The organism is Stappia sp. TSB10GB4, from assembly GCF_900185745.1.
Lineage (GTDB): Bacteria > Pseudomonadota > Alphaproteobacteria > Rhizobiales > Stappiaceae > Stappia.
The window spans coordinates 1-113,305 of the sequence record NZ_FYAV01000028.1 but is presented as its reverse complement, the minus strand read 5'-3'; the positions used below and the strand labels follow the sequence as shown (position 1 = coordinate 113,305).

Genomic DNA, 113,305 nt, shown 5'->3' with positions numbered 1-113,305 from the left:
AGGGCGACGCGGTGATGCTGGAGAACGGCGCCGGCTTCACCCTCGACAGCGACCCGGCGCCCGGCAATGCCGCCCGCGTCCACCTGCCCCATCGCGAGATCCTGGAGGCGCTCGAGCCCGGCCATCGCCTGCTGCTCGACGACGGCAAGATCCGCCTGCGCGTGACCTCCTGCGACCGGACCAGCGCCGAGACGGTGGTCGAGGTCGGCGGCAAGCTGTCCAACCGCAAGGGCGTCAGCGTTCCCGACACCGAGATCCCGGTTGGCGCGCTCACCCCGAAGGACAGCAAGGATCTTGACGCCGCGCTCGAAGCCGGCGTCGACTGGATCGCCCTGTCCTTCATCCAGCGCCCGGACGACCTTGCCGAGGTGCGCAAGGTGACGCGTGGGCGTGCCGGCATCCTCGCCAAGATCGAAAAGCCGCAGGCCATCGACCGGCTGTCCGAGATCATCGACCTCTCCGACGCGCTGATGGTCGCCCGCGGCGATCTCGGCGTCGAGATGCCGCTGGAACAGGTGCCGGGCCTGCAGAAGCAGATCGTCCGCGCCTGCCGCCGCGCCGGCAAGCCGGTGGTCGTCGCCACCCAGATGCTGGAATCGATGATCACCGCCCCGGTGCCGACCCGCGCCGAGGTCTCCGACGTCGCCACCGCCGTGTTCGAGGGCGCCGACGCGGTGATGCTCTCGGCCGAATCCGCTGCCGGCCAGTTCCCGGTCGAGGCGGTCGCCACCATGGACCGCATCGCCCGCCAGGTGGAGCGCGACCCGAACTATCGCGGCATCATCCATGCCCAGCGGCAGGAGCCGGAGCCGACCGGCGCCGATGCCATCGCCGCCGCCGCGCGGCAGATCGCCGAAACGCTGAACCTCGCCGCCGTGGTCTGCTACACCACCTCCGGCGCCACCGGCCTGCGCGCCGCGCGCGAGCGACCCTCCGTGCCGGTCATCGTCATCTCGCCGGTCCTGTCGACCGCCCGCCGCCTGTCGCTGGCCTGGGGCCTGCACTGCGTCGTCTCGGACGATGCCCGCGACGAGAACGACATGGTCGACCGCGCCTGCCAGATCTCCTTCCAGCAGGAACTGGCCAAGCCCGGCCAGCGCATCATCACCACCGCCGGCGTGCCCTTCGGCACCCCCGGCTCGACCAACATGCTGCGCATCGCCTTTGTCGGCAGCGACGGTCGCGGCGGGCTCTGAGCCTCAGCCGCTCGCAGCAGCGGCGGCTTCTGAGCCTCACTCGCTCACAGCAGCAGCTTTCGACGAGACGGCTTCGGCCGTCTCGTTTGCGTTTCGGCTGGCCTCGCTGTCCCAACCCGCCTGCGGGAAGGCCATCGCCACCACCTTGGCGATCTCCGCCAGCACCGCGCCGGTGCGCGTGTGGTGCGGCATGTGGCCGGCGCCCTCCAGCGTCACCAGCCAGGCATTGGGCAGGTCCCGCACCAGCCCGTGCGAATGGATATGCGGATAGACGACGCCATCCGTCTCGCCGGTGATCACCGCCGCCGGCTGGGCGATCTCGCGGTAGCGCGGCACCGCCGCCTCCACCTCGCTCTTCAGGAAGGCGACGTCCCGCGCATTCGCCCGGAAGCTCTGCGGCCGGAACAGCAGCGGCAAGCCCAGCCGCTCGGCATAGGTCTGCGGCACCTCGCCCGGGCGGAAGACGCCGCCCATGGCGGTCGGCGCGACCAGCGCCGCGCCGAACGGGGCGAGCGTTGCGGAAAACACCGTGCCGGCGACCGGCAGCGCGGCCGCGTCGTAATACCAGTTGACGCCGCCCGGCCAGGGATGGGTCGCCGGCGCCAGGAACACCAGCCCGGCGAACAGGTCCGGGCGCGCCAGGCCGAGCTGCGCCGCCACCGCCCCGCCCCAGGAATGGCCGACCGCCACCGCCCGCCCGATGCCGAGACTGTCGGCCAGCCCGGCAATCAGCGCCGCCTGGGCCGAAGGGCGGTGCATGTCACCGCCGCCGCGCTGCGAATGCCCGTGGCCGGGCCGGTCGACGAAGACGAGCCGCGCGGGCCTCCCCTTCTCCGCCGGCCATTCCGACAGCGGCCCGGCCAGCGCCATATGCGGATCGCGCAAGTTGGCGCTCGCCCCATGCACGAAGACCAGCACCGGGTCGCCCGCCCGCCAGCCGTCGGGGCGCAGGTCGACATAGTGCAGCCGCACGCCGTCGATCTCGGCAAAGGCGCCGATCGGCGGATAGCGCGCCTCCGCCTCGCGCCCGCGCAGCTCCGCCAAGAGGGCAAGGCCGGAGAGCAGCAGCGCCAGTGCCGACAGCAGGACAAGGGCAAGGGTGGGCATGGGCGGGCGGGTCCGGCTTGCGGCAAAGGTCAGTCCGATACGAGGACACAGGTGGAGACCGGCCGCGTCAGATCGGTGAGCCGGCCGCCGCCTTCTCCATGTCCTCGACCGCTTTACGCGCGTTTTCGCTGACCGGATGGATCCTCAGCACCTGGCGGAAGGTCTCCAGCGCCTCGTCCTTCCGCCCGATCCGCCGCAGGATGATGCCAAGGCCGGACATCGCGCCCCAGTGGCGCGGCTCCAGCGCCAGCACCCGCTCGATATCGACCATCGCGCCACCGAAATCCTCGCGCAGGTAATTCACCGTGGCGCGGCGGTTCCAGGCTTCGGGGAAATCGGGGGCAAGCCGCACCGTCACGTCGAGCAGGTCGAGCGCCAGCGCATAGTCCTTGGCCTGCATGGCGGCGCCCGCGCGCATCATCAACAGGTCGACCGTGGCGCTGCCCGAGCGCGACCAGATCCGCTGGATGCGGCCGACCAGCGGGCGCGCCTGCTCGTCGCTGGTAACCTTGGCAAGTTCGGTGAACAGCCCGTCGAGCTCGCTTCTCGGCGTCTCGGTCTCCGTCACCGCCGGCGCCGGGCCGGAAGGCGGCTCGATCTGCGTCGTCGGCGCGTCGAGATCGTCGAGCGAGGGCGGCAGCACCTCGGGCGGCAGCACGTCCGGAGACAGCTCCTGCGCAAGCGCGGAGGCCCCGAAGCACACAAGGAAGCAGGCAAGCAGAAACGATCGCATTCAGGGAGTATGTCGCCCTGGATGCGATCGTCAATGGCATCAGCAAAAAGTGAAAGCGGTCAGGCCACTACGCCGTCGCCCGCGGCGTCCGCAAGGCGATCGGTGGCCGGCCGTCGCGACTCAGCCCTGGCGGGCTTTGAAGCGCGGCGCCTTCTTGTTGATGATGTAGACGCGGCCCTTGCGGCGAACCATGCGGTTGTCGCGATGACGGCCCATCAGCGCCTTGAGCGAATTCTTGATCTTCATCGTCTCGTCTCCGTCAACGGTGCCACGTTGGCGGCGGCATCCTCATGTTGCACCGTGCCACGCGGGCCCGGCTGTCTGCTTGCGGACGAGGCGGCCGTGAGGCCCCGCGTCCCACCCGGCGGATCCGCCGTCGTCGCGCTGGTTCGACAAGAACCGCGCGCCGGGGGCGATGCCCGATCCGCGATCGGCAGGCGGCGTGATGCAGCGCTGCCATGGCGGACGGTTGCCGGGCTGTGCCGACCGCCTCGCAATCTCGGCGGTCCGGCGAAGATGGTGGGCGTGACAGGGATTGAACCTGTGACCCCTACGATGTCAACGTAGTGCTCTCCCGCTGAGCTACACGCCCGAAACTTTTCGGTTCCGGCAAGCCGCCGATGTCGACCCAGCAAGCCGCCGATGGCGACAAGGTGTCGAAATCAGGCAAATTGCCGTGGTCCGGCAGGAAGCCGGAAACCCGACGCCGACGGGACGGCGCGGTGGGATGCGATATAGCGGGCTTCGATTTTCGGTGCAAGCCCTTCTCGCAAACTTAATTGTCCGCCGGCACGCCCGCTCCATGCGCGGTGGAAAACCTGTTGAGAGCCGGCAGCAGGCCGCTCAGGCGGCCAGCATGCGCTCCACTTCCAGCACCAGGTCCTTGAGGTGGAACGGCTTGGACAGAACCTTGGCATCCTTGGGCGCCTGCGAGTCCGGGTTCAAGGCCACCGCGGCGAAGCCGGTGATGAACATCACCTTCAGGTCCGGGTCGAGCTGGGTCGCCCGGCGGGCCAGTTCGATTCCGTCCATCTCCGGCATGACGATGTCGGTCAGCAGCAGCGAGAAGGGTTCCTCGCGCAGGCGCTCATAGGCGCTCTTGCCATTGTCGAAAGAGACGACATCGTACCCCGCCTTCTGCAGCGCCTTGGCGAGGAAGCGGCGCATGTCATTGTCGTCTTCCGCAAGTAGGATCCGTGTCATTCGTCGTTTCCGTTCCGCTTCGCCTGGCGAATCTGCCGATCTTGCGCGCGCCCAACTTGCGCGCATCCGGTCTTGCGCATCCTCGGACGGGCAGACGCGGGAGGTTCGCCCGAAGATCCCGTTTTGGCACATCTTTCGGATCGTTATAAGGCCGAACGACGGTAAACATCCAGTGAAAGCGGCGTCCCGCCGGTCGGGCGCATCGGTTACCCACCGCCCGTGTGGACATTAACGCCGATTCGGGGGCAAATAGGGAAGTTTGACGAAGATCGTCCGGCGGAGAGCATGCCCATGCAGGTCATCAGCGGGTTTCAGGAGACGCCGCCTTTCGACGTTCTGCAGCCTGCCGAGCAGTCCGCCCCCTTCGTCTTCAACTCCCCCCATTCCGGGCGGCATTACCCCCTTCCCTTCCTGCAGTCCTCGCGGCTCGACGCGGTGTCGATCCGCCGCTCGGAGGATGCCTTCGTCGACGAGCTCTTCGCCGGCGTCGTCGATCTGGGGGCGCCGCTCCTGTGCGCCCGCTTCCCGCGCGCCTATCTCGACGTCAACCGCGAGCCCTACGAGCTCGACCCGAAGATGTATGAGGACCGGCTGCCACCCTATGCCAACAGCCGCTCGATCCGGGTCGCCGGCGGGCTCGGCACCATCGCCCGCGTCGTCGGCGAGGCGCAGGAGATCTATCGCGAGCGCCTCCCCGTGCGCGAGGCGCTCGACCGCATCGAGACCATCTACAAGCCCTATCACCAGACCCTGCGCCGCCTGCTGGCACGCACCCATGTCGCCTTCGGCCATGCGGTGCTGATCGACTGCCACTCCATGCCCTCGACGATCCGCACCAGCGACAATGGCCCGCGGCCCGACTTCATCCTGGGCGACCGCTACGGCACCAGTTGCGCCCGCTCGGTCATCGACCAGGCGAGCGACATCCTGCGCGGCATGGGCTACACGGTGGCGCGCAACAAACCCTATGCCGGCGGCTTCATCACCGAGCATTACGGCCGCCCGGCCAAGGGCCTGCACGCCCTGCAGGTGGAGATCAACCGCAGCCTCTATATGGACGAGGCGCGCACCGACCGCAGCGCCGGCTTCGCCGAGCTTGCCCGCGACCTGCGCCGCTTCTGCGAGGAGCTGGTGGCAGGCAGCGATGCCGATCTCGCCCCGGACGCGCTGGCGGCCGAATAGCCTCCCCTCGCCTTCCCCGACCCGTTCACGTCGATCTAGGGACGACCGCGCCTGTGGCGGCCGGAAAGCCGCGCAGAAAAAAGGGCCGCTCTCTTGCGAGGCGGCCCGAGTCTAGGGAGGAAACGCCCAAGGAGGGCGGCGCGACATGGCAAGCCATATCGCACTGCAACAAGTTTCCATCGCGGCGCACAAAAGTCAAGTCACCCTTCGAAATTTTCTCCGAAAAAAACCGGAGCTCATGAAGTTTATTCATGTATTTCAAATAGATAGCTATTGATAAATCCCCTTGAATAATTCGTCGCACCCCCTGCCGCGGCGTGTTCTTGCCGGTCCGGTTCTGCATAAAATGCTGCCATACGGCGATCTGCCTCATTTTAAGGCAGCGACTCGGCGCGGCCATCCGGCGGCAGCGTCGCTTTCCGGACATTGCCCGCCGCCCGTTCACAGGCTATTGCGGGCAGGGCGGCGCCGTCGTGGCGCCGCGCCCCATCCGTGCACCTCGACCCGCTAGTCGCCCCCGCAAGGAACCGACCGATGCCCCATTCAGGTCCCCAGCCTGGCCCTCTCCCCGAAAACCTTCTGTCCGAAGACCTTGCCGCTTTCGCCGATGACCTGTGCCGCGCGTCGGCGGCGGCGATCCTGCCGCATTTCCGGGAAATCCTGTCGGTGGAAAACAAGATCGCCGAGGGCTTCGATCCGGTGACGGTTGCCGACCGGGCCGGCGAGGAGGCCTTGCGCGCCCTGATCGAGGCGCGCTTTCCCGATCACGGCATCCTTGGCGAGGAGCATGGCAGCGTCCGTCTCGATGCCGAGCATGTCTGGGTGCTCGATCCGATCGACGGCACCCGCGCCTTCATCTGCGGCCTGCCCACCTGGGGCACCCTGATCGGCGTGACGCGCACCGGCCGGCCGGTCTTCGGCGTCATGGACCAGCCTTATGTGGCGGAGCGGTTCCTCGGCGACGGCGAGGCCGCCTGGCTGGTCAACCGCGACGGCCGCCGGCCGCTTGCCACCCGCCCCTGCGCGGACCTTTCGCAGGCGATCATGTGCACCACCCATCCGGGCCTGTTCCAGGGCGCCGAGCAGGCGGTCTACCGGCGGATCGAGGGCACCGTGCGCACCGCCCGCTACGGCACCGACTGCTACGGCTATTGCATGATCGCCAGCGGCCAGGTCGACCTCGTCATCGAGACCGGCCTGCAGCCCTACGACATCGTCGCGCTCGCCCCGATCGTCGAGGGCGCCGGCGGGGTGGTGACCAACTGGAGCGGCGGCTCGCCGGCCGCCGGCGGCCAGATCGTCGCCTCCGGCGATCCGGTCCTGCACGACAAGGTGCTGGAGATCCTCGCCTCCGCGGCTCAATAGCTCCAGGCGCCGGCCGGCTCGCCGTCGCTGACGAAGGCGTCGAAGGCGGCAAGGAACTGGTCGCGGTGGAAGTCGTCTTCCATCAGCAATTCGTGGCGGGCACCGGCGATCTCGACATAGCGGCAGGAGCGGGTCTGGCGGGCGAAGCGCTCGCAGGCCCGCGGGCAGACGACCTGGTCGCCGGTCGAGGCCACCAGCAGCACCGGCAGCGTCAGCGCCGGGCCGAAATCCGGCTCGAAGAAGCGTGTCATCGCCCGGCAGGCCGCCGCCAGCCAGTCGATGGTCGGCGCGCCGATTTCCAGCTCCGGATGGGCGGAGAGCACCGCCGCGTTGCGGCGGAAGCGGAATTCGTCGGAAGTCAGCGGATTGCCCTCAAAGGGCATGTGGAACCGGTCCGCGCCGCCCGGCACGAAGGCCGTGCCGAAGCCGACCGCCGAGAGCATCGCCGACAGCGGGCAGATCACCTTTTGCGGCAGGCCCACCTTGCCGAGGCCGAGCAGCGGCGCCGACAACACCGCCCGCTCGATGCGGGTGCGCAGCCGCCCGGCCGCCAGCAGCAGCACCGCGCCGCCGGTCGAATGCGCCAGCACATGGTGCGGACCGGGCATCGAGGCGAGCGACACCTTGTCCATCACCGTGTCGAGATCGGTGACGAAATCGGCGAAATCATCCACATGACCCCGGTAGGGATTGGCGAGCAGGCGCTCAGACCCGCCCTGGCCGCGCCAGTCGAAGGTGACGACGGCAAAGCCGCGGGCGCGCAGGTCGGCGACGGTCTCGAAATATTTCTCGATGAATTCGGCCCGGCCCTGCAGCAAGGTCACCGTGCCCTTCAGCGGGCTGCGGTCGGGCATCCAGCGCGCCGTGCGCAGGCGGATGCCGTCGGGCGTCGTCACCTGCTGGCAGACCGCTCCGGCCGGAACCGGATTGTCCGGATGATCGTAGAGCTGCATTGCCACCCGCGCCGTGCTCCAGCCTGTCGGCCTTGTTGGCGACGGGAGGGGCCCGCCGCACCGGGACAAGTCCAACGATCCCGGTGTCCTGACCCATACAGGAGCGCGGCCGCCGGCTCAACTCCGGCGGCCCCGTTTGCGGTCGGCGGACGGGCATCGCGGCCCGCCGAAAGGTCACATCCGGCCGTAGCCGCCCCAGCCGTGGCCGCGGCCGATCGGCGAGCGGCCGACGACCTCGCCCGAATAGGCATCGACCACCAGGCGCTGCGACATGCCGCGATGGCCGCGGGCATGGGCGACATAGACATGGCCCTGCGAGCGCAGGTTGCTGATGTCCCGGTAGCCCTGGCGGTGCAGCCGGTGGACGATCTGGCGCGGGGCGAGCTTGTCGAGCCGGTAGCCGCGCCGGTCGTGGCCGCGGTAGCCGGCGACCTGCACTTCGATGCTGAGGCCGGCCGACGGGCCGCCGGTGCGGATCTCGAAAGCCTGGGCACTGGGCGCCGCAAGGGCGAGGCCAAGGACGGCGGCGGCGGCGAGAAGCGACTTCCTCATGGATCTGTCTCCTGGTTCGGCGCCTCGGCGCCTGTTGACGATCATAAAGATGCACGGCCCCGCGTGAACCCTCCCGGAAGGCGCCGTTCACCTGCCGTTCAGGTCGAAAATCCGGCTCGCCGCGCCGATCGGCGGTGCCCGCCCATCCCTCTTGAAAGCCGTTTTCGCCCTCCCCATCTCGTAAGGCGCGGGCGCCACGAACGGGCCCGCGCGCGGTTCCCCTCCCGGCCATGACGGCGGGACACAGCGGAACCGGAACCATCATCTGTTGCTCAACGAGAGGACACACCGATGCGTCACTTCGATTTCAGCCCGCTCTATCGTTCCACCGTCGGCTTCGACCGCCTGCTCTCCATGCTCGACAGCACCAGCGGCCAGGAGACGCCGAGCTATCCGCCCTACAATATCGAGCGCACCGGCGAGAACGCCTACCGCATCACCATGGCGGTGGCCGGCTTCGGCGAAGGTGACCTGACGATCGAGGCGAAGGAGCACACGCTCACCATCAAGGGCGAGCGCGCCCAGGAGGCCGAGGCCGGCGAGGTGCTCTATCGCGGCATCGCCGCGCGCGCCTTCGAGCGCCGCTTCCAGCTCGCCGACCATGTCGAGGTCAAGGGCGCCAGCCTGGAGAACGGCCTGCTGCATATCGACCTTGCCCGCGAGATCCCGGAGGCGATGAAGCCCCGCAAGATCGAGATCGGCAAGGCCGGCCAGAAACAGATCGAGAAGCAGATCGAGGGCAGCACCCACTGACGCTCCCCTGCTGACGATCCGGCACTGACACCCGGCAGGCGGACCCTCGCGATCCCCCCTCGGCGAGAGAGACGCCTGCCCCCGCGCCCGGCCTTCCCAGGCCGGGCGCTTTTCGTATGCGGGCGCCGTTAGCGCGACAGTTCGAACTGGATCTCGATCCGGTTGTAGCCGGCCTTGCCGCCGCGCCAGTCGTGATAGACCTCCCGGCTCTGGCCCGACAGGTGGTGCCGCGTCTCGCCGATGGCGCGCAGCAAGGGCGCGTAGCCCTGCGTGAACAGGGTTCGAACCGACCCCAGATGCACGGCGGAGGCGACCATGATCGGCTCCAGATGCAGAACCTCCAGCGGACCGTCATAGGCGCCGGCGCCCGCCACCGGCAGGCAGATGCGCCAGTCGAACGCGGTCTTGCCGTCGCGCGGCAGGTTCTGCGCGAGGAAGGTCCAGGGCCCCGCCGCCGCAAGGCCGGCGCGCTGGCGCTCCGCCTCGATCTCCGCCGACAGCTCCGCGGCGGCCGATGCCACCTCGGGAATGGTCAGCCTGCGGGCCATCGACAGGACATGCATGTCCTCGGTGGGGTGGATCTTCATCGGCAGTCGCTCCGGTCATCGGGATGAAATCGGCGCGAAGCTAGCCCCGTTCGGCTTTGCGCCAAGCCGAAACGCGAAATACGTTTCCAAATTTCCAGCAAGAAAAGCCGCGCGCGGAGAAAATTCTTCCACAACCGCCGCCTACCCCGCGGCGATCTCCAGGAAGCGCGCGACCTCTTCCGGTTTGGTCGCAAACGACGTCACCAGCCGCACGCCGGACGTTCCCTCGCCCGCCTCGATCTCCGGCCACTCGTAGAACGCCGCGCCCGCTTCGCGCAGCCGCGCGATGGTGGCAAGGTCGAGCACCGGGAACACCTCGTTCGCCTCCACCGGATGGGCGAGCGCATGGCCGGACGCCGCAAGCCCCTCGGCAAGCCGGCTTGCCATCGCATTGGCGTGGCGGGCGCTGTCCAGCCAGTGGCCGTTCTCCAGATAGCCGTCGAGCTGGGCCGCGACGAAGCGCGACTTGGAGAACAGATGCCCGGCGCGCGAGCGATGCGCGGCAAGATCGCGCAAGGCGTCCTGGTTGAACACCACGATCGCCTCGGCGCACCAGCAGCCGTTCTTGGTGCCGCCGAAGGACAGGACATCGATCCCCGCCTTCCAGGTCATCTCCGCCGGGCTGCACGCGAGATGCACCAGCGCATTGGCGAAGCGCGCCCCGTCCATGTGGCAGACGAGACCGCGCTCCTTGGCAGCCCGCGTCAGCGCCGCCAACTCGCCGGGGCCATAGACCGTGCCGCATTCGCTCGCCTGGGTCAGGCTCACCGCCACCGGCGTGCCGAAGCGGCTGCCGTCCGGGTGCTTGGCCAGTTCGCGCGAGAGGCTGTCCGCCGAAATCCGCCCGTTCCGCGTTTCCACCGGCACCATCTTCATGCCGTGCGAGAAGAACTCCGTCGCCCCCCACTCGTCGCACAGCACATGGGCGATGTCGCTGGTCAGCACCAGCCCGCCTGGCCTTGCGCAGGCCGCCAGGGTCAGCGCATTCGCCGCCGTGCCGGTGGCGGTGAACCAGACCGTCAGGTCGTCTTTCTCGAAGATCTCGCGAAACCGGTCGCGGACCTTGAGGGTGAGCGGGTCCGTGCCATAGGCTGGCGCGGCGCCCGTGTTGTGGCGAAGCATCGCATCCATGACCGGCTGCGAGGCCCCCGCCCAATTGTCGCTGGCGAAGATCATGGCGCGATCTAAGACCGGGGCACGCAGCCTTGCAAGCCCGTCCGCAGGCTTCCCTGAAGGCAGGCGCGGGACCCATCTGCCTCGTCCGCCGACAGATTCTTTCCTTCGCGCCGCGCCGGCGTTGCGATAATGACAAAACGCCCCATGCCCGGCGCAAGAAATAGTTTTGCGCGGGCTTGCAAGCCGCTTGCTCCCCCCCTTGAAATCTGGCATTGTGCGCCTCCGCCAGATAGGACAGGATTACTGTCCCTTTTGGACGGAGCGGAAGCGGCCGGGGCTGGCCGGCTTCCGATGGAGCGCATCCCGCGCCCGCAGCACTCGGCCTTGGAGCGCCAGGCGCATCCGGTGGCTGAACGCAAGGGCCGGCATATGCTACAACAGGGCGCGGCATGCCCTGCGATCCCGCCCGGCCGCGGTGCCGGGGCGATGCAGGTCAGGCGCCGCGTCACCGGTGCAGCGCTGTTGCGCGGCACCGGCAGGAAGATGCCGACGGCACGTCCCGCGAGGGACACGAACCGCCGGAAAAGGCGGACCGAAGGGCAGGTCCGCTTCACTGGTCAGCGTCAGGGCGAACGCCCGTTCGACGGACGAGCCGGGCTCCTCGATCACGAGCGAGCGCGACCCGAACGGAGAAGGACGGTCCCGGCGCAGGATGAAAGAGGGCAGACATGAGCAAGACCGAAGCGATGATCGAGGCGCTGGACTTCGTGACCGAAACCGCACCGGCCAAAGCGACGACTGCCCGCAAAACGCTGAACGAGCGACGCGCGGAGGCCGCGCGCGTCGGCCTCTACAATCCCGCGCGCGAGCATGATGCCTGCGGCGTCGGCTTCGTCGCCCATCTCAAGGGCGTCGCCTCCCACCGCATCATTGCCGACGGGTTGCAGGTGCTGGAAAACCTCACCCATCGCGGCGCGGTCGGCGCCGACCCGTTGATGGGCGACGGCGCCGGCATGCTGGTGCAGATCCCGCACGACTTCTTCGTGGCCGAGGCGAAGGACCTCGGCATCGACCTGCCCGAAAAGGGCCGCTACGGCGTCGGCTTCCTGTTCCTGCCGCAGGACGCGGCGCTGCGCCGCCGCTGCGAGGAGATCGTCGAGCGCGTCATCAACGCCGAAGGCCAGGCCTGCCTTGGCTGGCGCGACGTGCCGGTCGACAATTCCTCGCTGTCCAAGGCACCGGACATCGCCGCGACCGAGCCTCGCTCGCGCCAGGTCTTCATCGCCTGCCGCGACTGCGAGACCGAGGACGATTTCGAGCGCCGCCTCTTCGTGCTGCGCAAGGTGATCTCCAACACCATCCGCGCCGAGACCGACGCGGTCGGCCGCGGCTTCTACATCGTCTCGCTGTCGAGCCGGACGCTGGTCTACAAGGGCATGTTCCTCGCCTATCAGCTCGGCGCCTATTACGCCGACCTGAAGGACCCGCGCTTCGCCTCGGCGCTGGCGCTCGTCCACCAGCGCTTCTCGACCAACACCTTCCCGTCCTGGGATCTCGCCCATCCCTACCGGATGGTCGCCCATAACGGCGAGATCAACACGTTGCGCGGCAACGTCAACTGGATGGCCGCGCGCCAGGCCAGCGTCTCCTCGCCCCTGTTCGGCGACGACATCACCAAGCTGTGGCCGATCTCCTACGAGGGCCAGTCCGACACCGCCTGCTTCGACAACGCGCTCGAGTTCCTGGTGCGCGGCGGCTATTCGCTCGCCCATGCGGCGATGATGCTGATCCCCGAGGCCTGGGCCGGCAACCCGCTCATGGACGAGAACCTGCGGGCCTTCTACGAGTATCACGCCGCTCTGATGGAGCCGTGGGACGGGCCGGCCGCCGTCGCCTTCACCGATGGCCGCCAGATCGGCGCGACCCTCGACCGCAACGGCCTGCGCCCGGCCCGCTACGTCGTCACCGACGACGACTTCGTCATCATGTCCTCCGAGGTCGGCGTGCTGCCGGTGCCGGAGGAGAAGATCATCCGCAAGTGGCGGCTGCAGCCGGGCAAGATGCTCTTGATCGATCTCCGGGAAGGCCGGATCATTTCCGACGAGGAGATCAAGCGCCAGCTCTCCACCGCCAACCCCTACAAGGACTGGCTGCACCGCACCCAGATCGTGCTGGAGGAGATGCCGGCGGTGCGCGGCCGCGCGCCGGTCGCCGCCGAGACCCTGCTCGACCGCCAGCAGGCCTTCGGCTACACCCAGGAGGACATCAAGCTCCTGATGCAGCCGATGGCGACCGTCGGCCAGGAAGCCATCGGCTCGATGGGCACCGACACGCCGATCTCCGCCCTGTCGGACAAGCCGAAGCTGCTCTACACCTATTTCAAGCAGAACTTCGCCCAGGTCACCAACCCGCCGATCGACCCGATCCGCGAGGAGCTGGTGATGAGCCTCGTCTCCTTCATCGGGCCGCGGCCGAACCTGTTCGACCTCAAGGGCCTCGCCACCTCCAAGCGTCTGGAGGTGCGCCAGCCGATCCTCACCAATGACGATCTGGAGAAGATCCGCACCATCGGCGACACCGCCGACAACCAGTTCTCGGCCAAGACGCTGGACATCACCTATGGCGCGGCCAAGGGCGCGGCGGGCATGCGCGAGGCGCTCGACAACCTGTGCGCCCATGCCGAGAAGGCGGTCACCAACGGCTACAACATCGTCATCCTGTCCGACCGGCTGGTCAGCCGCGGCCGCATCGCCATTCCGGCGCTGCTGGCGACGGCCGCCGTGCACCATCACCTGATCCGCAAGGGCCTGCGCACTTCGGTCGGCCTGGTGGTGGAGACCGGCGAGGCGCGCGAGGTGCATCACTTCTGCGTGCTGGCCGGCTACGGCGCGGAGGCGATCAACCCCTATCTCGCCTTCGAGACGCTGCTGCAGCTCCATGCCGAGCTCGACTTTCCCGAAGAGGTCGATGCCGACGAGGTCGTCTACCGCTACATCAAGTCGATCGACAAGGGCATCCTCAAGGTCATGTCCAAGATGGGCATCTCGACCTACCAGTCCTATTGCGGCGCCCAGATCTTCGACGCGGTCGGCCTGTCGACCGATTTCGTCAACGAGTATTTCTTCGGCACCGCGACGATGATCGAGGGCATCGGCCTTGCCGAGGTCGCCGAGGAGACCACCCGCCGCCACGCCGTCGCCTTCGCCGACGTGCCGGTGCTGCGCCGCTCGCTCGATGTCGGCGGCGAATATGCCTATCGGGTGCGCGGCGAGAACCACCTGTGGACGCCGGAAGGCGTCGCCTTCCTGCAGCACGCGGTGCGCTCCAACCTGCCCGACCAGTATCGCGAGTTCGCCCGCGAGACCAACGAGCACAACGGCCGCTTCACCATCCGCGGGCTGTTCCGCGTCAAGACCGCCGAGGATGTCGGCCGCGCGCCGATCGCCCTCGACGAGGTCGAGCCGGCCGCCGAGATCGTCAAGCGCTTTTCCACCGGCGCCATGTCCTTCGGCTCGATCTCGCGCGAGGCGCATTCGACGCTCGCCGTCGCCATGAACCGGATCGGCGGCAAGTCGAACACCGGCGAGGGCGGCGAGGAGCCGGAGCGCTACCGGCCGCTGCCGGACGGCTCGCAGAACCCGATGCGCTCGGCGATCAAGCAGGTCGCCTCGGGCCGCTTCGGCGTGACCACCGACTATCTGGTCAACTCCGACGTCATCCAGATCAAGGTGGCCCAGGGCGCCAAGCCCGGCGAGGGCGGCCAGTTGCCCGGCCACAAGGTCGACGCGGTGATCGCCAAGGTCCGCCACTCGACGCAAGGCGTCGGCCTGATCTCGCCGCCACCGCATCACGACATCTATTCGATCGAGGATCTGGCGCAGCTCATCTACGACCTGAAGAACGTCAACCCGGTCGCCGACATCTCGGTCAAGCTGGTGTCGGAAGTCGGTGTCGGCACGGTCGCCGCCGGCGTCGCCAAGGCGCGCGCCGACCACATCACCGTGTCCGGCTATGACGGCGGCACCGGCGCCTCGCCGCTGACCTCGATCAAGCATGCCGGCAGCCCCTGGGAGATCGGCCTTGCCGAGACCCAGCAGACCCTGGTGCTGAACGGGCTGCGCTCGCGCATCGCCCTGCAGGTCGATGGCGGCCTGAAAACGGGGCGCGACGTCATCGTCGGCGCGCTGCTCGGTGCCGACGAGTTCGGCTTCTCGACCGCGCCGCTGATCGCCGCCGGCTGCATCATGATGCGCAAGTGCCACCTCAACACCTGCCCGGTCGGCATCGCCACCCAGGATCCGGTGCTGCGCAAGCGCTTCAAGGGCGCGCCCGAGCATGTGGTCAACTACTTCTTCTTCGTCGCCGAGGAAGTGCGCGAGATCATGGCCGCGATGGGCATCGCCCGCTTCGAGGAGCTGATCGGCCGCACCGACCTGCTCGACCAGGAGACGGCGATCGACCACTGGAAGGCCCGCGGCCTCGACTTCTCGCGTATCTTCCACATGCCGGAGGCCCCGGCCGAGGAGAAGCGCTGGACCCAGCGCCAGAAGCATCCGATCGACGACGTGCTCGACCGCCGCCTGATCGCCGCCGCCGCGCCGGCGCTGGAGCGCAAGGAGCCGGTCGTGATCACCGAGACCATCGGCAATGTCGACCGCTCCGCCGGTGCGATGCTGTCGGGCGAGGTGGCGCGGCGCTACGGCCACAAGGGCCTGAAGGGCGGCACCATCGACGTGCGGCTGACCGGCACCGCCGGCCAGGCCTTCGGCGCCTTCCTGGCGCGCGGCGTCAGCCTGACGCTGGAGGGCGATGCCAACGACTATGTCGGCAAGGGCCTTGCCGGCGGCAAGCTGGTGATCCGGCCGAACCCGAAGAGCGCCGCCGATCCGGACTACTCGATCATCGCCGGCAACACCGTGCTCTACGGCGCGACCGAGGGCGAATGCTACATCCGCGGCATCGCCGGCGAGCGTTTCGCGGTGCGCAACTCGGGTGCCATCGCCGTCGTCGAGGGCGTCGGCGACCATGGCTGCGAATACATGACCGGCGGTGTCGTCGTCGTGCTCGGCTGGACCGGGCGCAACTTCGCCGCTGGCATGTCGGGCGGCGTGGCCTATGTGCTGGACGAGGACGGCTCGTTCCGCAACCGCTGCAACCTCGCCATGGTCGACATCGAGCCGGTCCCGGAGGAGGACGACCTCCTGGAGAAGCTCCACCACCATGGCGGCGACATCGAGCACAAGGGCCGCGTCGACCTGTCGGCCGACATGACCCGGCACGACGACGAGCGGCTGCGCCAGATCATCTCCAACCACATCGCCCATACCGGCTCGGCCTGGGCGCAGGAGATCCTGGAGAGGTGGGACGAGTTCCGCCCGAAATTCGTGAAGGTGATGCCGGTCGAGTACCGCCGCGCCCTCAGGGAAATGGAAGAAAAGCGGCTCGGCCTGGTGGCGGCCGAGTAAGGGAGACGACAGATCATGGGAAAAGTCACCGGTTTCCTGGAGATCGACCGGCAGGAACAGAAGTACCAGCCGGCCTCCGACCGCATCCGCCATTTCCGCGAGTTCACCCTGCCGCTTGCCGACAAGGACGTCGAGCGGCAGGCCGCCCGCTGCATGGATTGCGGCGTGCCCTATTGCCATGGCCCCGTCGGCTGTCCGGTCAACAACCAGATCCCGGACTGGAACGACCTCGTCTATAACGGCGACTGGGAAGAGGCGGCGCGCAACCTGCACTCGACCAACAACTTCCCCGAGTTCACCGGCCGCATCTGCCCCGCCCCTTGCGAGGAAGCCTGCACGCTGAACCTCGAGGACGCGCCGGTCGCCATCAAGACCGTGGAACAGGCGATTGCCGACAAGGCCTGGGCCGAAGGGTGGATCCGCCCCGAGCCGGCGCCGTTCCGCACCGGCAAGACGGTCGCCATCGTCGGCTCCGGTCCCGCCGGCCTTGCCGCCGCCCAGCAGCTCGCCCGCGCCGGCCACACGGTGCATGTCTACGAGCGCGAGCCGCGCGCCGGCGGCCTGATGCGCTACGGCATTCCCGACTTCAAGATGGAGAAGCACTATATCGACCGCCGGGTCGAGCAGATGGAGGGCGAGGGCGTCGTCTTCCATTACGGCGCCAATGTCGGCGTCAACCTGACGGTCGACGAGCTCAAGCAGCGCCATGACGCGGTGCTGCTGACCGCAGGTGCCGAGCGCCCGCGCGATCCCGAGCTGCCGGGCATGGACCTTCAGGGCTGCATGTACGCGATGCCCTTCCTGGTCCAGCAGAACCGCCGCGTCGGCGGCGAGGACGTCACGGCCGAACCGCCCTACTGGGCCGGCGGCAAGCATGTCGTCGTCATCGGCGGCGGCGACACCGCCTCCGACTGCGTCGGCACCTCGTTCCGCCAGGGCGCCCTGTCGGTGACCCAGCTCGACATCCGCCAGCGTCCGCCGGAGAAGGAGGACAAGCTGACGGTGTGGCCGTACTGGCCGACCAAGATGCGCACTTCCTCCAGCCAGGCCGAGGGCGCCGAGCGCGAGTTCGCCGCCGCCACCCTCGCCGTCGTCGGCGAGGACGGCCACGTCACCGGCGTCAAATGCGCCCGCGTCGACGAGAAGCGCCGGCCGATCCCGGGCAGCGAGTTCATCCTGCGCGCCGAGCTGGTGCTGGTCGCCATCGGCTTTGCCGGTCCGCTGGAGGGCACCTATCTCGCCGAGCTCGGAGACAGCATCGAGCGCGACGCCCGTGCCAACGTCAAGGCCAACACCCAGGACTACAAGACCTCGATCGACGGCATCTTCGCCGCCGGCGACGTCCGCCGCGGCCAGTCGCTGGTGGTCTGGGCGATCCGCGAGGGCCGCCAGGCGGCGCGGGCCATCGACCTGCACCTGACCGGCAGTTCCAACCTGCCGCGCTGACCGGGCCGATTTTGCGACGCGTGAGGCCGTTTGAGACGGGTTTTCGCAAAATCTCGCAAGATTTTGCAAAATCGTCTCAAAAAAAGATGAGCAATATCAAAGGGAAAGGCGCCGCTTGCGGCGCCTTTCTCAATTTCTCAAGGCCTCAGAACCCTCTTTATCCCCGCCGCGCGGGCGTGCCGGCACGGGTCTTGTTCCCGCCGCCATCGGGCGCGCCGCCCGCTCGCTATCCCCGCCCTCACGCGGCGCACGAGGAGCCTGGCTCGTAGCTGTCGCGGATGCTCGACAGGAAGCCGCCGACCTGCTGGCGCAGCGCCTCGGAGAGCTCGGCAAGCTCGGAACTCGCGCCGCGGATCTCGTCCGCCGCCGCCCGTGTCGAGCCGCTGGCGCGGCCGAGCGCGTCCATGCTGGAGGCGACGTTCTCGGTGCTTTGCGTCGCGAACTCGACGCTCTGGCTGATCTCGCCGGTCGCCGCCATCTGCTTCTGCACCGACTGCAGGATCGTGTCGGAAATCGCGTGGATGCGCTCCACCGTTCCGGCGATCGAGCGGATCGCCCCGACCGCCTGTTCGGAGACCTGCTGCACCGCCTCGACCTGCTGCGAGATATCCTCGGTCGCGCGCGAGGTCTGGCCGGCCAAGGTCTTGACTTCATTGGCAACGACGGCAAAGCCCCGGCCCATCTCCCCGGCCCGCGCCGCCTCGATGGTGGCGTTCAGCGCCAGAAGGTTGGTCTGGTCGGCGATCTGCTTGATCAGGTCGACCACCTCGCCGATCGCCCTCCCGCTCTCGGCCAGCCGCCCGACGATCGTGTCGGTGGAGCGGGATTCCTCCACCGCCGCCCGCGCCATCTGCGCCGCCTGCTCCATCTCCCGGCCGATCGACAGGATCGACTGGGTCATCTCGTCGGCCGCTTCCGCCGCCGTCGAGACCGAGCTGGAGGCCTGGATCGAGGAGCCGGAGGCCTCGTCGACGGCGCTCGTCGCCATGTCGACCGCCCCGTCGAGATCCTTGGTCAGATGCGCGACGCGCCCGGCCGCATCGCCCAGCCGCAGCACGACGACGCCGACGGTCTGCTCGAATTCGGAGGCGACCTGCCGCAGCGTCTCGCCGCGCTGATGCGCCATCTGCTCCTGCTGTTCCAGCGCCGCGCGCGCGTCCTGCTGTGCCTTTTCCGACAGCCGCACACGGAAATCCGCCACCGAACGGGCGATGGCGCCGATCTCGTCGCGCCGCTCCGCGCCGGCGACGGTGATGCCGAAGTCGCCTCCCGACAGGGCGACCAGCCCCTCCTGCAGCGCCTTCAGCGGCCGCCGCACGCCCATCGCCAGCCAGAAGGCCAGCGCCAGGAAGGCGATGCCGACCGGCGTGCAGACCAGCGCGATCTCGATCATGTTGTGGAGGATCAGGCCGTCCAGCTTCGCCGTCGCGGTGGGACCGAGAAACTCCTGCGCCTGCGCCGGATCGCCCAGCGCCGACAGCAGCGAATGACGGAAGACATAGAAGGCATAGCCCGTTCCCCCCATCATGATCAGGGCTGCCGACGCGACCATGAGCATGAATCTGCCCATCACCGTGAGGGACCAGGGAGAGGAACGGGAAATGGCCATGTCGGGACCCGGGCTAGATTGCGTCGCCGACAAGCTGCCTCAGAAACATGAACATTTGGGTAATGTCTCGGTCGATTCGACCGATCCGGCCGGCCGCTCTCAGGGCGTGGCGGCGCGGAAGTCGTCGACCCGGCCGTTCTGCGGCGGGATCGGCGTGCCCTGGACGATCAACTGATATTGCGGCGTGTCGGCGACCGGCTCGTTCGCCGCCTCCGCGCCGCCGGCCAGTATGGTCTCCGGCGCGCCCTGGCGCCCGGTCAGGACGATGAAATCGGGGTCGTCGTCGACGCCGTCGAAGGCGAAGCTCCCGGACGATCCCAGGATCCGCGCGATCTGGCGCTCGACGAAGAAGGCGATCTTGCGCCGCCCGTGCCAGGTGAAGCCGATGCCCTCGTCGGAGCGAAGCTTCCGCCGCGTTCCGGCGACATCCGGCCCATAGGACGTATAGCCGCCGTTCTCGTCGAGGAACACGTCCCAGACATCGACATAGATGGCGTTGGCCGCCTCCACCTGCTGCTTGGCGACGGTGTTGAGATGGCCGAAATCGGCGCGCCGGGCCACGCCCTTGGGCGGCGGCAGGCCGACCCACAGCACCGGCAGGCGCTGCGCCCGCGCGGCGGCGATGAGCTGGCCGACCCGCTGGCCGTAAATGGCGTTCCAGGCATCGCTGCGGAACGCCGCGCCGCCGCTGTCCGTGGCGATGTCGCGCACGTCGAGCGAGCCGATCAGGATGACGATCGCCGCCATCCTGTTGCGCCCTTGGACGGCGCCGCGGATCCGGTCGACGAGCACGCCGGGGCCGGCGCCGGCCAGCCCCGCATCGGCGAGCGACAGCCTGTCGACACGCACCGACGGCACCTCCGCGTAGGTCGCCTCCAGCCCTTCCGCAAGCTCGCCCGCCAGCGCGCCGCCGACCACCAGGATCGAGCGCGCGTCCGCCTCTTTCGGCACTTCGATCACGACCGGCCGGGCCGGCTCGCGCGTCGGCTGGGGCCGCATCTGCTGGCGCGGCGGCAGCTCCTCGATGCGCGTCCGCCGACGGCTGTTGTCGACGCCGAACAGGCGCAGCAAGGGCGACAGCGGATGGAAGCCGGTGTCGCGCGTATCTCCCGGCTGCACGATCGGCCGCGACTGCGCCAGCGCCGCCGCCGGGCCGAAGGGCGCCGAAAGGTCCGCTCCCGGCTCGGGCAGCAACAGGCACAGGGCGGTGACCAGCGCCACCAGGGCGGCAAGGCGCGCACGCCCGCGCGCCCACGGTCCACGCGATGCGGGAGACGGCCTGACGGGACGGAGCGAGCGGATCTTCATGGCGCGATTTTAAGCCCGTTCCGGGGGGAAGGGAATAGATGGCCCGCGCGCGCCATTCCTTGTTGCTCCGTCTCGCCTGTCGCGATCCTTCAAGACGGCCGCCGCCGCCTCTGCGAGACTGCGCCCCGAACCCTTGCCCAAACCCATGCCCGAAACCCCTTTCCTGGAACCGGCGATGATCCTCAGATACACCATTCTCTATGTCGAAGACGTTCCGGCAACGCTCGATTTCTACGAGCGCGCCTTCGCCCTTTCGCGCGGTTTCCTGCATGACAGCGGCGACTATGGCGAGCTTGCGACCGGCGAGACCCGCCTCGCTTTTTCCTCCAAGGCCCTGATGCACCGCCTCGGCAAGACGCCGGGCCGGGCCGAGCCGAAGGCGCCCGTCTTCGAGCTTGCCTTCGAGACGGACGACGTGCGCGCGGCGCTGGACCGCGCCCTCGCCGCCGGCGCCACGCTGCTGCAGGATGTGCGCGAGGAGGACTGGGGACAGACCACCGCCTATGTCGGCGATCCCAACGGCTACCTGGTGGAAATCTGCTCGCCGGTCCAGTTGCCCAGCGCCGGCTGACGGGCAAGCTCCAGCAGGGCGCGGTGCCGGCGCAGCCGCTCGGGACTTGCGCCGAACCAGCGGCGGAACTCCCGCGTCATATGCGCCTGGTCGGCAAAGCCGCAGTCCCCGGCAATGCCGGCCAGCGGCATCTCGCCGTCGAGCCGGCCGGCCGCCCGCCGAACCCGGCCGAGCAGCCGCCAGAGATCGGGCGGCGGCAGGCCCCGCTCGCGAAACCGCCGCTGCAGCGAACGCGGCGACAGGCCGAGGCTGCCGGCGACCGAGGCAAGGGTCGCGTCCGGTCCGGCCAGCAGCCGGATCGCCGCATCCACATCGTCCGGCCTTGCCGCCCGCGCGGCCAGGGCATTGCCGAGGATGTCCGCCGCCCCGTCGCCCGGCCCGAGGACAGCATCGCGGGCGATGGCCTCAAGCTCCGCCGGCCCGACGGCCGCCCCCGGCCGCAGCCGGTAGCCGTCGATCCGCGTTCCGGCGGCCAGCACGGCGATGCGCGGGCCAAGGTCGAGGCCGGTCAGCAGCACCCGCGGCGCGGCTCCCGGCACATGCAGCACCAGCACGTCGCGGCAGCCGTCGGGCAGGACCGGCGCGCGCTCGGTGCCCGCCGCCACATGCCGCCAGGCAAGGAAATCGGCCGCGTCCGCCATCCGCTTACCGCCCGTTGCGGATATGCTCCAGCAGAGCCACCGAGGCATAGCCGTCGGGGATCAGGCCGGCCGATGTCTGATAGGCACGGATGCCCCGCCGGGTCGCCGGGCCGACCTGGCCGTCGGCGGTGCCGACGGAAAAGCCGCGCCGGTTGAGCAGCGTCTGCAATTCCTCCGCCTGCGGCCGCGACAGCGGCAGCGCGTCGCGCCGCCACGCATGAACGAACGGCCCGCCGCCGCGGATCCGGTCGGCCAGATGGCCGACGGCCAGCGCATAGGCGGTGGCGTTGTTGTAGCGCTTGATGACGAAGAAATTCTTCAGCATCAGGAAGGCCGGGCCGGAGGCGCCGGCCGGCAGCACCAGCTCGGCATTGTCGGACGGACGCGGGAAGTCGCGCCCGCCCGGACGGCGCACGCCGAGCCGCGCCCAGTCGGCGATCGAGCGGTCGGTGTCGGCGAGCGTGTAGTCGAAGCCGCGCGGCAGCTCGACCTCGTAGCCCCAGGTCTTGCCGCTCTGCCAGCCGTGCCGTTTCAGGTAGTTGGCGGTGGAGGCCAGCGCATCGGGGATGTTGGTCCAGATGTCGCGGCGGCCGTCGCCATCATAGTCGGCGGCATATTGCTTCCAGCTCGAGGGCATGAACTGGGTGTGCCCCATGGCGCCCGCCCACGACCCTTCCATGCGGTCGGGGGCGACATGGCCGGCCTCCAGGATCTGCAATGCCGTCACCAGCTCGCGCTGCCAGAACTCGCGCCGGCGCGGCGCGGCATAGGCGAGCGTCGCCAGCGCCCGCACCACATAGTGCTGGCCCATGAAGGAGCCGTAATTCGTCTCCATGCCCCAGATCGCCACCACCGCGTGGCGCTCGACGCCGTAGCGGTTCTCGATGACGGCGAGTTCGCGGGCATAGGTCGCCAGCATCTCGCGTCCCTTCTCCACCCGCGTGTCGGAGACGGCCGTATCGAGGTATTCCCAGATCGGCTTGACGAATTCCGACTGACGATTCATCAGCCTGATCGTATCCGGATCGGGGACAACCCCCTGGAAGGCGCGGCGATAGGTGGCCTGCGACACGCCGGCCTCGCGGGCGGTCGGCCAGAACGAGTCCACAAAGGCGGTGAAGCCGGGATCGGCCTTGGCCGTGCCGGAGGGCAGGCACAGCACCAGGGCAAGCCCGAGGGCACCGGCCAGCCGCCGAGCGGTGCGGACGGCGCCCCTTGCATGACTTTGAAGCAAGAACATCAACACTCCTGTCGTCTCCCGGTGGAACGGCCCGCTCGTCCCGCAGACCCGTTCCCTCGCCCCCCGACGCCCCGGATTTCGCCCCGGATTTCCGGACCGAACCGACGGGCGGCGGCGCCATCCCCGTCGGCAAGTATGGTTCAGTGCCGGAATCTCACCCCCGCCTCGATCGCATTCGAATTGTAGCTCGATCCCGAGTTGCTCGAAATGAACCGGCGGAACGTGTAGCGGCCCTGCAACGCGACGTTGGACGTCAGGGCCCATGTCAGCGCGGTGGTCGCCCGCGCCTCCTGCTCGGTCAGCACGAGGCCGGTATAGTCGCGCCAGGTATAGCCGACGCCGACCTCGCCGCTCAGCGCCTCGCTGAAGCCATGCGCCAGCCGGAGGTCGCCGGTATAGGTGACCGAGCCCGGCGTGCCGGCCAGCGAGGACGGCGAGAAATTGGTGCTGGCGAGCGCCGTCACCGTGGTCAGGCGGGTCGGCGACCAGACCAGCGATCCGTCCACCGTCAGCCCCTCCAGCCGGGCAAGGCGCTTGTCCTTCAGCGTCTCGCTGCGCCAGCCGACGGCGATGTCGCCGGAGATCTTGCCGCCATTGTCGAAGGCAAGGCCGGTGCGCAGGCCGTAGCCGGTGGAGTCGCGATCCTCGCACAGCATCGGGTCGGTGCAGCGATCCATGTAGCGGCGGGCGAACAGGCTCCCTTCGGCGAAGGGCGTCACCGCCGCGCCGGTGTTGCCGTCGACGCGCAGGGTCGCGGTGACCAGCGCGTTGTCGCGGTCGCGATTGGACGGCCCCCCGCCGGTGCCGGTGTAATGGGTCGAATCCACCTGGCCGCGCAGCTCCGCGCCGACGAGGCCGAGATCGCGGCGCAGCGACAGCCCGGCGCCCAGATCGTGCACTTCCCGGTCGCCGCCCGCCGCCTCGGCCGTACCGCGATCCTGCATCGACAGGCCGTAGCGCCCGGAAATGCCGATGTCGCTGCGCTCCCCCGCCTCCAGCCGCAACAGGGCGTCCGCCGTCACGTTCGGGTCCGCCTTCAGGCTGCTGTCGGGATAGCCGGTATAGCTGCCGCGGAAATTGAGGCCGAAACTGTGGCGCGACCAGTCCGACTGCACCCTGAGGCTCGGGGCGATGCGATAGACCGCGCCGCCATCGCCCTTGGCGCTGTTCGCCCGGTTGTCCGACCAGCCGAGCCCGGTAAAGAGCTCGGGATAGAGCAGGAACGAGCCGACGCGCATGCCGCGCGGCTCGTCGCGGGTGGTGTCGCCGGCATAGGCGGTGTTCGTCACGCGGCCGCCGCCACCGATCGGCCCGCGCCGCTGCACCGCCCGCAGCCGCTCGGCGAAGGGCTGCGCCGGTGCGGCGCGCCCGCCGGTCGCAAGGCCCTGCGCGCTCTCGCCCGCGCCCGGCCCGATCTCCGAGATCGACCCGCGGGTGCCGGTCCGCCCAAGCGGCGCCACCCCGTCCTGGCGGGCGAGCGGATCGGTGTCGTCCTCCGCGTCGACATCCGCCGCCGACCCGAACCCGCCGCCGAAACCGCCGCTTTCCTGCGCGCCGACGCGCGCGGCCATCGGCACCTGCGCGGCGAGCAGGGCCAGAACGGCGACGACGGAAAGGGCGCGACGTGTCATGCTTCGTCCAGATACGGCAGGCCGGGGCACCGGGCCGGCTACGACAGGCCGCAAGCGCCGGAACCGCCGGGCTGCGGCCAACTTTTGCCATGATAATGGTCTGTTAGGGTTAACGGAGCGTTAGGCTCGCGCCTCTCGCCTCGCCCGCCGCCCTTGCGCTCGCCCCTTCCCCGGAGGTAAGACGGGCGCAACCCAACATCGAGATCGCCGGACCCGCACCCATGACCGCACCCTTGACCCTCACCACCCTGCCGGCCGGCGGCGGTCAGGACGCCTGCGCCTCCGCGCTGCGGACGATCGCGACGGAGGCGCAAGGGCTCGAGATCCTCAAGGCGGCGCTCGGCAACGGCCTATCGCAGCCCTTTTCCGAGGCGGTGGCGACGATCGCCGCCGCCCGCGGCCGGGTGATCGTCACCGGTCTTGGCAAGAGCGGCCATGTCGGCGCCAAGATCGCCGCGACCCTCGCCTCCACCGGCACCCCCGCCTCCTTCGTCCATGCCGCCGAAGCCAGTCATGGCGACCTCGGCATGATCACCGACAACGACGTGGTGCTGGCCCTGTCCTGGTCGGGCGAAACCCAGGAACTCGCCGCCACCATCGCCTATACCCGCCGCTTCAAGGTGCCGCTGGTCGCCATCACCTCGCGCGCCGAAAGCGCCCTCGGCGCGGCCGCCGACATCGTCCTCGCCCTGCCGAAAGTGGAGGAAGCCTGCCCGCACGGTCTTGCCCCGACCACCTCCACCATCCTGCAGATGGCGACCGGCGACGCGCTCGCCATCGCCCTGCTGGAGGCGCGCGGCTTCACCGCCCAGGATTTCAAGGTCTACCATCCCGGCGGCCGTCTCGGCGCCAGCCTGCTGCATGCCCGCGACATCATGCATGGCGGCGACAAGCTGCCGCTCGCCACCCCGGCGACCAGCATGCGCGATGCCATCGTGCTGATCACCCGCAAGGGATTCGGCGTGCTCGGCATCGTCGATGCGGCGGGCCTGCTGACCGGCATCATCACCGACGGCGACCTGCGCCGCCATCTCAGCCACGACTTCCTCGACAAGACCGCCGGCGACGTCATGACCCGGGCGCCGAAGTCGATTCCGGGCGACATGCTGCTCGCCTCGGCGGTGGAATTCATCAACCGCGCCTCGATCACCGCCGTCTTCGTCGTCGAGGACGGCCGGCCGGTCGGCATCATTCACCTGCACGATCTGCTGCGACACGGGGTAGCCTGACGTCGCGTCCCCCTGCATCGCGCGTGGATCCCTCGGGATTTTTTCCAAGCTGGAGACGACAACCTGCGCCCGGTTTAGGGATTGATTAGCCTCGCCTGCCTATGATCGTCTCGGGTCCGCCACCGGGCCTGACGGCTTTCGGAGAGTTGCAGGGCATGGATCTCGGTTCGATCATCGGTATCATCGCGGCATTTGCGGTCGTGATCGCCGCCATTTTCGTCGGCGGCAACATCACGCAATTCATCGACATGCCCTCGATCCTGATCGTGATCGGCGGTGCGTCCGCCGCGACGCTGGTGCGCTTTCCGCTCGCCGGGATCGGCGGCGCCTTCGTCGTCGGCAGCAAGGTCGCCTTCACCCACAAGAAGTCCAACCCGCGCGACCTGATCGAGGAGATCAGCACCCTCGCCGACGTCGTCCGCAAGTCCGGCCCGCTGGGGCTGGAAAATGTCGAGGTGAGCGACCCGACCCTGGCCAAGGGCGTGCAATACATCGCCGACGGCTACGAAGGCCCGTTCATCCGCAACGCCATGGAGCGCGACCGCGACCTGTATCTCGACCGCCTGCAGGAGGGACGCAAGGTGTTCAAGGCGCTGGGCGATTCCGCCCCCGCCTTCGGCATGATCGGCACCCTGGTCGGCCTGGTGCAGATGCTCGCGACCATGGACGATCCCTCGACCATCGGCCCGTCGATGGCCATCGCGCTGCTGACGACCCTCTACGGCGCCTTGATCGCCAACATCGTCTGCCTGCCGCTGGTCGACAAGCTCGATTCCAAGTTCGAGACCGAGGAGGTCAACCAGACCCTCGTCATCGACGGCATCCTGCAGATCCGCGAGAACAAGAGCCCGGCGCTGATCCGCGACATGCTGATCGCCTATCTGCCGGAAAAGGCTCGCGCCGAGTTCGCGGAAGCCGCCTGATCAAGACGCGACGGAGAGCGGCGCCCCATGTCCAGAAAGAAAAAAGCAGGCGGCGGCGCCCCGGAGTGGCTGGTCACCTTCGCCGACCTGATGTCCCTGCTCGTCTGCTTCTTCGTGCTGATCATCTCCTTCTCGATCCAGGACAAGCAGAAGCTGCAGGTGGTCGCCGGCTCGATGCGCGAGGCCTTCGGCGTCAAGGAGACGGCCCGGCGCACCGGCATCATCGAGGTCGAGGGCATTCCCGTCCGCGATTACATGAAGGATATCAGCCGGGTTCCCGAAGAGCTCGATTCCGACTTCGCGCAGGAGCGCCACGAGCAGCGGCGCAAGCAGGGGCCGGAGGCCAACACCCACGACGTGCGCAAGGCCGAGATCGAGAAGCCGCGCCAGTTCGCCACCGCCGCCGCCTCGCTGCGCCAGGCCTGGCAGGAAATGCCGGACATCACCGAAGTCTCGTCCAACATCATTCTGGAGGAGACCGACGAAGGCCTGAACATCAGCCTGGTCGACCAGGACGGGCGCTCGATGTTCCCGGAAGGCTCGAAATACCCCTATGACCTGACCCGCCGGCTGATCGCCCGGATGGCGCCCGTGATCGCCCGCATGCCGAACCGGGTGCAGATCACCGGTCACACCACCTCCGGCGGCATCCCGCTCAATCCCGGCTATACCAACTGGGAACTGTCGGCCGACCGGGCCAATGCCGCACGCCAGATCCTCGCCGAATTCGGCGTGCCGGCCGACCGCTTCTATGGCGTCGTCGGCAAGGCCGACAGCGAACCGCTGTTTCCCAACGATCCCTATCTCGCCGCCAACCGCCGCATCGGCATCCTGTTGATGCGCGAGGAGCCGCCGATCCCGCTCGGCCACAATCCGTAAGGGGGCGGGCACCGGAACAGCCGGGGCGGCAAGGCAGAAACCACAAAAGGGCCGGAATTTCCGGCCCTTTCGCGCGTGTCGAGCCGCCTTGAACGGCAATGAACGTGAAACGGCGGCGAAGCCGGTCGCTGGCGGTCGCGTCAAGCCTCGACCGGCACCACCACCAGCGCGCTGCCGTCGATGCCGACCACCCGGACCCTGGTGCCGGCCGGGCAGTCCAGCCCGCTGACCCGCCAGACGCTGTCGTCCACCCGCACCGAACCCTGGCCGCCGGAAATCGGGGCGGTCAGCACGAATTCGCGGCCGACGAGGCGAGCGCCGCGCCGGTTCAGCCCGGCTTCGTCGCCCTCGCTGCCCTGGCGGCGCATATAGGTCCGTCCGACCAGCACGCTGGCGACGGACAGCAGACCGAACAGCACGATCTCGAGCTGCCAGGGCATGTCGATCATGATCGCCAGCGTGCCGACGACGATGGCCGCGAGGCCGAACCACAGGAAGAACGTGCCGGGAGCGAGCACCTCCAGGCCGAGCAGCAACAGGCCGACGATCCACCACAGCCACGGCCCTATTTCCATGACGATGCGTTCGACCAGGCTCATGACCGTGGTCCGTCGCCATCGCGCGGCGCGGAGGGCGCCGTGGTCGAGGGAACGCTGGCGCGCGACCGCGACGCCGCTCCCCCGCCGCCAAAGGCCTCCTTGGCGATCTCGGCGATGCCCGAGAGCGAGCCGAGCACGGCGGTGGTCTCGGTCGGCAGGATCAGGAGCTTCTGGTTGGGCGAGCGGGCGAACTGGCCGAGCGCCTCGACATATTTGTTGGCGACGAAGTAGTTGATCGCCTGCATGTCGCCGGCGGCGATCGCCTCGCTGACCATGCGGGTCGCATTGGCCTCGGCCTCGGCGGCGCGCTCGCGCGCCTCCGCATCGCGGAACGCGGCCTCGCGCCGACCCTCCGCCTCCAGGATCTGCGACTGCTTCTGGCCTTCCGCCTGCAGGATCTCGGAGGCCCGCTTGCCCTCCGCCTCCAGGATCGCCGCGCGCTTCTCGCGTTCGGCCTTCATCTGCCGGCCCATCGCCTCGACCAGATCGCGCGGCGGGTTGATGTCCTTGATCTCGATGCGGGTCATCTTGATGCCCCAGGGCGAGGCGGCCGCATCGACCACGCGCAGCAGGCGTTCGTTGATCTCGTCGCGATTGGACAGCAGCTCATCGAGATCCATCGAGCCCATGACCGAGCGGATGTTGGTCATGGTCAGGTTGAGAATGGCGTTCTCCAGCCCCGACACCTCATAGGCGGCGCGCGCCGCGTCGAGCACCTGGTAGAAGGTGACGCCGTCGGCGGTCACCGTGGCGTTGTCCTTGGTGATCACTTCCTGCGAGGGAACGTCGAGCACCTGCTCCATCACGTTGATCTGATGGCCGACCCGATCGATGAAGGGCACGATGAAGTTGAGGCCCGGCATCAGCGTCTTGCGATAGCGGCCGAAGCGCTCGACCGTGTAGTTGTAGCCCTGCGGTACGGTCTTGACGCCCGCCAGGACGACGAGAACCAGAAGCACCAGCAGGACAAGGACCAGGATATCGAATCCGAAAACGCCTTCGAGCATCTGTGTCATCCTTCACCAGGGCCGCGTTCTCGACGCGGCGGAGCGGATCGAAGGCCGGTCGCGCCCGACCGGCCAGCCCGCCGCTACATGTACCCGGCGGGCGAGGATCTGCAAGCGCAAGCATCGCGTGGTGGTGAAGAAGATCGACGCAGGCGACTCAGATCCAGCCCGACAGCTCGCGCCGCACCAGAGTCTGGATCACGTCCATGCCGCCCTGGCTGTCGTTGAGGCAGGGAATATGGGCGAAATTCTCGCCGCCGTTCTCGTGGAAGATCTCTCCAGCCTCGCCGGCGATCTCCTCCAGCGTCTCCAGACAGTCGGCGACGAAGCCCGGATTGATCACCGCGATGTTGCGGGTGCCGGCCTTCGCCATCGCCTCGACGGTCTTGTCCGTATAGGGCTGCAGCCACTCTTCCGGCCCGAAGCGCGACTGGAAGGTGACCTTGAGCTTGTCCTGCGGCCAGCCGAGCCGCTCGCGCAGCAGCCGCGTCGTCTTCTGGCAATGGCAGTGATAGGGGTCGCCCTTGCGGAAATAGGACTGCGGGATGCCGTGATAGGAGGTGAGCACCGTCTCCGGCTCGAAGTCGAGGCCGGCAAGGGTCGTTTCGATCGAGCGCGCCAGCGCGTCGATATAGACCGGATCGTCGTGATAGGGCGGCACGGTGCGCAGCGCCGGCTGCCAGCGCAGCTTCAAAAGCTCGCGGAACACCACGTCGTTCACCGTCGCCGTGGTCGAGGCCGAATATTGCGGGTAGAGCGGGAACACCAGCAGCCGGTCGCAGCCCTCTTCGCGCAACCTCGCCAGCCGGGCCGGGATCGAGGGCTGGCCATAGCGCATCGCCCAGTCGACGACGATGCGATCGTCGACGCCGGCCAGGGTGGCAGCGAGCTTGTCGGACTGGGAGCGGGTGATCGTGCGCAGCGGCGATTCGTCGAGCTCCCGGTTCCAGATCTCGTCATAGGCCTTGCCGGACTTCTTCGGTCGGGTGTTGAGCACGATGCCGAACAGAATCGGGTACCAGATCGCTCTGGGCCATTCGATGACCCGCTTGTCCGTCAGAAACTCCTTCAGGTAGCGGCGCATGGAGCGGAAGTCGGTGCCGTCCGGCGTGCCGAGATTGACGATGAGCACGCCGATCTTTCCCGCCTTGACGCCCGGATGTCCCTCCGGCAGCCGCACCCGCCCCATCTCGCGACGCCTCGCTTCCCGCTCGCTGTCGCTGTCGATCACGCTCATGCTGTCTTTCTGGCTCCCGATCATGTTCCGGTCCGGCTGCGCCGCACATAAGGCGCAAACGCCGGATGGTCCAGTTGCTGGTGGAACGAATGTGCCACTTGCAGTCTCCTTGCGGCCAGGCGCTGGATCAAATGTCGGCACCGAACCACCGGTAATCTCTACGCAGGATCGGTCCAAGGGGTTCACGGCGGGAGCCCGCGACAGGCTGACGCAGGCCGCTCGCGCGCACGCCTGCGGCTCAGCGTTAACGGTCCTTTCAAACAGATAGGTAAACCTGTCGATATTACTGAGGCTTGCACCCTGACGCCGCCGCATGCGGCGGCCACGCCGCAAGCCGCCACCGGGACAGACCGCCGTGAAGAACGAGAAGATTCTTCTGATCGAGGACAGCGCCTTCACCCGCCGCCTGCTGCGCGGCATGCTGAAGGAGCTCGGCTACCAGGCCGTGACCGAGGCGGGGAACGGAATCGAAGCCGAGAAGCTGCTGAAGCTGCACCGCTTCGACGTGATGCTGGTCGACTGGCGCATGCCGCTCCAGGACGGCGCGGAGTTCCTGACCAGGCTGCGCGCCCACGACAATCCCGTCTGCGCGGCAACGCCGGCGATCATCATCAGCGCCCATGTCGATCTCACCGTGCTGCAGAAGGCGGCGACCCTCGGCGCCCAGTCGGTGATCGTCAAGCCGTTCTCGATGCAGGTGCTGAGGTCGCATATCGACGCGGCACTCTCCAAGCCGCTCGACCGGGCAATGCCTGCCCCGCCCCTTGCCGTCTCCACTCCGGCGGACGCGGAGGCCGTGACCGGCCCGACCGACGATCCCTACGAGATCGTCTATCTGTAGACGCTGATCCGGAACGGGCCGGCAGCGCGCGATTCACTCGCCGCGATAGCGCTCGGCGACGCGGAACCAGAACTCGACGATGGTGTGCAGCACCTCGCTCATGCCGGCCAGGCTGTCCGCCTTGGTGACGACCGCATTGGCGCCGGCCGCATAGGCGCGGCGGATGGTCACCGGATCGTCGGCGGTGGTGAAGACGCAGACCGGCACGGCGCTGAGCCGCGCGTGCTGGCGCAGCTTGCCGAGGAACTCCGTTCCGGTCATCACCGGCAGGTTGAGGTCGAGCAGGATCAGGTCGGGCGCCGGGGCGCCTGCCGCCACCGCCCGGTTGAGATGGTCGAGCGCCTCGGCGCCGTCCGAGGCGACCTCGAGACGCACCGGCACGCTCGACGCCTTCAGCGACTGGCGAATGATGGTGACGTCGTCGGGATCGTCCTCGACCAGCAACACAAGCGCGCTGTCGGAAGCCTTCGCCGCTTCATCCTGCATGATATCGCTCGTCCGCATCTGGGCCATGCCGGCCGCCGTCATCGGGTCCCGCGCAACCGGGTCTCCTTGCATAGGCCAGAGCGTTGTACCTGCGCAAGAGCCGAGGAGGCCGGTCGCCGCCGGCGCTATCCCCGGCCCGGGGCGTCACGCCTCGTAGCTGCGCTCGTCGGCAATCACCTTTCCGTCGTTCGGCAAGGCGCCGGGAAGCACCCGCTCGACCCGGCCGGACAGCTTCGTCACCTCTCTCAAGCTCGCCGAAATCGCCTGGTCGAGGCCTTCGCCATGGGCCTCCGCCTCATAGGCCAGCCGCATGACATCCTGTTCCGCCTGACGCTCGACGATGAGGCGGGCGCGGACGATCTCCGGGTGGCGGCCAAGGAGTTCCGCGATCTGCTTCGGATCGACGAACATGCCCTTGACCTTGGTGCGCTGGTCGGCGCGGCCCATCCAGCCCTTGAGGCGCATGTTGGTGCGCCCACAGGGAGAGCGGCCCGGCAGCACGGCCGACAGGTCGCCGGTCCCGAAGCGGATCAGCGGATAGGCGCTGTTGAAATTGGTGACCACCACCTCGCCGACCTCACCTTCGGGCACCGGCACGTCGGAGCCCGGCCGGACGATCTCGACGATCACGTCCTCGTTGACGACCATCCCCTGGTCGGCCGCGGTCTCATAGGCGATGACGCCGACATCGGCGGTGGCATAGGCCTGCAGCACCTCGATGCCGCGGGCGCGGTACTCCGCCCGCAGGCTCGGGAACAGCGCGCCGCCCGACACCAGTCCGCGGCGGATCGACGAGGCGTCGCGGCCGAGCTCCGCCGCCTTGTCGAGCAGCACTTTCAGGTAGTCCGGCGTGCCGGCATAGCCGGTCGGCCGCAGGGTGGCGATCGCCTCGACCTGCATTTCGGTGTTGCCGACGCCGGCGGGAAACACGGCACAGCCAAGCGCCCGAGCGCCGTGATCGAGCAGGAAGCCGCCCGGCGTCAGGTGATAGGATAGGGCGTTGTGGACGATGTCGCCGGCGCGGAAGCCTGCGGCGAAGAAGGCCCGCGCCACCCGCCAAGGGTCGTGGTCGCCGCCCTGCGGCTCCCAGATCGGGCCCGGCGACATGAAGATCCGTCCCATGGCCGAGACCGGAGCGGTGGCGAAGCCCCCGAACGGCGGATTTGCTGCCTGCGCCGCCATCAGATCCGCCTTGCGCAGCACCGGCAGGCGGGCAAGCGCCGCCCGGTCGACGAGCGCCGTCGGCGTGCACCCCTCCAGATGCCGCGCCCAGCCGGGCGCCTGCGCCATCGCATGGGCGACGAGGCCGGGCAGCCGCGCGAAGAGGTCGGCGTCCCGCTCGCCCGGTTCCCGGATCTCCAGGCTGTCGAAATGCTCTGCGCTCATGACGCGCTCCTCGTGACTCTTGGCTTGGCGGGAGGGGCTCGGCCTCAGGCGAGCCAGCGCTTGCGACGCTTGTAGTGCTTCACGTTGCGGAACGACTTGCGCCCCTCGCCGCCGACGCCAAGGTAGAATTCCTTGACGTCCTCGTTCTCGCGCAGCGCCTTGGCAGCCCCGTCGAGCACGATCCGGCCCGACTCCAGGATGTAGCCGTAAGTGGCATAGCGCAGCGCGATATTGGTGTTCTGCTCGGCGAGCAGGAAGGACACGCCCTCCTTCTCGTTGAGTTCCTTGACGATCTCGAAGATCTCCTCGACCAGTTGCGGAGCAAGGCCCATCGACGGCTCGTCGAGAAGGATCATGTTGGGCCGGCTCATCAAGGCCCGGCCGATAGCGCACATCTGCTGCTCACCGCCGGACGTATAGCCGGCCTGGCTGGTGCGCCGCTCGCGCAGGCGCGGAAAATAGGTGTAGACCTTCTCGAGGCTGGCCTTGATCGCGGCCGCCCCGTCCCGACGGGTGAAGGCCCCGGTCAGAAGGTTCTCCTCGATGGTGAGGTGGCCGAAGCAGTGACGGCCCTCCATCACCTGGATACAGCCGCGCCGCACCAGATCGTTCGGCGACAGCGACTGCACTTCCTCGCCGCGGAAGACGATATTGCCCTTGGTGACATCGCCCCGCTCCGCATGCAGCAGGTTCGACACCGCCTTGAGCGTGGTCGTCTTGCCCGCGCCGTTGGCCCCGAGGAGAGCGACGATGCCCCCCTCGGGAACGGTGAGCGAAACGCCTTTCAACACCAGGATGACGTGGTTGTAGATCACCTCGATATTGTTCACCGAGAGGATCGTCGAAGCGGACGTCTCGCTCATTCCTGTCTCCACTCCTGTGGACTTGTGCTGGACCGTGAGGTCAGTTGCAGTCGCGCGGGGTGATGTTGTTCTCCGCCGCGTAGGCTGCGGAGTCCTCCTCGATCAGCGGCGCGATGACGTCGCGGTCGGGCTCGATGCCCGAGGCGACCACCTTCCAGACGCCGCCATTGGCATCCCACTGCTGGATCAGCACGGTGCCCGGATCGGAGTGCACGGCGCAGGTGATCTTCACCGGATAGGTGAAGTTCGGCAGGCCGAGTTCGGCAAGACGCTCCTCGGTGACGTCCAGGGCTTCCAGACCTTCGCGCACATCCGCGCCGATGATCTCGTTCGATCCCTTGATCTCCATCGCCTTGCGGATCGCCTCGACCGTCCACACCGCGGCGATCAGGCCGCGATTGTAGAGCACCTCGCCGACACGCCCGCGCTCGCCGGCGCCCATGTTCTTGTCATAGAGGGTCTCGAGGATCTCCTGATGCAGCGGGAACGAAGCGCCCGGCGCGTGGAACGTCGCCGAGAGATAGCCATTGGCGCCCGCGCCGGCCGGCAGCACGTCCTGCTCGGATCCGGCCCACCAGTTGCCGATGAAGCGGTCCATCGGATAACGGATCGAGGCGGCTTCCTTGACGGCGACCTGGTTCATCACGCCCCAGCCCCACATCAGCACCCAGTCCGGGTTCATGCGGCGGATCTGCAGCCAGGTGGCCTTCTGCTCCTGGCCCGGGTGATCGACCGGCAGTTGCTCCAGCTTGAAGCCGTACTTCTTCGACAGTTCCTCGAGGGTCCGGATCGGCTCCTTGCCATAAGCCGAGTTGTGGTAGACGAGGGCGATGGTCTTGCCCGCGAGCTTGTCCGCCCCGCCTTCGATGGCCGCGGCATAGTTGACCATGCCCGAGGCCGCATCCCAGTACGTGCCGGGGAAGTTGAAGATCCACGGGAACACCGTGCCGTTGGCGGCGGAGGTGCGGCCATAGCCCATGGTGAAGATCGGGATCTCGTCGACCGCCGCCTTCGGGATGATCTGATAGGTGATGCCCGTCGACAGCGGCTGGTAGATCAGCGCCTTGCTCTGGCCCTGACCCTTGGTGTTCTCGTAGCACTCGACGCCCTGCTGGGTGTTGTAGGCGGTCTCGCACTCGATGAAGTTGATGGTGGCACCGTTGATGCCGCCATCCCGCTCCTGGATGAGCTTGAAATAATCCGCATAGCCGTTGGCGAAGGGAATGCCGCCCGGCGCGTAGGGGCCGGTGCGGTAGACGAGCGACGGAATTGTCAGCTCGTAGGCCGACGCCGTCGTGGCCGCGATCGGCGAGGCGATCGCGAGCGCGGCGAGGCCTGCCGTCAGGTGCTTCAGTTTCATGTCGTTTCCTCCCTTGGAACAGGACATTGGGCAGTCATCTGGACAGCGCGAATTGTCTTGTCTGTGCGCTGCCTCAGTAGGGGAAGGGCCACATCCGCAACTTCTCCTTGGTGATCTGCCAGAGCCGGGCAAGGCCATGCGGCTCGACGATCAGGAAGAAGATGATGAGCAGGCCCATCAACAGGATTTCCACATGCTTGGCCGTCACCGGCATCAGCCCGAGACCGTCGACCATGAAGTTTTTCAGGAGGATCGGCATCAGCACCAGGAAGGCCGCGCCCATGAACGATCCGACGATCGAGCCGAGGCCGCCGATGATCACCATGAACAGCACCAGGAAGGAGACGTTGATGCCGAAGGATTCGCCCACTTCGACGGCGCCGAGATAGACCGCGAACAGCAGCGAGCCGGCCATTCCGATATAGAAGGACGAGACGGCGAAGGCCGAAAGCTTGGTCATCAGCGGCCTGACGCCGATCAGTTCGGCGGCGATGTCCATGTCGCGGATCGCCATCCAGTTGCGACCGATGCGCCCGCGCACGAGGTTCTTCGCGATCAGGGCGAAGACGGTCAGCAAGGTCAGGCAGAACAGGTACTTGACCCAGGGCTGCGCCGAAGCGCCTGTCAACTGGAAGCCGAAGAGGAAGCGATCGGGCGCGTTGATCTGTCCGGTGGCCGAATAGTTGTAGAACCAGCCGACCTTGTTGAAGAGCCAGACCAGGAAGAACTGGGCGGCGAGCGTCGCCACCGCCAGATAGAAGCCCTTGATGCGCAGCGACGGCAGGCCGAACATCACGCCGACCGCTGCCGTGATGCCGCCCGACAGCAGCACCACCACGATCATGTTGAGCTCCGGGAAGGAGGTCATCAGCTTGTAGGAGGCATAGGCGCCGACCGCCATGAAGCCGCCGGTGCCGAGCGAGATCTGGCCGCAATAGCCGACCAGGATGTTCAGCCCCAGCGCCGCCATGCCGTAGATCAGCAGCGGCAGCAGGATGGCGTTGGTCCAGTAGTCGTTGACGAAGAACGGCACGACGAGGAAGGCGACGGCGAGGAAGGCCCAGACCGCCCAGCGATCCTGGGCGATCGGAAAGATCGCCTGGTCGGCGGCGTAGCTCGACTTGAACTGACCGGCTTCACGATAGAGCATTGCGATTGAACCCTTCTGTCGGGGAGCCCTGCGTCAGACGCGCTCGATGATCTTTTCGCCGAACAGCCCCTGCGGCCGGAACAGCAGGAAAGCCAGCGCCAGCATGTAGGCGAACCAGTTCTCGATCGCACCGCCGACCATCGGCCCGACATAGATCTCGGCGAGCTTCTCGCCGACGCCGATGATCAGGCCGCCGACGATGGCGCCGGGGATCGAGGTGAAACCGCCGAGAATGAGCACCGGCAGGGCTTTCAGCGCGATCAGCGACAGGGAGAACTGCACGCCGGACTTGGCACCCCACATGATGCCGGCGACCAGCGCGACGAAGCCGGCCACCGACCAGACGATCACCCAGATCGTCTGCAGCGAGATGCCGACAGACAGCGCCGCCTGGTGATCGTCGGCAACGGCGCGCAGCGCCCGGCCGATCCGCGTCTTCTGGAAGAACACCGCCAGGAAGCCGACCAGCACGGCGGCGATCAAGGCCGCGAAGACCTCCAGCTTGTCGAGATAGATGTCGAAATTGTCGAGCAGGACGTCGACCGCGCCGGACGGCAGGCCGATGTTGATCACCTTGACGTCCGAGCCCCAGATAATATCGCCGACCCCTTCCAGCACATAGGCGAGGCCGATCGTCGCCATGAACAGGATGATCGGTTCCTGGTTCACCAGGTGGCGCAGGACGAAGCGTTCCACCGCCCAGGCAACGCCCACCATCACCGCCACGGTGAGGACGAAGGCGATGGGCCAGGGCACGGAGGTCTTCTCCATGATCCCGGCGAAGGTCAGCGCCGCGAACAGGCACATGACGCCCTGAGCGAAGTTGAAGATGCCGGACGCCTTGAAGATCAGCACGAAGCCGAGCGCGACCAGCGCGTACATCACGCCGGCCATCAGGCCGGACAGGACTGTCTCGATGAAAATCGCCATCCCCGGACCCTCAATTGCCGTGCGGAACGCCGAGATAGGCGTCGATCACATTCTGGTTCGACTGCACCTCCTCGGGAGGCCCGTCGGCGATCTTGCGGCCGTAATCGAGCACCACGACGCGGTCGGACAGGTCCATCACCACGCCCATGTCGTGCTCGATCAGCGCGATCGTCGTGCCGAACTGCTGGTTCACGTCGAGGATGAAGCGGCTCATGTCCTCCTTCTCCTCCAGGTTCATGCCCGCCATCGGCTCGTCGAGCAGCAGGAGCTCCGGCTCCATCGCCAGCGCACGCGCGAGTTCCACCCGCTTCTGCAGTCCGTAGGGAAGCCGGCCGACCGGCGTCTTGCGGATCGCCTGGATCTCGAGGAAGTCGATGATCTCCTCGACCTTGCGGCGATGTTCGTTTTCCTCCTTCAAGGCCGGCCCCCAATGCAGGCACTGCCAGAAGAAGTTCTTCCTCATCTTCAGACCGCGGCCGGTCATGATGTTGTCGAGCGTGGTCATGCCCTTGAACAGCGCCACGTTCTGGAACGTGCGGGCGATGCCGTGGCTTGCCGCCTCGTAGGGCCTCATCTTGCGCCGGACCTGGCCGCGCCAGGTGATCGTCCCCTCCTGGGGATGGTAGAAGCCGTTGATGACGTTGAGCATCGACGTCTTGCCGGCGCCGTTCGGACCGATGATCGCCCGCACCTCGCCCTTGAGGATGTCGAAGGAGATGTTGGTGATCGCCTTCACGCCGCCGAAGGACAACGAGACGTTGTCGACGCGCAGAAGGACTTCGCCTCTGGCAAGGCCTGAATGCCCGGACATGCCGGCGGGATCGACAAAGGCGTTCATTCCGCCGCCTCCTTCATGCCGCTGCCCGCGGCCGGATAGGTCTGCATGTCGCGGATCTCGACGGTCGCCTCGATCGCGCCCTTGCGGCCGTCTTCGAAGGTAACCTCGGTGCGCACATGCTTGCTGGTGGAGCCGTCGTAGAGCGCCTCGATAAGCGGGGCGTAGCGGTCGGCGATGAAGGAGCGGCGGACCTTCTGGGTGCGCGTCAACTCGCCGTCGTCGGCGTCCAGCTCCTTGTGCAGCACCAGGAAGCGCTTGATCTGCGCCCCGGCCATCATCGGCTCGCCGGCAAGGTCGCGGTTGACCTCGTCGACATGCTTGCGGATCATCTCGTAGACCTGCGGATGCGCCGCCAGCTCCTGATAGGAGGCGTAGTTGACGTTGTTGCGCTCGGCCCAGGACCCGACGGAGGTCAGGTCGATGTTGACGAAGACGCCGCAAAACTCACGCCCGTCGCCGAAGGCCACGACTTCCTTCACGTTGGGATAGAACTTCAGCTTGTTCTCGATGTATTTCGGCGCGAACAGCGAGCCATCGGTGAGCTTGCCCACATCCTTGGCGCGGTCGATGATCTTCAGGTGGCCGTTGTCGGCGATGAAGCCCGCGTCGCCCGTCAGCACCCAGCCGTCCTCGGTCTTGGTGGTGCGGGTCGCCTCCTCGTTCTTGTAATAGCCGACGAAGACGCCCGGCGAGCGATAGAGCACCTCACCGCTCTCGGCGATCCTGATCTCCACGTCCGGCGCCGGCGTGCCGACCGTGTCGCCATAGATCTCGCCGTCCGGCTGCATGGTGATGTAGACGCTGGCTTCGGTCTGGCCGTAGAGCTGCTTCAGGTTGAGACCGAGCGAGCGGTAGAAGCGGAAGATCTCCGGGCCGATCGCCTCGCCGGCGGTGTAGCCGACGCGCAGCCGGGTGAAGCCCATCTGGTTCTTCAAGGGCCCGTAGACCAGCAACTCGCCGAGCCCGTAAAGCAGCCGGTCGGCCAGCGACACCTTCTCGCCGTTGAGGATCGGCTCGCCGACCCGGCGCGCCAGCGCCATGAAGCTGTCGAACATCCTCTTCTTGATCCGCCCGGCATCTTCCATGCGGACCATGATGTGGGTCAGCAGACCCTCGAAGACGCGCGGCGGAGCGAAGAAATAGGTCGGGGCGATCTCGCGTCGGTCCGACAGGACGGTTTCCAGGTTCTCCGGACAGTTGACGCAATAGCCGGCGAGATAGGCCTGGGCGAGGGAGAAGACGTGATCGCCGATCCAGGCCATCGGCAGATAGGCGATGGTCTCCTCGGTCTCGTTCAGCCTGTCGAAGGCATTGCCGTTGCGTGCCGAGATGACGAGATTGTCGAAAGACAGCATCACGCCCTTCGGCCGGCCGGTGGTGCCGGAGGTGTAGAGCATCACCGCAAGGTCGGCCCCCTTGGTCGCGGCGATGCCGTCGAGCCAGGCCTTTTCGCGCGCCGGATCGGCGGCAAGCGCGGCGCGGCCGTTCACCTGCAACTGTTCGAAGGAATGAAGCCGGGTGTGGTCGTAGTCGCGCAGGCCGCGCGGATCGTCATAGACGACATGCTCCAGCTTGGGCAGTTGCTCCGACATCGACAGGAGCTTGTCGACCTGTTCCTGGTCCTCGACGCAGGCGAAGCGCACCTCCGCGTGCTCCAGAACATAGGCCATCTCCTCGGCGACGGAGTCCGCGTAGAGCGGCACCGGAATGCCCCCGAGCGACTGCGCAGCCACCATAGACCAGTAGAGCCTTGGCCGGTTGGCGCCGATGATGGCGATCTTGTCGCCGGGCCCGAAGCCGATATCCTGGAGACCGATCGAGACGGCGCGGATTTCCTCCAGCACCTGCGACCATGTCCAAGTCTGCCAGATTCCGAGATCCTTCTCGCGCATCGACGGCCGGTCGGCGAAGACACGGGCATTGCGCAGGAGAATCTTCGGAAAGGTGTCCTCGTCGAGGCGCTCGACGACGGGCGACCCTGCCATGCGTTTCTTCCCCTTTGGACGCCCCGTTATTCGGGGTCGTTCGTTGCAGCGTTGCCGGGACGCGATGAGTCCCTGCGGCGGCAACCCCTTCTCTCTTGTTGGAGATCTGCTGCGGGTTGACGCGGAATTTCGCTTGAAGACAACGCTAGGGCCGCAGCGTTGCGCCAGTATGTGCCAATTGCAACGAATTGTTTCATCGAGGTGGGACACCACTGTCGACGAGAGACGATATCGACAGGTGCGAAAGGCGGGATAAACTCGCCCCATGACACGCCGCGACCTCTATCGCGAGCGGCTCGACCTGCTGCAGGCGGCGCTCGACCACATCAACCAGGGGTTCTCCGTCTTCGACGCGGACCTGCGGCTGGTCGCATGGAACCGGCAGTTGTTCTCCATGCTGGAGTTTCCCTGGCACCTCGCCCGCCGCGGCACGCATCTGTCCGCCTTTCTGGAGGTGAACGCGGCGCGCGGTGAATACGGTCCCGGCGACGTCGCCGAGATCGTCGCCCGCCGGGTCGAGCGGGCCAGGCTGTTCGAGCCGCATTCCTTCGAGCGGGTGCGCCCCGACGGGCAGGTGGTGATGGTCACCGGCGCGCCGCTCCCGGAAGGCGGCTTCGTCACCACCTATACCGACATCACGCGCGAGCGGCAGCACCAGGCCTCGCTGGAGCGCACCGTCGCCGAGCGAACCCATCAACTGCGCCAGAGCGAGGACTGGCTGCGCCTCGTCACGGAGAACATTCCCGCGCTCGTCGCCTATATCAGCCCCGGCCCGATCTACCGCTTCGCCAACCGCCGCTATGCCAAGTGGTTCGACCAGACAGTGGAATCCATCGCCGGCCGCCATGTCGGCGATGTGCTCGGCCCCGACCTTTACGGCCGGCTGGAGCCACATATCGAGAAGGCGTTCCAGGGACAGGCGGTCTCCTACGAATATTCCCGCACCCGGCAGAACGGCATGGTCGCCCACATGCGCTCGACGCTGATCCCCGACCGCACGCTGGACGGGCGGGTGCTCGGCTGCTTCGTGCTGTCGCTGGACGCAACCGAGCAGAAGCGCAGCGAGGCCGCGCTCGCCCAGGCCCAGCGCATGGAGGCGGTCGGTCAGCTCACCGGCGGGCTCGCCCATGACTTCAACAACCTGCTGACGATCATCATCGGCAATGTGCTGGCGCTGAGGCGCAAGGTCGACATTCCGGCCATGCCCGATCTTGCCATGCATCTCGACCCGATCCATCAGGCGGCCCAGCGTGGCGCCGACCTGACACGGCGCCTGCTCGCCTTCGCCAGGGGTGATGCCCTGGACGTGCGGCCCCTGCGGCTCGCCCCGCTGACGGCGAATATCGAGGGCCTGCTCGCCGGCTCGCTGCCGAAGTCGGTCGACCTCGTCCTCGATCTCGCCGCCTGCGACGCAGTCGTCCGTGTCGATCCGGCGGAGTTCGAGAACGCGCTGGTCAACCTGGTGCTCAATGCCCGCGACGCCATGCCCGCTGGCGGCACCATCGCCATCTCGCTGACCTGCTCCGATCTCACCGGGGCCGAGGCCGACCGCTTCGGCGTCTTGCCGGGACTGCACGCGCTGCTGGAAGTGCGCGACGATGGCGAAGGCATGAGCGAGGAAGTGCGCCGCCAAGCCTTCGACCCGTTCTTCTCCACCAAGCCCTTCGGCACGGGAAGCGGCCTCGGCCTGCCCACGGTCTATGGCTGCGTGCGGCGCAGCGGCGGCGGCATCCTGATCGACAGCACCCCCGGCGTCGGCACCACCATCCGCCTCGCCTTCCCGATGATCGACGCCCAACCCGGCCCCCACGACAGCACGGAGGGCGAACCGGCCGCCAATGGCAATGGCGAACTGGTACTCCTGGTCGAGGATGACGCCGATGTTGCCGACGTCGTCCGCGACCAGCTCTGCGCGCTCGGCTACTCGGTGCTGGTGACGGGCAGCACGGACGACGCGCTCGACCTCGTCCGCGACGTGGAGGACATCCGCGCGGTGCTGAGCGACATCGTCATGCCGGGCCAGACCAACGGGATCGCGCTGGTTGCCGAGTTGAGAAAACAGCGGCCAGGTCTTCCGGTCGCGCTGATGACCGGTTACCGTCAGGGTCCGACGCAGGATGTCCAGGCTCCGGACTGCCCGGTGCTGCCGAAACCGTTTTCCAGCCGCCTTCTTGCCCGGACCATCAACGAGATGCTTGCTTCATGAACCATCCCGACCCGATCCAGGGCAGAGACGCGGCCATCGGTGCGGACCCGCTCGTCTTCATCATCGAGGACGAGGCGGAGATCCGAGCCCTGCTGGCGCAAACGCTCTCCGCCTACCGGTTCCGCACGGAGGTCTTCGCGACCGCCGACGCGGCCCTGATCGGCATCGGCCAGTGCATGCCGGCGGCGATCATCCTCGACCTCGGCCTGCCGGACATGGACGGAATGGAGATGATCAACCGGATCCGCGCGCGCGGGCCCGTGCCGATCCTCGTGCTCTCCGCCCGCGCCCATGCCTCCGACCGGATCATGGGACTGGAATTCGGCGCCGACGACTATGTGGTGAAGCCGTTCGATCCGCGCGAGATCGTCGCCCGGGTGCGCTCCTTGCTGCGCCGGGCCGCACCGGCGGCGGCAACGGGCAGCAGCGAGAGCGGCGAGCGAGCGCCGCGGGAATTCGCTCGTTTCGAGAATTGGCGGTTCGAGCCGCAAAGCCATCGGCTCGTCGATCCGGACGGCGAGGAGACGTTCCTGTCGACCGGCGAGGCAGCGATCCTGACGGCGCTGCTGAAGGCCCCCCGCCGCGTGCTCAGCCGGGACTACCTGCTGGAGCATGGCGGACGCGACGACACGCTCGACCGGGCGATCGACGTGCGCATCTCGCGCATCCGCAAGAAGCTGACCCGCCCCGACACCCCGACCCTGATCCGCACCGTCTACGGCTCCGGCTACATGCTGACCGCGCAGGTGGAGTGGGTCACGGGCTGAGCGCCCGCCCCCTACTCCGCCGCAAGCCGGGCGCCGCGTCCCTCGCGAAACGCCGCAAGCAACTCGGGCAGTCGCGCCTCGGCCTCGCGCATCGAGGCTTCCCGCACCGGGCCGAAGCCGCGGATCGAGCGTGGGAAGGCGAGCAGCGCCAGCGCCGCCGTCGCATTGCCGGCCTCCAGCGAACCCGCCACCTCGTCGACGATCCGCTCATAGTCGTCGCGCAAGCGGCGCTCACGCCGCCGCTCCTGCGTGCGGCCGAACAGATCCAGGGCGGTGCCGCGCAGGCCCTTCATCCGGGCAAGCAGGCGGAAGGCCGGCATCATCCAGGGTCCGAACCGGCGCTTGGCCGGACGGCCCGTGCGCTTGTCGGTGCGTGACAGCAGCGGCGGCGCCAGATGGAACTCCAGCTTCTGGAAACTCTCGAAGGTCTCCGACAGTTGCCGCGCGAAACTCTCCCCGATAAACAGGCGGGCAACCTCGTACTCGTCCTTGATCGCCATCAGCCGGAAGAGCTCGCGCGCCGCCGTCTCGCGGATTTCCTCGCCGGGCGCGCCGAGACGACTGGCCGCCTGCGACAGCCGTGCGACGCGGTCACGGTATCGCGCCGCATAGGCCGCATTCTGATAGTCGGCGAGGAAGGCGGCGCGCCGCTCGATCATCTCCTCGACGCTGTCCGACAGGCGTCGGTGCTCGAGCCGGTCGGGGCGGGTCTTCGCCGCCCGCACCACCGCGTCCGGATCCACCGCCGCGACCCGCCCCCAGGCGAAGGCGGCAAGGTTCATCTCCACCGACACCTTGTTGAGCCGGATCGCCTCCTCCAGCGCCTCGCGGGTCAGCGGCAGGGCGCCGAGCTGCCAGCCGAAGCCGAGCAGGAACATGTTGGCGGCGATGGCATCGCCGAAGAGTTCAGTGGCGAGCGCGGTCGCATCGATGAAACGGGCGCGGTCACGCCCCGCCGCCTCGCTGAGCGCCGCGACCAGCCGCCGGCCGGGAAGGCTGAAATCGGGGTTGCGGGCAAAGTCGCCCGGCAGCGTCTCGTGGGTGTTGACCACCGCGAAGCTGCGGCCCGGCGTCATCGCCGAGAGGATCTTCGCCGATCCGGCGACGACGATGTCGCAGCCGAGCACGAGATCCGCCGTGCCAGGCCCGACGCGGATCGCCGAGATCTCCTCGGGCCGCGGCGCCAGCTTGAGATGGCTGATCACCGCGCCGCCCTTTTGGGCGAGGCCAGCCATGTCGATGATGCCGCAGCCAAGCCCGTCGAGATGCGCGGCCATGCCGATCACCGCGCCGATGGTGACGACGCCGGTGCCCCCAACGCCGGTGATCATCACCGAATGGGTGCCGGTAAGCGGCGCGATCTGCGGCTCGGCCACCTGCGGCGGCGGCGGCGGCATCACCGCGCGGCCCTTCAGCACGCCGCCGCGCACGCTGACGAAGGAGGGGCAGAACCCTTTCACGCAGGAGAAGTCCTTGTTGCAGGATGACTGGTCGATCATCCGCTTGCGGCCCCACTCGGTCTCCACCGGCTGGATGGCGACGCAGTTGGACTGGACGCCGCAATCGCCGCAGCCCTCGCAGACCAGTTCGTTGACCACCACCCGCTCGTCGGGATCGGGAAAGAGGCCGCGCTTGCGCCGGCGCCGCTTTTCGGCCGCACAGGTCTGGTCGTAGATGAGGACGGTGAGGCCGGGCTCGCGGGCCAGTTCGCGCTCCACCTCGATCAACTCGTCGCGGTGATGGATGGCGGTGCCGGACGGCCAGGCGGTCGCAGGGGGATACTTGCCCGGCTCGTCGGTGACGATGACGACGCGCCGCGCCCCTTCCGCCGCCACCTGCCGGGCGATCTCGTCGACGCGCAGACCGCCGTCATGGGCCTGGCCGCCGGTCATCGCCACCGCGTCGTTGTAGAGGATCTTGTAGGTGATGTTGACGCCGGCCGCCTTGGCCGCGCGGATCGCCAGGGCACCGGAATGGTTGTAGGTGCCGTCGCCGAGATTCTGGAAGACATGGCCGGTGCGCGAGAAATGCGCCTCGCCGACCCAGTTGGCGCCCTCGCCGCCCATCTGGGTGTAGCCTTCCGTGTTCCGGTCCATCCACTGGACCATGTAATGGCAGCCGATGCCGGCATAGGCGCGGCTGCCTTCGGGAACCCGTGTCGAGGAGTTGTGCGGGCAGCCGGCGCAGAAATACGGGCTGCGCACGGCGACGTCTCGCGTCGTCGCCAGCCTCAGGGCACGCTCCTCGACATCCGCAAGACGCGCCGAGAGCGCGTCGGAGGCGCGCCGCCGCGCCACCCGGCGACCGATCTCGCGGGCGATCTGGATCGGCTCCAGCGCGCCGGGCGCGCGGAACAGCACGGCACCGTCCTCGTCGGCCTTGCCGATCACCGTCGGGGCGTCGGTCATGCCGTAGAGGATCTCCTTGACCTGCGGCTCGATCAGCCCGCGCTTTTCCTCCACCACGATCAACAGCTCGAGACCCTTTGCAAAATCGCGCAGCCGACCCGGCGACAAGGGCCAGGGGCAACCGATCTTCAGGAAGGCGACGCCGAGATCGGCCGCCGCCACCTCGTCGATGCCGAGCAAGTCGAGCGCCTCGACCACGTCGAGGTAGCTCTTGCCGGTGGAGACGATGCCGACCACCGGCTGACGGCCGCCCGACAGCACCACCTTGTCCAGCGGATTGGCGGCGATGAAGGCTTTCGCCGCCGGCAGCTTGACCTCGTGCAGGCGCGCCTCCTGCACCAACGGATGATCGGACGGACGGATATGCGCGCCGTCCGGCGGGAAGGGGAAATCAGGAAGGACCGGCAGGACCCGGTCGAGCCGCCCGTCGATGGTCGCGGTCGATTCGACATTATCCTTGACCAGCTTGAGGCCGGCCCAGATGCCGGCATAGCGCGACAGCGCCCAGCCATAGAGGCCGAAATCCAGGATCTCCTGCGCCCCGGCCGGATTGAGGATCGGCATCATCGCATCGACCAGTGCGAATTCCGACTGATGTGCCGTGGTCGAGCTCTCGCAGGTGTGGTCGTCGCCCATCAGCGCCAGCACGCCGCCATGACGCGAGGTGCCGGCGAGATTGGCGTGGCGGAAGGCATCGCCCGACCGGTCGACGCCCGGCCCCTTGCCGTACCAGATGCCGAAGACGCCGTCATAACGGCCCTCGCCGCGCATTTCCGCCTGCTGGGTGCCCCACAGCGCGGTGGCGGCAAGGTCCTCGTTGATCCCCGGCGAGAACACCACGTCCTGCGGCGCGAGCAAGCGCGCGGCCTTCTGGAACTGCTGGTCGAGCGCCCCGAGCGGCGAGCCGCGATAGCCGGTGACATAGCCGGCGGTGTTGAGCCCGGCGCGGCGGTCCCGCTCCTTCTGCATCAGCACCAGGCGGATCAGGGCTTGGGTGCCGGAGATGAAGATGCGCTCTTTGGCAAGGTCGTACTTGTCATCGAGCGAGACCGTATTGCGTGCCATGTAAACTCCCTCCCTGCGGGTGCCCTCACGCGCACCCGCTCTGCCAAGGTTCTTTCCCAACCCCCGGCTCCGTCAAATGAATTCCGACACGTCCGCAAGGTGATCTTGCGATTGCCCTGCCCCGCAGGCAGGTCGGAAGCCGGGCGAGACCGCATATGCCGCGACGTCCGGGGAACCCGGTCTCGCCCTCTCTCTCCCCTCCGACAATTTTGCCCGCGACAGGCTCAGCATTGCTTTTGCATCGGCTGCAAAACTGCTAAGCAAACGCCCATCGACATATGGGGAAGCGGGCTGGAATGGCGAACACGCCAGCATCCCGTGGGGGAAACCACCGGAGAGGATCCGTGATGAAACTCGAGAACGCGCGCCGCCAAACGCGCGACGGTGAGTGAGCCGGTGCGCGCGCTCGCCCTGATCGTCCGCGTCATCAGCGGGCTCAACGCGCTGGTCGGAAACGTGTTTTCCTGGCTGTCGCTGGCCATCGTCGTCGTCTGCTTCACAGTGGTGGTGCAACGCTACGTCTTCTCCACCAGCTTTGTCTGGATGCAGGATCTCTATGTCTGGTTGAACGGTGCCATGTTCACCGCCGTCGCCGGTTTCGCCCTGCTGCGCAACGACCACGTTCGCGTCGACATCTTCTACCGGCCGGCCACCGTGCGCCGCAAGGCGATGGTCGATCTGCTCGGCGTGTTCCTGTTCCTGCTGCCTTTCACCTATGTGGTAACCAACTATAGCTGGACCTTCGTCGCGCGTTCCTGGCGCCTCAGCGAGGCCTCGGCCAATTTCGGCGGCATGCCGGGACTGTTCATCCTGAAATCCTTCATCATCGGCTTTGCCGCGCTGCTTGCCCTGCAGGGCCTGGCAATGGCGGCCCGTGCCGTGCTGGTGCTGGCGGGCCGAGAAGACCTGCTGCCGCCGCATCTGCGCTACGAGTCCGTTGCCGCGTCCAAGGGGGAGGCTGAAGCCTGATGACTCCGGTCCTTATCGGCGAGCTCCTGTCCGGGCTCATGTTCTTCGGCATCATCGGCTTCCTGCTGCTCGGCTTTCCGGTCGCCTTCACGCTTGCCGGCGTGTCGCTGATGTTCGGTCTTGTCGGCATGTGGCTTGGCGTCTTCGACCCCTCCAATCTCGGCAGCCTCGCCAACCGCTATATCGGCTACATGACCAACGAGGTGCTGGTCGCCGTGCCGCTGTTCATCTTCATGGGCGTGATGCTGGAGCGCTCGAAGATCGCCGAGCAACTGCTGCTGACCATGGGCAAGCTGTTCGGCAACCTGCGCGGCGGCCTCGGCATGTCGGTCATCGTCGTCGGCGCGCTGCTGGCCGCCTCGACCGGCGTCGTCGGCGCCACCGTTGTCACCATGGGCCTGATCTCGCTGCCGGCGATGCTGCGCGCGAAATACGACCCGCGGCTTGCCAGCGGCGTCATCTGCGCTTCCGGCACGCTCGGCCAGATCATCCCGCCGTCGACGGTGCTGATCTTCATGGGCGACATGCTGTCGGGCATCAACGCCCAGGTCCAGATGTCGAAGGGCAATTTCGCACCGGCACCGGTCTCGGTCGGCGATCTCTTCGCCGGCGCTCTCCTGCCCGGCCTGATGCTGGTCGGCCTCTATCTCGCCTGGACCGTGTTCAAGGCGATCACCGATCCGGAATCCTGCCCGGCAACGCCCGTCCCGCCGGAAGAGAAGGCGCATCTCTTCCGCGAGGTGCTGACCGCGCTGCTGCCGCCGCTGCTGCTGATCATGGCCGTGCTCGGTTCGATCCTCGGCGGCATCGCCACACCGACCGAAGCGGCCTCCGTGGGCGCGGTCGGCGCGCTGGTGCTCGCCGCCCTGCGCTGGCGCCTGTCCTTCTCGATCCTGCGGGAGACCGCCATCGCCACGGCGACGATCACCTGCATGGTGTTCATCATCCTGTTCGGCGCGGCAGTGTTCTCGATCGTCTTCCGCCTGATGGGCGGCGACAATCTGGTACACGAATTCCTGGCGAACCTGCCCGGCGGCACGCTGATGGCCGTGGCGGTGGTGATGTTCATCATGTTCCTGCTGGGCTTCATCCTCGACACGTTCGAGATCATCTTCATCGTGATCCCGATCACCGCGCCGATCCTGCTTGCCCTCGATGTCGACCCGGTCTGGCTCGGCATCATTGTCGGCGTCAACCTGCAGACCTCGTTCCTGACGCCGCCCTTCGGCTTCGCGCTGTTCTACCTGCGCGGTGTCGCCCCGCACTCCGTGTCGACGACGATGATCTACAAGGGCGTGCTGCCCTTCGTCGGCCTGCAGGTCCTGGCCATCGCCATCCTGTTCGCCTTCCCGGAGATCGCCACCTGGCTGCCGCGGCTGATCTATCGCTGATCCTGCCGCCACGCCGGCGCGATACCGGCGTTGAGCATCTCCCAGGCCGAGCGACGCGCGGACCGGCACCTTGCAACAAAAAACCCCGGCCTTTCGGCCGGGGTTTGCATTTTCGGGGACCGACCGGAGCCGGTCGATGACCGTCAGATCTTGAAGTAGGTCTTGCGCGCCTGGATGAAGGCGCCGTCGGTGCCTTCGGTGCGGGTACGCATGATGTTGAGCGACTCGATGAAGCTCTCGGTCGTCTTCTTGACGAGAGCGTCGTCGGAGTTGCGCAGGCCTTCGAGGATCTCGATCGCCGCGTTGGCGCCGGCCTCCATGATGTCGGCCGGGAACTCGCGCACCTGCACCCCATGCTGCTCGACCAGCGTCTTCAGCGCGCGCGGATCGTTGGCATAGAAGTCCGAGGCGACCTGGTCGTATTCGGCCTGGCAGACGTCGCGGACGATGGCCTGCAGGTCGCTCGGCAGGGCCTGGTACTTCGCCTTGGAGACGACCAGTTCCGTTGCAAGACCCGGCTCGATGAAGCTCGGGAAGTAGTAGTTCTTGCAGATCTGGTAGAAACCGAGCGCCAGGTCGTTGTAGGGGCCGACGAACTCGGCCGCGTCCAGCGTGCCCGACTGCAGCGCCTGGAAGATCTCGCCCGCCGCCATGTTGGTGACGGTGGCGCCGAGCTTCTCCCACACGCGGCCGCCGAGACCCGGGGTCCGGAAGCGCAGGCCCTTGACGGACTCAAGGCTCGTCAGTTCGTTGCGGAACCAGCCGCCCGCCTGGGTGCCGGTGTCGCCGGACAGGAAGCCCTGCACGCCGAACTGGTCGTAGATCTCGTCCCAGATTTCCTGGCCGCCCATATAGCGCACCCAGGCGGCGAGTTCGCGCGAGGTCATGCCATAGGGAACGCCGGTGAAGAAGGACAGCGCCTGGCTCTTGTTCTGCCAGTAATAGGCGGCGCCATGCGACATCTCGGCCGACCCGTCGATCACCGCGTCGAGCGACTGCAGCGGCGGGACCAGTTCGCCGGCCGAGTAGACCTGCACGGTCAGCCTGCCGCCGGACGCGGCGGTGATGCGGTCGGCAAGGCGCTGCGCGCCGACGCCGAGGCCAGGAAAGTTCTTCGGCCAGGTGGTGACCATGCGCCAGGTCTGGTTGCCCTGCGCAATGGCCGGAGCGGCGAGCGTGGCGGCACCCACGCCAACGCCGGCGAGGCCGGCCTTCGTGATGAATGAACGGCGATCCATGCAGTCCCTCCCTTGGGATTTGATCGAGATCTCGACTGCCCGCTGAACGATCTCACGAACGATCGATTCTCGAACCGGTGTCGGCAGCCAATGCCGCCCGACGTTGCCAAGTGCCCTTCTCCTAAAGGCACTTTGAGAGCGATATAAACCGCATATGCCATTGGGACACAAGGCCGGCCGGCATGCGGGTGCGAATTTTCGCGGCGCCCGCGGGTGCGGACCAATCGCGCCCCGCCGCGGGCGGGAGATCTCGCCGGATGGTGGACAAGCCAGCGCCTTCCGCTAATCTCCCAGTCGAGCCCGCAGTCGATGCGGGCGCGACCGTTCGGGCCGCGGTCTCGTCTTCCCGTCCCTGTGCGACCCGACCGCGACCGGATCCCCCCCAGGAGCCCTTTCAGGAGCCCCCAAATGTCTGCCCCCGTTGTTCTTGTCAGTTGCGACGTCAAGGAAGTCGAAGGCTATGCCTGGCACGCCGCCCCGTCTACCTATCTGGAAGCGCTGGTGCAGGGCGCCGGCGCGATGCCGCTGCTGCTGCCGTCCATGGGCCCGGCGATCGACCTCGACGCGGTGCTGGACCGGGTCGACGGAGTGCTGCTGACCGGCTCGCGCTCCAACGTCCACCCTGTCTTCTACGGCGCCGAAGCCCGCGAACAGGACGGTCCCTTCGACAGGCGCCGCGACACCACGACGCTGCCGCTGATCCGCCGTGCCATCGCCCGAGGCCTGCCGGTCTTCGCCATCTGCCGCGGATTGCAGGAGCTCAACGTGGCACTCGGCGGCACCTTGGTCAGCGAGGTGCAGGAGATGACCGGGCGGCGCGACCACCGCGCCCCGGAAGGGGAGACCCAGGACGCCCGCTTCGCCCTTGCCCATCATGTCGAGATCGTGCCGCAGGGCAAGCTTGCGGCGATCCTTGGCGACGCCCGCATCGACGTCAATTCGCTGCACCGCCAGGCGATCGGCCGGCTTGCGCCCGGCCTCACCATCGAAGCGACCGCCGACGACGGCACCATCGAGGCCGTCTCGATCGACGCGGCGTCCTCCTTCGCCATCGCCACCCAGTGGCACCCGGAATACTGGGTCGGCAGCGACGCCGCCTCCTCGCGCCTGTTCGCCGCCTTCGGCGCGGCGCTGCGGGAGACCCGGGGCGCCCGGCAGGCGGCCGAATAACACCGCCGAAGGGCAGGACAGGATACACGGAAAGGTCCAGCAGGATGACGGGCGGCAACGGCCATCATGGCCACCATCACGGCGAGCATGACCACGGGCATGGGCACGGCCATGATCACGGCTCGCACCTTTCGCAGATCGATGCCCGCGTGCGAGCCCTGGAATCGATCCTGATCGAGAAGGGCTATGTCGACCCGGCCGCCCTCGATGTGCTGATCGAGACCTACGAGACGCAGGTCGGTCCGCATAACGGCGCCCGTGTGGTGGCGAAGGCGTGGAGCGATCCCGAGTTTCACGACTGGCTGATGCGCGATGCCACGGGCGCCATCCATTCGCTGGGCTATATCGGCCGGCAGGGCGAACACATGGTGGCGGTGGAGAACACGGCCAGCGAACACAACATGGTCGTCTGTACCCTGTGCTCCTGCTATCCGTGGCCGGTGCTCGGCCTGCCGCCGGTCTGGTACAAGTCCGCTCCCTACCGTGCCAAGGCGGTGCGCGACCCGCGCGGCGTGCTGGCGGACTTCGGTGTCGAACTGCCGGGCGACACGCAGATCCGCGTCTGGGACTCCACCGCCGAAATCCGCTACCTGGTGCTGCCGCGCCGGCCCGAAGGCACCGTCGGCTGGAGCGAAGAGGAACTGGCGCGCCTCGTCACCCGCGACAGCATGATCGGCACCGGGCTTGCGCTCACGCCCGCAGAGCTGGAGGCACAGGCAGGATGAACGGCGCACAGGACCTGGGCGGCATGATGGGGTTCGGCGCGGTGGTGCCCGAGCCGGTCAAGCCCCTCTTCCATGCGGACTGGGAACCGCGCGCCTTCGCGCTGACGCTGGCGATGGGCGCGACCGGCGAATGGAACATCGACATGTCCCGCCATGCCCGCGAGAGCATGGACCCGGCCCGTTACCTCGCCTCGAGCTACTATCAGATCTGGCTGTCCGGGCTGGAAAGGCTGCTCGCGGAACGCGACCTTGTCGGACCCGACGAGATCGCCGCCGGCCACAGCCTGCGCCACAGCCGCCCGGTGAAGCGTGTGCTCGCCGCCGCCGATGTGGCACCGGTTCTCGCCCGGGGCGGCCCGAGCGAGCGCGAGGGGGATCGGCCGGCGAGGTTTGCCGTCGGCGACCGCGTGCGTGCCCGCAACATGCACCCCACCGGCCATACCCGCATCCCGCGCTACTGCCGTGGGCGCGCCGGCGTGATCGAGGCCGTGCATGGCATCCACGTCTTCCCCGACACCAATGCGGCCGGCAAGGGCGAACAGCCCGCCTGGCTTTACGGCGTCGTCTTTGACGGACCCGAACTTTGGGGAGAAGGCACAGATCCGTCCCTCAAAGTGCGCATCGACCTGTGGGAGCCCTATCTTGAAGCCCTCTGAAACGTCGGGCGGACAAACGCCGCTGCCGCCGCTGGACAACCTGCCTCAGAAAGACGGCGAGCCGGTGTTCCGCGAGCCCTGGGAAGCCCGCGCCTTCGCGCTGGCCGTCGAGTTGCACGAGCGCGGCGTGTTCACCTGGAGCGAATGGGCGCAGACCCTGTCGCAAGCGATCCGCAAGGCCCAGTCGCGCGGCGATCCGGACTGCGGCGACAGCTATTACGAGCATTGGCTGGTGGCGCTCGAGACGATGATCACGCGCAAGGCGCTGACCTCGCACGAGCAGATCGACGCCCGGCAAGAGGCATGGCTGCGCGCCGCCGCCGCAACGCCGCACGGCGAGCCGATCGAGCTCGGACGGGACGGGGAGCCGGTTCCCCCGGCCTGACATTTCACACCCGCGTCCGCCCTCTTGCGATCTCCGCTTGCCAAATCCGTCGGGCTAGGTCAGGACTGCCCGCGCTTGGCATCGGCAAATTTGCCGATTATATACAACCGGATACAACCCCTGCGCTTCCCTTGGGCTGCGCCGCGGCTTACTGTGCGACCATGACCCACGACAGGCCTCTGAGCGGCATGCTGCTCATGACCGGTTTCTGCATTCTCGCCCCGCTCGGGGACGCCGTCGCCAAGGTTCTCGGCGAGACGGTGCCGCTCGGGCAGTTGCTTCTGGTCCGCTTCGCGCTGCAGGCCGCCTTGCTGATCCCGGTGGTCTGGCTCGCGCGCGGCAGCCTGCGCATGCCTTTGCGCCTGCTGCAACTGACCGTCCTGCGCACCATCCTGCACATTCTCGGCATCGCCGCGATGTTTGCTTCGCTGCGGTTCCTGCCGCTGGCCGACGCCATCGCGATCGCCTTCGTGATGCCGTTCCTGATGCTCCTGCTTGGCCGGTTCGTCCTCGGCGAGCAGGTCGGCCCCTATCGGCTGATGGCGTGCATCGTCGGCTTTGCTGGTGCCCTTCTGGTGATCCAGCCCAACTACGCCGCCGTCGGCGCCCCGGCCCTGCTGCCGCTCGGCGTCGCCGTTGCTTTCGCCCTGTTCATGATGGTGACACGCAGCATCGCCAAGGCCACCGACCCGATCAGCCTGCAAGCAGTCAGCGGCCTCATCGCCACCTTCATCCTGGGAAGCGCCTGGCTGGTGTTTTCGAGCGCCGGCCTGCCCGGACTGGATTTCGTTGCGCTGGAAAGTCGGGACATGTGGCTGCTTGCGGCCGTCGGCGTTCTGGGAACCGTCGCCCACCTGCTGATGACCTGGTCGCTGCGGCTTGCTCCGGCGGCGACGCTGGCCCCCATGCAGTATCTGGAGATCCCCTTCGCGACGCTGATCGGCTGGCTCATCTTCGCCGACCTGCCCAACACGCTGGCCTCGCTCGGCATCCTGCTCACGACCGGCTCCGGTCTCTATGTCATCCACCGGGAGCAGGTGACGGCGCGGCGGCGCGCAGCGACGGCCGGTGCCGGCGGCAAGGCCTGAACGTTCCACGGAACGAAGGCGGGCGTCAGCCGCCCCAGCCGACAGCCGCAATCAACAGCGAGGTTCCGAGCAGGAGCACGACGAGGGCGGCGAACCCCTCGATCCCGGCATGCAGGCGGGCGGCGGCGCGACCTCCCACGCTGCGCAGGGCCACTTCCTTGGCGACCACCGCCATCACCGCCAGCAGCGACACCGTCAGGCCCGTGCCCACCGCCATGGCGAAGGTCGCCGCGACGCCCGCAAGGGCAAGACCCTGCGAGATCGCGAAGACCAGCACCACCAGGGCGCCGGTGCACGGCCGCAGACCGATGGCCACGATCACCGACCAGGCCCGCGTCAGGGAGAACTCCCCTGTCAGCATCGACGGCGGCGGCGCATGCACATGGCCGCAACTGCCGCACACCTCCCCCATCTCATGCGAATGCGTGTGAGGATGGGCATGCGCATGGCCGTGCCCGTCAGCATGAGCATGGGCATGGGCATGGGCATGATGATGCCCGTGGCTGTGGCCGTGATCATGACCGTGACTGTGGGTGTGCGAATGCCCATGATCGTGACCGTGACCGTGATCATGGGCGCAGGCGACCACCGCCTGCGCGCCCAGCGCCACCGGTCGCCGCGGCGTCAGCAGCGGCCGCAGGATCTTGCGCCAGACGAGATAGACACCGAGCAGCGCGACCACCGCATAGGATCCCACCTCGAACCAGCGGGTCGTCTCGGTGATGGCGATCGCCGTCATCCGCAGCAACACGGACGCAATGCCGATCACCGCCACCGCCGTCACCGCCTGGGCGAAAGCCGACGCGAAGGAGAGCAGAATGCCGCGCCGCAGGGTCTCGCCATTGGCAAGGACATAGGACGAGATCACCGCCTTGCCGTGTCCCGGTCCTGCGGCATGGAAGACGCCATAGAGGAAGGAAAGCCCCATCAGCCACCAAGCGGCGCTGCCGTCCTCCTTCATCGCCTTGATCGCCGCCGTCAGCGAGGTATAGAAGGCCTTTTGCTGCTGGGCGATCCAGCCGAAAACACCCGAGAGAATGCCGCCCGGCGCGTAGGACGGTTCAACGAGGCCAACACCGAAGGGCGAGGGCGCGGCGACCGCCGGCCCGGCTGCCAGCGCAAGGCAGACCAACGCCAGGGCGAGCGGCGCAAGGGCGAGCGGCACGGGCGAGGAGGCCGGCAGGGCGCTGCGGATCATCGACAGTTTCACGGGAAATGCCTCATTTGCAGCCGATCCTCGCCGAGTTGGAGAGGGTCTCGGTGATCTGCATCAGATCGGGTGGCAACTGCCGCTCGCTCTGCGGGATTGCTGCAAGAACGGTCGCGGTCTGCGGATCCAGTTCCGGTGGCGGCGTGAAGTCAAGCGTGCAGGTTTGCGGTGCCCCGACCAGCACGAAGGGCGTCTCCGGCGTCATCTCGAAGGCAACGAAATAGGCCGGGTCGAACACGTCGAGCTCAACCGTCGAAGCGTCCACCACTCGGGGCTCGCGCAACGGCAGGGTGAAGAACAGCGTCAGCCGGCCGCCGTAGAAATCGAGCCAATATTCGTGCGGCGGCTCGAAGGCGATGTCGGTGCCGTTGTGGTGCAGGAACGTGAAGAAGTCGTATTCGGCGAGCGACTCCACATTGACCTCGGCAAGCGGCTGCAGTTCCTCTCGGGACAATTCGCCATCGCCGTTCTCATCGAGCCCCTGCACCGCGAACGCGGTGAAAGCTTCGTCGAACTGCCAGATATGTCGGACTGCCGACAGGCGTCCGGCCTCATCGAAGACCACTTCAGCGCGCGACTCGACGAAGACATGCGGGTGAGCACCGGCCGCGCCAGCAAGGCCGACCGTCAGGGCCGCGGCAAACATTCCGGCCTTCCACATGCGCCGAGGCACTCCTCATCTTCGAATCCGTGACGCCGATATTGGCAAACTTCGCGGCGACAGCAAGGCAGCGCGTCCAACCAGCCCCATCGGATCTTCCGGCATGCGCGGCGCGCGGAGACATCCCCCCGGGGAGGCAAGCGAGACGAAATTTCCCAACACTACGGGTGATAAGGATGAAAACGTGTTTTTTTAAGTCTGGCTGCGAACAGAAAGAACCGAATTTCCGCAGAGGATGCCTATATTTTCCTCATGGAGAGAGGAACGATGTCCTGCGGCCCCGCCTCCCATGGTGAGGCAATGTGCCCCGGTCGGCATCCATGCGCAGCGCCCCGAGAGGCGCGAGGAGACATGTCATGAACGCCCCCGTGATCAGCCGGAAGCTTCAGTCGATGGAGGACGGCATGTTCGATCATCCGGAATTTCGCGGCCACGAGCAGGTCGTGTTCGGCCATGACCGCGCCAGCGGCCTGTTCACCATCATCGCCGTCCACGACACCCGCCTCGGCCCGGCGCTCGGCGGCTGCCGCATGTGGGCCTATGCCAACAGCGCCGAGGCGTTGACCGACGCGCTGCGCCTGTCGCGCGGCATGACCTACAAGAACGCGCTCGCCGGGCTCGACCTCGGCGGCGGCAAGGCCGTGATCATCGGCGACGCACGCAGCGCCAAGACGCCGGACCTGCTCGCCGCGTTCGGCGCCCAGGTCGACCGATTGGGCGGAACCTACGTCACCGCCGAGGATGTCGGCATCAGTGCGCCGGACATGGAAATCGTCGCCACCCGCACCCAACATGTACGCGGCACCCGTGCGACCGGCCTCGGCGATCCCTCGCCCTACACCGCACTCAGCGTCTTCTGCGGCATCCGCGCGGCCCTGCGCCACCGCTTCGGCTCCGACAGCCTGGAGGGGCGCAGGGTCTGCGTCCAGGGCCTCGGCCATGTCGGCATGGATCTCGCCGGACAGTTGCACCGTGCCGGTGCGCGTCTCGTGCTCGCCGACATCCACACGCCGACCCTGGAAGACGCCGTTGCCCGCTTCGGCGCCGAGGCAATTGATGCCGATCGCGCCCATGCAGCCGAGGTCGACGTCTTCGCCCCCTGTGCCCTTGGCGCCGGGCTCAACGACGACACGATCCCGCAGATCCGGGCCGGGATCGTCGCGGGAGCCGCCAACAACCAGTTCGCCGAAGAACGCCATGACGAAGCCCTGCGCCAGCGCGGCATCCTCTATGCGCCGGACTATGCCATCAATGCCGGCGGCGTGATCTCCATCGCGCTGGCAACGCCCGGCGGCGACGATGCGCTGGTTCGCCGGAAGGTCGAGGCGATCGACGAGACGCTGACGCGTATCTTCGAGCGGGCCGAACGCCTGTCGCTGCCGACGCAGAAGGTGGCCGACACGCTGGCCGAGGAGCGGCTGGCCGCCGCCTGAGCGCAGCGGCTGTCGGCGAGCAGGCGCGGGATCAGCAGACCTCGCCCTGCCGCCGCCGCTCGGCGAACCACTCGCTGAGGAAATCGACGAAGGCGCGCACCTTGCCCGACAGGTGCCGCCGATGCGGGTAGACGACATAGATCGCCTGCCCCTCCGGATGGAACCCCTCCAGCAGCGGTTCGAGGCGCCTGTCCGCTAGCTCGCGGTGCACGAAGATATAGGGAATGCGCAGAAAGCCGAGACCGGCGACGGCCGCGGCGCGCGCTGCCTCGGCGCTGTTGACCTCCACCCGTCCCTTCACCGGCACACTGATGCGGCTCCCGTCTGCCTGGAACTGCCAGTTGTTCCGGAACCGGTAATTGTTGTCGATGATGCAGGGCAGGTTCGCCAGGTCCTGCGGGTGCTGCGGTCGGCCGAACCGGGCAATCGCCTCCGGCGAGGCGCAGACCACGCCGCGAAACGGCGCAAGCTTGCGAGCGATCAGGCTGGAATCGGTCAGTTCCGCCACCCGGATCGCCGCATCGAACCCTTCCTCGACAAGATCGACGAAGCGGTCTTCAAGCCGCAGGTCGACCGAAATCTGCGGCTCGGCGGCGAGAAAGGCCATGATCGCCGGATTGAGGAAATCGTCACCCATCGAGCGCGGGGCCGAGATCCGCAAGGTGCCTCGGGCTTCCTGATGGGTGTTCTGGATAGAGGCCTTCAGGTCGTCGATGCGGGTGAGGATATCGCTCGCCTCCTTGTAGAAGGCGTGACCGACCTCGGTCATCGAGATCTGGCGGGTGGTACGGTTGAGCAGCCTTGCGCCAAGTTCGTCCTCCAGCTCGCCGACATATTTCGAGACCAGCGCCTTGGAGCGGCCGAGTTCGCGCGCGGCAGCGGAAAAACCGCCCGCATCCACCACCTTCAGGAAGCAGCGCATCCGGCTGAGCGTGTCCATGCTGTCCCCTCTTCTGCCCGCGCGCTTGCGTCAGGCATTCCGCCGGCGGCGAAACCGCCGCGCCGCCCGGCCGATGAGGCCGGCGCCGAACAGCACGGACAGGAAACCGCCACCGGCGGCCACCGCGCCCTCTATCGTCGCCGGCACCGCCGGCTCGAAATCCTCGAAGGCGCGGCTGGCAATCTGCGGATCGAGATCGCGGGCCATCACGACGAGCCGGCCGAACGGCCCCGCCTCGCGAAAGGCGTCCTGCTGCCGCCTCAGTCCATCGAGACGGTCAAGTGCCCGCTGCGCCCGCTCGCCCTGGGCAGCGACGAGCCGGTCGGCGGAGCCCTCCAGCCTGTCGATGGCCTCGCCCACCGTCAGGCCATGAGCCGCGGCGTCGGCGCGAAACTCCTCGACCACCTGGGTCAGGGCATCGATGGCCCCGCCAAGACGCTGGCGGTATTGCTGGGCAAACTCGGGAAGCTGGGACGTGGTGACGCCGCCAAGAAGCGCGGCGGCCAGCGCCATGGTGCGAGCGATCATCTCCCGACCCTCCCTTGCGTTGCGCCTAAAGCGAGATCAATCCCGCTTCTCCCGCCTCCGTGCCGAAGGCAAGCCGCGTGCCGCCGTCGTCCCAGGCCAGCGCGCTCACCGCCCCCGCCCCCGGTCGCCGGGCCAGCAACTCCTCACCGTCGGAGAACCGGGCAAAGAGCACCAGCCCGTCCTGATAGCCGATCGCCACCACATCCTCATCCGGAAGGCAGGCGACCCGCGTCACCATCTGGTCGCCACGAGCCCCAAGTTGCAGCGGCTGCTGGCCCATCGGCCCGCTCTTGCCGAAGAAGGGCCACAGGATCGCGGCATTGGCGCCGGAGGTCGCAAGATACCGTCCCTTGGCCGACCAGCTCATCGAACGGACCTTTCCGGGATATCCGGTCATCCGCATGTCCTGCCCGTCGGAGAGGCGCCAGCCATGCAGCGCGTTCTCCTGCATGGTCGTCACCAGATACTTTCCGTCCGGCGAGAATGTGACGTCCTTGTGCGCGCCCTTCCACTCAAGCTGCTGAGGTGCGGCGGCGGTGTTGACGAATTGCAGCGTCGCCCCGTCATATCGGGCGATGGCGAGCCGCAGTCCCTTGGGCGCGAAGGCAAGCCCGCCGACCGCGCGGGCTTGCGAAAAGTCCTTCACGCTGCCGTCGGCCTGCCGAACCATGGCACTGCGTCCCGAGCCGAAGGCGAGGCTGCCCTGCGGCCCGGCGGCAAGCAGGTCGATCCATTTGCGCGGCATCTCGGCAAGCGTCTCGACAGTGCCATCGGCGCCGAGCCGGCGCACCGTGCCGTCGTCACCGCCGGAGAGCAGCGCATCGCCCTCCAGCGTCCGGCAGGCGACGAGCAAGCCGCCGTCATGGAGGCGAATGCGACGCTCGCCTGCATCCGTCAGCAGGAGCACCGCACCGTCGCCGGAGGCAAAGGCCGGCTGCCCCTTGAGGAAGGCAGCCGCCACGACGAAACCGCTCAGGTCAAGCGGAGCGACCGAGACCATGTCGCTCAGGCCTCGCAGGCCTTGAAGGCGATCTCGAGCGCATCGAAATCGAGCTCTCGACCGATTACCACCAGCCGGCTGAGGCGCGGCTCCCCGTCCTTCCAGTCGCGCTGATGGTCGCCTTCCAGGATCATGTGGACGCCCTGCACCACATAACGCTGCGGGTCATCCCGGAAGGCGATGATGCCCTTGAGGCGCAGGATGTTCGGCCCGTTGACCTGGGTCATGTCGCCGATCCAGCGGAAGAACACCTGCGGATCGAGTTCTCCCGCCGTCATCGACACGCTCTTCACCGAATGCGGCGCGTCATGGTCGTGATGATGGTGGTGATGACCATGGCCGTGATCGTGGTCATGGTCATGGTCATGGTCATGGCCGTCGTGATGGTGATGGTCGTGGTCGCAGTCCGGCCCGCATTCGTGCGTGTGCTCCGCCTCCTCCAGGAAATGCGGATCGAGCGACAGGATCCGCTCCAGGTCGAAGGCGCCCCGGTTCAGCACCTCGTCCAGGGGCACCGCGCAGCGCTCGCTGCGGATCAGCTTGGCATACGGGTTGATCGACTGGATGCGGCTCTCCACCGCCTTCAACTCGTCGGCGGTCACCAGGTCGGTCTTGTTGAGCAGGATGACGTCGGCAAAGGCGATCTGGTCCTCGGCCTCCTCCGTGTCGGCCAGCCGCTGCAGCACATGGCGGCAGTCGACGACGGTGACGACCGCGTCGAGCTTGGCCTTGGCGCGCACATCCTCGTCCATGAAGAAGGTCTGCGCGACCGGGGCCGGATCGGCAACGCCGGTGGTCTCGACCACGATGGCGTCGAAGCTGCCCTTGCGCTTCATCAGGTTCTCGACGGTGCGGATCAGGTCGCCGCGCACGGTGCAGCAGATGCAGCCGTTGTTCATCTCGAAGATTTCCTCGTCGGATTCGACGAGCAACTCGTTGTCGATGCCGATCTCGCCGAACTCGTTGACGATCACCGCATAGCGGGTGCCGTGGTTCTCGCTGAGAATGCGGTTGAGCAGCGTCGTCTTGCCGGCGCCGAGATAGCCCGTCAATACGGTGACGGGGATCTTGCTGTCCTGGGATAGGGTCATGGGCTTGCCTGTGTCTGACGTGGGCGCGGCCCGGCGAGGATCGCCTGCCGTGCGTTCCCGTGAATATGGGATGCGTTGTCCACCGCAGTAGCGAATTTTCCGCGCCTTGGCAAAGCGCGGCGCGCAACACCGCTCCGCAGACGGCTAGAGGAGGAAGGGAAACCCGCCCTCGAGTTTGAGAAGAGCGATCTTGGTCTCGCTGCCGCCCTCGCCCGAATAGCCGCCGAGCCCGCTGGCCGACAGCACCCGGTGGCAGGGAATGATCACCGGGATCGGGTTGGCACCGCAGGCCTGGCCGACCGGCTGTCCATAGGTGGACAGCCGGGCCGCCAGATCGCCATAGCTGCGCGTCTCGCCATAGGGAATGGCCAATAGCTCGCGAAACACCGCCTGCTGGAAATCGTTGCCGGCCGGCGCCAGCGGCAGGTCGAACCGTGTCAGACTGCCGCCGAAATACCGGCGTAGCTGATCCAGCGCCTCCTCCAGCAGCGGCGTCGGCGAGGGATCGCGCCGACGCCCCCAGCCGACACGCACAATCGCATCGCGCTCCGCCTCGATTTCGAGCGGACCGACCGGCGTGTCGAGATGTGCGACGTGATTCACACCTATCCCTCCGCGAATCCATTGACCGGCAAGCCCTCCCGCCCCCGATCCACTTCCACAAGTACGGAGCCCACGATATCAAGGGCTCCGACAAACCTATCATGACCATGCCGGGCGGCGATATTGCCGCACGGCGCCGGGAGGACCCATGCTGAAAACCATCGAAGGCTTCAATAGGATCGGCGAGGAGAACGCCTTCGCCGTGCTGGCGCGCGCCACCGAACTCGCCCGCACCGGCAAGGACATCATCAATCTGGGCATCGGCCAACCCGATTTCCGCACGCCGGACCATATTGTCGAAGCCGCGGTGAAGGCGCTGCGCGACGGCCATCACGGCTACACGCCGGCGACCGGCATCCTGCCCCTACGCGAAGCCGTTGCCGCCGATATCGAAAAGCGCACCGGCGTTGCCATCGATCCCGACAAGGTCGTTATCGTGCCCGGCGGCAAGGTCACCATGTTCATGGCGATCTTGATGTTCGGCGAGCCGGGCGCCGAGATCCTCTATCCAGATCCCGGTTTCCCCATCTACCGGTCGATGATCGAGTTCACCGGCGCAACGCCGGTGCCGGTGCCGATCCGCGAGGAAAACGATTTCGCTTTCTCCGCGGAGGAAACGCTCGGCCTGCTGACGCCGAAGACCCGGCTGATCATCCTCAACTCGCCCGCCAACCCGACCGGCGGCGTGACGCCGCGCGCCGAAATCGAAAAGCTGGTGGCTGGCCTTGCCGCACGTCCCGACATCGCCATCCTGTCGGACGAGATCTACGGCCAGATGACCTATGACGGGGCGGTCCACACCTCGCTGCTGGAGTTCGAGTCGATCCGCGACCGGCTGATCCTGCTCGACGGCTGGTCGAAGACCTATGCCATGACCGGCTGGCGCATGGGCTATGCGGTCTGGCCGCAGGCCCTGATCGACAAGGCACGCAAGCTCGCTGTCAACTGCTGGTCCTGCGTCAACGCACCCGCCCAATATGCCGGCCTTGCCGCACTGGAGGGACCGCAGGATGCGGTCGCCGACATGATGCGGGAGTTCGACAAGCGCCGGAAGCTGGTGGTGAATGGTCTGAATGCCCTGCCCGGGGTCAGCGCCCGCACCCCCATGGGCGCCTTCTACGCCTTCCCCAACATCTCCGCGACCGGCTGGAAGGCGAAGCCCTTGGCAAGCGCGCTGCTGGAAGAAACCGGCGTTGCCACCATCGGCGGGCCGGACTTCGGCATCCTGGGTGAGGGCTACATCCGCCTGTCCTACGCCAACTCGGCCGAAAACATAGCCCGCGCGCTGGAGCGCATGGGTCAGTTCCTGTCGGACAAGGCCAAATAAGCCCTGAGACGCCGGATCAATGCGCTGTCGGAATAAGCGCCGACAGCGCCACTGCCCGCTCGGGCACCAGCAGCAGGAAGGCGCCGGTCGGCGCCACCGAGGCGAGCCCCTCGCTCTCCCCCACATCGAAGGCGGCGAGCACGCTGCCATTGGCAAGGACGAACTCGATGCCGCCCTCCGGCGGCACACGCCAGCCAAGCTGCGGCAACTCGCCCCCGACCGGGCTCGTGCAGGAGGTCGTGTCGGCCCGGAAGGCATCGCGCGGAAACGCGCCACCTGCCTCCTCCGCCTTGAGATGAAGCCGGCACACCGCACCCGACACCTCGTCGATGAGCTGCCATTGTCCGGCGACGCGCGCCTCGACCGGCTGTGCGCCCGTCAGGCCGGTGCCGAAGAACACCAGCGAGAACAGCGTGACGGCGACGAGAACGCCGATCCGTTGCATGTAAAGCGCCATGATCCCGATCCTGTTCCTGACCTTGCGCAAGTGGCGCATCCGGGAGAGCCGGGGCGCGGAGGGGAAACCGGTACCATCCGGACCACCACACCCGACCACGGCACGAACAGGATCGACTGAACCGATTAACGCTTCGTTAAGCTTGATTAAACCTTTCTGGCGAAAGGCGTCTCGGCGACGGGCGTAACCGGCTTGCCGTCCCGGAACCAGGACAGAAGGTTGTCGACGACGAGTTGCCCCATGGCGTTGCGGGTGTGCTGGGAGGCAGATCCGACATGCGGCAGCAGGACGACATGCTCCATGTCGATGAGCGCCTGCGGCACCCGCGGCTCGTCCTCGAACACGTCGAGGCCGGCAGACAGGATGGTGCCATCCTGCAGGGCCGCGACCAGCGCCGGCTCGTCGATGACCGTGCCGCGGCCGATGTTCACGACGATGCCCTCGGAGCCCAGCGCCTTCAGCACCTCGGCGTTGACGATGCCCCGCGTTGCGGCGCCGCCGGGCGCCACGACCATCAACGTGTCGCAGGCTTCGGCCATGCCCAGCAGCGTCTCGTGATAGTGATAGGCAACGTCCGGCTGGCGCGAGCGCCCGTGATAGTGGATCTCGAGCCCGAACGCCTCGGCCCGCACGGCAATCGCCTTGCCGATGCGGCCAAGGCCGAGGATGCCGAGCTTGCGCCCGCGCAGCGTGGCGCGGGTCAGCGGATAGGGACCCTTGGCGACCCATTGGCCGGCGCGCAGATAGCGCTCGGCCGCCGGCAGTTCGCGCGCCGCCATCAGCAGCAGCGCCATCGCCGTATCGGCAACCTCCTCGCTCAGCACATCGGGGGTATTGGTGACGCAGATGCCCTTCGTCGCGCAATGGCGAGCATCGACGGAATCGTAGCCGACACCGAAATTGGCGACGATCTCCAGCGCCGGTAGGCGGTCGATCAGCGCGGCATTGACGGGCACATGTGCCCCGCCCGCCACCGCCTGCACCCGGGCGCAGAGATCCTCCGGCAGGTCCGCGACATCGACCGCCGCCACCCGGTGGACGGTGAAGTGCCTGTCGAGGCTCGTCTCCACGAGCGGCAGCATCCGCCCGAGCATGAGGATTTCGGCCAGCGCCATTGTGTCTCTCTCCCTGTCAGATTGCATGTGACGGATGGTGGATATGGTCAGCCGGACCGGCCCCCGCGCGGTGGCGGCGTGCTCTCGCGGACGGTGAGGCTCGGTTCGATCAGGCGGCGCTCGTCGCCGACCGTCTCCCCGCCGATCTGGCGCAGGATCAGGCCGGCGGCCTCTCGGCCGATCCGGGCCGGGTTGTTGCACACCGATGTCAGCGACGGCGAGCCGCCGGCGGCGCCATCGGTATCGTCATACCCGCCGATCGCCATGCCCGTGCCCGGCTCGACGCCGCTTCGCTTCAGCGCCGCCGTAAGGCCGAAGGCGATCAGATCGTTGAAACCGAACACGGCGGTCGGCTGCGGACGGGCGGCAAGCAGCGCCGGCACCGCCTCGCGGCCGTCCGCCTGGGTCATCAGTTCGGGAATGTCGACCTGCGCAGCCGGATCGAGTCCGGCTTCCTCCAGCGCCTGTCGCCAGCCGAGATTGCGGTCGCGCCCGGCCGAACTGCGCCGCCTGCCACCGACCATGGCGATGCGCTCGTGGCCTTGCGCGATCAGATGCTCGGTCAGCATCCGTCCGCCGGCAACGTCGTCGCCCCGCACCACCGGCGCACGAGCGCCCTCGACGTCGCGGCAGATCAGCGTCACCGGAATGCCGGTCTCCACCAACTGGTTGATCTCGGCAGCGGTGGTGTCGACGGACGCGCACAGCACCAGCCCGTCGATACGGTGTTGCAGCAGGCTGTCGACAAAACCGCGCTGACGGCGCACGTCGTCGCGATGATTGCAGATCAGCACGACCTGCTGCTCGCGCCCAAGTTCATCCTCCAGCGCCCGGAAGACTTCGGCGAAATAGGGATTGAGGATGTCGTGAACCGCAATCCCGACCATGTTGGAGCGCGCCGTCCGCAGGGCAGCGGCCGAGCGGTTGTAGATATAGCCGACGCTGCGGGCATGCGCCTTGATGCGTTCGCGCGTCTCGGAGGCAACCAGCGGCGAATTGCGCAGGGCCAGCGAGACCGTCGCCGTCGACACCTTCAGCTCCGCCGCCATGTCGCCCAGTGTGATTCGCCGCACCGGCATACGCGCGGGGGCGGGCAGAATCGCCCTGCCGCTGTCCTCACCGGCCGGCACCACTGCCGCCGTTGCGCTCGGGCGGCCCTGGCGTCCCGAAGATCTGTCGCTCACGCTCCGCCCCTCGGTTCGGGCCGCCGAACGGCGACCCTAATCGATTGAAGGATTACCCATCCCCGGTCGCCGCACAAGATGTCCTACCCCCGCCCCTGCGAGGCCGCCTCGGCGGCGACCTCGGCACGGGAGATCTTGCGCTCGCGATAGAGGATGTAGAGGCCGGAAGCGGTGACAATAGATGCGCCGATCACCGTGTAGACGGTCGGAACGTCGGCGAAGACGAGATAGCCGAGGGCGACCATCCAGAGGATCTGCGTGTACATGAAAGGCGCCAGCACCGGGGCGGGCGCCAGCATATGCGCCCGGATCAGAGCGAAATGGCCGATGCCGCCAAGGGCGCCGGTCGACAGCAGCAACACCCAGTGCCAGACGCTCGACGGGGTCTGCCAGGCGGAAATGCCGAAGGGCGAGATCGCCGCGGCGGCGACAATGGCCGAGATCATCAGCATGCCGACGGGCGAATCGGTCTGGGTCAGCATGCGCGTCGTCAGCACGTAGATCGCGTAGCAGAGCATCGAGCAGACCGACAGCAGCGCTGCCCAGTGCATCTCGCCGAAGCCCGGACGGGTGACCACCAGGACGCCGATAAACCCGACGATGATCGCGATCCAGCGGCGCAGGCCGGCCCATTCGTTGAGCAGCGGCCCGGCCAGCGCCGTCACCACGAACGGCGCTGCGAACATGATCGACACCGTCTCGGCCAATTGCATGTAGCGGATCGCGAAGAAGTTGAAGGCGGTCGATCCAAGCAGGCACAGGGCTCGCAGGATCTGCAGTCCCCAGCGGCGCGTATGCAGCACCTGCGGCATCCGCCAAAGGCGGAACAGCAGGACGCCATAGAGGATATGCGTCATGAAACGCATCCACACGACCTGCTCCGTCGGCAGAAACTGGCCGAGATACTTGGCCGTCGTGTCGAGGCAGGAGAAACACAGAAAGGCGAAACAGATCAGCGCGATGCCGACGAAACGCTCGGGGATGAGCCGGGCCCAGCCGCTGGCCGCCCGCTGCAAGGAATCCAAGATGTGCCCTCACTCGCCTGTCGACAGGGGCCGTCGGTCGGCGCACTCCATCGATCACGACCGGAATCGTGCATTTGTCCTATTAATTAGACTAGATCAGGGAATCTTGCGACTTGTCATGTCGCGGAATTGCACACCGGCTATGCGCTGAGAGCAACCCGGCCGACCGGCAGGCGCAGATCGGCGAGGCGGATGCCCGAACGACCGCTAGTCGTCTCCGGCGGAGACGACAGGAGCAACCACACCAATCCGGCAGGCACGTCAGTCGACTTCGTCGAGTTCCAGGTCGACCTCTTCGACCGTGCGCGAGCCGAGGTTCTTTTCCACCTGCCGAAGCAGCTTGCGCAGCTTCTTGCGGTCTTTCTCGTCGAGGCCGGCAAGCGCCTCCCGTTCCAGCCGCTTCCACGACCGATCGACCGTCTCGACCAGCGCCCTGCCCTCGTCCGTGAGGAAGACGCGGGCAAGACGCCCGTCGGTTTCCGAGGCCGCCCGGCGCAGGAAACCCTGAGCCGAGAGCCGGGTCACCATCTTGGTGACCGTCGGCGGCTGCACCGAAAGCACGGCCGCGAGCTGGCTCATGGTCTGTCCGTCGTTTTCGGACAGGATCTTGAGCACAGCTTCCTGGCCCGGATGAAGACCGATCCGGGAGAGGTGGATGCCTGCGCGCGAACGATGGGCCTTGGCGGTTTGCGCCAGGCGAAACGTCACGCTCTTTTTGTAATTGAACGCCATGTTTCGCCTTCTAATGCCGGCAAATGAAAGCTTGATGACAGCGAACGAAACTCGTGTTCCTGCCCGGCATGCGGGGCAGCGGGTGCGCGGCACACGCCTGCATAATGCGACCTGAACGGCGGGGAATCAAAGAGGAATTGTCCGAAGGCGAGCAACCTGTGCCATCGCCCGGAGCGGCGCGCCGGCTCCCAAGACGGCTTACCAGCTCGCAAGCGAGCGTTTCACTTTTGCCAGATAGCGCGCGCGGCTCTCCGCAGTGGACGTATCCATCTTGTAATGGGCGAGATACCGGACCCGGCACAGCGGGTGGCACAGAAGCCGAATGCCGCGCAAAACCGTCTTGCGGCCCGGCTCGCCCACAAGCTTCGAGATCAGCCAGGAGGCGCCGCAGGTCGTCACCACGGCGATCTTGCGGATGTGCTGCATGCGCGGCCGCGTCCCGCTGGTTTCGGTGGGAATATCGAACGTCACATGCGGGATCCAGACCCGGTCGAGATAGCCCTTCAGCATCGCCGGCAGGCCGTACCACCAGGTCGGATAGATGAACAGCAGCGCCTCCGCCCACAACAGGTCGTCAACATGATCGGCAACCGGATCCCGGTTCACGGCCGGATCGGCATAGCGTCGCCATTCGCCCGCGTGCATCACGGGATCGAAGCCCTGCTCATAAAGGTCGGTAAGGCGCGTCTCGTGGCCGGCAGCCGTGAGCGTGTCCACGGCCGTCTTGCACAATGCCGCCGAGAAACTGTCCGATGCGGGGTGGCTGAAGATCACAAGAACGCGCATCAAAGCCTCTCGAGTTGCGCCGTCACGCGTGCGACGAAAGCCGAGCGTCCGGCCGCGTCGATCCTGTTCATATCGTAGAGCGCAAGATAGGAGAGCCGCCCGGTCGGCGCGATCAGGGCACGCAGCACCCGGCAGACCAGCTTGCGCGGCGGATCGCCGACCAGGAAAGCCCGCAGCCGGCTGCCGCCATAGGTGGTGATCGCGACAAGCCTGCGCACATGCTGGAGGTTGGGCACCACCTTGCCCTCCCGCATCCGGAACGAGACCCCCGGAAGGAACACCCGGTCGAAATACCCTTTCAGGATCGCCGGAAAGCCGAAATTCCAGACCGGATAGACGAGAATGATCGCCTCCGCCCGCAGCACCTGAGCGACATAGTCCGCGACCGGTTCCCGGTTGCGATCGAGATCGTGATAGGAAAGCCGCTCCTCGCGGCTAAGGACCGGATCGAAGCCGTTTGCGTAAAGATCGCAGACCTCGACCGAATGGCCGGCGGCCACGAGCACCCGCAAGGCCTCGTCCTTCAGCGCGGCGGAGAAGCTCTCCTCCACCGGATGCGCATGGATCAGCAGCACGCGCATGCGATCCGGCCTATCGCGCCAGGCCGGGGAACAGGAAGGTCTGCTCGGCCGAGAAATCGAAATCCGGGTTCTCCCAGGCGATCATCTTGCCCGGATTGAGCAGCCCCTTCGGATCCGCTTCCCCCTTGAAGGCAAGCTGCACCGCGTCGGTCTGCTTCATCCCGCCCTCTTCCAGCGTGTAGCGGTGCGGATTGAAGATCGGACAGCCGAGATCCTCGTGGATGCGGATGATCTCGTTGAGCCGCTCCTCGGTCGTATAGCGCACCACCGGCAGGCCGAAGCAGGTGATCTTGCCGTCGAAGCGCACGAATTCCAGATGCGCCGGCACCTCGTCGCCGAGCATCTGCGAAAGCTTCACCGCCTTTTGCACATGATCGGGGAAGGGGTAGAGCACCTGCAGATAGGTGATCGTCGGATCCACCCTGAGGCCGCGCAGGGTCGTGTGGTTCCAGGTCAGTTCATAGACCGGCGGCAGCCCCTTGCTCTCCTCCTCGCTCGCCAGATCCGAGCGGTAGAGGATCCCCGCGCCCGCCTGGCGCCGGGTGAAGGCATCGAAGGCATCCATCGCGAAGGGCGCCACCATCACGGCACAAACCGACTGGTCGGAGCGCAGGAACTTGCGGTGCCGCAGGAAATAATCGTGCGGCAGCGGCGCCGCGATGGGAGCGATTTCCTTGGTCAGGATGCCGTCCTGATTGGCCAGCGCATTGGCATAGCGCGCCGCGCCCGCGAAATCGTCGAAGCCGACCAGCACGTCGACCCAGTCATAGGCGGCGGTCAGCGGCACGCTCACCTCGGTGATGATGCCGTTGGTGCCATAGGCATGGCTGACCTTGTGCAGGTCGGCGCCGGAGAGCGTCAGCACCCGCGGCTCCGCCTCCATCGTCACGACCTTCAGCGAGAGGATGTTGCCGAAATCCCGGAGCCCGCCCCAGTTGATCGAACCGATACCGCCGGAGCCGCCGGCAATGAAGCCGCCGATCGTTGCCGTCCGGTAGGTGGAGGGATGGATCCGCAACTCCTGCCCCGTCGCACGTACGGCATCGTCGATGGCCGACATGATCGCGCCCGCTTCGGCGCGCACGAAGCCGCGGCCGGTCTCCAGAACGGCGTTCATCTCGGCAAGGCTCAGCACCACGCCGCCGGAGAGCGGCATCGCCTGACCGTAATTGCCGGTTCCGGCGCCGCGCGTCGTCACCGGAATGTCGAGTTCATAGCAGGCCTTCAGGACGCGGATCACGTCCGCTTCGCTGCGGGCGCTGACGACGATATCGGCGGTGACGTCCTCCAGTTGGCGCTTCAGCACCGGCGAGTACCAGAAGAAATCACGGCTCTTCTGCCGCACGATCTGCGGATTGTCCTCGATCGCCATCCCGTCAAGGGCGGCCTTCAGCGCGGCGATGTCATACATGCGTCAAGGCTCCATCAGATCGTCGAGGTCTCGATAGTCGGGCAGCGTCCGGTCAAGGGCAATGCCCGCCCGCAGGACCTGGCGCGGACCGGACGGACGGGCGCAGAGTTCGTTCCAGGTCCTCGCCCGGAACAGGACCAGATCGGCGGGCAGGCCCGCGTCGATCCGCCCGCGCGTCGGGTCGCCGAGCAGGCTTGCGGGCGTCGTCGTCACCGTGCGGATCCAGTCCCCCGACGGGTGATCGAGATGCAGGGTGCGGATCGCCTGCGTGAACACCTCGACCATGTCGAGATCGCCATAGGCATAGAACGGATCGCGCGTGTTGTCGGAGGCGACGGCGACGGGAATGCCCCGCGCCTTCATTTCATGCAGCAGCGTCACGCCGCGCCAACGCGGGGTGCGTCCGGCCTGACGGTCCATCAGATACATGTTGCAGAGCGGCAGCGACACGACGCCGATCCCGGCCTCGGCCACCAGATCGAGCGTGCGGTCGACCTCGTCCTCCGGCTGGCGCGCCAGCGAGCAGCAGTGACCGCAGACGATCCGTCCCTCGAAGCGGTTGCGCAGCGCGCCCTCGGCGATCATCGCAAGCGAGCGCGCCTCCGGGTCCGCCGTCTCGTCCACATGGAAATCAAGGTCGAGCCCGCGCTCGGCGGCGGCGCGGAACAGCGCATCGATATGCCCTTCCAGCCCTTCGACCATATAGGTGACCGCGCCGAGCGTGCCGCCGGTCTTCAACACCGTATCGGCGATCTGATCGAGAAACCCGGGCATCAGTAGGCTCTCGACGCCGTAAAGGGCCGAGGCCTGCAGTTCGATCCGATCCACCCACTCCTGCCGGATTTCGGCGAAGAGCGGCCAACTGATCTCCTCCTGCGGCGGAATGCTGTCGAGATGCGTGCGGATCATCACCGTGCCATGGGCATGGGCGCAGCGCAGGGCGAACTCCATGCGCCGGCGCAGATCCGCCGCCGTCCAGCATGCCGGCCGGTCCGTCTTCACCGCTTCGAGTGCGCCGGCGAAGGTCCCGTCCGGATTGGGCCGGCGCGGCCAGATATGCCCCTTGTCGAGATGGGTATGCATGTCGACGAAACCGGGCAGCACCAGGCCGCCGTCGAGATCGACGACCGCCAGCCCCTCGCGGCTTGTCAACAGGCCCGGCGGCGCGATGGCCGTGACCTCGCCATGCTCGATCTGGATGTCGGCCCGGCCGAGGCCGTCGCCGAGATGGTTGAGCGTGCCGCCGGTGACGGCGCTCGGCAGGGTCGCATTGGCCAGCAGGACCCTGCCGGTTGCTGGAACGTCTGGCATGGCATGGGTCATTGCATCAGGTGTCCCGCTTGATCGCGCTCTCGTGCCAGTGGCGCAGCAGGAGATGCGACAGTACGCTCAGGCTGGCGAAGATGATGATGCCGGTGACCGAGATCAGCAGGATCGCGGCGAACATGCGCGGAATGTTCAGCCGGTAGCTCGCCTCGAGGATCTTGAACGCAAGGCCGGAGCCGAGGCCCCCGGTACCTGCGACGAACTCCGCGACGATGGCACCGATCAGCGACAGGCCGCCGGCGATCTTGAGGCCACCGAGGAAATAGGGCAGCGCCGAGGGCAGGCGCAGATAGCGCAGCGTCTGCCAGCGGGTGGCACCGTAGAGCTGGAACAGGTTGCGCAGGTTGTGGTCGGCAGAATTCAGGCCGAGCGTCGTGTTCGACAGGATCGGGAAGAACGCAACGATCCAGGCGCAGATCAGCAATCCGGCGATCTTCGAGGGGACATAGATGAAGATCAGCGGCGCGATGACGATCACGGGCGTCACCTGCAGGATCACCGCATAGGGAAAGAAGGACATCTCAACCCATTTCGACTGGGCGAAGAGCACCGCGAGCCCGACGCCGCCGATGGTGGCGATGACCAGCGCCCCGAGCGTGATCGCGATGGTGATCAGGAGGGCCGGCCAAAGGGTCGACCAGTCCGCGACCAGCGCCTGCACCACCCGGTCGGGGCCCGGCAGGATGTAGTGGGGCACCTTATAGGCGACGACATACCACTGCCACAGGGCAATGGTGGCGACCATGACCACGACCGGCAGCAGCCAGCGCGCGGTGCGGTCGATCCGCTCGCGGCGGGCCTTGGCGAGTTCCGCCGGGTCGGCCGTCGGCATCGCGGCTCCGTTCCGGCTTGCAGTCGTGTCCAGGTTGGCCGTCATGCGGTCGGTCCTCTGGCTGTACGGCAGGAAACTCGGAAGGCCCGGGCACTCCGGACCCACCGATCAATGGTGATCGTCGTCTTCGCTTGCCATCGCCGCCTGCAGCGCCTCGGACGCATTCCGGCAATGGTCCGAATAGACATGCGAGGTGCGGAAGGTCTCGTCCCGCGGATAGGGCGCATCCACGGCAAGGTCGGCCACGACCCGCCCGGGCCGCGCCGCCATGACCACGATCCGGTTGGAGAGATAGACGCTCTCGAACACCGAATGGGTCACGAAGATCACCGTCCAGCCGAACTCCTCCCACAGGCGCAGCAGGTCGTTGTTGAGGCGGAAGCGGGTGATCTCGTCGAGCGCCGCGAAAGGCTCGTCCATCAGCAGCAGGCGCGGCTTTGTCACCAGCGCCCGCGCGATGGAGACCCGCATCTTCATGCCCCCGGACAGTTCGCGCGGGTAGCTCCTGGCGAACCTCTCCAGCCCGACCATCTCCAGCGCCTCCATGACGGCGGTGCGGGAGGTCTCGGCCGAACTGCCCTTCAGCTTGAGCGGCAGGTGAACATTATCGAACACCGTCGCCCAGGGCATCAGGGTCGGCTCCTGGAACACGAAGCTGATGGCGTGGTCGCGCGCGCCCGGCCGTTCGTCCGGCCACAGCAGCCGCCCCGCCGTCGGGCTGGAAAGTCCCGCGATAATGCGCAGGGCCGTCGACTTGCCGCAGCCGGAGGGGCCCAGCAGGCTGACGAACTCGCCGCTGTTGATGTCCAGCGTCATGTCCTTCAACGCCACCGTGGCATTGGCGAAGGTCTTCGACACCCGCTGCAGCGAGACGATCGGTGTCCGCGGGGAGGTCTCCCTCCCCGCGGACGCTGAAGAGGAGGCGCTCATCGCGCGCCCCCCGACACTGCCGGCCGCGCCGGCCGGATCATTCCGTGAGTGGACAAGGCTGGTCAGTTCCCCGTCAGCGTCTTCTTGATGTCGAGGCCGACGCCCTTGTTCACGAAGTCGAGCGTGTAGGTCTTCTTGATGTCGAGGCCGTCCTCGATCACACCCGCCTTGACCATCTTGTCGTAGAAATCGGTCATCCGCTCGTCGGTCATGGCGCCGATGCCCAGCGTCTCGGTATCGCCGGAATCGACGATGCCGAACTCCTTCATCTTGTCGATGGAGAAGGCAATCTGCTCGTCGGACATTTCCGGGTTGTCGGCCTTGATCGCCTCGTTGGCCGCCGAGTTGTCGCCGTACAGATAGTTGTACCAGCCGATCGCCGACCCTTCGACGAAGCACTTCACCACCTCCGGACGGTTGGCGACCGTGTCGGCCATGGTCTCGACGGTGGTGGCATAGGTGCTGAAGCCGTAGTCGGCGATCAGATAGATGTCGGGAGCGAAACCGCCCTCGCGCTCGACGGCGAAGGGTTCGGAGGTGACATAGCCCTGCTGGCCGGCCGCCGGGTCGGCAAGGAACGGCGCCGGGTTGAACGTGTAGGGACGCCGCTGCTCGACGGTGAAGCCGTATTCGGAGATCATCCACTGATAGTAAGAGGCAAAGCCGTTGTCGCCGATCAGCAGCGGCGCCGTACCGGCCATTGCCTCGAAGCTCTCGTACTTGCCGGGATGCGTCAGGATGATCTGCGGCTCCTTCTGGAAGTCCGCGGCCACGACCACGATCGGAATGTCCTCGCGCAAGGCGAAGAACGCCTGCAGCATGTTGCCACCCATCAGGAAGTCGATCTTCCCGGCGAGCATGAGCGCGCGGTTGTTGACCTGCGGTCCGCCGGTCACGATGGTGACGTCGAGGCCGCAGGCCTTGTAGGTGCCGTCAGCAACGGCCTGGTAGTAGCCACCATGCTCAGCCTGGGCCAGCCAGTTGGTGCCAAACGTCACCGCCTCCTGGGCAAGCGCCCCACCCGTCGAAACCGAAACAAGCGCAAGTGCCGCCCCTCCAAGCAGGGCGCTCTTCGATACTGTCCGCATGATGCTGTTCGCCTCCAGAAATGGTCCAAGTTCGCGTCGGCCTGCGTCGGGCCACCGTCCCGTTCTTTTTTCGGCAATCCCCGCTCCGCGAGCGAGATCCGCCTGAGCCGACCGAGTATGATCGGCCCTTGAGGATCAGCCACGCTCAAATTGCAGCCATCTCCTCAAAGCACAGCAATCGACGTGCCACGCCCCTTGAGATACCAGCCGATTTTGACAATCCTTTAGAGGGCGGAACCGTTTTTGGAGCCCTCGCCGAAAGGACAGTCGCAAAATCGACTAGGTCAAACGCCGCAGGCGGCGCCTCAAGGCGTCGACAGCAGACACTAACCCAGCTTGCACGCACAAAAAAGCGGCATTGCGGTCAACCTCTCCGCCGGAAATTTGATCAGGGTCAGGGCTTCCCGGCATGACATCCGAAGGTGCATTTCCGTTGGGAATGCGCCGCGGCTAGGATGCCTGTCCAGCCACGCGCGCAGCCGCCCGGTGCCTTCGCACAGGGCCGATGCCCCCGCCTAACTCCAGGAGGTCCGATGACCAGAGCAATCACGCCGCCCGACATGGCCCCGCCCTTTGCCCGCTACAGTCACGCGGTGGAAGTCCCGGCGGGCCGCCGGCTAGTCGTCTGCTCCGGTCAGCTCGGCATCGATTCGCAAGGCGCCGTGCCGGCCGATGTGGAAGGCCAGACCCGCCTGTGCTTCGAGAATATCGGCCGCATCCTGGCGGCTGCCGGCATGGGCTTTTCCGACATGGTGCGGATCAACGCCTATGTGACGGGCCGCGAGCACCTTGCCGGCTACATGAAGGCACGCGACGAGTTCACCGGTTCGCCCCCGCCCGCCTCGACGCTGATGATCGTCTCGGGATTCGCCAGACCCGAATTCGTTGTCGAGGTGGAAGTGATCGCCGCCGCATCCGAGCGGTGATTCGCGAGGCCGGCAGCAGGAGCCCGTTGCCGGCTCTTCGCCGCCTCTGCTAGGCTTGCAATTGCGCCGGACGATACTCTCGGCCGGCGCCAATCACGCAACCCTTTCCCTGTGCGGAACTCGGGCGGCTTCGGGCCGCTATCCAAGCCTGCAGGTCGACCCGACAACAGGACGCACATTCATGCGCATGTGGATCAAGGACCCGCTCGCCATCCTTGCCGACAACGCCGCCCGCGGCATCGTGGTGGAAAACGGCCGGATCACCGAACTCGTAACGGCCGGCAGGGAGCCGTCAAGCCCGGTGGACGAGACCCATGACGCCTCGTCCGAGGTGGTCATTCCCGGCCTGATCAACACCCATCACCACTTCTTCCAGACGCTGACGCGCGCCCATCCCAGCGCCATCAACAAGGAACTGTTCCCCTGGCTCCAGGCGCTCTACCCGATCTGGGCCAGGAACGTCACGCCGGAGACCTTCCGGCTCGGCACCCGCCTTGCCCTGACCGAGCTGCTGATGTCGGGCTGTACCGCCGCCTCGGACCATCACTATCTCTTCCCGGCCGGCCTCGAGAACGCCATGGACATCCAGGTTGAGGAGGCCACCCGTCTCGGCATCCGCATGACGGTGACGCGCGGCTCGATGAACCTCAGCCAGAAGGACGGCGGCCTGCCGCCCGACACGGTCGTGCAGGACGAGGACACCATCCTTGCCGACTGCGAACGGGTCCTGTCGCGCTATCACGACACGTCCGAGGGCGCGATGATCCAGGTGGCGCTTGCCCCTTGCGCGCCCTTCACCGTCACCAAGCGGCTGATGCGCGAGAGCGTGACGCTGGCCGAGCGCTTCGACTGCCGCCTGCACACGCATCTCGGCGAGACCATCGACGAGGACGACTACTGCCTGCACCACTTCCAGTGCCGGCCCGTCGACTATCTGGAGGAATGCGGCTGGCTCAACGAGCGCGTCTGGCTGGCGCATGGCATCCATTTCAACGATGACGAGGTGCGGCGCCTCGGCCATGCCTGCGTCGGCGTGTGCCACTGCCCGACCTCCAACATGACGCTGGCTTCGGGCCAGTGCCGGACGAAGGAGTTGGAAGCCGCCGGCTGCCCGGTCGGCCTCGGCGTCGACGGTTCGGCCTCCAACGACAATTCCAACCTGATGGAAAGCCTGCGCCACGCCTTGATGATCAACCGGCTGACCTATGACGCGGCGTCGGTGACCCATTTCGACACCTATCGCTGGGCGACCGAAGGCTCGGCCCGCTGCCTCGGGCGCAAGGACCTCGGTGCCATTGCCGTCGGCAAGCAGGCCGATCTTGCCTTCTACCGGCTGGACGAGTTGCGTTTTTCCGGCGCCGGCGATCCGCTCGCCGCGCTGATCCTGTGCGGCGCCCATACGGCGAACCGGGTGATGGTCGCCGGCGACTGGAAGGTGGTCGACGGCCGTCCCGTCCATATCGATATCGAACGCCTGCGCGCCGAGCACGGCGCCGCGGCGAAACGCTTCCTCGAAGCGCTTTGACGACCGGCCCGCAGGGCCCACATGACAGGAGGCCGGGCGATGCGACCGGTCTCCCCGCCTTCGGCCCTTCCATGCGGCAAGGACCGCCACGCCAACGAGAGCTGCACGACATGACCGACCTGCCCCGCCGCTTCTGGCACGAGATGACCGCCTTCGACTTCGCCAATGCCGACACTTCGTCGTGGATCGCGGTGCTGCCCGTGGCGGCGATCGAGCAGCACGGCCCGCACCTGCCGGTCTTCACCGACACCTGCATTGCCGAAGGCCAGATCTCGCGCGTGCTGGAACTGCTGCCGCGCGACGTGCCGGCGACATTCCTCCCCGTTCAGGCCATCGGCAAGTCCAACGAGCACATCTCCTCGCCAGGCACGCTGACGCTGTCCTGGGAGACGGCGACCCGTGCCTGGGTCGAGATCGGCGAAAGCGTGTTCCGCGCCGGCGTGCGCAAGTTGGTCCTCGTCACCTCGCATGGCGGCAACGTGCCGCTGATCGACATCGTCGCGCGCGAACTCCGGGTGAAGCACGACATGCTGGTCACCGCGACCGGCTGGTCGCGCTTCGGCCAGCCGCACGGTGTCTTCCCGGACGAGGAGTTCACCTATGGCATCCATGGCGGCGATATCGAGACATCGCTGATGCTCTATCTGCGCCCGGATCTGGTGCATATGCGCAAGGCAGAAGACTTCCGCTCGACCCAGCTCGACTTCCTGCGCGAGTTCAAGCACCTGCGCGGCCATGGGCCGGCCCAGTTCGGCTGGAAGGCGCAGGACCTCAACCCGGCCGGAACGGTCGGAAACGCTTCAGCCGCCACGGCCGCCAAGGGCGAGGCCTCGCTCGACCATGCCGCGCGCGGTTTCGTCGAATTGCTGAAAGACATGCACGCCTTCGATCTCGGCCGACTGTGGACGCCGGATGGCGAAGCCTGAGGCGAACTTCAGCGCAGCGTCGACCAGGACGCGGGATCGAAGCCGATCAGCCAGCGGTCGCCATCGTGATAGATCGGCCGCTTGATCGCGGACGGATGGTCCAGCAGCACGGCGAGCGCTCCGGCGTCGCCGGCGGCTCGAGCTTTCGTCTCGTCGGGCAGCTTGCGCCAGGTGGTTCCGCGCGTGTTGACCACCGCTTCCCATCCGAAGACCTGGAAGAAGGACCGCAGCAGGCCTTCGTCGATACCGGCCTTCTTGTAGTCGTGAAAGGTGTAGGCGACGCCGTTCTCGTCGAGAAACCGGCGAGCCTTCTTCACCGTGTCGCAATTGGCTATACCGTAGAGCATGGCGGCCATGGTCAGGGTTCCTGACAGGAGGGGTTGGCGAGAGATCGCCAAGGGTCGCCGCAGGATGGGCGACCGGCACTTGCAGCGTCAAGGCCGGGCTCCTGAAGACGTGACCTTCCCGCAAGATGCGGGACGAGCGGACGGCGGCTTGTATGGCACAGAGAAAGACGCCCGCATCCGCGGACGGGCAAGGAATCCGGCAGGGGCTGCGGCTGGCCAGCGGCCTCGTTCTGCTCGCCTTCGCGTTCAGCCACTTCCTCAATCACATGCTCGGCATCTGGTCGATCGAGGCGATGGAGACCGGGCGACTGGTTTTCATAGCCCTGTGGCGCAGCCCGCCCGGCGAAATCCTGCTGCTCTCCGCCCTTCTTGTGCATGTCGCCCTCGCCCTGTGGAAGACCGCCCGCCGGCGGAGCCTGCGCCTGCCGCCATGGCAATGGGCACAATTGCTGCTGGGACTGGCGATCCCCTTCCTGCTCATTCCCCATGCCATCGGCACCGCCGGTCTGGCCCACCGATTCGGCTATGAGGACAGCTACCGCAACGTGCTCAGCGTCCTGTGGCCCGGCCTCGTCTTCAACCAGACCCTGCTGATGCTGCTGGTCTGGCTGCACGGCATGATCGGTCTGCATTTCTGGCTGCGCCCGAAGCCGGGCTACGGTCCATTCAAGCCCGCCCTTTTCGCCGTCGCCCTGCTCGTCCCCGTTCTCGCCTCCTGGGGCTGGATCGACGCGGCCCGACGTCTTCGCCTGACAGAAAACCCGCCCTTTCCTCTGACGCCGGAGATGGCCGTCTGGTCGGATCCGCTGATCGCCGCGCTGCGCAACGGCTTCTATGCACTGGTCGCGATGGCCCTCGTCGCCATTGCGGTTCGCGCGCTGCTGCGCCGCCCGCGCAAGACCATCGAGATCACCTATCCGGGCGACCGGCTGGTGAGGGTCGCCCCCGGTCCGACCCTGCTGGAAATCAGCAAGATGAACGGCATCCCCCATGCCGATGTCTGCGGTGGCCGCGCCCGCTGCTCGACCTGCCGGACCCGCATTCTCGACGGCCTCGACACGTTACCCGCCCCGTCCGCGACCGAAGCGAAGGTGCTCGCCCGCATCAGCGCAGGCGAGGACATTCGCCTTGCGTGCCAGGTTCGGCCGCAAGCGCCCCTCAAGGTCCAGCCCCTGGTACCGGCAAGCGGCGCAGCACGCGTCGCCGGATCGGACGGCGATGCCTATCACTGGGGCGTCGAACAGCCGGCGGCGATCCTGTTCGTCGACCTGCGGAACTTCACCGGCCTTGCCGAGCACCGGCTTTCCTACGACGTTGTCTTCCTCCTTAACCGTTATCTCGGCGAGACCGCCAAGGCGGTCGAAGCCTGCGGCGGCTATGTCGACAAGTTCATCGGCGACGGTGTCATGGCGATCTTCGGCATGAAGGACGGGCTGCAGGCCGGCTGTCGCAACGCGCTCGCAGCGACAAACGCCATCGCCGAAACCATGGAGCGCCTCAACGTCGAACTGGGACCGCAACTGAACGCGCCGCTCAGGGTCGGGATGGGCCTGCACGCCGGCCCGGTGATCCTGGGGCGCATCGGCGCGGTAAGCGGCAACGGTGCCAGCGCCCGGATCACCGCGCTTGGCGACGTCGTCAACATCGCAAGCCGGCTGGAGACGGCGACGAAAGAACTGGGACACAGCCTCGTCGTCTCGAGCGCCGTGCTGGAGGCCGCCGGCTACACCTGCAGCATTGCCGGGAAAACCGAGATCGCGGTCAGGGGGCGGCGCGAACCGCTCGACGTTTTCGCTCTCGACCCGCCGGCCTGTCTGGTCGATACTCTGACCGGACACAGCTCCCCTCCCGCCTGAATCAGGTCTCCCCCATGTCGCGACAGTATTCTTCCCAGGAAATGCTTGCCCGTCTCGTTGCCTTTCCGACGGTCTCCTCCAACAGCAATCTCGATCTCATCGATTTCGTCGAAACCTATCTGGCGGAGCACGGCATCGCCGCGCAGCGCGTGCCCGACGCCACCGGCACCAAGGCCGCGCTGCACGCCGTGATCGGCCCGCACAAGGACGGGGGCGTGGCGCTGTCCGCCCACACCGACGTCGTACCTGTCGAAGGACAGGCCTGGAGCAGCGACCCGTTCGTCCTGCGCGAGGCCGATGGCCGACTCTATGGCCGCGGCACCTGCGACATGAAGGGCTTCGCCGCCGTGGCACTGGCAGCCGTGCCGCAGATGGTCGCCGCACCGTTGACCCGTCCCATCCACATCGCCCTGTCCTACGACGAGGAAGTGGGCTGCATCGGCGCACCTCCGATGATCGATTCGATGCTGCGCTCCGGCCCCAAGCCGTCGATGGTCGTGGTCGGCGAACCCAGCAACATGCGCGTCATCACCGCGCATAAGGGAACAGCGGTCATCCGCGTGACCGTGCGCGGCCACTCGGTTCACTCCAGCCAGTGGGACCGCGGCGTCTCGGCCATCGCCAATGCCGCCCGCATCATCTCCTGGCTCGATGACCGCACCCGCGAGAATCAGCGGGCCGCCGATCCGGCCCTTGCCATGGACCCGCCTTTCACGACCCTGCATTGCGGCGTGATCGAGGGCGGCACGGCAGCCAATATCGTCTCGCGCTCCTGCTCTTTCTTCTGCGACATCCGCACTGTCCCCGGAGACACGCTGGAAGCCTGGCTCGAACGGCTGGAGACCTTCATCCGCACCGAGGTCGAGCCGGGCATGCGCGCCGTCCACGCCGACACGGGGGTGACCGTCGAGAAGCTCGCCTACGCTCCCGCCCTCAGCGAGGAGCAGGACGGGCCGGCCGAAGCGCTAGCCCGCCGGCTTACCGGCGACAACGGCCGGCACATGGTGGTCTATGGCACCGAGGCCGGACAGTTTCAGGAACGCGGCATTTCCGCGGTCGTCTGCGGTCCCGGTTCGATCGACCAGGCCCATCAGCCCGACGAATACATCGAGACGGCGGAGATCGTCGCAGCGGACGGATTCGTGTCGCGGCTCATCGCCGACATGTGCCGTTAGGGCAACCTGGACAGGGCTGCCTGCGAACGTTCAGGTCATCCACAGGCGCCCGATGCTTGTGCAAGGGGTGCGCGGCAAGCCTTGCACAAGGAATGGCGCGGGCTCGGGATGGTGCTTCCGTCGCGACTTCCGCAATTCCTCTCTTTCGCGCCCAGCGCGTGCTGGACTGTCGCTTTCGACATTGCTTAGATGCAGGCTTGTGAACCGCATCAACGCGGTCTGTCGGATAGGACCGGATGCACCGGTCCACAGACAGGGCATCCGATAAACGGGGCATCCGACAAAACGACAAAGTCATGAGGGGACCATGCGCATCAAAACGACACTCGCGACGGCAGCGCTCATCGCATCGCTGATGGGGACGGCCGCGTCGGCGGAGACACTCCGCTATGCCTTCCAGGGCACCTTGAACCAACTCGATCCCTACTCGCTGAACGAGACCTTCACGCTCGGCACGCTCGGCAATGTCTACGAGGGACTGACCCGGCGGGCGCCCGACCTCACCATCGAACCGGCTCTCGCCGAGCGCTGGGAGGTTCTCGAACCGACCCGCTGGCGCTTCTATCTGCGCAAGGGCGTCAAGTTCCACAACGGCAATGACTTCACGGCCGACGACGTGGTCTTCTCCGCCGAGCGCGTGCGCTCGGAAGGCTCCGACCTCACCACCCGCATCGGCGCCGACGTGAAGGTCGAGAAGGTCGACGACCACACTGTCGACTTCGTGCTGACCGGGCCGAATCCCATTCTCCACTACGAATGGGACACCTGGTACATCATGGACAAGGAGTGGACCGAGGAGAACAACGCGACCAAGGTCACCTCAGCCTCCGACACGACCCCTAACCATGCCTCGCTGCACGCCAACGGCACCGGTTCCTACAAGCTGGTCAGCCACGAGCCGGGCGTGAGAACCACCTTCGAGAAGAACGAAGACTGGTGGGACAAGGTCGCCGGCAACATCGAGAAGGTCGAGTTCACGCCGATCGGCTCCGACGCGACCCGCGTTGCGGCTCTCCTGTCCGGCGAGCTCGACATGGTGTTCCCGATCCCGGTGCAGGACATCAAGCGCGTCGAGGACAGCCCGCAGACCAAGGCGCTGACCGGGCCGGAGCTGCGCACGATCTTCCTCGGCTTCGACCAGAAGCGCGACGAACTGCTCTATTCCAGCGTGAAGGGCAAGAACCCGTTCCAGGACGTGCGGGTGCGCAAGGCCTTCTACCAGGCCATCGACATGGACGCGATCCGCGACAAGGTCATGCGCGGCCTGTCGACCCCGTCGGCCCTGCTCATCTCGCCGTTCCAGTACTCGCGTGCGGACGAGTTCACGCGCCATCCCTATGACCCGGAAGCCTCCAAGGCCCTGCTTGCCGAGGCTGGCTATGCGGACGGCTTCTCCGTCGGCATGGACTGCCCGAACGACCGCTACGTCAACGATGAGGCGATCTGCCAGGCGGTTGCCTCCTTCCTCGCCCGCGTCGGCATCAAGGTCGAGCTGAACGCCCAGCCGAAGGCACAGTATTTCGCCAAGGTGCTCGCCTCCGGCGGCTATGATACCTCGTTCTACCTGCTCGGCTGGACGCCCGGCTCCTTCGACAGTTGGAACGTGCTGACCAACATCACCGGTTGCCGCGACGACAAGGGCAAGGGTGGTCCCTTCAACCTTGGCGGATACTGCAATCCGAAGGTGGACGAGTTGTCGGCCCAGATCCTGGTCGAGAACGACCCGACCACGCGCGACGAGCTGATCGCCCAGGCCTATACGATCGTCCACGAGGATGTGTCCCACATCCCGCTGCACCAGCAGGCCCTGGCCTGGGGTGTTGCCGAGAATGTGGACGTCGTGCAGCGCGCGGACGATCAGTTCCACTACCGCTGGGTCGTGAAGAAGTAGCATCGGCCTCCGCCAGTCCTGCAGCCCGGACCCTTGTTCCGGGCTGCAGCTTTTTCGGTAAACCCGACCGATGGCGCACGGGATCGGCCCGGCTGACCGGGTCCATCGCCGCAGCCAAACCGGAACCGACGGCCAAAGGCCGAGGCACCTGACGCAGAGGCGCCCCATGCTCGCCTTCACCATCCGCCGCCTCCTGCAGGCCGTCTTGGTCATGCTTGTCGTGGCCCTGATCTCGTTTACCCTGTTCCGCTTCGTCGGCGACCCTGTCAACCAGATGGTCGGCGTCGAGACGACACCCGAGCAGCGCGAGGCGCTGCGGGAGCGTCTCGGCCTCAACGACCCGGTCCTCGTTCAGTTCGGCCGCTTCATCACCAAGGCCGCCCGGTTCGATTTCGGCACCTCCTACCAGTTTCGCCAGCCGGTGGCCGAACTGATCGGGCGCCGCCTGCCGGCGACCCTAGAGCTATCCTTCGTCTCGGCGGTCCTTGCCCTGCTGGTCGGCATCCCGATGGGCGTCTATACCGGCCTGCATCGCGACAGTTGGCTGTCCAAGCTGTTCCTGTCGATCTCGCTGATCGGCATCTCGCTGCCGACCTTCTTCATCGGCATCCTGCTGATCTTCGTCTTCGCGGTCACCCTGCAATGGCTGCCGAGTTTCGGGCGCGGCGGGGTCGTGCAACTGGGCTGGTGGTCGACCGGCCTTCTGACCTGGAGCGGCATCAAGGCGCTGATCCTGCCGGCCATCACCCTCGGCCTGTTCCAGATGACGCTGATCATGCGGCTCGTCCGCTCCGAAATGCTCGAGGTGATCCGCACGGACTACATCAAGTTCGCCCGGGCACGCGGCCTGCGGGAGCGCAGCATCAATTTCCGCCATGCGCTGAAGAACACGCTGGTTCCGGTGATCACCATCACCGGCCTGCAGCTCGGCTCGATCATCGCCTTCGCCATCATCACCGAGACGGTGTTCCAGTGGCCAGGCATGGGCCTGCTGTTCCTGCAGGCGGTGCAGAATGTCGACATCCCGATCATGGCGGCCTACCTCATGCTGATCGCCTTCCTGTTCGTGACCATCAACCTGATCGTCGATCTGCTTTATTTCCGCGTCGACCCGCGCCTGCGGGTCGAGCGTGCAGCCCATTAGGAGGCGACGATGACCACCGCCACCGACAAGACGCCGGACAGGCAGGAGCCGGCCGCTCCCGGCCGAATCGCCCGCGTCCTCGACAGCGACATCTTCCACTCCTTCTGGCGGTCGAAGGTGACCGTGCTGTCGGCGTTCATCACGCTTCTTTTCGTCGTCGGCGCCGCCTTCGCTCCCTGGCTTGCTCCGCACAATCCCTTCGACCTTGCCACCATCTCGATCCTCGATGCGCGGCTGCCGCCGATCGGCATGGAGTATCATGATCCGAGCTATCTGCTCGGCACCGACGACCAGGGCCGCGACGTCTTTTCCGGTATCCTCTACGGTGCCCGCATCTCGCTCGCCGTCGGTTTCCTGTCGGTGTTCTTCGCCGCCGTCGTCGGCGTGTTGCTCGGCCTGATCGCCGGCTATGTCGGCGGCAAGGTCGATGCCATCATCATGCGCATCGCCGAGGTCCAGCTCACCTTCCCCGCCATCCTGATCGCCCTGCTGGTCGACGGCGTCGCCCGCGCCCTCGTCGGCAATCTCGACCGGGAACGCTATGCCTTCTGGATCCTGGTCTTTTCGATCGCGCTGTCCTTCTGGGTGCAGTTCGCCCGCACCGTGCGCGGCTCGACGCTGGTGGAGCGCAACAAGGAATACGTCCAGGCCGCAAGGCTGATCGGCATCCCGCCCTTCCTGATCATGATCCGCCACGTGCTGCCCAACGTCATCGGGCCGGTGCTGGTGATCGCCACGATCAACCTGGGTCTTGCGGTCATTACCGAGGCGACGCTGTCTTTCCTCGGCGTCGGCATTCCGCCCACCCAGCCCTCGCTGGGGACGCTGGTGCGCATCGGCAACGATTTCCTGTTCTCGGGCGAATGGTGGATCGCCATGTTCCCCGGCTGCGCGCTCGCCATCCTGGTGCTGGCGGTGAACCTGCTCGGCGACTGGTTGCGCGATGCCTTGAACCCGAAGCTGCGCTGACATCAACACGGACGAAGACGGCGGATCATGACCGGACAACCCCTCCTTTCCGTGAAAGACCTCAGGATCGAATTCCCGTCCCGCCGCGGCGTGCTGACGGCGATCGACGGCATCTCCTTCGACCTGCGCGAAGGCGAGGTGCTGGGCGTCGTCGGCGAATCCGGCGCGGGCAAGTCGCTCACCGGAACCGCGGTGATCGGCCTGCTCGAGCCGCCTGGCCGCATCGCCGGCGGCGAGATCCGCCTGAAGGGCGAGCGTATCGACAATTTGCCGCCGGCGGCGATGCGAAAGCTGCGCGGCAAGCGCATCGGCATGGTGTTCCAGGACCCGCTGACCAGCCTCAATCCGCTCTTCACCATCGGCGACCAGATCATCGAGACGATCATGACGCATCTGCCGGTCTCCGAGCGGCAGGCGCGAGACCGGGCAGTGGCGCTGCTGGAGGAAGTCGGAATCCCGGCGGCCGGACAGCGCCTGTCCGCCTATCCGCACCAGTTCTCCGGCGGCATGCGCCAGCGCGTCGTAATCGCCCTTGCCCTGTGCGCCGAGCCGGAACTGGTGATCGCGGACGAGCCGACCACCGCTCTCGACGTGTCGGTGCAGTCGCAGATCATCCGCCTGTTGCAGCGCGTCTGCCGCGATCACGGCACGGCGGTGATGCTGATCACCCACGACATGGGCGTCATCGCCGAGACCGCCGACCGGGTGGCGGTGATGTATTCCGGCCGCATTGCCGAGATCGGGCCGGTCAGGGACGTCATCAAGTCGCCGAGCCACCCGTACACGATCGGCCTGATGGGCGCGATTCCCTCGCTCACCGGCGATCACGACCGGTTGACGCAGATCCCAGGTTCGATGCCGCGGCTCGATTCCATTCCCACCGGCTGCGCCTTCAATCCGCGCTGCGCGCTGACCATGGACCGCTGCCGGGTGGAGCGGCCTGACCTCATTCCGGCCGGCGAAAGCCAGGCCGCCTGCTGGAAACTGCTCGAGAGCGAAGAGGCAAGCCGATGAGCACAGCCGCGCAGCCCGCCGTGGCGGACACGGGTCCCGTCGTCGAGGTCCGCTCCCTGTCGCGCACCTTCGATGTCTCCAAGCCCTGGCTGAACCGGGTGCTGGAGCGCTCGCCCAGGGCCTTTCTGAAAGCCGCGCAGGATATCTCCTTCTCCATCTCCAAGGGCGAGACATTCGCGCTCGTCGGCGAATCCGGATCGGGCAAGTCGACGGTCGCGAAGATGGTGGTGGGCCTTCTGGAGGCGAGCGCCGGCGAGATCCGCATCGACGGCGTCGACATGCGGTCCCGCCACCAGGCGGGGCAGGAGATGCGCGAGTTGCGGCGGCGCATCCAGATGATCTTCCAGGACCCCTATGCCAGCCTCAACCCGCGCTGGCGCGTCGACCGGATCATCGCCGAGCCGATCCGCGCCTTCCGCCTGGAAAGCTCCGAGGACGCGATTGCGGCCCGCGTCGGCGAACTTCTCGAGCTGGTGCGCCTGCATCCGCGCGACGGCGCCAAGTATCCGCACGAGTTTTCCGGCGGGCAACGCCAGCGCATCTGTATCGCCCGCGCGCTCGCCTCGAAGCCGGAGTTCCTCGTCTGCGACGAGCCGACCTCGGCGCTGGACGTCTCCGTGCAGGCGCAGATCCTCAACCTGATGCGCGACCTGCAGGACGAGTTCGGACTGACCTACCTGTTCATCAGTCACGATCTCGCCGTCGTCCGCCACATGGCCAGGCGCATCGGCGTCATGTATCTCGGCCGCCTGGTCGAGGTGGCGGAGAGCCGGGAGCTCTTCCGCAATCCGCGCCACCCCTACACCCGGATGCTGCTGGCCGCGATCCCGGACCTGGAGATGACGGGCACGCCCCGGCGCCCGGTGGAAGGCGAGATTCCCAACCCGATCAATCCGCCGAGCGGCTGCGCCTTCCATCCCCGCTGCCCTTTGGCCAATGACCGCTGCAAGCGGGATCTGCCGCTGTTGCGGGAGATCGGCAGTACCGGCGTGGCATGCCATGCGGTCGAGGAAGGGCGCACCTGACGCCCCCTTGACCTTCCAGCGACCGGAAGGCCTATACCCGGTGTCGAGATCATCGGCGCCGCCGCCCTCCCAGCGGTCGGGCGCCCGCAACGGAGACACGCGGATGACCCAGGCCGCCCCCGACATCGCCCCGATGGCCGCCGCGCCAGCGACCGACACCCGTGCCCTTGTCCATCTCGACATCGGCGGCATGACCTGCGCCGCCTGCTCCGCCCGCGTCGAGAAGGTGCTGCGGCGCAAGCCCGGCATCCTGCGCGCCTCGGTCAACCTGCCGCTCGAAACCGCGGTGATCGAGACGGATGGCAGCGTGTCCACCGGTGACATCGTCTCCGCCATCGAAGCGACGGGCTATTCAGCCAGCGAGCGCTCGACCGGCTGGCAGGACGAGAAGCGCCGGCAGGACGAGACCGACGCCCGCACCCGCCGCGACGAACGGCGCACCCTGCTGCTTCTGGTCTTCTCCGCGCTGATGTCCGCCCCCATGGTCGCCTCGATGGCGGCAGCACCCTTCGGCATGATGCTGATGCCGCCGGCCTGGGCTCAGGCGATCCTGGCCGGTTTCGTGCAGGTCCTTGTCGGCCGCCGCTTCTATGTCGGGGCGTGGAAAGCCCTTGCCGGCGGCGGTGCGAATATGGACGTCCTCGTCGTTCTGGGCACCACCGCCGCCTATGGCTACAGCCTGATCCTGACCGTGCTGGCCTGGCCGCAGGAACCCGGCCATCTCTATTTCGAGGCCTCGGCGGTCATCCTGACCCTGATCCTGTTCGGCAAGCTGCTTGAAATGCGCGCCAAGCGCACGACCACCGCCGCCATCCGTGCCTTGAGCGAGCTGAAGCCCCAGGTCGCCCATCTTGTTTCCGGCCAGGACATCGAAACCGTTGCCGTCGAGAGCCTGTTTCCCGGCGACACCATCCTCGTGCGCCCGGGCGAGCGCGTGCCTGTCGACGGGACGGTCCGCGAGGGAGCAAGCGAGGTGGACGAGGCGTTGCTGACCGGTGAAAGCCTGCCGGTAGCGAAGACGCCCGGCGACCAGGTGATCGGCGGCACGATCAACGGGTCCGGCGCGCTCACCGTGGAAGTGACCGCCGTCGCCGGCGACAGCAAACTCGCGGCGATCATTCGCCTCGTCGAGAACGCGCAGAGCTCCAAGGCTCCCGTCCAGAAGCTGGTGGACCAGGTATCGGCGGTGTTCGTGCCGATCGTCGTCGTCGTGGCGCTCGCAACCTTCGCCGCCTGGTGGTTCTCGGGCGCGGGGCTTGACGCAACCATCGGCGCCACCGTGGCGGTTCTTGTGATCGCATGCCCCTGCGCGCTCGGCCTTGCCACGCCGACGGCGCTGGTCGCCGGCACCGGGGCGGCGGCCCGCGCCGGCATCCTGATCCGCGACATCGAGGCTCTGGAGACCGCGCACTCCGTCGACACCGTCGTCTTCGACAAGACCGGAACCCTGACCCGCGGCACTCCGGCCGTCACCGACATTCGCCCCTTCGACGGCAATCCGGATCGACTGCTGCTGATCGCCGCCAGCGCCCAGTTGCCGAGCGAGCATCCTTTGGCCGGGGCCATCGTCGCGGCCGCCCGCGAGCGCGGCCTCCAGCTTGCGCGTCCCGGACAGTTCCGCGCCATCGCGGGCCAGGGAATCGTCGCAGACATTGCCGGCGAACAGGTCCTCATCGGCAATCGCCGGCTGCTCGAGACCCACGCGGTCGACACCTTCCTCGTGCAGCAGATTTTCCGGGAGTTCGAGGCCCAGGGAAAGACCTGCGCCGGCATTGCCATTGCCGGCCGGGCGGTCGGCGTGATCGCCATGGCCGACACCCTGCGTGCCGAGACGCCGACCGCGCTGCGCCGGCTCGCCGACATGAAGATCGAAACGGTGATGCTCACCGGCGACACGGAAGCCGTTGCAAAAGCGGTCGCGGCGGAAGCCGGTATCGCCCGGATCATTGCCGGCGTGGCCCCCGAAGGCAAGGCCGAGACGGTCGCCGAACTGACGGGCAAGGGCCGCACCGTCGCCATGGTCGGCGACGGTGTCAACGACGCCCCCGCCCTTGCCGCAGCCAGCGTCGGCATCGCCATGGGCAGCGGCACGGAAGTCGCGATGGAAACCGCCGGCGTCACCTTGATGCGCGCCCGCCCGGATCTCGTCGCCGACGCCATCGACATCTCGCGTGCCACGGTCCGCAAGATCCGCCAGAACCTGTTCTGGGCCTTCATCTACAATGTCGTCGGCATTCCGCTGGCAGCGTTCGGCCTGCTCACGCCAGCGCTGGCCGGTGCGGCGATGGCCCTGTCCTCGGTCTCGGTGGTGACCAATGCCGCGCTGTTGCGCCGCTGGCGGGCAAAAGACGGCTGAAAACATCGGGCTCGGCATTGATCCGGCGATTATTGTATTACAAATAGGTAGCCACACGCCACCGGAGACCGGCATGAGAACCAGAGATCCCAAGACCCTTCGTTCCCGCGCTTGGTTCGACAATCCGGACGATCCGGGCATGACGGCGCTCTATATCGAGCGCTACCTCAACTACGGGCTGACGCGGGAGGAATTGCAGTCCGGCAAGCCGATCATCGGCATCGCCCAGACGGGATCCGATCTCTCGCCCTGCAACCGCCACCACATCGAACTGGCCAAGCGGGTGCGCGAGGGCATCCGCGAGGCCGGCGGCATCTGTTTCGAGTTTCCGGTGCACCCAATCCAGGAGACCGGCAAGCGGCCGACCGCCTCGCTCGACCGCAACCTCGCCTATCTCGGCCTCGTCGAACTGCTCTACGGCTATCCGATCGACGGCGTGGTGCTGACCATTGGCTGCGACAAGACCACGCCCGCCTGCCTGATGGCGGCGGCGACCGTCAACATTCCGGCCATCGCGCTGTCGGTCGGGCCGATGCTCAATGGCTGGCACCGGGGCGAGCGGACCGGCTCCGGTACCATCGTCTGGAAAGCGCGAGAGATGCTGGCGGCCGGCGAGATCGACTATGCCGGCTTCATGGACCTCGTCGCCTCCTCCGCTCCCTCCGTCGGCTACTGCAACACGATGGGCACGGCGACGACGATGAACTCGCTGGCCGAGTCCCTCGGCATGCAGCTTCCCGGCGGGGCGGCCATTCCCGCCACCTATCGCGAGCGCGCACAACTCGCCTACCAGACGGGCCTCAGGATCGTCGACATGGTCTGGGAGGACCTGAAGCCCTCCGACATCATGACCCGCGAAGCCTTCGAGAACGCCATCGTCGTCAACTCGGCCATCGGCGGCTCGACCAATGCGCCGATCCATCTGAACGCCATTGCCCGGCATCTCGGCGTGCTGCTCGACAATGACGACTGGCAGCGGCTCGGCCACGACGTTCCGCTGATCGTCAACATGCAGCCGGCCGGCGAGTATCTCGGCGAGGACTATCACCATGCCGGCGGCGTGCCGGCGGTCATCGGCGAGTTGATGAAGGCGAACCGCCTGCCACACCCGCAGGCGCTGACCGTCAACGGCAAGAGCCTCGGCGACAATTGCCGGGAGGCGGAGAACCTCGATACGCGGGTCATCCGGCCGGTAAGCGATCCGCTGGTCGACAAGGCGGGCTTCCTGAACCTGAAGGGCAACCTCTTCGACAGCGCGATCATGAAGACCAGCGTGATCTCGAAGGAGTTCCGTGACCGCTACCTCTCCAATCCCGACGATCCCGACGCCTTCGAGGGCCGCGCCATCGTCTTCGAGGGACCCGAGGACTATCACCACCGCATCGACGATCCGGACCTTCAGATCGACGAGCATTGCCTGCTGTTCATCCGCGGCACCGGCCCGATCGGCTACCCGGGCGGCGCCGAGGTGGTGAACATGCAGCCGCCCGCGGCCCTGATCAAGCGCGGCATCCACGCGATGCCCTGCATCGGCGACGGGCGGCAATCCGGCACCTCCGGTTCGGCCTCGATCCTCAATGCCTCGCCGGAAGCGGCGGCCGGCGGCGGCCTCGCGCTGCTGAAAACCGGCGACCGCGTGCGCATCGACCTGCGCAAATGCACCGCCGATATCCTCATCGACGCGACGGAACTGGAGCGGCGACGGGCGGAGCTTGCCGCATCTGGCGGCTTTGCCTTTCCCGAGCACCAGACCCCCTGGCAGGAGATCCAGCGCGGCATCGTCGACCAGTTCGACAGGGGCATGGTCCTGAAGCCGGCCGTCAATTATCGTGACATCGCCGCCACCAAGGGGCTGCCGCGCGACAATCACTGAACGATCGGACCGCTCGGCGGCAGCGGAGAGGTTCCGGCCTCTCGTTACGGCTTGACGATTACGTAAGCGTCATGCTTGTGTGCAGGCACCGGACGAACCGTCGACAGGAGGATACAGCATGACGATGGACGAACTGACGCAGACCATTCGCGGCAAGGTGGCCGGCGGCGGCATTTCCGACAGCGTGAAGTTCAACTGCGGCGATGCCGGGGTGATTTATGTGGAGGGGGCGAGCGTCTCCAACGAGGACAAGGACGCCGATTGCACGATCTCGATCTCGCAGGCCAATCTCGCCGAGCTGCTGGCCGGCAACCTCAATCCGACCACCGCCTTCATGACCGGCAAGATCAAGGTTGCCGGCGACATGGGCGTCGCGATGAAGCTTGGCAGCATCGTCTGAAGCAGCCGCACACGGGGGCGAGAGCAGATCTCGCCCCCGCGCAAAAGACCCCGGCGATAGGGCATCGCCGGGGTCTTTGCGTTTGAGGCTTGGCTCTGCTCCTGCAGCGCAAGCAAACCATCGACACCGCCCCCTCCACGGACGCGGGGCAACAGGCCAGAACGTCGAGGTTCAGGCGCGCCGGTCCGCGCGGATCATCTCCGCCGCCTTCTCGGCGATCATCATCGTCGGCACCGCCGTGTTGCCCGAGGTGATCGCCGGCATGACGGAGGCATCGGCAACACGAACGCCGGCAACGGCCCGCAACCGCAACCGCCCATCGACGACCGACGCCTCATCCGCGCCCATCCGGCAGGTGCCGACCGGATGGAAGATCGTCGTGCCGATATCGCCCGCCGCCCGCGCCAGGTCCTCGTCGCTGCGCACCAGCGGACCCGGCAGATGCTCGACAGGCGAGAACCGGGCCATGGCATCCGTCGCCATGATACGCCGCGTCAGCCGGATGCTGTCGGCAGCAACCTTGCGATCGCCGGCCGTGGACAGGTAGTTCGGGCGGATCTCGGGATGTGCCAGCGGATCCCGGCTTGCGACATGCACGCTGCCCCGGCTTTCGGGGCGCAGATTGCACACGCTCAAGGTGATCGCCGGGAAGGGGTGCAGCGGCTCACCGAACCTGTCCAGCGACAGCGGCTGCACGTGATACTCGATGTTCGCAGTCTCGAAAGACGGATCGGAACGGGCAAACACGCCGAGCTGCGACGGGGCCATCGACATCGGCCCGGAACGCGACAGCGCGTATTGCATCGCGATCCTCGCCTTGCCGAACAGGCTGGAGGCGAGCTGGTTCAGCGTGACCGCCCCGCTGACCTTGAAGATCGTGCGGATCTGCAGATGATCTTGCAGGTTGTTGCCCACCTGACGGCTTTCGGCGATCACATCGATGCCCTGGCGGGCAAGCACGTCCGGATCGCCGATGCCGGAGAGTTCGAGGATCTGCGGTGACCCGATGGCCCCGGCCGACAGCACCAGCTCGCCCGCAACGCGGGCATGCGCCGGAGTGCCGTCGACAGTGAGCTCGACACCGCTCACCCGCCCGTCGGAGGTCACCAGCCGGGTCACCTGCGCGCCCGTGAGGATCCGCAGGTTCTGCCGGTCGGCCACGGGCTTGAGAAATCCCTTTGCCGCCGTCCAGCGGATACCGCCGCGCTGCGTCACCTGAAAGTAGGAGGAGCCGAAATTATCGCCGCGGTTGAAGTCGTCGATCTTCGGAATGCCGACTTCCTCGCAGGCATCGCGCACCGCATCGAGAATCGCCCAGGACAGGCGCTGCTCCTCGACCCGGCATTCGCCGCCCCGGCCATGCATGTCGTCGGACAGTTGATAATGGTCCTCGGCACGCCGGAACAGCGGCAGGACATCGTCCCAGCCCCAGCCCTCCAGCCCCATCTGGCGCCATCCGTCATAGTCGCGGGCCTGGCCGCGCATGTAGATCATGCCGTTGATTGCCGAGCAGCCGCCGAGCACGCGGCCGCGCGGATAGGCCAGCGAGCGGCCGTTGAGGCCGGGCTCCGGCGCGGTCTTGAAGCCCCAGTCGGTCCGGGGATTGCCCATGCAGTAGAGATAGCCGACGGGAATGTGGATCCAGACGTAATCGTCCTTGCCGCCGGCCTCCAGCAGCAGGACCTTGACCTGCGGATCGGCCGAAAGGCGGTTTGCCAGCACACATCCGGCCGACCCCGCGCCGACGACCACGTAGTCCCATTCCCCCAGGTCGCGCATGGTTCCTCCCTGCCTAGCCCCGTGGAGCGGAACGATGCCCGCTGCCGCAAGCGAAGGCAAGGCGGGAACACCCACCCGGGAGAGAAGAAGACGCCGGCCGTGTCAGGACGCGCCGTTCACCTCCGCAACGGCCCTGTCGACCTCTTCGGCAAGGCCAGGCTCCAGTCCGAGGCGGGCGGCAAGCATCTGCAGATAGGCACGCTCCGCCGGATGATCCGGATCGATGGCAAGCCGCGAAGCGGCATAGATCTCCAGCGCGGCCTCCGGGCTCCTCGCACCCCTGACCACCCGCTCGATGTCGAGCGGCGCCCGCAACTCGTCCATCACGAAAGCCTTGGCCTCGCTGTCGAGGGCCAGCGTATCCAGCTTGTCGAAGATCCTGCGCTGCTCGTCCGCGTCGATATGCCCGTCCGCTTTCGCCGCCGCGATCATCGCCGTCAGCAGAACCAGGGCGAAGTCCTGCTCCCCGCCGGGCTGATTGGTCGGCGAGAACGGAGACTCGTCCGGCGGCGGCAGCACCGGCGCCGGCGTCGCGCCTTCTCCCCGATAGTCGCGATAGGCCTTGTAGGCGAGGCCCGCCACCAGGGCCATGCCGCCATAGGTCAGCGCCGACTTGCCGAGCTTGCGACCGCCCTTGGTACCGAGCAGAAGCCCCGCGAGGCCGCCGGCCAGTGCCCCGCGGGCAAGGCTGCCCGAGTTGGACCGCAGATACTCCTGGCCGCGCCGAAGAAGGTCGTCCGGCCCGCCGCCGCCTTGCCCGCCTCCCGAAGTTCCGGCCGTCGACCCCAGAAACTCCTCCAGCAGTTTGCGCGCATCGAACATGGTCGCCTTCACTCCTCGGTCAGCGGGTCTCTTCGGGCAGTTTCGTGCGGATCGCCGTGCCCTGTCTGCAGATGGGAAGGCGCCGAGCCGGCCGCAAGCGGCGGAGTTCGCCCGTCAGGCAAAAGGCAGGCGATTGTCGTCCTTCAAAGTCTCCATGGCGATGGACGAGCGGACATTGCGCACCGCGTCATGCGGCAGCAGCTCGTCATTGATGAAACGCGAGAGGGCGGCCAGATCCGCCACCGCGACCTTCAGCATGTAATCCATGTCGCCCGTCAGCACATGCGCCTCCTGGACCTCTGGCAGAGCTCGTACCAGGTCGCGAAAGCGGCGGGCGTTCTGCCGGCTGTGCGCGTTGAGTGCGACGCCGACGAAGGCAACGACGCTGAAGCCGACGGCGGCCGCGTCGACATCGGCCCGGTAGCGGCGGATGACGCCGGCCTCTTCCAGCCTCTGCCGCCGCCGGGAGACCTGCGAGGCAGACAGGCCGATCCGCTCGCCCAGTTGCTGGTTGGTAACCGACGCGTCGTCCTGCAGGCTTGCGAGCAGGCGAATGTCGAAAGAGTCCAGATCCGTCAACCTGTGCAACCCCCATCGCTATCATGCATGTTTCATGCATAGATAGATCATATGCCACCCAAAATGCACGCACCTTGCATCGATCCGGCCGCATACTGTGCGAAGCTTGCAAGACCGTGTTCCAGAGGAGGACAACATGGGACCGTTTCCGCACGACGCTCCGCCCGCCAGGATCGACGAGACCAACCCGGCCGGCACGGACGGCTTCGAGTTCGTCGAGTTTTCCCATCCCGAACCGGACAAGCTCGACGCCCTGTTCCGCCGCATGGGCTATGTGCCCGTGGCCCGGCACAAGAGCAAGGCGATCACCCTCTACCGTCAGGGCGACATCACCTATGTGCTGAATGCGGAGCCCGGCTCGCATGCGATGCGCTTTGTCGAGGAGCACGGCCCCTGCGCTCCCTCGATGGCCTGGCGTGTGGTCGATGCGCGCCACGCGTTCGAGCACGCGGTGAGCAAGGGCGCGACGCCCTATGTCGGCGACGACAAGGCGCTCAATGTCCCGGCCATCGTCGGCATCGGCGGCTCGCTGCTCTATTTCGTCGAGACCTATGGCGCCAAGGGCTCGGCCTATGACGACGAGTTCGAGTGGCTGGACGAGCGCGATCCGCGCCCGGCGGGCGTCGGCTTCTACTATCTCGACCACCTGACCCACAATGTCTATCGCGGCAACATGGACAAGTGGTGGGACTTCTACCGCGACCTGTTCGGCTTCAAGCAGATCCACTTCTTCGACATCGACGGCCGCATCACCGGCCTTGTCAGCCGCGCGATCACCTCGCCCTGCGGCAAGATCCGCATCCCGCTCAACGAATCGAAGGACGAGACCAGCCAGATCGCCGAGTACCTGCGCAAGTACAAGGGCGAAGGCATCCAGCACATCGCAGTCGGCACGGACAATATCTACGACGCCACCGACCGCCTGTCGGACAACGGCCTCAAATTCATGCCCGGCCCGCCCGACACCTATTACGAGATGTCGCGCGACCGTGTGCACGGCCATGACGAGCCGATCGAACGGATGAAAAAGCACGGCATCCTGATCGACGGTGAAGGCGTGGTGAACGGCGGCATGACCAAGATCCTGCTGCAGATCTTCTCCAAGACCGTCATCGGGCCGATCTTCTTCGAGTTTATCCAGCGCAAGGGCGACGAGGGCTTCGGCGAGGGCAACTTCCGTGCCCTGTTCGAGTCGATCGAGGAGGATCAGATCCGCCGCGGCGTGATCAAGGTCGACGCGGCCGAGTGACGATGGCCTGATCCGCGAGGGGTTCTGGGAGAGCGGCAGGCCCGCTCCCCTTTCCCGCTTCGGTCAAGCCTTGCGCCGTCAGATGGTCGCACGGCCGCGCAAGGTCTCCAGGAACGAGCCGGCCCAGGCCGCCGCATCGTGTTGGCAGATGCGCTCATAGAGCGCCTGCCAGCGCGAGCGGCGCTCCTCCAGCGGCATGTTGAGCGCCGTCTGCAGGCTCGATGCCACCCCTTCCGCCGAATGCGGATTGACGATCAGCGCCTCCGGCATGTCCTCCGCCGCCCCCGCGAAGCGCGACAGCACCACCACGCCCGGATCCTCCGCCCGCTGCGCCGCGACATACTCCTTGGCCACCAGGTTCATACCGTCCCGCAGCGGCGTCACCAGCGCGACGCGGCTCGCGCGATAGATCCCGGCGAGCGCCCGCCGGGTGAAGGACCGGGTCATGTAGCGGATCGGTGTCCAGTCGACATCGGCGAAACGCCCGTTGATGTTCCCCGTCAACTCCTCGAGCTCGCGGCGGATTTCCGCATAGGCGTCCAGTTCGGCGCGGGACGGCGGCGCCACCTGCATCAGGCTCACCCTGCCCCGGTTCTCGGGATAGTCCTCCAGCAAGCGATCGAAGGCGCGAAACCGCTCCGGCAGGCCCTTGGAATAATCGATCCGGTCGACACCGATGATCTGCTGGCGCCCCGCCAGCAGCTTCTCCATGCGCGCGGTGTTGCGCCGCGCTTCCGGCGTCGTCGCCTGCCGGGCAAAGCCGGCCGCATCGATGCCGATGGGAAAGGCGCGGGCGATCACCACGCCGCCGCCGACCTCCAGCGCGCCCCCGTCACGTTCGACCGCTCCAAGCTCTTCCACCGCGAAGCGGCGGAAATTGGCGGCATCCCTTCGCGTCTGGAAGCCGATCACGTCATAGGCCAGCATTCGCCGGACCAGCCTTTCTGCGTTGGGCAGGCCAGCCAGAATTTCCGGGGCCGGGAAGGGAATGTGCAGGAAGAACCCGATCGGATTGCCGATATCCATCGCCCGCAGCTCCGCCGCGAAGGGCAGGAAATGGTAGTCATGCACCCAGATGATGTCGTCGGCCTGGAGCAGCGGACGCAGACGCGTCGCGAACCGCTCGTTGACCCGCCGATAGCCGTCCTCGAAACGTCGGTCGAAAACCGCAAGGTCGAGGCGATAATGCAGCACCGGCCAGAGCGTGCGATTGGCATAGCCGGCATAGAACTCGTCGTAATCGGCCTGGGCCATGTCGACCGTCGCCATCGCCACCTTGCGCGTGCCGCCGCCCTCTTTGAGGGTGCCGAAGGTTCCCTCCTCGGAGAGGTCGCCGCTCCAGCCGAACCACAGCCCCCCCGTCTCGCTCAGGGCATCGACCAGCGCCACCGCCAGACCGCCAGCCCGGCCGGTATCCTTGAGCGGACCGACACGGTTGGAAACGACGACGAGTCTGGACATTGGGTTCTCCGTGGTGTTGCGCGGCGAGTGCCTCGGCGCCGAGCGGCGAGCGCACCCGGACAGCACCGTCATCGATCGCGGAACCCGTTGGCGGGGACCCCGGGCGCACGTGTCAGACGAGGCTCTCCCACCCCGCGGACAGCCGGGTGGCGCAATTGATGATCCCGACCATCGAATAGGTTTGCGGAAAGTTGCCCCACATTTCACCGGTTGCCGGGTCGGTGTCCTCCGAGAGCAGACCGACATGGTTGCGGCAGGCCAGCATCGTCTCGTAGATCTCGCAGGCCTCCTCCTTGCGGCCGATCCGCGCCAGGGCGTCGATGTACCAGAAGGTGCAGATATTGAAGGCGTTCTCCGGCGCGCCGAAATCGTCGGCCGCGTGATAGCGGAAGAGATGCTTGCCACGGCGAAGCGTGGCACCGATGCGTTCCACTGTCGCGATGAAACGCGGATCCTGCGGCGGCAGGAAACCGACCTCGGCAATCAGCAGCAGGCTGGCGTCCAGATCGCGTCCCTCGAAGCTTTCGACGAAAGCGTTGGTGTCGGCATTCCATCCCCGCGACAGGATCGCCGAGCGGATGGTATCGGCGCGGTCCTGCCAGAACAGCGCCCGCTCCTGCCGGTCGAACTGGCGGGCGATCTTGGCCAGCCGGTCGCACGCCGCCCAGCACATCAGCGAGGACGAGGTATGGACGCGGGCGCGCGTGCGCAACTCCCACAGACCGGCATCGGGCTGGTCGTGCATGGCAAAAGCACGCTCGCCGATCACCTCCAGCCGTTCGAAATCGTCAACACCGGGCTGCCGCAAGAGACGCTTGTCGAAAAAAGCCTGCGAGGCGCCAAGCACGATGTTGCCATAGACGTCGTGCTGGAAATGCTCATAGGCCTGATTGCCGACCCTGACCGGCCCCATTCCCCGATAACCAGGCAGATCGACCGTCCGCTCGATCAGCCGCTCCTCCAGCGCGATCCCGTAGAGCGGCTGCACGTGACCGCCACCGGTCATCGAGGCGATGTTGTTGATGTAACGGAGATAGTTCTCCATCGTCTCCATCTCGGAGAGCGAGTTCAGAGCCCGCACCACGAAAAACGCGTCGCGCAGCCAGCAATAGCGGTAATCCCAGGTTCGCCCGCTGTTGGCGGCTTCGGGAATCGAGGTCGTTACCGCCGCGATGATCGCGCCGGTTTCCTCATAGGTGCACAGTTTCAGCGTGATCGCGGCGCGGATCACCGCCTCCTGATAGTCGAGGGGCAGGCCGAGGCGGCGGGTCCACATCCGCCAATGCAATGCGGTCTCTTCCTCGAACTCCCGGCACAGGGTTTCGGGGTGATGCGTCAGGCTCTCGTCGGGCCCGAAATAGAAGGAGACAGGGCCGTCGAGCAGAAACGGCGTCTCGTCGCGCACATAGGTGATCGAGGCGTTCGTCGTCAGGCGCACGGTCTGGCCGTTGTCGACGAAGCGCATGTGATTGGAGCCATAGGTCACCTCCGGTGCGCGTGCACCGTAGTCGAAGCGCGGTCGGCACCGGACGCGAATTCTCGGATGGCCGGAGATCGGCCGTACCCGCCGGACGAGCGCCGTCGGACGGAACATCCGCCCCTTGGTCTGGAAGCGCGGCGCGCAGTCGGTGATCTCGATGGCATTGCCGGCGTCGTCGAAGATCCGCGTCACCACGATGGCGGTGTTTTCCAGATAGGACTGCTCGCTGCGGCTGGCATTTTCCAGTTCGATGGCGAACAGGCCGTCCCTTTCGTCGCTGCAGGTGCCGAGCAGCCCATGGAAGACAGGATCACCATCGAACCGTGGCAGGCACAGCCAGACCACCCGCGCCATCCTGTCGATCAGTGCCGTGATCGAGCAATTGCCGACCAGCGCGAGATCGAGGGAAGCCTTGCGATCGAACATCATGAAGATCGTGTCCTTGCCAGTGCCTTTGCCGGAAGGCCGAGGGCCAGCCAGTCGCGCACACCGGCGACGTCGCTGACACGAAACCGGGCGAGGCTCTCGGCGGTTCCCACCTTCACCCCGAAGCCGCCCACGGCTTCGGCCGCGCGGATCCCGTCCTCGTCGGTCACGTCATCGCCGACGAAGACCGGGGTCCGCCCGCGAAAGGGGGCAAGGTCCATGAAGGCGCCGACCGCCCAGCCCTTGTCGCGATAGGCGGGCTTGGCCTCCACCACCATCTTGCCGCGGACGAGATGCAGGTCGGGAAGCTCGGCGACGGCCGCTTGCATCACCTCCACGACCGCATCTTCGCAGTCCGGGGCGATCCGGTAGTGAACAGCGATGGCCGCGCCCTTGTCCTCGATGGAAACGCCGCGCCCGAGCAACCCGCTGCCGGCAAGCGCTGCCTTCAGCGCCTCGATCTCCGGGCCGATCGGCGCGCGTTCGATCTCGTCGTCCGGATGCAGCCGGGTCTCAAGTCCGTGCAGACCGGCGCAGGGAAGCCGCAACGGCGCGAGATGGTGGTCGATCTCATGGATGGGTCGGCCGCTGACAATCGCCAGGGCGCCGCCGAGATGGGCGACGATCCCTTCCAGACACGCGATCATCGCTCCGCTCGCCTCGACCGCGCCGGGTGTCCTGGCAATCTCGACAAGCGTTCCGTCGAAATCCAGAAACAGGGCCATGTCATCGGAAACGGGCGGCGGCGCGTTCATGCGCAAAGCCTAAGGGAACTCGCTCCCGATGAGAAGTCCCGACCGGAAAAAGCCTGCCGTCCAACCGCCTTGCCGCACCGCATCACGCGGCGGTGGAGGCATCCATGAACGCGCCGGGGCCGGGAACGGCGCCGTCCGGACATTTTCCGAGGATGATCATTCCCAGCACCTCGTCCTTGGTGACGTCCTGCGTGCGGGCGCTCCCGACCAGCTTGCCGTTCTTCATCACCACGAGCCTGTCGGCCAGATCGAACACATCATGAATGTCGTGGCTGATGAGGAAGATGCCGAGCCCCTGCTTCTTGAGCTCCTTGATGAGGTCGGAAACCATCTGCGTCTCATGGACGCCAAGCGCCGCCGTCGGCTCGTCCATGATCAGGATCCGGGCGTTGAAATAGACCGCCCGGGCAATCGCCACCGATTGCCGCTGCCCGCCGGACAGGGCCTTCACCGGCGCCTTGAACTTGCGGAAGTTCGGATTGAGCCGGCTGAGGATCTTGCGGGTCTCGGCCTCCATCGCATCATCGTCGACGAAACCGAGAGGGGTCACGATTTCGCGCCCGAGGAACAGGTTCGAGGCGGCGTCCAGATTGTCGGCCAGCGCCAGCGTCTGGTAGATCGTCTCGATATTGAGGTTGCGCGCGTCCCGCGGACTGTTGATCGTCGCCGGTTTGCCGTCGATCAGGATCTCGCCGCTGTCGGCGCGGTAGGCCCCCGACAGGACCTTGATCAGGGTCGACTTGCCAGCGCCGTTGTGGCCGAGCAACCCGACCACTTCGCCCGGGTAAAGGTCGACATCGACATGATCGACCGCATGCACGCCGCCGAAGGAAATGCAGATGTCCTTCATCTGTACGAGGGGCGTTGCCATGGCTCAGTCTCCCGTCCGCTTGCGATAGAGGATATCGACGAGCACCGCCACGACCAGCACGACGCCGACGACGATGTTCTGCAGCGGCGCGTCGACGCCGACCATCGCCATGCCGGACTGCAGCGATTGCATGATCAGCGCGCCGAGAATGGCGCCGTAGATGGTGCCGATGCCGCCGGACAGCGCCGTGCCGCCGATCACGGCAGCCGCGATCACGCGCAATTCGTCCAGCGTGCCGATATCATTGGTGGAAAAGCCGAGGCGGGCGGATGCCACTGCCGCCGACAGGGCGCAAAGCCCGCCCATGATCGCGAAGATCTTGACCGTCAGCAGGCGCGTGTTGATGCCCGACAGCTCGGCCGCGTCCGGGTTGCCGCCCGCCGCGAAGATGTAGCGCCCGAGCCGCGTCCGCCGGGCCACCACCGTCATGCAGACAGCAACGACGATCAGCAGCAGCACCGAATAGGGAAGCCCGTAGCCTGCGGTATAGCCCTCCGGCACCTCCAGGCCGCGCGCGGCGAAATCGCGCTGCAGCACCCGCGCGGGCACCTGATAGGCGTTGAGGATCGCAATGAACCCGACGATGGCGCCCGCGACGATGGCGCCGAGCGCCGCCTCCGCCCAGATCGGCTTGACCGGGAAGCCGTGCTTCTGCTTGCGCCGCCGCGCGGAGACCTGCAGCGCCAGCGCCGCGACCACCGCCAGCACGGCGAAGATCCACGACCATGTGACCCCCAGCGTGCCGCCGATGCCGCCGATCATCGTGAACCGCGCATCGAGCGGCCCGATCGTCTGGCCGTCGGTGATGAACCAGGCCGCATTGCGCCAGACCAGCAACCCGCCGAGCGTGACGATGAAGGCGGGAATGCCGAGATAGCCGATCAGAACGCCCTGGAAGGCGCCGATCACCGTGCCGACCACCACACCGGCGAGGATCGCCAGGATCCAGATCGCCGGATGCCCGAGCTGCAAGCCGAAGACCCCCGGCAGGATCTGGGTCTGAACGATGGCCATGACCGCCGCCACGGTCGCCAGCAGCGACCCGACGGACAGGTCGATATGGCGGGTGACGATGACGAACACCATGCCGGTCGCCATGATGGCGACGGAGACCGTCTGGATCGTCAGGTTGAAGATGTTGCGCGGCGTCAGGAAATTGCCGCCGGTGAACACATTGAACACCAGGCACAGGGCGACGAACGCGCCGATCATTCCGAGCAGGCGCGTGTCGATCTGCAGCGCGGAAAAAAATGACCTGTTCGCCGGCGCCTTCTGCCCGGACACTGCGGTATCAGACATGGAAAAGCTCCCGCTTGGAGGCGCGCGCCTCACGCATCGCCTCGGGGCCGGATGTCAGCCATCCTCGGCCCGCCCTGCCCCGACCGGAATCGGGACAGGGCCTTGCTCTGCTCTGGGTTCAGGCTCAGTTGCAGGGCGCCGGACCGCCGCTGACGCCCTGGCAAAGGGCATCCTTGGTGATCCAGCCCGCATCGACCACCACCGACAGATTGTCACGGGTGACGGGGATCGGAGCCAGGAAGCGGGCGGTCAGTTCCGTGCCGCTGGGCGAGGTCCACTTGCCGGCGCCCTCGATGCTGTCCATCGTGCCGCCCTTGGCAAGCGCCACGGCGATCTCGCCGGCCGCCTTGCCGAGTTCGCGCGCGTCCTTCCACACCGAAACGGTCTGGGTGCCCTTGGCCACCCGGTTGAGGGCCGCATGGTCGCCATCCTGGCCGGAAACGGGGATGCCTTCCATGCCCTGCGCGGTGAGGGCGGCGACGACGCCGCCGGCGGTTCCGTCGTTCGAGGCGACGACCGCATCCACGTTGTTGTTGTTGGCGGTCAGGATCTGCTCCATGTTCCGCTGGGCATTGGCCGGCAGCCAGGCGTCCGTATAGGCTTCGCCGACGATCTTGATCTTGCCGCCGTCGATCGCCTCCTGCAGGACCTCCTGCTGACCGCCACGCAGGAAGTCCGCGTTGGGATCGGTCGGCGAGCCCTTGATCATCACGTAATTGCCTTCCGGCGCCTGCTTCAGGACCTCGCGGGCCTGCATCCGGCCGACCTCGACATTGTCGAAGGTCAGATAGAAGGCGCGGTCGTCCTCGATCAGCCGGTCATAGCCGACCACCGGAATGCCCTCGTTGGCCGCCGCCTGGATGGCCGGGCCGATCGCCTGGGAATCCTGCGCGAGAATGATCAGCGCGTCGACGCCCTGCGCGATCAGCGCCTCGACATCCGAGAGCTGCTTGGCGGACGAGGACTGGGCGTCGGCGGAAACATAGGTCGCGCCGGCAGCCTCGAGCGCCGCCTTGATCGCCCCTTCATCGGTCTTCCAGCGCTCTTCCTGGAAGTTCGACCAGCTCACGCCGACGGTGATGTCCTGCGCCTGCGCCTGCATCGGCAGCGCAACCGAAATGAGGAGCGCTCCGGCGAGAAGCGGATAGAATCTGCTCATGATGTGTTTCCTCCGATTTATCCCCGCTCCTCCCAAATGCGGAACGAAGGATCTTGTAGCTGACACGAACACCCCGGCGTTGTGCCTCCCGGCCGATGGGGTCGCGTTCCGGTTCGCCGACGAAATTTTATTTTTTTCGACGTCCGAAAAAAAGTTGCTCCAAACGACCGCCCCTGTCAACATGGTTTCTCGATGAGGCTCCGGGATCATGACAAAAACACCCGGCCGGCGTGAATTGCGGTTTCTGCCGAGGCGCGTTCCGGACACATGTCCCATCAGGGTGGAAACGAACAGTCTGGTATGGGCATGACGCAGAAGGCCGACCGCGATCAGATACGGCGCCAGAACCGCTCGGTTGTCTTGCAGGCGCTTCGGCGCAACGGACCTCAGGCGCGCATAGATCTTGGACGCATCACCCGGCTCAGCCCGGCCACAGTCACCTCGATCACCTCCGACCTGATCTCCGAAGGCCTCGTCGCCGGCGTCGAGGACGACTGCCAGCGCGAGCGCGAGAAGGGCGCAAGGGGCCGTCCCCGCAGCCTTCTGGCGCTGCATGGTCCGGCGGCGCGGGTGCTGGCGGTCAAGCTGTCGGTGAACACCATCGAGATGGCCCTCGCCGATTACGCCGGCCGGCTCGTCGGGCGCGATGTCGCCGGTTTCGACAGCACCTCCGTGACCGCCGATGGCTTCAGCGAAATCCTGATCGACAGCCTGCGGGCCTTCATCGCCCGCACCGGCGGGGTGGCGCCCTCGTTCATCGCCCTCGCCTCTCAAGGCGTCGTCGACGACAGCGCCGGCACGGTGGCCTGGTCGCCGGCCTTCGCCGTGCGCCATGTCCAGATCGTCGGCCCCCTCGCCCGGGCGTTCGGCGTGCCCTGCCTGCTGTCCAACGACACCAACATGATCGCCGAGGCCCTGCACCGCAGCGACCCGCAGCGCTATGGCGGCACGTTCGCGGTCCTCTTCGTCGATTACGGCGTCGGCATGGGCCTGTTCATCAACGACCGCCTCTTCGTCGGCGAGACCGGGGCGGCCGCGGAGATCGGCCATGCCAATCACATTCCGGGAGGCGCGCTGTGTCGATGCGGCCGCCGTGGCTGCCTGGAAGCCTATCTCGGCGACTACGCCCTGCTGCGCCATGCCAGAGGCCTCGACCTGCAGACGCCGCCAGCCTGCCTGCCGGTCGGCCGGGAGACGATCCGCGAGTTGATCGCCGCCGCCCGCGCCGGCGACCCCGGCACGCTGGAGGCCTTTCATGCCGGCGGCACGGCGCTCGGCTATGCCTTCGCGCGGGTGATCGCCACGCTCGATCCTCGCCGCATCGTCGTCACGGGAGCTGCAGCCGACGCCTATCCGCTGATGGAAGCGGCGGCGCTCGCAGCCCTGGAGGAGGGGCTTGTCAGCGACCTGCGCGGCAGCGTCGAGATCGAGGCCATTGCCTGGGAGGAAGATCTCATCCTTCGCGGCACCGTTGCCCGCGCGCTGCACGCCCTCGATACGGAGGTCTTCTCCGAGACGGGGTACGGCAATCAGAGGGAGATGCTGGGAGGATAGGCTGGATGCCGTGCTGGAAACGTATTGCCGCCCCGCTTCTTGCAGCCCTCGCCTTTCCGCTGGCGGCGGGCGCGTCAGATCTGCCGCCCTGGAGCGAGAGGGTGCTCGGCACCCTGCTCGATCTTGAAGCTGTCGCGGGACTGCCGATGCAGGAGCGCATCGAGGCCCTTCGCGCTCGCGGCGAGCGCCTGTTCATCGGTCAGTTTCTGGTCGAGGAAGGCGCCGGCCGGCCGATGGCGACCCAGGCCATCATTCCCACCAAGCGCCGCCGCCCGCCGCCCCAGCGGTTCCAGCGCCTTGCCGGTCTCGACGCCGGCGCCTGCGCCTCGTGCCATCACGAGCCCGTGATCGGCGGCGGCGCCTCCTTCACCGCCAATGTCTTCGTGTCGGAGGGTTTCGAAAGCGCCGACTTCGACACGATCGACCCGCAGTTCTCCAACGAGCGCGGCTCGCCCGCCCTGCAGGGCGCCGGCCTGATCGAACTGCTGGCGCGCGAGATGACCGCCGATCTGCAACGCCAGCGCGACGAGGCTCTTGCAACGGCACGGCGAACTGGCGCGCCGGCGGTCGCCGACCTCGTCGCCAAGGGCGTCTCCTTCGGCCGGATCGCCGCCGATCCCGACGGCGGCCTCGACGTCTCCGCCATCGACGGCATCGACGCGGACCTTGTGCTGCGCCCGTTCTCCCAGAAAGGCGTCTTCGGCTCGCTGCGGCAGTTCACCGTCAATGCGCTCAACCATCACCACGGCATCCAGGCCGTCGAGCGGTTCGGCGCCACATGGACCGGCACACGCGACTTCGACGAGGACGGGGTCGAGGACGAAATCTCCGCCGCCGACGTGACCGCACTGGTCGTCTGGCAGGCGACCCTGCCCGCTCCCTCGCGCAAGGACGATCTTCCGGATGCCTGGCGCCAGGCCTCCGAGCGCGGCGAGGACCTCTTCGCCGACATCGGCTGCACTTCCTGCCATATCCCGGCCTTGCCGCTGGCCTCCGCGGTGTTCCGCGATCCGGGACCGATCGAGACGGCCGGAACCCTGCGCGAGGCTGATGTCGAGGCGCCGCTGGAGATTGACCTTGCCGCGCTCGACTTCGTCAAGGCCCTGCCACGGGATGCGGAGGGCAACATCCTCGTTCCGCTCTATGGCGACCTGAAGCGCCACCGGATCGCCGATGCCCGCGATCCGACCCTGGGCAACGAGTTGCTGGGCCAGCGCTTCGTCGACCGGGATGTCTTCCTGACGGCCGAGCTGTGGGGCGTCGGCTCGACGGCGCCCTATGGTCATCGCGCCGACCTGACATCGCTGGACGAGGTGATCCGCGCGCATGCGGGCGCGGCCCGGCCGGCCCGCGAAGCCTATGAAGCCCTTGCCGACGACGGCCGTCAGGCGATCATCGCCTTCCTGCGCACCCTGGAGATTTCGCGATGAGGCGCCGTGGCACCGCGCTACGCCCCGCTTGGGCGGTCCTTGCATTCGCCCTGTTGGGCGGGCTCCAGGCACCGCTGACCGGCTTCGCCGAAGAGGCCCCCGCTCCCGTGCCGGTCTTTGTCGAGGAGGCGAAACCCGCCGGCATCGACCACAGCTATACCGGCCCTTGGGAGTATTTCGTCGGCGGCGGCGCGGCGATCATCGACTGCGACGGCGACCGCCGCCCCGACCTGTTTCTTGCCGGCGGCGACACACCTTCGGTCCTCTACCGGAACAGGTCCGCGACGGGAGGTCCGCTCGCCTTCGAGCCGGTCGAGACCGGCATTCCCGAAAGGCTGCTCGAAAATGTCACCGGAGCCTATCCGCTCGATATCGACAATGACGGGATAATGGATCTGGTTCTGCTGAGGGTCGGCGAGAACCAGGTGCTGCGCGGCATCGGCGACTGTCGCTTCGAGCCTGCCAATCGCCGCTTCTCGTTCAATGGCGGCCGCGGTTGGACGACCGGCTTTGCCGCGGTGTTCGAGAAGGACCTGGCTTTCCCAACCCTCGCCTTCGGCAACTATGTCGACCGCAGCGCCCCCGACTCGCCCTGGGGAACCTGCGACGACAACGTCCTGCACCGTCCCCGCACTGGTGAGGCACCGGACTATTCCGAGAGCTTTGTCCTCACGCCCGGCTATTGCAGCCTGTCGATGCTGTTCACCGACTGGAATCGCTCCGGGGAACCGGCGCTGCGCATTTCCAACGACCGTCACTACTATCGCGGCGGCGAGGAACAGCTCTGGGCGCTGCCTCCCGGCCGGCCGCCCCGCCCCTATCGCCGCAGCGACGGATGGCGCCACCTGAAGATCTGGGGCATGGGGATCGCCAGCACCGACCTCGATGGCGACGGCCTGCCCGAATATGCCCTCACCAGCATGGGCGACACCAAGCTGCAGACCATCGACCAGGAGGGCGACGACCTGCTGCCCGTCTACCGGGACATTGCCTTCGAACGTGGGGTGACGGCGCACCGCCCCTATACGGGCGAGGACATGCGCCCCTCGACCGGCTGGCACGCGGAGTTCCAGGACGTCAACAACGACACGCTCCAGGACCTGTTCATCGCCAAGGGCAATGTCGAGGCGATGCCCGATTTCGCCGCCTTCGACCCGGACAACCTGCTGATCCAGCAATGGAACGGCCGCTTCGTCGAGCAGGGCGACCGCGCGGGGATCGCACTCGACCGCCGCGGACGCGGCGCCGGCCTTGCCGATTTCAACATGGACGGCCTGCTCGACCTCGTCGTCGTCAATCGGGAAGCTCCCGTCAGCCTGTTCCGCAACCTTGGACGCGAGGACGAAGGCCGGCGTCCGAAACCGCTGGGCAACTGGATCGCCGTCGCCCTGTCGCAGGATGGCGCCAATCGCAACGCCGTCGGCGCCAAGCTGAGCATTCGCGTCGGCGCCCGCAGCCTCACCCGCGAGATAGGCATCGGCGGCGGCCATGCATCCGGACAAGCCGGATTCGTGCATGTCGGCCTGGGCGTTGCCGAGCGCGCCGTCATACGGGTGCGCTGGCCCGACGGCAACTGGAGCCATGGCTACCGGGTGTTCGCCAACCAGTTCGTGCTGATCCAGCGCGGCGACGAGAACGCCCGCTACTGGTATCCGCCGCGCTGACAGCGCCGCCTATATTCGTTGCAACAGGAGCGCCGTGCCGAGGCCACCGGCGCTCGCAATGGCGGCGAGCCCGAAGCTGCCCGGCGGCTCGCGCTGCAACTCGTGAAACAGCCGCACGGCAAGGATCGCTCCCGATGCGCCGATCGGATGGCCGCGGGCAAGCGCCCCTCCCCCGCGATTGACCCGTTCGGGATCGAGACCGAGATCCGTCATGCAGGCCATCGCCTGCACCGCATAGGCCTCCATCACCTCGCTGACGGCAAGGCCCCCGGCATCGACAGCCTTGGCGGACAGCAGCTTTCGCGCCGCTGCGACCGGCGCAAGGCCGGGCAGGCAGGGGTCTCCCCCTAGGGCGGCACCTGCAAGGATCCGGCAGGCCGGCAGCGACGGTCTGCTCTCAAGCCAGGTGTGCGAGACGACCAGCGCGAAGGCGGCGGCATCCGCCGAACTGGCTGCCGTCGCCGAGAGCACCCGGTACCCCGGCTCTCCGGCAAGGACGCGCGACCGCCGGCAGGTCTCGCGGGTCAGGCGACGGGTGTAGCTGTCGCGCAAGTGCCCGCCGATCTCCACCAGTTCGGCGGCGAACCGTCCCGTGTCGGCTGCGGCCTGCGCCCTGGCATGGCTCTCGACGGAAAAACCGGCCTGCGCGTCCTCGTCGATCGCCCGCAAGGCGGCAAGGCGCGCCGCCGCATCCGGCATGCCGGGATCGCGGTCGGGCCAGGGCGTGAAGGGCGGCCGGTCATAGGCAACGGGCGTTTCGCCTGCCGCAATCGACCGCCGCAGGCGCAAAGGCGCGCGGGAATAACTCTCGAACCCGCCGGCCAGCACGCTATTCGCCGCCCCCGCCTCCACCAGGCGCGCGGCGAGGAGGATCGCATCGAGCCCCGAACAGCATTGACGATCAAGCGTCAGCGCCGGGACGGTCTCCGGCAGGCCGGCCAGCAGCGCGGCGCGGCGGGCGGGATTGCCGCCGCCATAGAGCGCATTGCCGGCCAGCACCTCATCCACCTGCGGCTCCCCTGCGTCCGACAGGCAGGCGCGCAGCACCGGCGCCGCGAGCGCGTCAACCTCCAGCGCGGCGAACGCCCCGCCCATCGGGGCGACGGCGCTACGTCTCGCGGCGACGAGAAACGCCGGCATCGGCGGCCTCCTCCCGTTTCGACACCACGGCCTCGATCGCCGGAAGATCGGATTTCCCGCCCGGCGTCAGCGGCCAGTCGTCCAGGATATGGAACCTGAGCGGAACCTTGGCCCGCTCCAGCCGCAAAAGACAATGACGGCGGAGCGCGCCGGGATCGACCTCCGCTCCGGCCTGCAGCGCCGCGACGATCCGCGCGCCGCGCAACCCGTCCGCCACGCCGAACACTGCGGCCTGCAGCACGCCCGCATGCTCCATCAGCACGGCCTCGATCTCCTCGGCAAACACGTTGAGCCCGGACGTCACGATCATGCGACCGCCGCGCCCGGCAAGATGCAGCCGTCCGGCGCTGTCGAGATGCCCCCGGTCGCCCACGGTCAGCCAGCCATCGGCGCTGCGCGTCATGGGTTCGTCCCCCATGACATAGCCATCGAAGAGCAGCGGGCTGCGCACCCAGATCTCACCCTCCATGCCCTCGGCAAGCCTGTCCCCGCCAGCGCCGCGCACCTCGACCTCGACACCGGGAAAGGGACGGCCAACCCCCTCGCTGCACGCATCCGCCGGGCCGCGATGACTGATGAAACTGGTCTCGGACGTCCCGTAGAACTCGTGGCACTCGGCCTGCGGAAAGACCGCGGCGACGCGATCGCGGTCACGTTCGTGCCACTTGGCGCCGCTGATCAGGATCCGTCGCAGGCAGGCAAGGCGCAGACCGTCCCGTTCGCCCGCCCTCGCCAGCAGGCGCAACTGCGTCGGCGTGGCGACCAGCACCGTGCTGCCGGCGGCCTGCATCCGCCGGATCACGGCGGCGGGCTGAAACCCGCGCGCAATGTCCACCCGCCAGCCCTGATGCAGGGCATGGGCGGCGCCGAACAGATGCAGGGAATGCCCAAGCCCGCCCGGCACGAACACCCGCTCGTCCGCGTCCAGTGCGAAGGCCGCACCCGCCAGCCGAAAGCTCTCGATCCAGGACCGGTGCGAGCGCTGGAACGCCTTGGGGCGCCCTGTCGAGCCGGAGGTCAGGCCAATATAGAACGGAGCCTCTGGCCGGGGCGATGGCGCGCCCGGCACGCCGGCCCCGGCGCCACCCTGGCGATCTTTTTCCAGGGCGACCGGCCACTCCACCATCAGGGGGGCCAAGGTGTCGCGGATGGCGTCGCCGTAGCGCTGCAGATGTGCCGGGTCGACCACAACGGCGGCCCGGCCGCTGCGCGCGGCCGCCAGAAGACGGCAAAGGGCGGGAACCGCGTCCGCGGTCGCGACCAGCACGCGCTGCGGCGCCCTGGCCGACGCAAGACCGGCCTGCATGGCTTGAACCCGGCGGAGAAGCTCCGATCGCGTCAGCGTCTCCCGGCCGTCGCTCACCGCCACCCGGTCGGGGGCTTTACCGGCGAGCGCGTCCAGCGTCGCCCCGACATGGGATCGCCCTGCGGCGTCCGGGCTATTGCCGAGGGAAAATCGCATCCGGTCGTCCCCGGTCGATCGTGGTGGCGACAAAGGCCGTGGCCAGACACTTCAGCATGTCGCCCGGCAGATAGATAAGCGCGCCGACCGCCGATTCGAACAGCGGCTTCTGGGCGACGACCGAAATCCCGAGAATGCCGAACGGGTAGAGGACCACAATCCCGCCCACGAACGAGGCGAGCAGCGCGGCGGGAAACACCGGGCGATGCTTCAGGGCCTGCATCATCAGGCCGCAGACGAAGGCCGCCACGGGAAAACCGACAAGAAACCCGACCGATGGCAACAGGAACACGCCGATGCCGCCGCGCCCGCCCGACAGCAACGGCATGCCGAGCGCGACGATCAGCAGGAACAGCAGCACGGCCAGCGCTCCCCGGACAGGGCCAAGCATCACCCCCGCCAGCATGATTCCCATGCTCTGGACGGTGATCGGGACGCTGCCGGTGAGGGGGGTGGTAAAGGCCGGCAGGTAGTAGCCGAGAGCGGAGATCACCGCGACATGAATGGCGATATGCACGAGCGAACGGTCAGCGGTCATTCTCGGATCGGTCCTTCTTCGGCGCGCCGCCCTCCGGCGGACAGCCGTCGGCACCGCCGCGGGCAGCCAGCGCCTCGGCAATGTGGTCGGCGGCATTTAGAGCATGCAGGCAAAGCGGCGCAACAAGTCTGACATGGCCGTTACGGCCGGATCTTGCCCGATAGGCCTCGTTGAGCTGGTGCATGACGTCGATCAGCATCGGCGTGAACCGGATGGACAGCGCGATTGCCAGCGCCAGCCGCCGCTCCGAAAGGCCGAAAAACGCCGCCGGGCGCAGCACCGGCGTCAAGGCGTCCAGCATGTCGTCGAGCCGGGTGGTCAGGGTGATCAGCGTCGCCAGCAGCAGCAAGGATGCCAGCCGCAGGGCAACCACGATCCCGGCGTCCAGGGTTCCGAAGAGCGCATGCAGGAGAAGGATGAAAAGAACGACGGCGGCCAGCGGCTTCAAGGAACGGAGGACGGTCGCCGCCCCCGCCCCGAGCGACGCGAGGACCGCCAGCACCAGCACCAGCGCGCCGGCAAGGACGACCGGCGAGCCCACGGGCAGCAGCAGCATGGAGGTCGCCAGCAGGCCGATCAGCTTCCAGCCGGCGCCGATCCTGTGCAGGATCGTGGTTCCGGGCAGATAGGTCGAGATCACAGGGCGGCCGCGGTAAGCTGCGCGGCGCGCGAGGCGGCGAATGCGCGATATCGAGGCAGCACGTCTTGGGGGGCTCCGTCCGCCATCACCGCCCCCTTTTCCAGCCAGATCGCCCGCTCGAAATCGGCAATGGCCTCCAGATCGTGACTGACCATGACCACATGCGAGGGACTTGCGGCAATGTGCCTGGAAAAATGCAGCCGCAACGACAGGTCGAGACCGGCGAAGGGCTCGTCGCACAGCAGCAATTGTGGAGAAGCGATGCTCACCGCCAGCAGGCAGACCAGTTGCTTCTGCCCTTCGGACAGCAGGGCCACCGGCCGTTCCGCCCAATCGGCGCAGCCGTTCCTGGCCAGCAGGTCCCGCGCCAGCGCGTCCGCATCCGCGCGGCTCGCGCCCAGCTGCCGCGGGGCGAAGGACAGTTCCTCCAGCACGGTGGGAAAGATCATCTGGTGGTCGGGATTCTGGAACACCATGCCGACATGGCGCGGCAGCTTGCGCTGGTCCTTGCGGCTGTCGAGGCCGAACACCGTGACCGCGCCGTCATTCGGCAGCAGCAGGCCGTTGAGCATGCGCAACAGCGAACTCTTCCCCGAGCCATTGAGCCCGACAAGCGCGATGCGGCGCTCCGAAAGCATCAGCGAGAGGCCCTGGAAAACGCAAAAAGCGCCACGCTTGAGCGTGACGCTGTCGAATATGGCAAAGGGAGACGTATCAGCGGACATCAGCGGTCCGTGGAAACGAGGCTGCTCCACCCCGCGATGATATTGTTATGTTTTGTAGGGATTTTTTTTGCGCTTTGCGGGCCTGGCGGCGACCGACTCTCCCACGTCTTGAGACGCAGTACCATTGGCGCTGGGGCGTTTCACTT

99 protein-coding genes and 1 tRNA gene (1 of these 100 cut by a window edge) are annotated in these 113,305 nt (G+C 67.1%); 39 read left to right on the top strand and 61 right to left on the bottom strand.

The window, feature by feature from the left end; all coding sequences use genetic code 11:
• Nucleotides 1-1,196, top strand: partial view of a pyruvate kinase gene (gene pyk / locus TSB10GB4_RS04165; protein ID WP_186390339.1) — the 3' portion only. 241 nt of this gene lie to the left of the window's left edge; the window shows 1,196 of its 1,437 coding nt (coding positions 242-1,437); the start codon falls outside the window, past its left edge; the stop codon is at nt 1,194-1,196.
• Nucleotides 1,197-1,232: 36 nt separating this feature from the next.
• Here the strand turns inward: pyk and TSB10GB4_RS04160 are convergent, their stop codons facing one another.
• The 5 genes from TSB10GB4_RS04160 to cpdR form a co-directional block, all read right to left on the bottom strand.
• Complete coding sequence (locus TSB10GB4_RS04160) at nt 1,233-2,303, bottom strand: alpha/beta fold hydrolase (RefSeq protein WP_186394671.1); 1,071 nt, start codon at nt 2,301-2,303, stop codon at nt 1,233-1,235.
• Between the two features lie 67 nt (nt 2,304-2,370).
• Nucleotides 2,371-3,036, bottom strand: coding sequence for a tetratricopeptide repeat protein (locus TSB10GB4_RS04155; RefSeq protein WP_186394670.1), 666 nt, complete (start codon nt 3,034-3,036; stop codon nt 2,371-2,373).
• Nucleotides 3,037-3,156: 120 nt separating this feature from the next.
• A complete protein-coding gene (gene ykgO / locus TSB10GB4_RS04150) occupies nt 3,157-3,282 on the bottom strand; it encodes a type B 50S ribosomal protein L36 (protein WP_029059454.1) in 126 nt (41 codons plus the stop codon).
• A gap of 271 nt (nt 3,283-3,553) precedes the next feature.
• A tRNA-Val gene (locus TSB10GB4_RS04145) sits at nt 3,554-3,628 on the bottom strand.
• A 251-nt stretch (nt 3,629-3,879) separates the two neighbouring features.
• Entirely contained in the window at nt 3,880-4,239 is a 360-nt protein-coding gene (cpdR, locus tag TSB10GB4_RS04140; RefSeq protein WP_067218617.1) for a cell cycle two-component system response regulator CpdR, read from the bottom strand.
• Between the two features lie 291 nt (nt 4,240-4,530).
• On the opposite strand from cpdR, the gene TSB10GB4_RS04135 reads away from it, so the two are divergent.
• Both TSB10GB4_RS04135 and hisN read left to right on the top strand, forming a co-directional pair.
• Nucleotides 4,531-5,421, top strand: coding sequence for an N-formylglutamate amidohydrolase (locus TSB10GB4_RS04135; protein WP_186394669.1), 891 nt, complete (start codon nt 4,531-4,533; stop codon nt 5,419-5,421).
• Between the two features lie 534 nt (nt 5,422-5,955).
• Entirely contained in the window at nt 5,956-6,786 is an 831-nt protein-coding gene (hisN, locus tag TSB10GB4_RS04130) for a histidinol-phosphatase (RefSeq protein ID WP_186394668.1), read from the top strand.
• Here hisN and TSB10GB4_RS04125 read toward each other — a convergent pair.
• Together TSB10GB4_RS04125 and TSB10GB4_RS04120 are read right to left on the bottom strand one after the other, a co-directional pair.
• On the bottom strand, nt 6,780-7,739 hold the full coding sequence (locus TSB10GB4_RS04125; RefSeq protein ID WP_186394695.1) for an alpha/beta fold hydrolase: 960 nt from the start codon (nt 7,737-7,739) through the stop codon (nt 6,780-6,782). The two genes, hisN and TSB10GB4_RS04125, sit on opposite strands and share 7 nt — an antisense overlap.
• 174 nt (nt 7,740-7,913) lie before the next feature.
• Nucleotides 7,914-8,291 (bottom strand): hypothetical protein, encoded by a 378-nt coding sequence (locus tag TSB10GB4_RS04120; protein ID WP_186394667.1) that lies wholly within the window; start codon nt 8,289-8,291, stop codon nt 7,914-7,916.
• A 291-nt stretch (nt 8,292-8,582) separates the two neighbouring features.
• Here TSB10GB4_RS04120 and TSB10GB4_RS04115 point away from each other — a divergent pair, with 291 nt between their 5' ends.
• Nucleotides 8,583-9,044, top strand: a complete 462-nt coding sequence (locus TSB10GB4_RS04115) for an Hsp20 family protein (RefSeq protein WP_186394666.1) — start codon at nt 8,583-8,585, stop codon at nt 9,042-9,044.
• Nucleotides 9,045-9,172: 128 nt separating this feature from the next.
• Here the strand turns inward: TSB10GB4_RS04115 and TSB10GB4_RS04110 are convergent, their stop codons facing one another.
• Nucleotides 9,173-9,631 (bottom strand): hypothetical protein, encoded by a 459-nt coding sequence (locus TSB10GB4_RS04110; RefSeq protein WP_186394665.1) that lies wholly within the window; start codon nt 9,629-9,631, stop codon nt 9,173-9,175.
• Between the two features lie 141 nt (nt 9,632-9,772).
• Nucleotides 9,773-10,807 carry a low specificity L-threonine aldolase gene (locus tag TSB10GB4_RS04105; RefSeq protein WP_186394664.1) on the bottom strand — a complete coding sequence of 345 codons (1,035 nt, stop codon included), beginning with the start codon at nt 10,805-10,807 and terminating at the stop codon, nt 9,773-9,775.
• Between the two features lie 686 nt (nt 10,808-11,493).
• Here TSB10GB4_RS04105 and gltB point away from each other — a divergent pair.
• Nucleotides 11,494-16,212: a glutamate synthase large subunit gene (gene gltB, locus TSB10GB4_RS04100; RefSeq protein WP_186394694.1), complete on the top strand. Its 4,719-nt coding sequence runs from the start codon at nt 11,494-11,496 to the stop codon at nt 16,210-16,212.
• A 15-nt stretch (nt 16,213-16,227) separates the two neighbouring features.
• Entirely contained in the window at nt 16,228-17,658 is a 1,431-nt protein-coding gene (locus tag TSB10GB4_RS04095) for a glutamate synthase subunit beta (RefSeq protein WP_186390330.1), read from the top strand.
• 238 nt (nt 17,659-17,896) lie between these two features.
• On the opposite strand, the gene TSB10GB4_RS04090 is transcribed toward TSB10GB4_RS04095, so the two are convergent.
• Both TSB10GB4_RS04090 and TSB10GB4_RS04085 read right to left on the bottom strand, forming a co-directional pair.
• Entirely contained in the window at nt 17,897-19,216 is a 1,320-nt protein-coding gene (locus TSB10GB4_RS04090) for a methyl-accepting chemotaxis protein (protein ID WP_208984420.1), read from the bottom strand.
• A gap of 150 nt (nt 19,217-19,366) precedes the next feature.
• Entirely contained in the window at nt 19,367-20,575 is a 1,209-nt protein-coding gene (locus TSB10GB4_RS04085) for a DUF459 domain-containing protein (RefSeq protein ID WP_186394663.1), read from the bottom strand.
• A 175-nt stretch (nt 20,576-20,750) separates the two neighbouring features.
• On the opposite strand from TSB10GB4_RS04085, the gene TSB10GB4_RS04080 reads away from it, so the two are divergent.
• On the top strand, nt 20,751-21,146 hold the full coding sequence (locus TSB10GB4_RS04080) for a VOC family protein (protein ID WP_186394662.1): 396 nt from the start codon (nt 20,751-20,753) through the stop codon (nt 21,144-21,146).
• Here the strand turns inward: TSB10GB4_RS04080 and TSB10GB4_RS04075 are convergent.
• From TSB10GB4_RS04075 to TSB10GB4_RS04065, 3 genes are all read right to left on the bottom strand, one after another.
• The gene (locus tag TSB10GB4_RS04075; protein ID WP_186394661.1) at nt 21,098-21,787 is read right to left on the bottom strand and encodes a helix-turn-helix transcriptional regulator; all 690 of its coding nucleotides are present in this window, start codon (nt 21,785-21,787) and stop codon (nt 21,098-21,100) included. The genes TSB10GB4_RS04080 and TSB10GB4_RS04075 overlap by 49 nt on opposite strands.
• A 4-nt stretch (nt 21,788-21,791) precedes the next feature.
• Nucleotides 21,792-23,027, bottom strand: coding sequence for a lytic murein transglycosylase (locus tag TSB10GB4_RS04070; protein ID WP_186394660.1), 1,236 nt, complete (start codon nt 23,025-23,027; stop codon nt 21,792-21,794).
• Nucleotides 23,028-23,167: 140 nt separating this feature from the next.
• Complete coding sequence (locus tag TSB10GB4_RS04065) at nt 23,168-24,658, bottom strand: outer membrane beta-barrel protein (protein WP_186394659.1); 1,491 nt, start codon at nt 24,656-24,658, stop codon at nt 23,168-23,170.
• Between the two features lie 221 nt (nt 24,659-24,879).
• Here TSB10GB4_RS04065 and TSB10GB4_RS04060 point away from each other — a divergent pair, with 221 nt between their 5' ends.
• The 3 genes from TSB10GB4_RS04060 (at nt 24,880) to TSB10GB4_RS04050 (ending at nt 27,689) form a co-directional block, all read left to right on the top strand.
• Nucleotides 24,880-25,887, top strand: a complete 1,008-nt coding sequence (locus TSB10GB4_RS04060; RefSeq protein WP_186394658.1) for an SIS domain-containing protein — start codon at nt 24,880-24,882, stop codon at nt 25,885-25,887.
• A 155-nt stretch (nt 25,888-26,042) separates the two neighbouring features.
• Complete coding sequence (locus TSB10GB4_RS04055; protein WP_186390323.1) at nt 26,043-26,810, top strand: motility protein A; 768 nt, start codon at nt 26,043-26,045, stop codon at nt 26,808-26,810.
• 27 nt (nt 26,811-26,837) lie between these two features.
• Nucleotides 26,838-27,689: a flagellar motor protein MotB gene (locus tag TSB10GB4_RS04050; protein ID WP_186390322.1), complete on the top strand. Its 852-nt coding sequence runs from the start codon at nt 26,838-26,840 to the stop codon at nt 27,687-27,689.
• A gap of 140 nt (nt 27,690-27,829) precedes the next feature.
• Here the strand turns inward: TSB10GB4_RS04050 and TSB10GB4_RS04045 are convergent, their stop codons facing one another.
• From TSB10GB4_RS04045 to hemH, 3 genes are all read right to left on the bottom strand, one after another.
• Nucleotides 27,830-28,282, bottom strand: coding sequence for an NfeD family protein (locus TSB10GB4_RS04045; RefSeq protein WP_208984428.1), 453 nt, complete (start codon nt 28,280-28,282; stop codon nt 27,830-27,832).
• A gap of 2 nt (nt 28,283-28,284) precedes the next feature.
• A complete protein-coding gene (locus TSB10GB4_RS04040) occupies nt 28,285-29,295 on the bottom strand; it encodes an SPFH domain-containing protein (protein ID WP_186394656.1) in 1,011 nt (336 codons plus the stop codon).
• A 157-nt stretch (nt 29,296-29,452) separates the two neighbouring features.
• The gene (gene hemH, locus TSB10GB4_RS04035; protein WP_208984427.1) at nt 29,453-30,484 is read right to left on the bottom strand and encodes a ferrochelatase; all 1,032 of its coding nucleotides are present in this window, start codon (nt 30,482-30,484) and stop codon (nt 29,453-29,455) included.
• A gap of 403 nt (nt 30,485-30,887) precedes the next feature.
• Between hemH and TSB10GB4_RS04030 the strand changes: the two genes are divergently transcribed.
• The gene (locus TSB10GB4_RS04030; protein ID WP_186390318.1) at nt 30,888-31,373 is read left to right on the top strand and encodes a response regulator; all 486 of its coding nucleotides are present in this window, start codon (nt 30,888-30,890) and stop codon (nt 31,371-31,373) included.
• Between the two features lie 33 nt (nt 31,374-31,406).
• On the opposite strand, the gene TSB10GB4_RS04025 is transcribed toward TSB10GB4_RS04030, so the two are convergent.
• The 8 genes from TSB10GB4_RS04025 to TSB10GB4_RS03990 all read right to left on the bottom strand — a co-directional run bounded on the left by TSB10GB4_RS04025 (nt 31,407) and on the right by TSB10GB4_RS03990 (nt 40,371).
• The gene (locus tag TSB10GB4_RS04025; protein ID WP_186390317.1) at nt 31,407-31,886 is read right to left on the bottom strand and encodes a response regulator; all 480 of its coding nucleotides are present in this window, start codon (nt 31,884-31,886) and stop codon (nt 31,407-31,409) included.
• 117 nt (nt 31,887-32,003) lie between these two features.
• Nucleotides 32,004-33,245 carry a phenylacetate--CoA ligase family protein gene (locus TSB10GB4_RS04020; RefSeq protein WP_186394654.1) on the bottom strand — a complete coding sequence of 414 codons (1,242 nt, stop codon included), beginning with the start codon at nt 33,243-33,245 and terminating at the stop codon, nt 32,004-32,006.
• Between the two features lie 44 nt (nt 33,246-33,289).
• Nucleotides 33,290-34,108 (bottom strand): ABC transporter ATP-binding protein, encoded by an 819-nt coding sequence (locus TSB10GB4_RS04015; RefSeq protein WP_186390315.1) that lies wholly within the window; start codon nt 34,106-34,108, stop codon nt 33,290-33,292.
• 40 nt (nt 34,109-34,148) lie between these two features.
• Nucleotides 34,149-35,468, bottom strand: a complete 1,320-nt coding sequence (locus TSB10GB4_RS04010; RefSeq protein WP_186394653.1) for an ABC transporter substrate-binding protein — start codon at nt 35,466-35,468, stop codon at nt 34,149-34,151.
• A gap of 73 nt (nt 35,469-35,541) precedes the next feature.
• Nucleotides 35,542-36,618, bottom strand: a complete 1,077-nt coding sequence (locus TSB10GB4_RS04005) for a branched-chain amino acid ABC transporter permease (protein WP_186390313.1) — start codon at nt 36,616-36,618, stop codon at nt 35,542-35,544.
• Between the two features lie 33 nt (nt 36,619-36,651).
• A complete protein-coding gene (locus TSB10GB4_RS04000; RefSeq protein WP_186390312.1) occupies nt 36,652-37,548 on the bottom strand; it encodes a branched-chain amino acid ABC transporter permease in 897 nt (298 codons plus the stop codon).
• 10 nt (nt 37,549-37,558) lie between these two features.
• A complete protein-coding gene (locus TSB10GB4_RS03995) occupies nt 37,559-38,386 on the bottom strand; it encodes an ABC transporter ATP-binding protein (protein WP_208984418.1) in 828 nt (275 codons plus the stop codon).
• Nucleotides 38,383-40,371: an AMP-binding protein gene (locus tag TSB10GB4_RS03990; RefSeq protein ID WP_186390311.1), complete on the bottom strand. Its 1,989-nt coding sequence runs from the start codon at nt 40,369-40,371 to the stop codon at nt 38,383-38,385. Before TSB10GB4_RS03990 ends, TSB10GB4_RS03995 begins: the two co-directional genes overlap by 4 nt.
• Nucleotides 40,372-40,636: 265 nt before the next feature.
• Between TSB10GB4_RS03990 and TSB10GB4_RS03985 the strand changes: the two genes are divergently transcribed.
• Nucleotides 40,637-42,577 carry a PAS-domain containing protein gene (locus tag TSB10GB4_RS03985; protein ID WP_186390310.1) on the top strand — a complete coding sequence of 647 codons (1,941 nt, stop codon included), beginning with the start codon at nt 40,637-40,639 and terminating at the stop codon, nt 42,575-42,577.
• Nucleotides 42,574-43,344: a response regulator transcription factor gene (locus TSB10GB4_RS03980; RefSeq protein WP_186394652.1), complete on the top strand. Its 771-nt coding sequence runs from the start codon at nt 42,574-42,576 to the stop codon at nt 43,342-43,344. Before TSB10GB4_RS03985 ends, TSB10GB4_RS03980 begins: the two co-directional genes overlap by 4 nt.
• Nucleotides 43,345-43,355: 11 nt before the next feature.
• Here the strand turns inward: TSB10GB4_RS03980 and TSB10GB4_RS03975 are convergent, their stop codons facing one another.
• Entirely contained in the window at nt 43,356-46,817 is a 3,462-nt protein-coding gene (locus tag TSB10GB4_RS03975) for an indolepyruvate ferredoxin oxidoreductase family protein (RefSeq protein ID WP_186394651.1), read from the bottom strand.
• A 384-nt stretch (nt 46,818-47,201) separates the two neighbouring features.
• Between TSB10GB4_RS03975 and TSB10GB4_RS03970 the strand changes: the two genes are divergently transcribed.
• The gene (locus TSB10GB4_RS03970; protein ID WP_244293228.1) at nt 47,202-47,786 is read left to right on the top strand and encodes a TRAP transporter small permease subunit; all 585 of its coding nucleotides are present in this window, start codon (nt 47,202-47,204) and stop codon (nt 47,784-47,786) included.
• The gene (locus tag TSB10GB4_RS03965; RefSeq protein ID WP_186394650.1) at nt 47,786-49,177 is read left to right on the top strand and encodes a TRAP transporter large permease subunit; all 1,392 of its coding nucleotides are present in this window, start codon (nt 47,786-47,788) and stop codon (nt 49,175-49,177) included. Before TSB10GB4_RS03970 ends, TSB10GB4_RS03965 begins: the two co-directional genes overlap by 1 nt.
• A gap of 143 nt (nt 49,178-49,320) precedes the next feature.
• Here TSB10GB4_RS03965 and TSB10GB4_RS03960 read toward each other — a convergent pair whose 3' ends face one another.
• Complete coding sequence (locus tag TSB10GB4_RS03960) at nt 49,321-50,415, bottom strand: TRAP transporter substrate-binding protein (RefSeq protein WP_186390306.1); 1,095 nt, start codon at nt 50,413-50,415, stop codon at nt 49,321-49,323.
• 408 nt (nt 50,416-50,823) lie between these two features.
• Between TSB10GB4_RS03960 and TSB10GB4_RS03955 the strand changes: the two genes are divergently transcribed.
• The 5 genes from TSB10GB4_RS03955 to TSB10GB4_RS03935 all read left to right on the top strand — a co-directional run bounded on the left by TSB10GB4_RS03955 (nt 50,824) and on the right by TSB10GB4_RS03935 (nt 54,439).
• Nucleotides 50,824-51,585, top strand: a complete 762-nt coding sequence (locus TSB10GB4_RS03955; RefSeq protein ID WP_186394649.1) for a gamma-glutamyl-gamma-aminobutyrate hydrolase family protein — start codon at nt 50,824-50,826, stop codon at nt 51,583-51,585.
• A 44-nt stretch (nt 51,586-51,629) separates the two neighbouring features.
• Nucleotides 51,630-52,310, top strand: a complete 681-nt coding sequence (gene nthA / locus TSB10GB4_RS03950) for a nitrile hydratase subunit alpha (RefSeq protein WP_186394648.1) — start codon at nt 51,630-51,632, stop codon at nt 52,308-52,310.
• Nucleotides 52,307-52,966, top strand: coding sequence for a nitrile hydratase subunit beta (gene nthB, locus TSB10GB4_RS03945; protein ID WP_186394647.1), 660 nt, complete (start codon nt 52,307-52,309; stop codon nt 52,964-52,966). Before nthA ends, nthB begins: the two co-directional genes overlap by 4 nt.
• Nucleotides 52,953-53,351, top strand: a complete 399-nt coding sequence (locus TSB10GB4_RS03940; RefSeq protein ID WP_244296468.1) for a nitrile hydratase accessory protein — start codon at nt 52,953-52,955, stop codon at nt 53,349-53,351. The genes nthB and TSB10GB4_RS03940 overlap by 14 nt, the downstream gene beginning before the upstream one ends.
• Nucleotides 53,352-53,512: 161 nt before the next feature.
• The gene (locus TSB10GB4_RS03935; RefSeq protein WP_186390302.1) at nt 53,513-54,439 is read left to right on the top strand and encodes a DMT family transporter; all 927 of its coding nucleotides are present in this window, start codon (nt 53,513-53,515) and stop codon (nt 54,437-54,439) included.
• A 25-nt stretch (nt 54,440-54,464) separates the two neighbouring features.
• Here TSB10GB4_RS03935 and TSB10GB4_RS03930 read toward each other — a convergent pair whose 3' ends face one another.
• Entirely contained in the window at nt 54,465-55,649 is a 1,185-nt protein-coding gene (locus TSB10GB4_RS03930; RefSeq protein ID WP_244296466.1) for a nickel/cobalt transporter, read from the bottom strand.
• Nucleotides 55,650-55,659: 10 nt separating this feature from the next.
• Nucleotides 55,660-56,310 (bottom strand): DUF1007 family protein, encoded by a 651-nt coding sequence (locus tag TSB10GB4_RS03925; RefSeq protein WP_186394646.1) that lies wholly within the window; start codon nt 56,308-56,310, stop codon nt 55,660-55,662.
• A 356-nt stretch (nt 56,311-56,666) separates the two neighbouring features.
• Here TSB10GB4_RS03925 and TSB10GB4_RS03920 point away from each other — a divergent pair, with 356 nt between their 5' ends.
• Nucleotides 56,667-57,743 (top strand): Glu/Leu/Phe/Val dehydrogenase dimerization domain-containing protein, encoded by a 1,077-nt coding sequence (locus TSB10GB4_RS03920; RefSeq protein WP_244296464.1) that lies wholly within the window; start codon nt 56,667-56,669, stop codon nt 57,741-57,743.
• A gap of 31 nt (nt 57,744-57,774) precedes the next feature.
• Here TSB10GB4_RS03920 and TSB10GB4_RS03915 read toward each other — a convergent pair whose 3' ends face one another.
• The 5 genes from TSB10GB4_RS03915 to TSB10GB4_RS03895 all read right to left on the bottom strand — a co-directional run bounded on the left by TSB10GB4_RS03915 (nt 57,775) and on the right by TSB10GB4_RS03895 (nt 61,905).
• Nucleotides 57,775-58,683, bottom strand: coding sequence for a LysR family transcriptional regulator (locus TSB10GB4_RS03915; protein ID WP_186394645.1), 909 nt, complete (start codon nt 58,681-58,683; stop codon nt 57,775-57,777).
• Between the two features lie 30 nt (nt 58,684-58,713).
• Nucleotides 58,714-59,211, bottom strand: coding sequence for a DUF2937 family protein (locus TSB10GB4_RS03910; RefSeq protein WP_208984416.1), 498 nt, complete (start codon nt 59,209-59,211; stop codon nt 58,714-58,716).
• 25 nt (nt 59,212-59,236) lie between these two features.
• Nucleotides 59,237-60,211: a WD40 repeat domain-containing protein gene (locus tag TSB10GB4_RS03905; RefSeq protein WP_186394644.1), complete on the bottom strand. Its 975-nt coding sequence runs from the start codon at nt 60,209-60,211 to the stop codon at nt 59,237-59,239.
• 5 nt (nt 60,212-60,216) lie between these two features.
• A complete protein-coding gene (locus tag TSB10GB4_RS03900) occupies nt 60,217-61,302 on the bottom strand; it encodes a GTP-binding protein (protein ID WP_186394643.1) in 1,086 nt (361 codons plus the stop codon).
• Between the two features lie 144 nt (nt 61,303-61,446).
• Nucleotides 61,447-61,905 carry a methylated-DNA--[protein]-cysteine S-methyltransferase gene (locus TSB10GB4_RS03895; protein ID WP_186394642.1) on the bottom strand — a complete coding sequence of 153 codons (459 nt, stop codon included), beginning with the start codon at nt 61,903-61,905 and terminating at the stop codon, nt 61,447-61,449.
• Nucleotides 61,906-62,053: 148 nt separating this feature from the next.
• On the opposite strand from TSB10GB4_RS03895, the gene TSB10GB4_RS03890 reads away from it, so the two are divergent.
• Entirely contained in the window at nt 62,054-63,232 is a 1,179-nt protein-coding gene (locus tag TSB10GB4_RS03890; RefSeq protein ID WP_186394641.1) for a pyridoxal phosphate-dependent aminotransferase, read from the top strand.
• 16 nt (nt 63,233-63,248) lie between these two features.
• Here the strand turns inward: TSB10GB4_RS03890 and TSB10GB4_RS03885 are convergent, their stop codons facing one another.
• The 12 genes from TSB10GB4_RS03885 to TSB10GB4_RS03830 all read right to left on the bottom strand — a co-directional run bounded on the left by TSB10GB4_RS03885 (nt 63,249) and on the right by TSB10GB4_RS03830 (nt 74,699).
• The gene (locus TSB10GB4_RS03885) at nt 63,249-63,689 is read right to left on the bottom strand and encodes an AprI/Inh family metalloprotease inhibitor (RefSeq protein WP_186394640.1); all 441 of its coding nucleotides are present in this window, start codon (nt 63,687-63,689) and stop codon (nt 63,249-63,251) included.
• A gap of 146 nt (nt 63,690-63,835) precedes the next feature.
• Nucleotides 63,836-64,804 carry a 2-hydroxyacid dehydrogenase gene (locus tag TSB10GB4_RS03880; protein WP_186394639.1) on the bottom strand — a complete coding sequence of 323 codons (969 nt, stop codon included), beginning with the start codon at nt 64,802-64,804 and terminating at the stop codon, nt 63,836-63,838.
• A gap of 47 nt (nt 64,805-64,851) precedes the next feature.
• Complete coding sequence (locus TSB10GB4_RS03875; RefSeq protein ID WP_208984414.1) at nt 64,852-65,988, bottom strand: LacI family DNA-binding transcriptional regulator; 1,137 nt, start codon at nt 65,986-65,988, stop codon at nt 64,852-64,854.
• A gap of 83 nt (nt 65,989-66,071) precedes the next feature.
• On the bottom strand, nt 66,072-67,013 hold the full coding sequence (locus TSB10GB4_RS03870; RefSeq protein WP_186394638.1) for a DMT family transporter: 942 nt from the start codon (nt 67,011-67,013) through the stop codon (nt 66,072-66,074).
• 261 nt (nt 67,014-67,274) lie between these two features.
• The gene (locus tag TSB10GB4_RS03865) at nt 67,275-67,745 is read right to left on the bottom strand and encodes a MarR family winged helix-turn-helix transcriptional regulator (RefSeq protein WP_186394637.1); all 471 of its coding nucleotides are present in this window, start codon (nt 67,743-67,745) and stop codon (nt 67,275-67,277) included.
• Nucleotides 67,746-67,943: 198 nt separating this feature from the next.
• Complete coding sequence (locus TSB10GB4_RS03860; protein WP_186394636.1) at nt 67,944-68,531, bottom strand: NAD(P)H-dependent oxidoreductase; 588 nt, start codon at nt 68,529-68,531, stop codon at nt 67,944-67,946.
• A complete protein-coding gene (locus tag TSB10GB4_RS03855) occupies nt 68,531-69,112 on the bottom strand; it encodes an NAD(P)H-dependent oxidoreductase (RefSeq protein ID WP_186394635.1) in 582 nt (193 codons plus the stop codon). The genes TSB10GB4_RS03860 and TSB10GB4_RS03855 overlap by 1 nt, the downstream gene beginning before the upstream one ends.
• Nucleotides 69,113-69,122: 10 nt before the next feature.
• The gene (locus tag TSB10GB4_RS03850; protein WP_186394634.1) at nt 69,123-70,523 is read right to left on the bottom strand and encodes an FAD-binding oxidoreductase; all 1,401 of its coding nucleotides are present in this window, start codon (nt 70,521-70,523) and stop codon (nt 69,123-69,125) included.
• A 3-nt stretch (nt 70,524-70,526) separates the two neighbouring features.
• Nucleotides 70,527-71,846, bottom strand: coding sequence for a cytosine deaminase (locus tag TSB10GB4_RS03845; RefSeq protein WP_186394633.1), 1,320 nt, complete (start codon nt 71,844-71,846; stop codon nt 70,527-70,529).
• 4 nt (nt 71,847-71,850) lie between these two features.
• Nucleotides 71,851-72,726, bottom strand: a complete 876-nt coding sequence (locus TSB10GB4_RS03840; protein ID WP_244293223.1) for an ABC transporter permease — start codon at nt 72,724-72,726, stop codon at nt 71,851-71,853.
• A 63-nt stretch (nt 72,727-72,789) separates the two neighbouring features.
• The gene (locus TSB10GB4_RS03835) at nt 72,790-73,611 is read right to left on the bottom strand and encodes an ABC transporter ATP-binding protein (RefSeq protein ID WP_186394632.1); all 822 of its coding nucleotides are present in this window, start codon (nt 73,609-73,611) and stop codon (nt 72,790-72,792) included.
• Nucleotides 73,612-73,673: 62 nt separating this feature from the next.
• On the bottom strand, nt 73,674-74,699 hold the full coding sequence (locus TSB10GB4_RS03830; RefSeq protein WP_186394631.1) for an ABC transporter substrate-binding protein: 1,026 nt from the start codon (nt 74,697-74,699) through the stop codon (nt 73,674-73,676).
• 533 nt (nt 74,700-75,232) lie between these two features.
• Here TSB10GB4_RS03830 and TSB10GB4_RS03825 point away from each other — a divergent pair.
• From TSB10GB4_RS03825 to TSB10GB4_RS03815, 3 genes are all read left to right on the top strand, one after another.
• Nucleotides 75,233-75,625 carry a RidA family protein gene (locus tag TSB10GB4_RS03825; protein ID WP_186394630.1) on the top strand — a complete coding sequence of 131 codons (393 nt, stop codon included), beginning with the start codon at nt 75,233-75,235 and terminating at the stop codon, nt 75,623-75,625.
• Nucleotides 75,626-75,806: 181 nt separating this feature from the next.
• Nucleotides 75,807-77,150, top strand: coding sequence for an 8-oxoguanine deaminase (locus TSB10GB4_RS03820; protein ID WP_186394629.1), 1,344 nt, complete (start codon nt 75,807-75,809; stop codon nt 77,148-77,150).
• Between the two features lie 110 nt (nt 77,151-77,260).
• Nucleotides 77,261-78,076 (top strand): creatininase family protein, encoded by an 816-nt coding sequence (locus tag TSB10GB4_RS03815; protein WP_186390283.1) that lies wholly within the window; start codon nt 77,261-77,263, stop codon nt 78,074-78,076.
• 8 nt (nt 78,077-78,084) lie between these two features.
• Here TSB10GB4_RS03815 and TSB10GB4_RS03810 read toward each other — a convergent pair whose 3' ends face one another.
• Nucleotides 78,085-78,432 (bottom strand): ArsC family reductase, encoded by a 348-nt coding sequence (locus TSB10GB4_RS03810; protein ID WP_186394628.1) that lies wholly within the window; start codon nt 78,430-78,432, stop codon nt 78,085-78,087.
• A gap of 143 nt (nt 78,433-78,575) precedes the next feature.
• Between TSB10GB4_RS03810 and TSB10GB4_RS03805 the strand changes: the two genes are divergently transcribed.
• From TSB10GB4_RS03805 to TSB10GB4_RS03760, 10 genes are all read left to right on the top strand, one after another.
• Complete coding sequence (locus TSB10GB4_RS03805; RefSeq protein ID WP_208984412.1) at nt 78,576-80,279, top strand: adenylate/guanylate cyclase domain-containing protein; 1,704 nt, start codon at nt 78,576-78,578, stop codon at nt 80,277-80,279.
• A 14-nt stretch (nt 80,280-80,293) separates the two neighbouring features.
• Entirely contained in the window at nt 80,294-81,454 is a 1,161-nt protein-coding gene (gene argE, locus TSB10GB4_RS03800) for an acetylornithine deacetylase (protein WP_186394627.1), read from the top strand.
• Nucleotides 81,455-81,761: 307 nt separating this feature from the next.
• A complete protein-coding gene (locus tag TSB10GB4_RS03795) occupies nt 81,762-83,345 on the top strand; it encodes an ABC transporter substrate-binding protein (protein WP_186394626.1) in 1,584 nt (527 codons plus the stop codon).
• A 166-nt stretch (nt 83,346-83,511) separates the two neighbouring features.
• Nucleotides 83,512-84,489, top strand: coding sequence for an ABC transporter permease (locus TSB10GB4_RS03790; RefSeq protein ID WP_186390280.1), 978 nt, complete (start codon nt 83,512-83,514; stop codon nt 84,487-84,489).
• A 9-nt stretch (nt 84,490-84,498) separates the two neighbouring features.
• Complete coding sequence (locus tag TSB10GB4_RS03785) at nt 84,499-85,458, top strand: ABC transporter permease (RefSeq protein ID WP_186394625.1); 960 nt, start codon at nt 84,499-84,501, stop codon at nt 85,456-85,458.
• 27 nt (nt 85,459-85,485) lie between these two features.
• Nucleotides 85,486-86,472 (top strand): ABC transporter ATP-binding protein, encoded by a 987-nt coding sequence (locus TSB10GB4_RS03780; RefSeq protein WP_186394624.1) that lies wholly within the window; start codon nt 85,486-85,488, stop codon nt 86,470-86,472.
• Entirely contained in the window at nt 86,469-87,497 is a 1,029-nt protein-coding gene (locus TSB10GB4_RS03775; RefSeq protein ID WP_186390277.1) for an ABC transporter ATP-binding protein, read from the top strand. Before TSB10GB4_RS03780 ends, TSB10GB4_RS03775 begins: the two co-directional genes overlap by 4 nt.
• A 103-nt stretch (nt 87,498-87,600) precedes the next feature.
• Nucleotides 87,601-89,853 (top strand): cation-translocating P-type ATPase, encoded by a 2,253-nt coding sequence (locus tag TSB10GB4_RS03770; protein ID WP_208984410.1) that lies wholly within the window; start codon nt 87,601-87,603, stop codon nt 89,851-89,853.
• 73 nt (nt 89,854-89,926) lie between these two features.
• The gene (locus tag TSB10GB4_RS03765; protein WP_186394623.1) at nt 89,927-91,726 is read left to right on the top strand and encodes an IlvD/Edd family dehydratase; all 1,800 of its coding nucleotides are present in this window, start codon (nt 89,927-89,929) and stop codon (nt 91,724-91,726) included.
• 118 nt (nt 91,727-91,844) lie between these two features.
• Nucleotides 91,845-92,126 carry an SCP2 sterol-binding domain-containing protein gene (locus TSB10GB4_RS03760; protein ID WP_186390275.1) on the top strand — a complete coding sequence of 94 codons (282 nt, stop codon included), beginning with the start codon at nt 91,845-91,847 and terminating at the stop codon, nt 92,124-92,126.
• A 171-nt stretch (nt 92,127-92,297) separates the two neighbouring features.
• Here the strand turns inward: TSB10GB4_RS03760 and TSB10GB4_RS03755 are convergent, their stop codons facing one another.
• The 3 genes from TSB10GB4_RS03755 to TSB10GB4_RS03745 all read right to left on the bottom strand — a co-directional run bounded on the left by TSB10GB4_RS03755 (nt 92,298) and on the right by TSB10GB4_RS03745 (nt 95,306).
• Nucleotides 92,298-93,905 (bottom strand): GMC family oxidoreductase, encoded by a 1,608-nt coding sequence (locus TSB10GB4_RS03755; protein ID WP_186394622.1) that lies wholly within the window; start codon nt 93,903-93,905, stop codon nt 92,298-92,300.
• A 102-nt stretch (nt 93,906-94,007) separates the two neighbouring features.
• Entirely contained in the window at nt 94,008-94,727 is a 720-nt protein-coding gene (locus TSB10GB4_RS03750; RefSeq protein WP_186394621.1) for a tellurite resistance TerB family protein, read from the bottom strand.
• 114 nt (nt 94,728-94,841) lie between these two features.
• Nucleotides 94,842-95,306, bottom strand: a complete 465-nt coding sequence (locus TSB10GB4_RS03745) for an Lrp/AsnC family transcriptional regulator (RefSeq protein ID WP_186394620.1) — start codon at nt 95,304-95,306, stop codon at nt 94,842-94,844.
• Between the two features lie 136 nt (nt 95,307-95,442).
• Here TSB10GB4_RS03745 and hppD point away from each other — a divergent pair, with 136 nt between their 5' ends.
• Nucleotides 95,443-96,555, top strand: coding sequence for a 4-hydroxyphenylpyruvate dioxygenase (gene hppD / locus TSB10GB4_RS03740; protein ID WP_186394619.1), 1,113 nt, complete (start codon nt 95,443-95,445; stop codon nt 96,553-96,555).
• A gap of 78 nt (nt 96,556-96,633) precedes the next feature.
• On the opposite strand, the gene TSB10GB4_RS03735 is transcribed toward hppD, so the two are convergent.
• From TSB10GB4_RS03735 to xylF, 6 genes are all read right to left on the bottom strand, one after another.
• Nucleotides 96,634-98,016: a trehalose-6-phosphate synthase gene (locus TSB10GB4_RS03735; protein WP_186394618.1), complete on the bottom strand. Its 1,383-nt coding sequence runs from the start codon at nt 98,014-98,016 to the stop codon at nt 96,634-96,636.
• 112 nt (nt 98,017-98,128) lie between these two features.
• Nucleotides 98,129-99,925, bottom strand: a complete 1,797-nt coding sequence (locus TSB10GB4_RS03730; protein ID WP_186394617.1) for a glycoside hydrolase family 15 protein — start codon at nt 99,923-99,925, stop codon at nt 98,129-98,131.
• On the bottom strand, nt 99,922-100,677 hold the full coding sequence (gene otsB / locus TSB10GB4_RS03725) for a trehalose-phosphatase (RefSeq protein ID WP_186390268.1): 756 nt from the start codon (nt 100,675-100,677) through the stop codon (nt 99,922-99,924). The genes TSB10GB4_RS03730 and otsB overlap by 4 nt, the downstream gene beginning before the upstream one ends.
• Before the next feature lie 82 nt (nt 100,678-100,759).
• Nucleotides 100,760-101,548 (bottom strand): ATP-binding cassette domain-containing protein, encoded by a 789-nt coding sequence (locus tag TSB10GB4_RS03720; RefSeq protein WP_208984408.1) that lies wholly within the window; start codon nt 101,546-101,548, stop codon nt 100,760-100,762.
• 3 nt (nt 101,549-101,551) lie between these two features.
• Complete coding sequence (locus TSB10GB4_RS03715) at nt 101,552-102,847, bottom strand: sugar ABC transporter permease (RefSeq protein ID WP_186390267.1); 1,296 nt, start codon at nt 102,845-102,847, stop codon at nt 101,552-101,554.
• Between the two features lie 124 nt (nt 102,848-102,971).
• A complete protein-coding gene (gene xylF / locus TSB10GB4_RS03710; protein ID WP_186390266.1) occupies nt 102,972-104,006 on the bottom strand; it encodes a D-xylose ABC transporter substrate-binding protein in 1,035 nt (344 codons plus the stop codon).
• 306 nt (nt 104,007-104,312) lie between these two features.
• On the opposite strand from xylF, the gene TSB10GB4_RS03705 reads away from it, so the two are divergent.
• From TSB10GB4_RS03705 to TSB10GB4_RS03695, 3 genes are read left to right on the top strand one after another with little or no spacing between them, the layout of a single operon-like run.
• Nucleotides 104,313-105,560, top strand: a complete 1,248-nt coding sequence (locus TSB10GB4_RS03705; RefSeq protein WP_186394616.1) for an ROK family transcriptional regulator — start codon at nt 104,313-104,315, stop codon at nt 105,558-105,560.
• 5 nt (nt 105,561-105,565) lie between these two features.
• On the top strand, nt 105,566-106,990 hold the full coding sequence (locus TSB10GB4_RS03700) for a di-heme oxidoredictase family protein (RefSeq protein ID WP_186394615.1): 1,425 nt from the start codon (nt 105,566-105,568) through the stop codon (nt 106,988-106,990).
• On the top strand, nt 106,987-108,654 hold the full coding sequence (locus TSB10GB4_RS03695; RefSeq protein WP_186394614.1) for a CRTAC1 family protein: 1,668 nt from the start codon (nt 106,987-106,989) through the stop codon (nt 108,652-108,654). The genes TSB10GB4_RS03700 and TSB10GB4_RS03695 overlap by 4 nt, the downstream gene beginning before the upstream one ends.
• Before the next feature lie 9 nt (nt 108,655-108,663).
• On the opposite strand, the gene TSB10GB4_RS03690 is transcribed toward TSB10GB4_RS03695, so the two are convergent.
• Genes TSB10GB4_RS03690 through TSB10GB4_RS03670 form a run of 5 tightly spaced genes read right to left on the bottom strand, consistent with a single transcriptional unit; the run spans nt 108,664 to nt 113,159 of the window.
• Nucleotides 108,664-109,794 carry a thiolase family protein gene (locus tag TSB10GB4_RS03690; protein WP_186394613.1) on the bottom strand — a complete coding sequence of 377 codons (1,131 nt, stop codon included), beginning with the start codon at nt 109,792-109,794 and terminating at the stop codon, nt 108,664-108,666.
• A complete protein-coding gene (locus TSB10GB4_RS03685; protein WP_186394612.1) occupies nt 109,763-111,256 on the bottom strand; it encodes an AMP-binding protein in 1,494 nt (497 codons plus the stop codon). The genes TSB10GB4_RS03690 and TSB10GB4_RS03685 overlap by 32 nt, the downstream gene beginning before the upstream one ends.
• Nucleotides 111,234-111,794, bottom strand: coding sequence for a biotin transporter BioY (locus tag TSB10GB4_RS03680; protein ID WP_186390260.1), 561 nt, complete (start codon nt 111,792-111,794; stop codon nt 111,234-111,236). Before TSB10GB4_RS03680 ends, TSB10GB4_RS03685 begins: the two co-directional genes overlap by 23 nt.
• Nucleotides 111,784-112,434: a CbiQ family ECF transporter T component gene (locus TSB10GB4_RS03675; protein ID WP_186394611.1), complete on the bottom strand. Its 651-nt coding sequence runs from the start codon at nt 112,432-112,434 to the stop codon at nt 111,784-111,786. The genes TSB10GB4_RS03680 and TSB10GB4_RS03675 overlap by 11 nt, the downstream gene beginning before the upstream one ends.
• Complete coding sequence (locus tag TSB10GB4_RS03670) at nt 112,431-113,159, bottom strand: energy-coupling factor ABC transporter ATP-binding protein (protein WP_186394610.1); 729 nt, start codon at nt 113,157-113,159, stop codon at nt 112,431-112,433. Before TSB10GB4_RS03670 ends, TSB10GB4_RS03675 begins: the two co-directional genes overlap by 4 nt.
• Nucleotides 113,160-113,305 lie beyond the last annotated feature (146 nt).

Coding starts and splice junctions, on each gene's coding strand:
- TSB10GB4_RS03980 (WP_186394652.1), top strand. CDS start 42,574: ATGAACCATCCCGACCCGATCCAGGGCAGAGACGCGGCCATCGGTGCG.
- TSB10GB4_RS03790 (WP_186390280.1), top strand. CDS start 83,512: ATGCTCGCCTTCACCATCCGCCGCCTCCTGCAGGCCGTCTTGGTCATG.
- TSB10GB4_RS03805 (WP_208984412.1), top strand. CDS start 78,576: ATGGCACAGAGAAAGACGCCCGCATCCGCGGACGGGCAAGGAATCCGG.
- TSB10GB4_RS03955 (WP_186394649.1), top strand. CDS start 50,824: ATGTCTGCCCCCGTTGTTCTTGTCAGTTGCGACGTCAAGGAAGTCGAA.
- TSB10GB4_RS04005 (WP_186390313.1), bottom strand. CDS start 36,618: ATGCTCTATCGTGAAGCCGGTCAGTTCAAGTCGAGCTACGCCGCCGAC.
- TSB10GB4_RS04160 (WP_186394671.1), bottom strand. CDS start 2,303: ATGCCCACCCTTGCCCTTGTCCTGCTGTCGGCACTGGCGCTGCTGCTC.
- TSB10GB4_RS04070 (WP_186394660.1), bottom strand. CDS start 23,027: ATGTTCTTGCTTCAAAGTCATGCAAGGGGCGCCGTCCGCACCGCTCGG.
- TSB10GB4_RS04155 (WP_186394670.1), bottom strand. CDS start 3,036: ATGCGATCGTTTCTGCTTGCCTGCTTCCTTGTGTGCTTCGGGGCCTCC.
- TSB10GB4_RS03865 (WP_186394637.1), bottom strand. CDS start 67,745: ATGGCGTTCAATTACAAAAAGAGCGTGACGTTTCGCCTGGCGCAAACC.
- argE (WP_186394627.1), top strand. CDS start 80,294: ATGTCGCGACAGTATTCTTCCCAGGAAATGCTTGCCCGTCTCGTTGCC.
- TSB10GB4_RS03765 (WP_186394623.1), top strand. CDS start 89,927: ATGAGAACCAGAGATCCCAAGACCCTTCGTTCCCGCGCTTGGTTCGAC.
- ykgO (WP_029059454.1), bottom strand. CDS start 3,282: ATGAAGATCAAGAATTCGCTCAAGGCGCTGATGGGCCGTCATCGCGAC.
- nthA (WP_186394648.1), top strand. CDS start 51,630: ATGACGGGCGGCAACGGCCATCATGGCCACCATCACGGCGAGCATGAC.
- TSB10GB4_RS04015 (WP_186390315.1), bottom strand. CDS start 34,108: ATGAGCGAGACGTCCGCTTCGACGATCCTCTCGGTGAACAATATCGAG.
- TSB10GB4_RS04065 (WP_186394659.1), bottom strand. CDS start 24,658: ATGACACGTCGCGCCCTTTCCGTCGTCGCCGTTCTGGCCCTGCTCGCC.
- TSB10GB4_RS04085 (WP_186394663.1), bottom strand. CDS start 20,575: ATGAAGATCCGCTCGCTCCGTCCCGTCAGGCCGTCTCCCGCATCGCGT.
- TSB10GB4_RS03975 (WP_186394651.1), bottom strand. CDS start 46,817: ATGGCACGCAATACGGTCTCGCTCGATGACAAGTACGACCTTGCCAAA.
- TSB10GB4_RS03705 (WP_186394616.1), top strand. CDS start 104,313: ATGACGCAGAAGGCCGACCGCGATCAGATACGGCGCCAGAACCGCTCG.
- TSB10GB4_RS03780 (WP_186394624.1), top strand. CDS start 85,486: ATGACCGGACAACCCCTCCTTTCCGTGAAAGACCTCAGGATCGAATTC.
- hppD (WP_186394619.1), top strand. CDS start 95,443: ATGGGACCGTTTCCGCACGACGCTCCGCCCGCCAGGATCGACGAGACC.
- TSB10GB4_RS03890 (WP_186394641.1), top strand. CDS start 62,054: ATGCTGAAAACCATCGAAGGCTTCAATAGGATCGGCGAGGAGAACGCC.
- TSB10GB4_RS03820 (WP_186394629.1), top strand. CDS start 75,807: ATGCGCATGTGGATCAAGGACCCGCTCGCCATCCTTGCCGACAACGCC.
- TSB10GB4_RS03680 (WP_186390260.1), bottom strand. CDS start 111,794: ATGACCGCTGACCGTTCGCTCGTGCATATCGCCATTCATGTCGCGGTG.
- TSB10GB4_RS03670 (WP_186394610.1), bottom strand. CDS start 113,159: ATGTCCGCTGATACGTCTCCCTTTGCCATATTCGACAGCGTCACGCTC.
- TSB10GB4_RS04115 (WP_186394666.1), top strand. CDS start 8,583: ATGCGTCACTTCGATTTCAGCCCGCTCTATCGTTCCACCGTCGGCTTC.
- TSB10GB4_RS03815 (WP_186390283.1), top strand. CDS start 77,261: ATGACCGACCTGCCCCGCCGCTTCTGGCACGAGATGACCGCCTTCGAC.
- TSB10GB4_RS04135 (WP_186394669.1), top strand. CDS start 4,531: ATGCAGGTCATCAGCGGGTTTCAGGAGACGCCGCCTTTCGACGTTCTG.
- TSB10GB4_RS03810 (WP_186394628.1), bottom strand. CDS start 78,432: ATGGCCGCCATGCTCTACGGTATAGCCAATTGCGACACGGTGAAGAAG.
- hisN (WP_186394668.1), top strand. CDS start 5,956: ATGCCCCATTCAGGTCCCCAGCCTGGCCCTCTCCCCGAAAACCTTCTG.
- TSB10GB4_RS03925 (WP_186394646.1), bottom strand. CDS start 56,310: ATGTGGAAGGCCGGAATGTTTGCCGCGGCCCTGACGGTCGGCCTTGCT.
- TSB10GB4_RS03695 (WP_186394614.1), top strand. CDS start 106,987: ATGAGGCGCCGTGGCACCGCGCTACGCCCCGCTTGGGCGGTCCTTGCA.
- nthB (WP_186394647.1), top strand. CDS start 52,307: ATGAACGGCGCACAGGACCTGGGCGGCATGATGGGGTTCGGCGCGGTG.
- TSB10GB4_RS04040 (WP_186394656.1), bottom strand. CDS start 29,295: ATGCTCGAAGGCGTTTTCGGATTCGATATCCTGGTCCTTGTCCTGCTG.
- TSB10GB4_RS04120 (WP_186394667.1), bottom strand. CDS start 8,291: ATGAGGAAGTCGCTTCTCGCCGCCGCCGCCGTCCTTGGCCTCGCCCTT.
- TSB10GB4_RS04080 (WP_186394662.1), top strand. CDS start 20,751: ATGATCCTCAGATACACCATTCTCTATGTCGAAGACGTTCCGGCAACG.
- otsB (WP_186390268.1), bottom strand. CDS start 100,677: ATGAACGCGCCGCCGCCCGTTTCCGATGACATGGCCCTGTTTCTGGAT.
- TSB10GB4_RS03900 (WP_186394643.1), bottom strand. CDS start 61,302: ATGACCCTATCCCAGGACAGCAAGATCCCCGTCACCGTATTGACGGGC.
- TSB10GB4_RS03840 (WP_244293223.1), bottom strand. CDS start 72,726: ATGACGGCCAACCTGGACACGACTGCAAGCCGGAACGGAGCCGCGATG.
- cpdR (WP_067218617.1), bottom strand. CDS start 4,239: ATGACACGGATCCTACTTGCGGAAGACGACAATGACATGCGCCGCTTC.
- TSB10GB4_RS03960 (WP_186390306.1), bottom strand. CDS start 50,415: ATGGATCGCCGTTCATTCATCACGAAGGCCGGCCTCGCCGGCGTTGGC.
- TSB10GB4_RS03845 (WP_186394633.1), bottom strand. CDS start 71,846: ATGACCCATGCCATGCCAGACGTTCCAGCAACCGGCAGGGTCCTGCTG.
- TSB10GB4_RS03770 (WP_208984410.1), top strand. CDS start 87,601: ATGACCCAGGCCGCCCCCGACATCGCCCCGATGGCCGCCGCGCCAGCG.
- TSB10GB4_RS03715 (WP_186390267.1), bottom strand. CDS start 102,847: ATGTCTGATACCGCAGTGTCCGGGCAGAAGGCGCCGGCGAACAGGTCA.
- TSB10GB4_RS03905 (WP_186394644.1), bottom strand. CDS start 60,211: ATGGTCTCGGTCGCTCCGCTTGACCTGAGCGGTTTCGTCGTGGCGGCT.
- TSB10GB4_RS04125 (WP_186394695.1), bottom strand. CDS start 7,739: ATGCAGCTCTACGATCATCCGGACAATCCGGTTCCGGCCGGAGCGGTC.
- gltB (WP_186394694.1), top strand. CDS start 11,494: ATGATCGAGGCGCTGGACTTCGTGACCGAAACCGCACCGGCCAAAGCG.
- TSB10GB4_RS04075 (WP_186394661.1), bottom strand. CDS start 21,787: ATGGCGGACGCGGCCGATTTCCTTGCCTGGCGGCATGTGGCGGCGGGC.
- TSB10GB4_RS03855 (WP_186394635.1), bottom strand. CDS start 69,112: ATGCGCGTGCTGCTGATCCATGCGCATCCGGTGGAGGAGAGCTTCTCC.
- TSB10GB4_RS03910 (WP_208984416.1), bottom strand. CDS start 59,211: ATGATCGCTCGCACCATGGCGCTGGCCGCCGCGCTTCTTGGCGGCGTC.
- TSB10GB4_RS03860 (WP_186394636.1), bottom strand. CDS start 68,531: ATGCGCGTTCTTGTGATCTTCAGCCACCCCGCATCGGACAGTTTCTCG.
- TSB10GB4_RS03735 (WP_186394618.1), bottom strand. CDS start 98,016: ATGTCCAGACTCGTCGTCGTTTCCAACCGTGTCGGTCCGCTCAAGGAT.
- TSB10GB4_RS03990 (WP_186390311.1), bottom strand. CDS start 40,371: ATGGCAGGGTCGCCCGTCGTCGAGCGCCTCGACGAGGACACCTTTCCG.
- TSB10GB4_RS03795 (WP_186394626.1), top strand. CDS start 81,762: ATGCGCATCAAAACGACACTCGCGACGGCAGCGCTCATCGCATCGCTG.
- TSB10GB4_RS04000 (WP_186390312.1), bottom strand. CDS start 37,548: ATGGCGATTTTCATCGAGACAGTCCTGTCCGGCCTGATGGCCGGCGTG.
- TSB10GB4_RS04105 (WP_186394664.1), bottom strand. CDS start 10,807: ATGATCTTCGCCAGCGACAATTGGGCGGGGGCCTCGCAGCCGGTCATG.
- TSB10GB4_RS03690 (WP_186394613.1), bottom strand. CDS start 109,794: ATGCCGGCGTTTCTCGTCGCCGCGAGACGTAGCGCCGTCGCCCCGATG.
- TSB10GB4_RS03685 (WP_186394612.1), bottom strand. CDS start 111,256: ATGCGATTTTCCCTCGGCAATAGCCCGGACGCCGCAGGGCGATCCCAT.
- TSB10GB4_RS03995 (WP_208984418.1), bottom strand. CDS start 38,386: ATGAACGCCTTTGTCGATCCCGCCGGCATGTCCGGGCATTCAGGCCTT.
- TSB10GB4_RS03830 (WP_186394631.1), bottom strand. CDS start 74,699: ATGCGGACAGTATCGAAGAGCGCCCTGCTTGGAGGGGCGGCACTTGCG.
- TSB10GB4_RS03880 (WP_186394639.1), bottom strand. CDS start 64,804: ATGGCGCTGGCCGAAATCCTCATGCTCGGGCGGATGCTGCCGCTCGTG.
- TSB10GB4_RS03915 (WP_186394645.1), bottom strand. CDS start 58,683: ATGGACACGCTCAGCCGGATGCGCTGCTTCCTGAAGGTGGTGGATGCG.
- TSB10GB4_RS04055 (WP_186390323.1), top strand. CDS start 26,043: ATGGATCTCGGTTCGATCATCGGTATCATCGCGGCATTTGCGGTCGTG.
- TSB10GB4_RS03720 (WP_208984408.1), bottom strand. CDS start 101,548: ATGGCAACGCCCCTCGTACAGATGAAGGACATCTGCATTTCCTTCGGC.
- TSB10GB4_RS03920 (WP_244296464.1), top strand. CDS start 56,667: ATGAACGCCCCCGTGATCAGCCGGAAGCTTCAGTCGATGGAGGACGGC.
- TSB10GB4_RS04095 (WP_186390330.1), top strand. CDS start 16,228: ATGGGAAAAGTCACCGGTTTCCTGGAGATCGACCGGCAGGAACAGAAG.
- TSB10GB4_RS03825 (WP_186394630.1), top strand. CDS start 75,233: ATGACCAGAGCAATCACGCCGCCCGACATGGCCCCGCCCTTTGCCCGC.
- TSB10GB4_RS03985 (WP_186390310.1), top strand. CDS start 40,637: ATGACACGCCGCGACCTCTATCGCGAGCGGCTCGACCTGCTGCAGGCG.
- TSB10GB4_RS04025 (WP_186390317.1), bottom strand. CDS start 31,886: ATGGCCCAGATGCGGACGAGCGATATCATGCAGGATGAAGCGGCGAAG.
- TSB10GB4_RS03750 (WP_186394621.1), bottom strand. CDS start 94,727: ATGTTCGATGCGCGCAAACTGCTGGAGGAGTTTCTGGGGTCGACGGCC.
- TSB10GB4_RS03965 (WP_186394650.1), top strand. CDS start 47,786: ATGACTCCGGTCCTTATCGGCGAGCTCCTGTCCGGGCTCATGTTCTTC.
- TSB10GB4_RS03730 (WP_186394617.1), bottom strand. CDS start 99,925: ATGATGTTCGATCGCAAGGCTTCCCTCGATCTCGCGCTGGTCGGCAAT.
- TSB10GB4_RS04010 (WP_186394653.1), bottom strand. CDS start 35,468: ATGAAACTGAAGCACCTGACGGCAGGCCTCGCCGCGCTCGCGATCGCC.
- TSB10GB4_RS04090 (WP_208984420.1), bottom strand. CDS start 19,216: ATGCTCATGGTCGCGTCGGCAGCCCTGATCATGATGGGGGGAACGGGC.
- TSB10GB4_RS03760 (WP_186390275.1), top strand. CDS start 91,845: ATGACGATGGACGAACTGACGCAGACCATTCGCGGCAAGGTGGCCGGC.
- TSB10GB4_RS04050 (WP_186390322.1), top strand. CDS start 26,838: ATGTCCAGAAAGAAAAAAGCAGGCGGCGGCGCCCCGGAGTGGCTGGTC.
- TSB10GB4_RS04060 (WP_186394658.1), top strand. CDS start 24,880: ATGACCGCACCCTTGACCCTCACCACCCTGCCGGCCGGCGGCGGTCAG.
- TSB10GB4_RS03885 (WP_186394640.1), bottom strand. CDS start 63,689: ATGGCGCTTTACATGCAACGGATCGGCGTTCTCGTCGCCGTCACGCTG.
- TSB10GB4_RS03775 (WP_186390277.1), top strand. CDS start 86,469: ATGAGCACAGCCGCGCAGCCCGCCGTGGCGGACACGGGTCCCGTCGTC.
- TSB10GB4_RS03935 (WP_186390302.1), top strand. CDS start 53,513: ATGACCCACGACAGGCCTCTGAGCGGCATGCTGCTCATGACCGGTTTC.
- xylF (WP_186390266.1), bottom strand. CDS start 104,006: ATGAGCAGATTCTATCCGCTTCTCGCCGGAGCGCTCCTCATTTCGGTT.
- TSB10GB4_RS03785 (WP_186394625.1), top strand. CDS start 84,499: ATGACCACCGCCACCGACAAGACGCCGGACAGGCAGGAGCCGGCCGCT.
- TSB10GB4_RS03700 (WP_186394615.1), top strand. CDS start 105,566: ATGCCGTGCTGGAAACGTATTGCCGCCCCGCTTCTTGCAGCCCTCGCC.
- TSB10GB4_RS04020 (WP_186394654.1), bottom strand. CDS start 33,245: ATGAGCGCAGAGCATTTCGACAGCCTGGAGATCCGGGAACCGGGCGAG.
- TSB10GB4_RS04110 (WP_186394665.1), bottom strand. CDS start 9,631: ATGAAGATCCACCCCACCGAGGACATGCATGTCCTGTCGATGGCCCGC.
- hemH (WP_208984427.1), bottom strand. CDS start 30,484: ATGGGGCGGGTGCGGCTGCCGGAGGGACATCCGGGCGTCAAGGCGGGA.
- TSB10GB4_RS03755 (WP_186394622.1), bottom strand. CDS start 93,905: ATGCGCGACCTGGGGGAATGGGACTACGTGGTCGTCGGCGCGGGGTCG.
- TSB10GB4_RS03850 (WP_186394634.1), bottom strand. CDS start 70,523: ATGTATGACATCGCCGCGCTGAAGGCCGCCCTTGACGGGATGGCGATC.
- TSB10GB4_RS03835 (WP_186394632.1), bottom strand. CDS start 73,611: ATGAGCGCCTCCTCTTCAGCGTCCGCGGGGAGGGAGACCTCCCCGCGG.